The organism is Nocardia niigatensis NBRC 100131 (assembly GCF_000308655.1).
Lineage (GTDB): Bacteria > Actinomycetota > Actinomycetes > Mycobacteriales > Mycobacteriaceae > Nocardia > Nocardia niigatensis.
Genome location: NZ_BAGC01000107.1, coordinates 1 through 114294, shown reverse-complemented (window position 1 = coordinate 114294; position 114294 = coordinate 1). Strand labels below are relative to the sequence as shown.

The following is a 114294-nucleotide window of genomic DNA, read 5'->3' as shown; positions in this document are numbered from 1 at the left end:
CCCCGTGCGCGCTATCGACTTTCGCGCCGGCGTCGGTCAGGTCCTGCTGGCACTGGGCGACCGCGCGGGCGGCCGTGTCGGCGGCGTCGCGGGCCATCTGCAGATCCACCAGAGCCTTGTTGACGGCCTCGCGGCGGCCGGCGACCGCGTCGTCGAGCTGCTGCAACTGCTGTTCGGCCGCGGCCACCTGATTGATGAGCGCGCCGACCTCACCGACGCCCGCGTCGACCTGGGCGCCCGCCGCATTGAGGTCACTGTCGCTCGGGTTGGGGGGCGGCGGTGGCACCGCGTGCCCGCTGGCCATGGGCAATGCCAGCACGATGAGCGCTACGAGCAACTCCGTAGCGACCCGCACCGGGCGTCCCTGTCGCTTCGCCGGTTGTCGCATCGCACCTCCCTGGAGTCCCATCCGGCACAAAAACCCCAACCGTGCCATCGCGAAACCGTACGGCACGTCAAGGACCGGACAAGTCAGGCTCGCCACAATGACAAGCGTGTAATTCACTGGTAGCCAAGAAGTTGCAGGTAGGCCCCATGGTTCACATACGTCACAACACACGCCATTCGGTACGTTTTCGGCGTGTCGCATACAAACCGGACGGTCCGTCTAGCTGGCGCTCCGCATCCGGGCATGAAAAAGGGGCCCGGGACGAACCCGAACCCCGAACGGAGACACCGTCTCCCAGCGCGAACGCCCTACCCGACCAGCGTCGGCTCCCCCGCCGCACGCTGCCCGCGCCGCACCTTCACCGCGTACAGCCCGCCGATGGTCGCGATCAACACACCCAGGATGACCAGCGTGATCACCGTCCACGACACCGTCTCCGGCTGCTCGAGCCGATCCACGAAGACCCGGGCGGCCTCGGTGGTGTGCTCGGGGCCCCGGTACTTGGCCTTGTCCTCGGCCCACTCCAGCCGCCCGCGGTTGAACTGGTCGCTGTAGGTGCCCACCCAGTCGTCGCTGAAGACCACCACGGTGCCGTGCTCGATCTTGCCGACCTCGTTGGCCAGATCGCGCAGGTTGGCCTCGATGCCCGGGTTGCCCTGCACCACAACGATGTCGAGCTGGATGCCGTGCTCTCGCGCCTCGGTGGCGATGGCGGCCAGGGCCTCCTGGTCGCGTCCGGAGGGGGCGGCGACATGATCATCGGCGAGATCGGCGATGATGGCATCGAGGTTGGTGTTCGGCGGTAGTTCCGCCTTCATGGGCGTGAAAACCGAGGTGTGCGGAGCGGTCACGAATCGCAGGGTACGGGACGGCTTGTCACATCACCTCACCGCGCCACATGATTCCACCCGCCGAATCGGCGCGACCCGGCCCGTGACCGCCCGATGACCCGCCCCCGATGTGCTCACAGGACAAGCGTACTGTTAATGTCGAAAACCGGACGAGGCCCGCGCCTCGACGAGGCCATCGGCACAGCCCCGCCGGCGGCCCTCCCATTCACAGACGAGTGGAGCTGAACGTGACGAGTATCGATACCTTCGGCGCCAAGGGCACCCTCGAGGTCGGAAGCAACTCGTATGAGATCTTCCGGCTCTCGGCCGTGCCCGGCACCGAGAAGCTGCCCTACGCCCTGAAGGTCCTCGCGGAGAACCTGCTTCGCACCGAGGACGGCGCGAACATCACCGCCGACCACATCCGTGCCATCGCCAACTGGGACCCGTCGGCCGAGCCCGACACCGAGATCCAGTTCACGCCCGCCCGCGTGATCATGCAGGACTTCACCGGTGTCCCCTGCGTGGTCGACCTCGCCACCATGCGTGAGGCCGTCACCACCCTCGGCGGCGACCCGAACAAGGTCAACCCGCTCTCCCCCGCCGATATGGTCATCGACCACTCGGTCATCCTCGACGTGTTCGGCCGCGCCGACGCCCTCGAGCGCAACGTCGACCTCGAGTACGAGCGCAACTCCGAGCGCTACCAGTTCCTGCGCTGGGGCCAGGGCGCCTTCGACGACTTCCGCGTCGTCCCGCCGGGCATGGGCATCGTGCACCAGGTCAACATCGAGTACCTGGCCCCGACCGTCATGGTCCGCAACGGCCAGGCCTACCCCGACACCTGCGTCGGCACCGACTCGCACACCACCATGGTCAACGGCCTGGGCGTGCTGGGCTGGGGCGTCGGCGGCATCGAGGCCGAGGCCGCCATGCTCGGCCAGCCGGTCTCCATGCTGATCCCGCGGGTCGTCGGCTTCAAGCTGACCGGTGAGATCAAGCCGGGCGTGACCGCCACCGACGTCGTGCTCACCGTCACCGACATGCTGCGCAAGCACGGTGTGGTCGGCAAGTTCGTCGAGTTCTACGGCGCCGGCGTGGCCGAGGTGCCGCTGGCCAACCGCGCCACCCTGGGCAACATGTCGCCCGAATTCGGTTCGACCGCCGCGATCTTCCCGATCGACGAGGAGACCATCAACTACCTGCGCCTCACCGGCCGCAGCGACGAGCAGCTCGCGCTCGTCGAGGCGTACGCCAAGGAGCAGGGCATGTGGCACGACGCGGCCAACGAGCCCGCGTACTCGGAGTACCTGGAGCTGGATCTGGGCACCGTGGTGCCGTCCATCGCCGGCCCGAAGCGCCCGCAGGACCGGATCCTGTTGTCGGAGAGCAAGATCGCCTTCCGCAAGGACATCCACAACTACACCAACGACCCCGAGGCCGCCCCGCACTCCAAGCTGGACGAGGCCATCGAGGAGTCCTTCCCGGCCAGCGACCCGGCCGAGCTGGCCTTCGCCGACGACGACGCGATCATCCCGAACGCCGCCAACGGCAACGGCGGCCGTCCGTCCAAGCCGGTCAAGGTCTCCGACCCGGAGCGCGGTGAGTTCATCCTGGATCACGGCGCCGTCGTGGTCGCGGGCATCACCTCCTGCACCAACACCTCGAACCCGTCGGTCATGATCGGCGCCGCGCTGCTCGCCCGCAACGCCGTCGAGAAGGGCCTCACGTCCAAGCCGTGGGTCAAGACCAACATGGCCCCGGGCTCGCAGGTCGTCGCCGACTACTACGAGAAGGCCGGCCTGTGGCCGTACCTGGAGAAACTGGGCTTCTACGTGGGTGGCTTCGGTTGCACCACCTGCATCGGCAACACCGGTCCGCTGCCGGAGGAGATCTCCAAGGCGATCAACGACAACGACCTGTCGGTCACCGCCGTGCTGTCGGGTAACCGCAACTTCGAGGGTCGTATCTCCCCCGATGTGAAGATGAACTACCTGGCCTCCCCGCCGCTGGTCATCGCGTACGCGCTCGCGGGCACCATGGACTTCGACTTCGCGACCGACTCGCTGGGCAAGGACCAGGACGGCAACGATGTCTTCCTCGAGGACATCTGGCCTTCCCCGCAGGAGATCGACGACACCATCAAGTCGGCGATCAGCAAGGAGATGTTCACCAAGTCCTACGCCCACGTCTTCGCGGGCGACGCGCGCTGGCAGGGTCTGAACACCCCCGAGGGCGACACCTTCGCGTGGGACGAGAACTCGACCTACGTGCGCAAGGCCCCGTACTTCGACGGCATGACGATGGACCCGGCCCCGGTCGAGGACATCAAGGGCGCGCGCGTACTGGCGCTGCTGGGCGACTCGGTCACCACCGACCACATCTCCCCCGCCGGTCCGATCAAGCCGGGCACGCCGGCCGCGCAGTACCTCGACTCGCACGGCGTGGAGCGCAAGGACTACAACTCGCTGGGTTCCCGTCGTGGTAACCACGAGGTGATGATCCGCGGCACCTTCGCCAACATCCGGCTCCGCAACCAGCTGCTGGACGACGTCTCGGGCGGCTACACCCGCGACTTCACCCAGGACGGTGGCCCGCAGGCGTTCATCTACGACGCCTCGCAGAACTACCAGGCCGCGGGCATCCCGCTGGTCGTGCTGGGCGGTAAGGAGTACGGTTCGGGTTCCTCGCGTGACTGGGCCGCCAAGGGCACCCGTCTGCTGGGTGTGAAGGCCGTCATCACCGAGTCGTTCGAGCGCATCCACCGCTCCAACCTGATCGGCATGGGCGTTGTGCCGCTGCAGTTCCCGGCCGGCGAGTCCGCCGCGTCGCTGGGCCTGGACGGCACCGAGACCTTCGACATCGAGGGCATCACCAAGCTGAACGAGGGTGTGACTCCGAAGACCATGAAGGTCACCGCCACCAAGGAGAACGGCGAGAAGGTCGTCTTCGACGCGGTGGTCCGCATCGACACCCCCGGCGAGGCGGACTACTACCGCAACGGCGGCATCCTGCAGTACGTGCTGCGCAACATGATCCGCGGCTAAGAAAACCGCGCGTCTCGGTCTTCGAAGGGCTGTTTCGAAGCCGAGTCGTGGTGGTGGGCACCGGTTTTCCGGTGCCCACCACGCGGCCCGTTCCCGGGCCGCTTCGCTCGTCGCTCGTGCGGGTTCTCCGATTTGGTCGCAAGATCGATAAGGAGAACCCGCACAACACGTTTCGGAGGAGCCAGTGCCCAAGGTCAGTGACGACCACCTCGCCGCCCGGCGTAGCCAGATCCTCGACGGAGCCCGCCGCTGCTTCGCCGAGTTCGGCTACGAGGGCGCCACCGTGCGTCGACTGGAGGAAGCGACCGGGCTGTCGCGGGGCGCGATCTTCCACCACTTCCGCGACAAGGACGCGTTGTTCCTGGCCCTGGCGCAGGAGGACGCCGGCCGCATGGCCGAGGTCGCGGCCACCCAGGGCCTCATCCAGGTCATGCGTGACATGCTCGCCCGCCCAGAGGAATTCGACTGGCTGGGCACCCGCCTCGAGATCGCCCGCCGCCTGCGCAACGATCCCGAATTCCGGGCCAACTGGGAGGAGCGCTCCACCGAGCTCACCGCCGCCACCGTCGCCCGCCTGGAACGCCGCAAGGCCGCCGGCGCCCTGCGTGACGATGTCCCCACCGAAGTCCTGCTCGGCTACCTGGATCTCGTCCTCGACGGACTCATCGCCCGCATCGCCTCCGGCCACGCCAACGACAACCTCGAGGCCGTCCTGGATCTCGTGGAAGCCTCGGTTCGCCGCAAGCAGTGACCACGCCGTAGGCTCACCATGGGGTCACGGCGTAGCTCAGCAGGTGGAGCGCCTCGGACAGGGAGAAGGTCGCGGGTTCGATTCCCGCCCCGTGGCCCCGCCGGCGTGAAGCGGGCAGGTGCGGGGCATGGCGGGGGCGGGATCACCGAATTCGGTGGGTGTGCAATCGAATCGGGTCGGGAAATCGGTGGCGGCGGTCGACGCGTCCACCGCCGTGGTGGATATCGCGGTGTTCGCGGTCGCGGCCGATGGGTCGCTGATCCACGCCACCGCACATTCAGCGCCGGTGCGGTCGTCGACGAGAAGACCAACTCGCTCGTCGTGGTTACCAACGCCGGGGACCGGGACCTGCTGGCGCTGATCGACCTGTCGATCGGACAGGTGACCGACTACGAAACACCCATGCGGCGGGGCGGATTGGGTAGTCCCAGTGCGTCGTTCACGCGGTAGGCGCCGCCGCGGCCGTGGAACACGGTCACGACGAATACTCCCGCGCTCAGACCGGCGACGGCCGGCCGCGGGTGGCCGGGGCGCTCGCGGCGATTCGATCGATGCTGACCCACCCGGACGCGACCGCCGAGGTGCGATCGGCGATGGCCGCGCAGCGGCGGCAAGCCGCCGAACATCTCGCCGAGGACGATGTCGAGTTGCGGGCCGGACTACTGGGGGCGCTCACGATCGGCGTGGTCATCGGCCGCCATCTGCTGCACCTCGACGGGCTCGACGGGTCGCCGGAACGGATCACCGCGCTGCTGCGCCCGGCGTTTCACGGTATCGCCCAGGGCCGGCCCGAACCCGAGGCCACAGCCTGACCCGGGAGGTCACGCACCGCCTTCGAGATCGGTCAGCAGCCGCCGTGTGATGCGGTCCAGCTCCTGGCGCTCCCGATCGGAAAGCGCGGAGAGGATGCGGGTTTCGTTCTCGAAGTGCTCGGTCACGACGATGTCGATGAGATGCAGTCCGCGGTCGGTGAGCGCGACCCGGATCGAGCGCCGGTCGCCCGCGTCGGCGATCCGCCGCACCAGGCCGGCCTTCTCCAGCCGGTCCAGGCGGCCGGTCATCCCGGCCCGCGACATCATCAGGGTGTCAGCGAGCCCGGAGGGGTTGAGCTCGTAGGGCTCCCCCGAACGTCGCAGTGTCGCAAGCACATCGAACTCGCCGCGCTGCAATCCGTGTGCGGCGAACACCGATTCGATCCGGTCGGCCGCCACCACCGAGAGCCGGCCCAGCCGCCCGATGATGGCCATCGCCGCTCCGTCCAGGTCCGGCCGCTCCCGCCGCCACTGCTCCTGGATCACGTCCACCGCGTCCGTCTGCTTCTCACCCATGGACAAGATTCTATTCGATGCCATATAGTTCGGTATCGAATTATCTCCCATCGAATCACTTGGAGCCGACATGACCACCGCTTCCCGCCCCGCCGCCATCCGCCGGCCCCACGATGCCGAGATCATCGGTGACCAGCCCGTCTCGGTGCGGCTGCTGATCGACTCCAACGAGGCCGGCGGGTCGGTCAGCACTGTAGAGGTCACCATGGCCCGCGGCGCGGACGGCGCGATGCCGCACTACCACACCCTCTCCGACGAGCTGTTCTATGTGGCCGACGGCGAACTCCAGGTCCTGGCCGGGGACAAGATCGTCACCGTCGGCGCGGGAGGCGCCATCGTCGTCCCCAAGTTCATGCCGCACGCCTTCGGCGCCGCCCCCGACAGCCCGGCCCGCATCCTCATCGCCCTCATGCCCGGCGTCGAACGCCACGGCTACTTCCGCTTCCTCGAGCGCCTCGCCCACGGCGAGGTCACCCCCGCCGACATCGACGCCGCCCAGAAGGAATATGACAACCACTTCATCGACGCCCCGCAGTGGTGGGCCGAGCGCAACGCCAACCGCGCTTGAGCGCACCGGCGCTCACCACGAAAACCGAACGGTCGCTGGAGAATCCAGCAGAACGGCACCGGTCTGCCGGCCGCCCGCGCGGAAATCGAGATCGCGGCGCGGTTCACCGGCTACGCTCGCCAGTGAACCGCGCTGTCGCCATATAGGCCACAGGCGCATGGGCATCGGGACGGACCCGGCGGCGATGCGCCGACCCGAGTCACACACATAGCAACCGGTCGCTTTACTCCCGGAAGCGGGCGGGGCGGCCGATAGCCCTGGAGTCGCCGGGGCGGTGTGCGGCAGATCACTGGAAATGCGGAATGACCATTACCGCGAGCTCGGTTGCTGGTTCCATGGCATTCTCCGTCCCCATCACGGTCCGCGGCTACGAGCTCGATATCAACGGGCACCTGAATCAGGCCGTCTATCTGCAGTACGCGGAGCATGCGCGCTGGGAGCTGCTGCGGGCCGGCGGACTGCCGGGCGAGAAGCTGGTGGCCGCGGGAATCGGGCCGGTGGTGCTGGAGCAGACGGTCAAGTACCTTCGGGAATTGCATCTGGGCGACGAGGTCACGGTGAGCTGCGAATTCGAATGGACGGGCGGCAAGATCTTCCGGATGCGGCAGCGGATCACGAAACTCGACGGCATGGTGTCGGCGGAGATCGATGTCGTCTCCGGCATTCTCGATCTCACCGCCCGCAAACTGGTTGCGGATCCCGGTGCGGCCCTGCGGGCGGTCGCCGACTCGCCGGACCTGCTCGGTCTCTGACCGGACGCCGCCCATACCCGTCGGTCCCGGTTTTGCGGCGAAAAACTTTCAGCGGGAGCGATTTCCGAAACCCCGCCGAAGTTTGCCGGCGGAGCTGAAATCTTTCGTTGCGGACCGAATTCAGGGCCTCGCGGGATATGATTCAGATCACGCTCGGCCCCGCAGCAAATCCCGAGCAGATCGGAGTTCAGCATGACCGGCGCCCTGCACCGAACGGGATCGGCGATCCTCGCCAGCACCTCGCCACCGCTACCCGGCTACCTTGTCGCAGCCAACGAGCGAAGTATCAGCGTGCGAGTCGGCGACGGCAGCACCTGGACCTTCCACCGGGCCGATGTCGTCGATATCGCCCGGTGGGATGCCGCCGCCGCGCAGGGCAGCGGTGAGGGCCGCCCGGTGCTGGTGCGCGTACGGCCCGGCGCCACCGCAGATTTCACGCAGCGCCGCCGTGTCGAGGTCACCGATCGTCCCCTCACCCTGTCGCCGGACCTCAGTCCCGCGCGGGGCGACGACGAACTGCGGAAGCTCACCGAAATCTGGGCCCGCGGACTGGATCTCACCGCTCATCCCGGGGTCGGCGGTGCCACCATGACCTGCTGCCAGACCCGGTCGCACCATGGCAGCGACGACGGCATCGCCTGCGACAGCCTGGACTGACAGGGGGCGCGTATGGCCGCCCGCACCATGGGTTCGGTGCTGATCGTCACCGAGGCCGAGGATCTCCATGGCGATGCGCTCGCCGCCACCCTGCGCAAACACCACGGGCACAACCCGATTCGCCTCGACATGCGCGACTTCCCCCGCGAGAACGGCACTTTCCGGCTCGGCGGGGACGGGTCGTACCGCAGTCTGTCGCACGTCTTCGGGCTCGACGATGTCACCTCCGTGTGGTGGCGCCGGCCCCATCCCTGCGCGGTACCGGCCGGTTTGTCCGATGAGGACGACACCTACCGCCGCGCCGAATGCGACGGCTTCCTCCAGGGACTGCTGTGGTCCGTCCCGGCCCTGTGGGTCAACGACCCCGGGGCCGACCGCACCGCGAGCCGCAAGATCGTGCAATTGGAGACGGCCTATCGCGCCGGTTTCGCGATTCCGGAAACCCTCGTCACCAATGATCCCGACGAGGCGCGCGCCTTCATCGAATCCCGGCCCGGATCAGTGGTTTACAAGCGCACCGGCACCGGGCGCGGCGCGTTCACCGAGACCCGGCTTTTCACACCAGCGGATTTCGACCGGCTGGCCACGATCCGCAACTCCCCCACCATCTTTCAGGATTACATCCAGGCCGAGAGCGATCTGCGCATTGTCTGGGTCGACGGCATCGAATGGGTGGTGCGCATCGACTCGCAATCCGGTGTGGGGCGCGTGGATTCGCGACTGGACACGTCCGTGGCGTTCACCGCCGATCGCCTGCCCGCATCGGTGAGCAAGTCGCTCACCACGCTGATGGGCGCGCTGGGACTGGCTTTCGGCGTACTCGACCTCCGGGTCGGTCTCGACGGCGAGTTCTACTTCCTGGAGGTGAATCCCCAGGGGCAGTTCGCCTATCTCGAAATCAAGACCGGTCTGCCGATTTTCCAGAGCCTCGCAAACCTACTGGTTCTCGGCGACGGGACGGTAGTCCCGTAACGGCCGCACGCCATCGCGAATCGTCGAGCATCGCACCGTGATTGCCCGCAATCGCGGCAAGTAGTCCGAAATGGCAAGTCGTCGACCGGCTTTCGCCGGTCGAGAACCCGCAATCCGATCCCGGAAGGGAATAGACGCTACTTGCCGGCCTTGGCGGCCTTGCGGCGGTTCGCACCGCCCCGGCTGCGGAGTTGCACATGCGACTCCACGAGCACGTTGTGGATGAAGCCGTACGACCGCCCGGTCTCCCGGGCCAATGATCGGATGCTCGCTCCGGCCTCGTACTGCTTCTTCAACTGGGATTGCAGGCGATCGCGGGATTTCCCGGTGACGCGCGTGCCTTTACCCAATACGGCTTTACCCTGTGCGGGCCTGTCACTCATGGCTTCCTCCGAGTCGCCGTGGGCGCCTCATTCCAGGTTAGAGACTCGGATGCCTGTGATCAACGAAACGCTGTGATGTGAGTCACCGACTTTTGGCGACCTCGCGTTTTTCCGTGCGGGAAGCGACTTCTCACGCCAGCTGGATGAGTTCCAGGTACTCCTGCGACCAGTGATCCTCGGTGCCGTCGGGCAGCATGATGACGCGCTCGGGGTTGAGCGCCTCGGCCGCGCCCGGGTCGTGGGTCACCAGCACGACCGCGCCCGCGTAACTGCGCAGCGCGTCGAGGACCTGTTCGCGCGAGATGGGATCGAGGTTGTTCGTAGGTTCGTCCAGCAGAAGGACATTCGCGGCAGAGGAGACCAGACCGGCCAGTGCCAGACGGGTTTTCTCACCGCCGGACAGCGTGCCGGCGGGCTGCTCCAGCTGCGGGCCGGAGAACATGAACGCACCGAGCAGACCGCGCAGATCCTGTTCGCCCGCATCGGGTGCCGCGTGGCGGATGTTCTCCCAGACGGTGGCCTGATCGTCCAGCGTGTCGTGCTCCTGGGCGAAATATCCGATTTTCAGGCCGCGCCCGGGATCGATCTGCCCGGCCGTGAGGGATTCGACTCCGGCGAGCAGCCGCAGCATGGTGGTCTTACCCGCACCGTTGAGGCCCAGGATCACCACGCGGCTGCCGCGGTCGATGGCGAGGTTCACGCCGGTGAAGATCTCCAGCGACCCGTAGAGCTTGGTCAGGTTGGTGGCCATCAGCGGCGTCTTGCCGCATGGGGCGGGCTCGGGGAACTTGATCCGCGCCACCTTGTCGGCCACGCGCACGTCGTCGGCCTCGGCCAGCATGCGCTCGGCGCGCTTGACCATCTGGTGTGCCGCAGCGGCTTTCGTCGCCTTGGCGCCGAGCTTAGCGGCCTGCTGCTTGAGCGCGGACGCCTTCTTCTCCGCGTTGGCGCGCTCGCGGACGCGGCGCTGCTCGTCGGTGGCGCGGGCGTCGAGGTACTTCTTCCAGCCCATGTTGTAGATGTCGGCCTCGCCGCGCACCGCGTCGAGGAACCACACCTTGTTCACCACGTCACCGAGCAGTTCGACATCGTGGGAGATGACGATGAGCCCGCCGTCGTGGCTCTGCAGGAAGGTTCGCAGCCAGTTGATGGAGTCGGCGTCGAGGTGGTTGGTGGGCTCGTCCAGCAGCAGGGTCGTGTCGGACTTGCCGCCGCTGCCGTCGGAGGCGCTGAAGAGGATGCGCGCCAACTCGATTCGACGACGCTGACCGCCGGACAGGGTGCGCAGCTGCTGGTTCAGCACACGGTCGGGCAGACCCAGGCTGTTGCAGATCCGCGCGGCCTCGCTCTCGGCCACATAGCCGCCCAGGGCGGAGAACCGCTCCTCGAGCCGGCCGTACTTGCGGATGGCCTTCTCGCGTTCGTTGTCGTCGGCGACCTCGGCCATGAGCGCCTGCTGCTTCTCCATGTCGCGCAGCAGGGTGTCGAGCCCGCGCGCCGAGAGCACCCGGTCCTTGGCGAGCACCTCGAGGTTGCCCTCACGCGGATCCTGGGGCAGATAGCCGATGTCGCCCGAACGGATCACCTTGCCCGCGTAGGGTTCACCCTCACCGGCGAGGATGCGCAGCGTGGTGGTCTTCCCGGCACCATTGCGGCCCACCAGCCCGATCCGATCACCGGCCTGCACCCGCAGCGCCGACCCCGGCGCCGTCAGCAGGGTGCGGACTCCGGCCCGGACCTCCAGGTCGGTCGCGGTGATCACAAGCGTCTCCTCGGGTGCAGCAGGGTGCTGGTAGTTAACTGAACGAGTGTGCGCCATCGCGGCACACAAGAACCACCGATTTTACCGTCGCCACCTTCCGAGACCGAATCGAGCACACCCCTCGCAACCGTGGGGGCGTGGCCGGGTAACGGCCGTCACACCGGTTCGGAGCAAACCCCGGTCAACGGGTTCCCCTCGTTGAAGCTTCACCCCGCTGTCCGCGCGCCCGCGCGCGAGCCCGAGCCGGCCGCACGGTCAGGCGCGCAGCGCGACCGGCAGTTCTTCCAGACCACGACTCACGACACTCGAGCGCCGGCGAAGCTCCTCGGTTGACGTGGCCAGGGCCATTTTCTGGAAGCGGTCCGGCAGCATGGCCACCGCGATGCGGGCCTCGAGCCGGGGCCAGTTGCGCGCCCAGGCACTGGTGGATGCCGAATCCGAAGGCCAGGTGACGGGTGCCCAGGTCGCTGCCGGGCGTCTCCCGGCGCATCTCGATCAGGTTGTCGAGGTAGTGCTGGAGCGCCGGTTGCCGGCGGCCTTCGCCTCCCGGCTCTGTGCGGAGACGAGTTCGGCCGACCATCGCTGGAAGTCGTCGCGGTCGGCGGCGGGGATGCCGAGCAGCTCGCAGATGATCGTGATAGGCAACGGGAACGCACTAATTCATCCGCGATGCCGCTGCCGCCGAGGTCATTTCGAACACCCGGATGTGAAGGCCGATCTGAATCTCAGAGGACGTCTGTCCTTCCGCCGGAAAGCAATTCGAGCGTGCTGGCCGGTCTCGATGCTGCCGTGCGGCCGGTACCCAGCGGCCCCGGTCGCCGGCCGCGGCGCCTACACCGGCGGGACGTTGGGCTCCGGCCGGGCCCGGCCGTTCGCACCGTGGGCCGCGGCGCGGGGATCGGACCTGCGGGGCGCGACGATGGCTGGCGGCATCGTGCCGGTCCGGTCGGTCGGTATCGGCACACCCACGAGTGAGTACACCTCGGTGCCGTCGACGGTTTCGTGATCCAGCAGCTGATCGACCAGTCGCTCCAGAGCGCCGCGGTGCGTCTCGATCAGATCCACCGCGCGGTGCTCGGCCTCGCGTACCAGGCGGGCGACGTCCGCGTCGATGGCGGCCTGGGTGGCTTCGGCGAACGGGCGGCTGGACAGTTCCGCACCGCCCCCGCCGAGGAACACCGAGCCGCCCCGCGGATATCCGACCGGGCCGAGCGCGGCCGAAAGACCGAATTCCCGAACCATCTTGATGGCCAATTCGGTGGCCTGGGCCAGATCGTTGGCCGCGCCGGTAGAGCCCTGCCCGAAGACGACGAGTTCCGCGGCCCGGCCGCCGAGCCGCACGGTCAGGGTATCGGTGAGGTAGCTCTCGGCGTAAAGATGGCGTTCGACCAGCGGCAGCTGTTCGGTGGTGCCGAGGGTCTGCCCGGCGGGCAGGATCGTCACCTTGGCCACCGGGTCGGCGTGCGCGGACAGCGCGGCAACCAGGGCATGCCCGGCCTCGTGCACCGCCACGGCGTATTTCTCGTCGGGGAGCAGCACATTCGACCCTTCGCGGCGGCCGAGCAGAATCCGGTCCCGGGCCGCGTCGAAGTCACCCGGACCGATGACGACGCGGTCGTCCCGGACGGCGCAGATCGCGGCCTCATTGGCCAGGTTGGCCAGATCCGCTCCCGAGAATCCGGGTGTGCCCCTGGCCACGACCTGCAGGTCGACCTCGGCGGCCAGATGCTTGCCGCGGCAGTGCACGGCCAGGATCGCCGCGCGTTCGGCGAGGGTTGGGAGCGGGATGGTGACCTGCCGGTCGAATCGCCCCGGGCGCAGCAGCGCCGGATCGAGCACTTCGGGCCGGTTGGTGGCCGCGAGCACCACGATGCCCACCGCGGGATCGAATCCGTCCATCTCCGAGAGCAATTGGTTCAGCGTCTGCTCACGTTCGTCATTGGAGACCATCGCCGAGGAGCCGCCCCGGCGTGAGCCGATGGCGTCGATCTCATCCACGAACACGATCGCCGGCGCACGTTTTCTGGCCTCGGCGAACAGATCTCGCACCCGTGCCGCGCCGACGCCGACGAACATCTCCACGAAGCTCGACCCCGCCACCGACAGGAACGGCACCGCGGCCTCCCCCGCGACCGCACGCGCCAGCAGCGTCTTTCCGGTGCCGGGCGGCCCGATCATGAGCACCCCGCGCGGAGCGACCGCGCCCGCCCGGCGGTAACGTTCCGGCGCCCGGAGGAAATCGACGACCTCGGTGATCTCGGCTTTGGGCCCGGTGTAGCCGGCGACATCGTCGAAAGTGGTGTCCGGGCGCTCGCTATCGAAGACTTTCGCCTTGGATTTGCCCACTCCCATCGCACCGCTCAGCTGGCTCGCCGCTCCGCGGCCCGCCCGCTGGAACCACCAGATCAGCAGCAGGAACGGTCCGAGGATCAATATCCAGGTCAGCAGTTGCGACCATCCCGACGTACCACTCGACGGCGGCGTCGCGGATACCGCGACACCCGCCTTCTCCAGCCGGTCCAGCAGCGCGGAACCGGCCTGGGGCGGGATCACGGTGGTGAACTCGTGCCCATTGGCCAGACTGCCCGTGGCATGACCGGACGTCTGGATGGTGATGGTTTTGATCTGGTGCGCGTCGATGTCGGACAGGAGCTGGCTGTAGGTGATGTCGTCCGGGGACGGAGCCGTGTTCCGCAGTCCGGGCACGAAACTCGACACGACGAGGCCCGCGAGCAGCACGGCCACCGGAATCAGCCACAGCCGCCACGACAGACGTCGTGGCGGCGCCGGCTTCGGCGGCGTCCGGTCACCGGGTGGCGGCGCCTCGGCTTGTCTGCTCATCCCGGACCGCCTTCCGAATCGTGTTTCCTTCACTCTGCAGGCCGGAGCGCTCGGGTCCCAAGGGCCGAACGGCCCACTGTTCCCGGCAACCGGACGATGACTTTCGGCATGCGGCCCGGTTCGTTGGACTCTTCGAGCCACGACATCGACGGCACATCCTGAACGCATGCCGCCGATGATCGCGATGCAGGGGCTGACCAAGTCCTATGGCCGGACCGCCGCACTGCTGGACGTCACCCTCGAGGTGCCGCCCGGGGTGATCTTCGGATACCTGGGACCCAACGGCGCGGGCAAGACCACGACTATCCGCATCCTCGCCGGGCTGATGCGCCCGACCCGCGGCACCGTGACCGTGGCAGGGGCGGACGTCGTACGAGCGCGATCCGCCGCACAACGCCATATCGGCTATCTCCCAGGGCAATTCGTGGCCTACCCGGACCTGACCGCCGAGCGGTACCTGAGCTACCTGGCCCGCCTGCGCGGCGATGTCGACCCTGCGGTGCTGCGCCGGCTCGCCGAACGTCTCGACCTGGACCTCACCACGCGGATCGGCGCGATGTCGCACGGCAACCGGCAGAAGGTCGGCATCGTGCAGGCCCTCATGACCGAGCCGGACGTTCTCGTCCTGGACGAACCGACCCAGGGACTGGATCCGTTGGTGCAACGCGAATTCCTGACCCTGCTGAGGGAGACTCGCGACGCCGGTCGCACGGTTTTCCTGTCCTCGCACGTGCTCTCCGAGGTACAGGCGGTGGCCGACACCGTCGCGATCCTGCGCCACGGGCGGCTCGTGGAGGTGCAGTCGGTGGCGGCACTGACCGCCCTGCCACTGCGTCGGCTGGAACTCAGGTTCGAATCCGCGCCACCGGATCCGGATCTCCTGCGCGCGGTCGGTGGCGTCCGGTCGGTCACCGCCGACCATCGGTCGATCCACGTCGAAGTCGACGGGTCGACGGCCGATCTCCTGAAGTACGTCGCACCGTTCGGGGTGACCGACATCGTCAGTCACGAACCCGATCTCGAGGACGTCTTCCTCACCTACTACGGACAGGAACGCTGATGTTCGGGACGGTGTATCTGAAGTGCCTGCGCGACGAGCGCCGCGGACTCATCGGCTGGAGTCTCGGCATCATCGCGCTGGTCCTGCTGGAATCGGCGCTGTGGCCGTCGATTTCGCACATATCCGGATTGCAGCAGATCCTGGACAACTATCCGGAGACACTGCGCGAGCTGTTCGCTGTCGACCAGTTCTCCTCCGGCGCCGGATTTCTGAACACCGAGCTGTACAGCATGCTGCTACCGATTCTGTTCCTGGTGTTCGCGGTGTCCCGCGGAGCCCGCGGGGTCGCCGGCGACGAGGAGAGCGGCGCCCTCGAAGTAGTGCTGGTCACCCGCGTGACACCGGTTCGACTGCTGCTGGAACAGGCAGCGGTCCTGCTCAGCGGTCTGGTAGTGCTGGGTGTCGTCCTTTTCGCCGCCGTGGTGGCGTGTGCGGCGATCTTCGGGATGCAGGTCGGCGTCGCCGCGGCCGCCACCGGATCCGTCGCAATGGTCGTTCTGGCCGCGCCCTTCGGAGGGCTGGCACTCGCCGTCGGCGCGGCCACGGGCCGTCGCCGGACCGCCCTCGCGGTCACGAGTGTGCTCGCCGTTGCCACCTATGTCCTGTACGCGGCCTCGAAAATGGTTGACGCCGTGCGCCCCTGGGGCCCGTGGTCACCGTTCCATCAAGCGCTCGGCGCCGGCCCACTGGGTACCGGCTTACGGCTGGGTTACCTCTGGCTCGCCCTCGCCGCGGTCGTGTTCGTTCTGGCCGCCGCTCCGGTTTTCGACCGGCGCGACATCACCGCGGTCTGAGAGGCCGCCGGAATCGCACGTTGCCGGAGCCGTCTCCGTAAACATCTCTCCGTTACAGGTTGACAACACAGGTTTATTTGTCACACACTCGCGAAGCTCTACGGTGATGAGGAAGGGGTCGGGGATGACCGATCACGCGCGGGCCGCACTCGAGCTGTTGCGCGACAGCAGCCAGTTCAAGTGGTACGTGATTCCGCTGCTACTGGTCGTCATCTACGTCTACGCGACCGAGGTCGAACGACGGAACTGGAACGTACTGTTCGCGGGTTTGGCGCTGTGGGGCATGGACTGGTTCAACGAGATCTGGAACTCGCTGGTCTTCCATGCCACCGGCCGGGCGCCGGTGTGGGGCGCGACCGGACCGACGGCGTATCAGATCCTCATCGGCCTCAATATCGAGATCTGCTTCATGTTCGCCATCATGGGCGTGGCCGCGGCGAAGATGCTGCCGTCCAAGGACGTTCGCATCCTGGGCCTGCCCAACCGGCCGGTGCTCATCGCGGCGAACTCCGCGGCCGCGGTCGGCGTGGAGGTGCTGCTGAACAAGGCGGGCGTACTGACCTGGGACTGGTCCTGGTGGCACGCCGGATTCCCGTATCTGATCTGGCTTTTCGGGTACGTGCCGTTCTTCGTCGCCTGCTTCTACGTGCACGACCTGAAGACGGTGCGGGCGAAAGCCATTGCCGTGGGGGCGATTCTGGGTATCGACGCCCTCGCCCTGATCATCTTCGGCGCCCTCGGGTGGTTGTGATGCGCGAACCCGCAGTACGCCACGGCGTGCTCGCCGCTGCCGCCGGACTCGCCCTCGCTTTGGCACAGCAACCGCAGCCCGCACACGCCGAACCGCCCGCGTGCACGCTGCTCGGCACCGTCGGAACGCCCGAGATGGGGGCGGACGAGACCACGGCCGGACTCGACGCGTTCCCAACGGCCACCGTCGCGCTGCCGGATCAGGTCTTCCTGCGGACCACCACGGAAACGTTCAATCGCCGCTGGTCCTTCGCCGTCCGCGACGGGTCCGTCTACGTGAAACAGGCAGCCGCGCAGGGCGGTTGGCGCACGCTGCCGCTGCCCGGGTGCATGGCGGGCCGGATCGCCGGGGTCTCGGCGGACGACGACGAGCTGATGGCCATCGACGCCGACGGCCGGTTCTTCACGATGGACCACATTCTCAGCGCGCCCGCGGACTGGAACTGGAGCAGCCGCTACGGCACCCCGCTGTGGACCGGTCCCGGCAACACGCTGCCGCCGGGCACGATCGACTGGACCTGGTCGGTGCTGTCGCCCAACGAGGATCACCTCTGGCGCGACACCGCCGGCAATGACCACAACGTCGGCGGCGCGAAGGTGTCCCACGTCTTCGCGCTCACCGACGACGGCCACCGCATCCACTATGTGGACCCGTGGCTGCCGCAGGACCACAGCTACGAGATGTCCACGCCCGCACAGGGCCGCTTCCGCGCGGTCGCACTGTCCACGAGCGGCTCGACCACGCTGGTGGTGAACCAGTACGGCGATCTCTACACGCGACTCTACGATTTCGACATCTCCGGCGCGGACAAGGTGTTCTTCCGCTACTCCTACGAGGACCAGCGTGGACGGCCCGCGGCGCCCGACATGCTCAGCGAGCGGGTCGACAACCACTACGCGGCGATCCAGCTGCCCGCCCCGGATTGGCTGCGCCAGCCCAAGATTCCCGGCCGGATCACCGACCGGGTATCGGTCCACAAGACCGGCATCGGCTCCGACGCCCGTGAATTGCGCGTGGAGGGCGCCGACAACGGGCGAACCGGCTACTGGATGAAGCAACTCACCGCCGACCGGTGGGATTTCGTCCCCACGGACCAGCCGCTGGCGGGCCGCCTCCTGGACAACACCACCACCGACCATTCGGCCGACGACACCGCGCCGGCATCGCCGTACACCTACTCGGGCCGCACCGCCGCGGGCGTGACCGCGCACATCGAATCCTTCGACATCGCCGTCTCCCCCACCCCACTGCGACTGGATTTCGCCGACGGCACCCGCCTCGACCTCATCCTGCACACCGTCGACGGGCTCCGCCAGACCGTCCAGCAGTCCGGAATCACCGATCAGCCCAGGACTTTCGACGGCACCATCGAGGTCCCGGCGGACACCCTGGCTACTCTCGCCGATCAGCCGGCCCCGATTCGCGAGTTCCTCCAGACCGTCCTGGCGGCACGCCGTTTCACCGATACCCCGGTCCGTGTCACCGCCGGCGAGTTCAGCATCGACGGCCTCGGACCGACGCTGTCGCGCACCCACTGAGCAACCGGTAAGAACCGCGAGATCGGCGGGGCGGGCACGGATCAGAGGTCGGGTAGCCAGTTGCCGTGGAAGCCGTAGGGGACGCGGCGGGGCAGATGGATGGTGGCCACCGGGGCGGCCGACAGATCGGCGGCGTCGAGGATGACCAGATCGCTGCGGTTCTCGGCGGTGTCGAAGACGTAGGTCATGAGATAGCCCGCGCCGCCCGGGGTTTCGTCAGCTGGAGCGAAGGAGGCTTCGGCGGGGAGGCGGCCGGGGGCGAAGGTGTGGGCGGTGCTCGTACCGGTGTGGAGGTCATAGCGCAGGAGCGCTCCGGCACCGCCGTCGGAGACCGACGCGTGGCCGTGGCGCGCGTTCAGGCCGGCGAGACGGTCGTCGATGCGGGGGAATTCGGCGACGCGGTCGTCGAGTTGCTCCTCCCGGACGGCACCACCGGCGAGGTCGATGGTCCAGCGCCACAGTGTCGCGCCCTCGTCGAATTCCCGGGAGTCCCTGCGCCACATGCTCGGATACCGCATGACGTGCAGCACGATCCGGCCCGCCTCCTCGTGCGCGTTGAGGGTGTGGAAGACGTAACAGGGCTCGATCGGGAACCAGCGCACGGCGCCGTGCGGGTCGTCGCGGCGCAGGACGCCCAGGCGGGCCTGATAGTCGTCGTTCCACAGGAACGGCATGCCCGCACCGGCCATGGCGGTCGGCAGGTCGAAAACCACCGGCAGGTCCATGAATACGACGTGATTCGCGGTGAGCGCGAAATCGTGGTGCATGGTCGCGGCCGGGACGTCGATCGGACGGCTGAGCTCGAGATTGCCCGCGGCGTCGGCGCGGTGATAGGTCAGGTAGGGCTCGAAGAAGTCGTAGCCGAAGAAGTGCAGTTCTCCCGTGACCGGGCAGGTCTTCGGGTGCGCGGTCATGGCGGTGGTGAGCTTGCCGTCGAAGTCGTGCGGACCCAGAGTGTCCAGCTCGCAGGTCAATTCGTACGGAAACGAGGATTCGACGAGCGCGAAGGTGCGTCCGGCGTGCCGGATGACGTGCGTATTCGCCACGCCCGCCGTGAAATCCCGCCGGCCCTCGGCGTCGATGCCACGGGCGCCGTCGGTGTAGGTGCTGGTGCGCACCCACCGGTTGCGGTACGACACCGCGCGCCCGTCCTCGACCCGCACGCCGTGCACCATGCCGTCGCCGAGGAACCAGTGCTTGGAGGCCGCGGCGTGCGGATTCGGGCCGTTGCGCAGGTACCAGCCGGTGAGTTCGGCGGGAATCGTTCCGGTGCAGGGCAATTCGTGTGTGGTGAGTTCGTCGGCGACCGGTGCGTAGTTGCCGGTGAGGTGGGGAGGTGTGGTCATGTTCGATACCTGCCTGCCGGAGGAGCCCGGCTCCTCGGCGTCTCGACATTCCAGTTCTGACATGTGCAAGCCTGAGCCTCCTGCCACGACATGTCAATACTGGAATGTAAGATAGGGCGCATGAGTCTCCGGTACGCCGTGCTCGGATTGCTGTCCGAGGGTCCCGCCAGTGGTTACGACCTGCTGCGGACCTTCAAGTACTCGCTGGCCAACGTCTGGCCCGCGACGCAGAGCCAGATCTATACCGAGCTCACCAAACTTGCCGACACCGGATTCATCGCGGTCAGCGACGAAGGCCCGCGCGGCCGCAAGGAATACACCATCACCCCCACCGGGCTCGATGACCTGCGCACCTGGCTCACCACCACCCAGCCGAAACAGGTCACCCGCAATGACACGCTGCTGCGCGTGTTCTTCCTCGGCCTGCTGCCGCCCGCGCAGGCCCGCGCCTACCTGGCCGGGATCGAGGAGCGCGCCGCACGCGCACACGACGAACTGGGCGACCTCGAGCAGAGCATCGAGTGGACCGACAGCGGCCTGTCCCGCTACGGCCACCTCGCGCTGGAGTACGGCGCCCGGGCCACCGCCATGAACCGGGACTGGGCCCGATGGGCGCTGGAACAGCTACCGCCGGACCAGGATTGACGGGGTCGCGCTACAGCCCGAGCCCACGCGCCAGTACCGGCCAGGAGGCGGGCAGCTCGTCGTCCCAGTAGCCCCACGAGTGGGTGCCGTACGGGTGCAGTTCGACGGTCGCCGGGATTCCGAGGTCGGCGAGCCGGTCGGCCATGGCGTGTGTGCACTGGTCGACCGCGGCCTCGAGGATCCCGCCCACCAGGATCTGGTTCGCGAGACTGTCTCCGGCACCGGCGAAATGGCGGTCCCCGGCCTTGTCGTGCGGGCCGGGCATGCCATTGCCGCTGGACAGGTACAGGTCCAGCCCACGCAGCGCGTCGGCGTGCAGGTAGGGGTCGTTGGCCGCCCACATCGGGTCGCCGGGCCCGCCGTACATATTGTCCGCGTCGCCGCCGCCGAAGGCGACCGTGATGTGGACGAACGCCTGGCCGACCGGATCGGCGATGCGGGCGCAGCCGCTGTAGGCGGCCACCGAGCGGTACAGGCCCGGCTTGGCGATCGGCAGTTGCAGCACCGAGGTGCCCGACATGGACACGCCGACCAGACCGTTGCGGCCATTGGCGCCCAGCGCGGCGTCGATGAGCGGGGGCAGCTCCTCGGTGAGGTAGGTGGTCCACTTCATGACCCCCAGCCGTGGGTCCGGGCTGCGCCAGTCGGCGTAATACGACGCCGCCCCGCCGATGGGCTGCACGACATTGACGTCCTTGTCGGCCAGGAAGTCGAAGGCATTGGTGCGGTGATCCCAGGAGGCCGCACCGATGCCGCCACTGCCGCCACTGAGCATGTAGAGCACCGGGCGCGGTGCGGACCGATCGGCGGGCAGCTGCACGTCCACCGGGAAATCGAGGTTCATGGCCGCGGAGTGCACGGTGAGCTGGAGGTGCCGATCGTCCACATGCAGGGTGGAGACAATGGTCGAACCGTCGGGCGCCATCGGCGCGGCTCCCGGATCGGCGGGCGTCATCACGCCCGGTTCGGCGCGAGCCGCCGGATCGAAGGGCGTCGTGGACAGCGAGACGAGGCCCGCCGCCATTACTGCCACGCTGCACATGATCGAGCGGTATCGCACGTCCGGGTCCTGGTTCTCGTATGCCGCCGGACGGCATACGACCGGGCGACTGCTGTGTTCCGACGGCGACGGCCGTCCGCGGCCCGACAGGATGCTCATCGGGCGCGCGGCGGCGAGTCTGGCAGCCGCTGTCTAACGGCAGGTTTCCGGATGCTGTCGAACAGACGAAGCTTGCATACCGAGGATTTCAGCCGAGGGTGAGCAGCTTCGCGGTCCCGGACACGACGGTCTGGCTCTGGTCGACCAGGGCGGCCCGGACCTGCACCGCGGCGCCCGAGGCCAGCGGCGTCTCGCCGGCCACCGTGGTGAGCATGATGGTCGCGGCGTGCTGGGAGCCGTCGCAGGTGAACGAGTTCTGTGTGCCGGTGGCGGCGGGCCGGTCCGCGTTCGGATCACCGACCATGGCCATGATCCCGGCGACGCCCGCGGACGCCTCGCACGTGTAGTCGATGCTGATCGACCCGGGCCCTGCCGCGTCGACGGAGATGGAGTTCGCGGCCAGCGCGGGCGCCGCGGTGAGCAGCACCCCCGCGCCGAGGGCCGCGATGGCGGTGACTGTGACGGTGGAGCGGTTCCGATTACGGAAGATGACCATAGGTTTCGTTCCTCCTGTGTGACGGATCTGGATCGCAGAGCACACGCGGAAAGACGCACAGCCAGTATCGCGCAACCGTGGGCCGGCCTCCGACCCGGGTGTGGCGGCACGCCGGAAGGGTCGAGGATTCGGGCCGCGGACGTCACTATGGGAGCCGAGGCACTCGCATCCGGATCATGAGGAGCGCCGGTGGATTCCGACATCTGTTACGCGTCCGCGCGGGAACTGGCCGGCTGGCTGCGCACCCGCACAATCTCGGCCGTCGAGGTGGTGCGCACCCATCTGGAACGGATCGAACGCATCAATCCCAAGGTCAACGCCATCATCACGCTGGCCGGCGAGCAGGCGCTCGACGCGGCCCGTGACGCCGATCGCCGGGTGGCGGCGGGCGAAGTGCCGGGTCCGCTACACGGAATCCCGATGGCGCACAAGGACACCCACGACACCGCCGGCCTGCGCACCACCTACGGCAGCCCGTTGCTGGCGCAGCACGTGCCCGACCACGACGAGCTACTGATCGAGCGGCTGCGGGCAGCGGGAGTCATCACCCTGGGCAAAACCAATGTGCCGGAGTTCGCGGCGGGCTCGCACACCGTGAATCCGCTCTTCGGCGCCACCCGCAATCCCTACGATCTCGGCAAATCCGCGGGCGGCAGCAGCGGCGGCGCGGCCGCGGCACTCGCGTGCGGACTGCAACCGCTGGCCGACGGCAGCGATATGGGCGGGTCGCTGCGCAATCCGGCCTCCTTCTGCAATGTGGTCGGGTTCCGGCCGTCGCCCGGCCGGGTGCCGACCTGGCCGGACCCGTACGCGTGGGGCACGCTGGCCGTGCAGGGGCCGATGGCGCGCACGGTGGCCGATGCGGCGCTGCTGCTATCGGTGCTGGCGGGCCCGGATCCGCGCAGTCCCATCTCGCTGGCCGAACCCGGGGCGCTCTTCACCGGATCCCTGGACCGCGAACTGCGCGGGCTGCGGGTGGCGTGGTCGCCGGACCTGGGCGGCTCGGTGCCGGTCGATCGGGCTGTGCGGGAGGTCCTCGAACCCGCTGTCCGGGTGTTCTCCGAGCTCGGCGCGGTCGTCACCGAGGATTGCCCGGATCTGTCGGGGGCGGAACAGGTTTTCCGGACACTGCGCGCGTGGCAGTTCGCGCTGGCGCTGGAACCGCTGCTGGCGCACCGGGATCGGGTCGAGCCGTCGCTGGTGTGGAATATCGAGCAGGGGCTGGCGCTGAGCGGGCACGACATCGCCGAAGCCGAAGTGCTGCACACGATGCTGTTCCATCGGATGCGGGAATTCTTCGAGCGCTACGACGTCCTGTTGCTGCCGGTGAGCCAGGTACCACCGTTCGATATCGATCTCGAATACCCGGACACGGTGGCCGGTGAGCCGATGCACACCTATCTGGATTGGATGCGGTCGGCCTACTTCATCAGTGCCACCGGGTGTCCGGCCCTGTCGGTGCCCGCCGGATTCACCACCGCCTGGCTGCCGGTGGGTTTGCAGATCGTCGGCCCGCATCGCGCCGACCGCCTGGTGCTGGAGGTCGGCCACGCCTTCGAGCAGGCCACCGGATTCGGCACCGTGCGGCCGCCCATCGCCGCGGGCTGAGTCGGCGGGGACGAGCCGTGTGCGCGGGCCGGAGACCTCTCCGGCCCGCGACGGTGACGACTACTCGCCGTCCAGCCGCACCGGCAGGCTGGCGTGCCCGTTGGAGATGAAGCTGCCCAGCGGCTTCAATTCGGTTGCGTCCGTGGCCAGCCGGAGGTTCGGGAAGCGCTCGAACAGGGCGGGCAGCGCGATGGCGGCCTCCAGCCGGGCCAGCGGCGCGCCCAGGCAGTGGTGAGCGCCGTAGCCGAAGGCGACGTGCTGGTCTTTGGTGTCGCGGGTGATGTCGAAGCTGTCGGCGGTCGCACCGTGGATCCGCGGGTCGCGGCTGGCGCCCGCGTAGGAGGCCAGGATGGCCTCGCCCTTGGGGATGGTGATGCCGTCGATCTCGATGTCCTCCACCGCGTATCGCAGCGGCAGGTGCGCCACCGGCGACTGGTAGCGCAGGGTCTCCTCGATGACGTCGTTCCACGACGCCTGCTCGGCGACGACCGCGGCCAGCTGCTCGGGGTGGGTGAGCAGCGCGACAATGGCCTGTCCGAGCAGGTTCACGGTGGTCTCGTGCCCGGCATTGATGACGAGCATGAGGGTTTCGACGAGTTCCTTGTCGGCCAGCTGCGAGCCGTCCTCGTCGTCGCGGGCCGCGATCATGGCGGTGGTGATGTCGTCGCCCGGGTTGTCGCGGCGGTAGGCGACGAGTTCGCCCACCCGCTCGTACATTTCGAGGAAGTTGGCCATGGACTCCTCGGCGGTCAGAGACCCGTCGAAGAAGCCGTCGACGCACTTGTGGATGGCGGCGTCGAGATGCTCGGGCACGCCCATGAGCCCGCTGATCACACGGATCGGCACCGGGTAGGCGTAGAGCGAGCGCAGGTCGGCGACCGAGCCGGCCGGGAGCGCGGCCAGCTCGTCGAGCAGTTCGGCGACGATGGCCTCGATGCGTTCACGCATGGCGGTGGTGCGGCGGTGAGTGAAGGCCGGGGACACCAGCTTTCGCAGCCGGCGGTGGTCGGCGCCGTAGGCGGTGAACATGTTCTCCACGGCCACCCAGGGCAGCAGCGGCCAGGCCTCGGTGATCTCGCCGTTGATGAACGCCGACCAGTGCTGACGCGGATCCTTGGAGACCCGGGCATCGGCGAGCAGGGTCTTGAGCACGGCCTGGTCGGTCACCGACCAGGCCGGCACGCCGCCGGGCAGCTCGACCAACGTGATCGGGCCCTGCGCGCGAATCCGGGCGGACTCGCCCTGGATGTCGGTGCCGGTGACATCCAGCACGATCGGGCTCTGGGACATGGAGCGCTCCTTACACCGCGCGCAGCGCGGGACTGATCGGAAATTCGACCGGCAGTGCCACCATGGCGCGGTGGAACGGACCGGGACGCCAGGAGATGTCGTGTTTCGGGACGGCGAGCGTGAGGTCGGGCAGCGCGTCCAGCAGCTCGTCGATCGCGGTCTGCGCGACCAGGTAGGCCACCGATCGGGCGGGGCAGGCGTGCGGTCCGGCGCCCCAGGCCAGATGCGATCGGTTGCCGGTGCGGTCGCCGCCCGCGATCTCGGGATCGTTGTTGCAGCCGGCGAAGCTGATCAGGACCGGCTGGTGGGCGGGTAGCCACGTGGTGTCGATGAGGATGGGCTGCCGCGGATAGCTCATGGCGAAGTTGGCCATGGGCGGGTCGTTGAAGAGCACCTCGTCGAGCGCGTCGCGGGTGGAGAGGCTGCCGCCCAGCATGTCTCCGCCGAAACGGTCGTCGGTGAGCATGAGCAGCAGCGTGTTGCTGATCAGGTTCTGCATGGGCTCGATGCCCGCGCCGTAGAAGCTGACCAGCTGGTACAGCATCTCCTCGTCATTGAGCCCCGCCGGGTGGTGGGCCATGCGCGAGGTGACGTCGTCGCCGGGCTCGGCGCGGCGCATGGCGATGAGTTCCATCAGCGCCTCGCCGAGGGTCTGCATGCCCCACGCGGCATTGACGGTGTCGAACAGCGCGGCCATGCCGGTGGCCACCCGCTGGCCGATATCCGCTGAGCAGCCCACCAATTGGTTGAGCACCTCGAACACCAGCGGCAGCGCGAACTGCGACACCAGATCGGCGCTGCCCTCGGCGGCCAGGCCCGCGATGAGCGGTCCCGCGATCTGCTCGACGGTGGCGTGCACGGCGTGCAGGTCGATGCCGTCGATACTGGCGGTGTACGCCTGCCGGTAGCGGGTGTGCTCGGCGCCCGCGTTGCGCAACGCGTTAGGGTACCACTGCATCATCGGCCGGATGGGTGAATCCTCGGAGATGCTGTCCTGCCAGATCCGCGGATCGGCCGGAAAATGCTCGGGATCATTGAGGATTCGCAGCGCGGTCCGGTAGTTCACGACCAGGGTCGCGGGCACCCCCGGGGCCAGTTCGACCGGCACCATGGAGCCGTGCCGGCGGCGCATCTCGCGATACGCTCGGTGCGGGTCGGCCGCGAATTCCGGTGTCCCCAACAGAATCCGGGGCTCTTCCACCCCGACGGCCGATTCTCCGCGTACCGGGCATCCCCCAGCCCCCGAGACCCCACCCCACGATCCTGTCGACTCCAAGTCCGAAACTCCCTACCGACGAACGACTTTCACCGGACCCACCGAGTCATCCCCGATCGAGTCAACGCTTCGCACCCTAGCAGCCCGTCAGCACACCCACCCCTTTTGTGAAACAGCAACTGCCAGTGCTACTCCTCGACAATGGAGGTGATCAGGGTCCGGCTGCCGACGGTTCGCGTGGTGACGGTCTGGGTGAAAACGTCCTGAAGTTCACCGGGACGCTGCTGGGCGACCTTCACCGCCCAGTGGTCGTCGTCGGCCGCGGCGATCCGGCTGACCTGCACGCAGTAGCGGGTGCCGATGGGCAGGGAGTCGATGCCGCTCTGGATCTTGGCCGCGTCCGCGACATTGGCCGCGTCCCCGGCCACGAATTCCCGTGCGACGCTGCCGGAGCGGAGCACGTAGTAGGCGTACTCGAAGGCGAGAACGGCGTCCGGGCCACTGCCGATGCCACCCGGATCGGTGCCGGTCACCCCGTCCGGGGTGCGGCGGGACTGGCAGCCGTCGGCGGCCGCGCCCGCGCCGGCGGAGGCGCTGATGGTGGTGGGGACGGCGCTGGCGCTGCGGCGGGTGGGCACGGGCGCGGTGGAGCTGGTCGGGGTCCCGGCCGCACTGTGCGAGCCGGAATCGGCGAGCGTGGTCAGAAGGCCGACGGCCGCGGCGGCGGCGCCGGCCAGCAGCGCCACGGCCAGGAACACCAGCAGCGTGCGCGAACGGCTCCCTTGTCGCGACGAGGGAATCGCCTTGTGACTGTGCGTCTCCCGTGGTGGCGGAACCGCAACCTTGGGCCGCGCCCCGGCGATCGCCTCGTTCACCGCGGCCGACAGCTCGGTGCAGGTGGCGAATCGGGCCCGCGGATTCTTCGCCATGGCCCGGGCCAGCACCGGGTCCAAGGCGGCGGGCAGCGCCGGATTCCGTTCCCGCACCGAGGGCACGGGCGCCTTGACGTGCCGGTAGATCAGCCGGGGCAGATCGGTGTCGGCAAACGGCGGTGCGCCGGTGAGCATTTCGAACAGGGTGCAGCCGAGGGAGTAGACGTCGGCGCGCCGGTCGACCCGGGCCTCGCCGTTGAAGCGCTCCGGCGCAGTGTACTGGAAACTGGCCACCACCTCGCCGTTCTCGGTGATGCCGCGCACCTCGTGCCGGGACTCGGCGATGCCGAAGTCGGTGAGCAGCGCCCACTCTCGCGGCTGCGCGGTGAGCAGGATATTGGCCGGCTTGACGTCACGGTGCAGCACACCCGCCTCGTGGGCGTAGTCGAGTGCGCGCGCCAGGTCCGCGGTGATGGCGGCCGCACGACCGAGCTCCAGCGGTCCGTCGAGGAGTTCGGCGGCCAGGTCGGAGCCGTCGACGTAGGCCATGGCCAGCCACAGCTGTCCCTGTTCCTCGCCGCGCGCGTAGATGGTGACGATGTTCGGATGCGACAGCCGGGCAATGATGTTCGCCTCGCGCAGGAAGCGCTGCCGGGTCTCGTCGTCATCGCTGGCCACGCGGTTGAGCAGCTTCAATGCGACGAACCTGGGTAGGTCCCGGTCCCGGGCCAGGTACACCTCGCCCATTCCACCGGCACCCAGTAGTCGCTCGACCCGATATCCGGCGAAGACCACGCCGGTTCGGAGCTGCTCAGCCAACCAAATCCTCCCGATCTACCTGCACCGCAGACAATACCGGGCACCCGGGGCCGAGTCCGCTGCCCGCCCCGACCGGTTCCACGGCCCGCCCCAACCGGTTTCCAGCCCCGGCATGGTGCCCGAAATGGGGGTATTCGGGCTGTGCCGATTGGATAGGCTGGAGGAGAACGGCTTCCGCGCGCAACGGGGCGAGTCGTCGGGGGTCGTCTCGGGGCCGGATGGCGGGAGCCGGGCTGTGCGGTCGCGGAATTCGGCCGGCCGGAAGGACATCCGATGATGAGGACTGTACGGATGCTGGCGGGGGTGATCGCGGCGGCCGGACTCGCGCTGGGCGGCGGCGTGGGTGCGCCCCCGGCACAGGCGGATTGGCTGCCGCAGTGGGCGCCGTTCGGCACCACCGTGTTCACTTTCGGGGACGCGAACTTCTGCGCGGGGCAGATCGCGGTCGGTCTGGAGGCCGCGCACGGCATGCCCGGCCATGTGACCGCGCACGTGACGCCACTGGGGTATCTGAGCGGGCCGTGCGGTAATCACATCGTGCTGGGCTGGCTGGGGTCCGCGGGCGGCGGATCACGGGACGTGTACGTCCACACCGGTGCGGGTCCGGGTGAGACGCAGACCGTCGACCTGTGGGTCGGGATGGGTGTGGCCAAGCTGTTCGCCAACAGCTGGCCGTTGCAGGGCCCGTGGGCGGAGTGGTACCTGATCGTGCCCTAGCCGCGGCGTGATGCGCCCAGCAGGGCCTGCGGATTGGCCAGGGTCGGCATGAGCTCGTGTTCGGTTCTCCCGTTCTCGGCAGCGCTGATCCGGGTCGCCACCAGCTCGGCGACCGTCACGGCGATGACGGCGTCGGGGCATTCTGGCCCCGGTCGCGGCCGGGCAAGGTACCTCTCACGTGGCGCTCATGGTGCTGGCGATCGGATCGGGTGCGCTGTTCCTGTCGCAGGTCGATGACGCCGGATTCTGGATGGTCAAGGAGTATCTACGCCTGGACGTCGTGCAGACGCTGAAATCGTGGAGCCTCATGGAATGTGTGATCTCACTGGCCGGGCCGGCGGGCGTCCTCGCCCTGAGCGCGATCGTCCGGGAGCGATGATGGCAATCCCCGAGCGACCGCAGATCGTGGTGCTCATGGGCGTCTCCGGATCCGGGAAATCCACGGTCGCGGGCATGCTGGTGAGCAGCCTGGGCTGGGATCTCCTGGAGGGCGACGACCTGCACCCGCCGGCCAATATCGCGAAGATGGCGGCGGGCCACGCGCTCACCGACGCCGATCGGGAGTCGTGGCTGGCCGCCATCGCGGCCTGGATGTCCGAGGAGTACACGGCCGGCCGCTCGGCCATCGTCACCTGCTCGGCGCTGAAGCGCTCGTACCGGGACGTGCTGCGCCGCAGCCTCGCCGGGCGCCCCGGCGCGGTACTGACCTTCCTGCATCTCACCGGATCGCGGGAGGAGTTGCAGCGCCGCCTCACCGCGCGCATGGACCATTTCATGCCGCCGGATCTGCTCGATTCCCAGCTCGGCACGCTGGAGCCGCCGGGCCCCGACGAGCACATCGTCAGCATCGAAATCGGGCCTCCGCCACACGAAGTCGCCGGCGCGGCGCTGGCCGCCATCCGGGCTCACAGCTGATCCGAAGCTTCAGCTCAGCTTCAGGCTGCGTCTCTACGATTTCCCCCGTGAACGCACCGAGATTCGCCGCCGCGATCCTGCTGTCCACCGCATTCATGGCCGCCGGGTGCGGGCACCCGCAGGCCCGCGCCGCCGGCGATACCACCGTCACCCTCGAATACGGCGGACTGCAGCGGCAATACATCATCCACTACCCCGCCAACCGACCCCAGGGCCTGGCGCCCGCCGTGCTCGCCTTTCACGGCGGCGGCGGCAAGGCCGAGAACATGGCCGATTCCTTCGGCTTCGACAAGGCCTCCGACGCCGACGGTTTCATCGCCGTCTATCCGAACGGCTATGAGAAGTCCTGGAACGACGGCCGCGGCGATGACACCAACGCCAGCGCCGCCGATATCGACGACGTGGGTTTCGTTGCGGCCGTGATCGACCGGATCATCGCGAACGACTCCGTCGATCCCGCCCGCGTCTACGCCACCGGCATGTCCAACGGCGGCATGTTCACCGAGGACCTCGGCTGCCGGCTGTCCGGCAAGCTGGCCGCCATCGCCCCGGTGGCGGGCCCGCTCCCCCAGGCCGACGTATCCGCCTGCACCCCAGCTCATTCCCTGCCGGTGCTCGAGATCCACGGCATCTCCGATCCGATCGTCCCGTATGGCGGTGGCGTCGTACGCGTCACCTCCGGCCACCACGGACCGGGTTCGAGCCCGGTGCTCTCGGTCGACGCCACCCAGCAGCTGTGGCGGGAGAAGAACTCCTGTGACGCGGCCACCACGACCACGCTCCCGCAGCGCACCGACGACGGCACCACGGTCACCCTGCGGTCCTCCGACTGCGCGAACGGCGCCAAGGTTCAGCTCTATTCGGTCGCCGAGGGCGGTCACACCTGGCCGGACGGGCCGCAATACCTGCCGCAGGCGATTGTCGGCAAGGTCACCCACCAGTTCGACGCCACCGACGTGATCTGGCAGTTCTTCTCTCAGTACCACGCGTAACCGCACTCGCAGTCCCCGCATTGCCGCCAGGTGAACACGGGACGACCAGGCCGGACCGGTACCGTGGGCCAATGGCCGCCTCACAGTTTGCCTGTCGGTAACTCTCGTATGAAACAACCAACGCAGAAGCGCCGGATGGTTCCACGAGAGGTGGGCAGGACCTAATGCCGCAACAGCAGGCAGATACCGAGATCGACCCGAACCCGATGCTCGGGGCCGCTCTCGCGCCACCGGCCCGCACCCTGATCGATATTCTCGCCGCCACCGCCGCGACTTACCCCGACGCACCCGCGCTCGACGACGGTGAGGTCGAGCTGGGGTACGCGGAGTTGCTCGCCGAGATCGCGGTCGAGGTGGAACGCCTCGCCGCGGCCGGGGTGCGGGCGGGCGACCGGGTCGGCGTGCGCATGCCGTCCGGAACACGCGGGCTGTACATCACGATCCTGGCGGTCCTGCACGCCGGCGGCGCGTACGTCCCGGTCGACGCCGACGATCCCGACGAACGCGCCCGCCTGGTGTTCGGCGAGGCCGAGGTCTCGGCCATCGTCACCGCGGCCGGGATCGAGTCCACCGGCGTCGCAAGGGAACCCGGTGACGGGCTCGCCGCCACCACCGCGCCCACCCCCGCCGACGACGCGTGGATCATCTTCACCTCCGGCTCCACCGGAACCCCGAAAGGCGTTGCGGTGACCCATCGCAACGCCGCGGCGTTCGTGGACGCCGAGGCGCGCCTGTTCCTCCAGGACGCCCCGATCGGGCCCGGGGATCGGGTGCTGGCCGGACTGTCGGTCGCCTTCGACGCCTCCTGCGAGGAGATGTGGCTGGCGTGGCGGCACGGCGCCTGCCTGGTCCCCGCGCCGCGCGCCCTGGTACGAACCGGCGCCGATCTGGGGCCGTGGCTGGTCCGCCGGGAGATCAGCATCGTCTCGACCGTCCCGACGCTGGCGGCCACCTGGCCCGCCGAGGCGCTCGAACCGGTGCGACTGCTCATCTTCGGCGGCGAGGCCGTGCCGCCAGAGCTGGCCGAACGGCTTGCCGGCAAACAGGATTCCGAACGGGAGGTGTGGAACACCTACGGCCCCACCGAGGCCACCGTCGTGGCCTGCGCCGCGCTGCTCGACGGCGGCTTCCCCATCCGCATCGGGTTGCCGCTGGACGGCTGGGACCTGACCGTCATCGACGCGGCCGGAAATCCGGTGGGCGAGGGCGAATCCGGTGAACTGGTGATCGGCGGCGTCGGCCTGGCGCGCTATCTGGACCCGGCCAAGGATGCCGAGAAGTACGCGCCGCTGCCGTCGGTCGGCTGGGAACGCGCCTACCGCAGTGGCGATCTGGTGCGCAACGACCGCGAGGGACTGGTCTTCCTCGGCCGCGCCGACGACCAGATCAAACTCGGCGGCCGCCGCATCGAACTCGGCGAGATCGACAGCGCCCTGCAGCATCTGCCGGGCGTCACGGGAGCGGCGGCCGCGATCCGGACCACCAAGGCGGGCAACAAGATCCTGGTCGGCTACCTGACCGGACCCGACGCCGGCTACGACCTCACCGCCGCGAGAAACATTCTCGCCGAACAGCTTCCGGCCCCGCTGGTCCCGCGACTGGCCGTGGTCGGGGAACTGCCGACCCGCACCTCCGGCAAGGTCGACCGCGACGCGCTGCCCTGGCCGCTGCCCAAGGCCACCGCCGCCACCCCCGAGGGCGGCCTGTCCGAGACCGAGCGGTGGGTCGCGGGACTGTGGGATTCGATTCTCGGCGCGGAGGTCACCGACCCGAACGCCGACTTCTTCGATCTGGGCGGCGGCTCGCTCGCCGCGGCCCAGCTGGTGGCCGCGCTGCGCGAACGCAATCCGCGCATCGCCGTCGCCGACCTCTACGACCATCCGCGCCTGGGCGCGCTGGCCGCCCTGCTCGACAGTTCCGAACCGACCGCCGCGGTCGAGGAGCGCACGGTCCGGCCGGTCCCGCGGTCGGCGCAGTTGTTCCAGGTGCTGGCCACGATTCCGCTCACCACCCTGACCGGCCTGCAATGGCTGACCTGGCTGGCGATCGTCGGCAATGTCGCCGCCTGGTCGGGCTCGCTGCCCTGGCTGCCGCACCTGTCGTGGTGGTGGATGGCGGTGGCGTTCCTGCTCTTCATCTCCCCGCCCGGCCGGATGGCGCTGTGCGTGGCGGGTTCCCGGCTGCTGTTGCGCGGGGTGACCGCCGGCACCTACCCGCGTGGCGGGTGGGTGCATCTGCGGCTGTGGACGGCCGTGCGACTATCCGAGGCCAGCGGCGCCGAGAACCTGTCGGGCGCACCGTGGATGGTGCCGTTCGCGCGGGCGCTGGGCGCGAAGGTGGGCCGGGGCGTCGACCTGCATACGCTGCCGCCGGTCACCGGCATGCTGGAACTCGGGGACGGCTGCAGCGTCGAACCCGAGGTGGACCTGTCCGGCTTCTGGATCGACGGCGACCTCGTGCACATCGGCCCCATCGAGATCGGGCCGGGCGCGGTCGTCGCCGCCCGCTCGATCCTGCTGCCCGGCACCAAGATCGGCCGCAATGCCGAGATCGCGCCGGGATCCTCGGTCGCTGGCAAGGTGAAGGCCGAACAGGAGTGGGCGGGCTCCCCCGCCGTGAAAGTCGGCCGGGCACAGCACCGCTGGCCCGACGAGACGCCCGCGCGGGCCTCGCACTGGGTGGCGATCTTCGGCATCACCTCCATGGTGCTGGCCTCGGTGCCGATCTTCGCGCTGGGTACCGGCGGCCTGCTGATCGCCTGGTGGATTCGCGACACCCGCACGCTGGCAGCCGGATTCGGGCGCGGCTTCGCCATCCTGCCGGTCGCCATGCTGCTGGTGCTGGGCGTCTACGCGGCGGTCACCATCGTGGCCGTGCGGCTGCTCGCCATCGGGCTCACCGAGGGCCATCACCCCGTGCGCAGCCGCCAGGGCTGGCAGGCGTGGGCCACCGAACGGCTGCTGGATTCCGCGCGCACCTTCCTGTTCCCGCTCTACGCGAGCCTGCTGACTCCGGTGTGGCTGCGGCTGCTGGGCGCGAAGGTCGGCAAGCGCGTGGAGGTTTCGACGGTCCTGCTGCTGCCGAAGTTCACCGTCGTCGCCGACGGCGCGTTCCTGGCCGACGACACCATGGTCGCGAGTTACGAACTCGGCGGCGGCTGGCTGCGCATCGGCGAGGCCAAGGTCGGCAAGCGCGCCTTCCTCGGCAATTCCGGCATGACCGCGCCCGGGCGACGGGTGCCCAAGAACGGCCTGGTCGCCGTGCTGTCCGCGGCGCCGTCGAAGGCCAAGGCCGGGTCATCGTGGCTGGGCAGCCCGCCCACCCGGCTGCGCCGCGCCGCCGAATCCGGTGACACCGCGCGCACCTTCGATCCGCCGTTCCGGCTGCGCGTGGCCCGCGCGGTGGTGGAGACCTGCCGGCTGATCCCGGTGTTCGTGACCTTCGCCATCGGCCTCGGGGTGCTGTTCGCCCTCGCCTGGCTGGCCCATACCCTCGGTCATCCGGCCGCCGCGCTGCTCAGCGGTGTGGTGCTGCTGGCCGCGGGCGCGGTCGCCGGCGCGTCCTCGGTGATCGCGAAATGGCTGCTGGTGGGCCGGATCAGCACCGAGGAGCATCCGCTGTGGAGCTCGTTCGTGTGGCGCAACGAGGTCGCCGACACCTTCGTCGAGCATGTCGCCGCGCCGTGGTTCGCGCGCGCCGCCACCGGCACACCCGTCCTGAATGTCTGGTTGCGTGGACTCGGCGCGACCATCGGCCGCGGGGTATGGTGCGAATCCTATTGGCTTCCGGAGGCTGACCTGGTGACACTCGGTGACGGCGCGACCGTCGAACGCGGCTGCGTGGTGCAGACCCACCTGTTCCACGACCGCATCATGGCCATGGACACGGTCACCCTCGGCGCGGGCGCCACCCTCGGCCCGCACTGTGTCGCCCTGCCCGCCAGCGTGATCGGCGCGGGCGCGACCATCGGCCCCGCGTCGCTCGTCATGCGCGGCGACAGCGTGCCGCCGTCCACCCGCTGGTGGGGCAACCCGATCGCGCCCTGGCCGGAGGGACGCCGCTGATGACCGGCCGGCTCGACGCCCCCATCGATGAATACCTGCCGCAGAACGGGAATCGCGGCTACCGGGTCTCCCGCTACGAGCTGGAGCTGGTGTACAAGGTCGCCAGTAACCGGCTGGCCGGGCGCGCGGACATCACCGCGGTCACGACCGGAGTGCGAGATCGGTTCGCGCTGGACCTGTCCCAGGCGCTGGCGGTGTCCAAGGTGTTCGTGAACGGCGTCAAGCCCGCCAAATTCACCCATCAGCGCGGCAAATTGGTGATCACGCCGCGCTATCGGATTCCGGCGGGTGGCGTGCTGGCGCTCACCGTGCAGTACGCGGGCCCGCCCCGGCCGGTGTGCGGGCCGTGGGGCGAGGTCGGGTGGGAGGAGCTCACCGACGGCGCGTTGGTGGCCAGTCAGCCCAATGGCGCGGCCTCCTGGTTCCCGTGTGACGATCACCCGAGTTCCAAGGCCAGCTACCGGATTTCGATCACCACCGACTCGCCGTACTACGCGCAGGCCAACGGCACCCTGGTGCGCAAGCAGACCAAGGCCAGCCAGACCACCTGGGTGTACGAGCAGCCCGAGCCGATGGCCTCCTATCTGGCCACCATCCAGATCGGCCAGTACCGCAAGCAGCGGGTCGAGGCGCCGCGCGGCACGGTGCCCATGCAAGCGGTGCTGCCGCCGCGGCTGCGCGCCGCCTTCGAGCACGACTTCGCGCGGCAGCCGCAGATGATGGAGGTCTTCACCGACCGGTTCGGGCCATACCCGTTCGAGGCGTACACGGTGGTGGTCACCGACGACGATCTCGAGATTCCCGTTGAGGCACAGGGCATTTCGGTGTTCGGGGCGAATCACTGCGACGGGCGGCGCGGCTCCGAGCGGCTGGTCGCGCACGAGCTGGCACACCAGTGGTTCGGCAACAGCCTGACCATCGGGCAGTGGCGCGACATCTGGCTGCACGAGGGCTTCGCCTGTTACGCGGAATGGATCTGGTCCGAGGCGGCCGGCGGGCCGAGCGCGGACCAACTGGCCCGCACCGCGCACCGCAATCTGGTGCGACTGCCACAAGACCTGCTGCTCGCCGATCCGGGAACGGACCTCATGTTCGACGACCGCGTCTACAAGCGGGGTGCGCTGACCCTGCATGCGTTGCGGCTCACACTCGGCGATCCCGCCTTCTTCGATCTGTTGCGTGCCTGGACCGCCCGATATCGCCACGCCACCGTCAGCACCGACGAATTCACCGACCTGGCCGGGCATTACAGCACCGGGTCACTGCGATCACTGTGGGACAGCTGGCTGCACGCCCCGCCCCTGCCCCAACTGCCCGCGCTCCCCGCGTTCGAGGCCAGTTCCGGGACCGGGTAGACTCCCAGCGAACACGTTGTTGATCATGGATGTGCCGGGCCCAGACAAACGCACGGTCACACCCGCGTCGTAGATCGCTTCGAACTTCCAAGCAGCCCCCACTGCGCGGCTTAGCTTTCCTTACGGCGATCGATTTTGCCCGCTGGCAATCTCGCCACCTTGTGCCCTCGGCGCGGACCCAAATATCCGCAGCACGGCTCGGGCACACACCCGATGCCCGAAAGGCACTGCAACACCGATGACTTCTGCCCCTGCTTCCTTTACCGCGCTCGGCGTCCGCGACCCCCTGGTCCGTGCGCTCACCAACGCCGGCATAACTGAACCATTCCCCATCCAGGCCGGCACCCTGCCCGATTCGCTGGCCGGGCGCGATGTGCTCGGGCGCGGAAAGACCGGCAGCGGAAAGACCCTGGCGTTCTCCATTCCGATGGTGGATCGCCTCGGCGAGCGCGCGCAGCGGTGTGCGCCGAATCACCCCGCCGGGCTGGTGCTCGCACCCACCCGTGAACTGGCGACCCAGATCGCGGCCACGCTGGAGCCACTGGCGGCCGCCTACCGCATGTCGGTGACCACCATCTTCGGCGGCGTCTCCCAGCATCGGCAGGTGCAGGCGCTGAAGCGCGGCGTGGATATCGTCATCGCCTGCCCGGGCCGCCTCGAGGACCTCATGCGGCAGGGCCTGATCAGCCTGGACTCGGTCGAGATCACCATCATCGACGAGGCCGACCACATGGCCGACCTGGGCTTCCTGCCCGGCGTCACCCGCATTCTGGCCGCCACGCCAGATGACGGTCAGCGCCTGCTGTTCTCGGCCACCCTGGACAACGGCGTCGACAAGCTCGTCAAGCGGTTCCTCCCGGATGCTGTGAAACATGCTGTCGACGAAGCGAATTCGCCGGTCGCCGCCATGACCCACCACGTGTTCGAAGTGCCGACCATGGAGGCCAAGCGCGCGGTCGTGCACCGTCTCGCCTCCGGGTCCGAGCGCCGAATCCTGTTCACCCGCACCAAACACCAGGCCCGCAAGCTGGCCAAGCAGCTCACCACCGCCGGCATCCCGGCCGTGGACCTGCACGGCAATCTCACCCAGCCCGCCCGTGATCGCAACCTCGCCGCGTTCGCCGCCGGCGCCGCGAAGGTCCTGGTCGCCACCGATGTCGCGGCCCGCGGCGTCCACGTCGACGGCGTCGAGCTGGTGGTGCACGTGGACCCGCCCGCCGAGCACAAGGCCTACCTGCACCGCTCGGGTCGCACCGCCCGCGCCGGCAACCACGGCGACGTGATCACCCTGGTCCTCCCCGATCAGCGCTCCGACCTCGCCGCCCTCATGCGCAAGGCCAAGATCGACGCCACCCCGCAGCCGGTCACCCCCGACTCGCCCGCGGTCACCGAGCTGGTCGGCGAGGTGGCCCCGCTGGTCGCCATTCCCGCGCCCGAGACCACCGCGCAGCACCGCGTGGACACCTCGGCCACCCCCGCCCGCGGCGCTCGCCAGCCCAAGAAGCGGACTCGCCCGGCCGCGGCCGACGCGAAGCAGTCCGCACCCCGGAACCGCCGCCGGCAGGGCGCGCAGAGCATCGACGATGCGCGCACCCCCGACCGTCCCGCGGCCAGGAAGCCCGATAGCGCCACCGACGCCCGGCCTGCGCGCCGCGCGGGCGGCCGCACCGGCGGGAAGTCCCGCACGTCGGCCACTGCCGCGGCGAACGGCCACAACCCGCGCGCCGGTTCCGCCCGCGACGACAAGCCCGCCGCTCGCACCCGGACCGAGCGCCGCGGCGCAGCCGGTGCGCGGCAGGGAGACCACGCCGAAACGCGCACCCGCGGCGCGTCCGGCCGGACCGCATCCACGCGCGGCGACAGCACTTCTCGCCGTCGCCGCGCCAACTAGCGCATTCCCTGCCGGCGAAGCCGCGGCCACGTCCCGGTGCGCCCGCGGCCCTCGCGGGTCACCTTGTCGGCAGCTGCGATGGCTGTGGTCGCGAGATGCTCGAGAGTGCGTCCAGAATGTGACAATTGCCCGTATCTTGCGGGGCTCAGTTTTTCTACAGTTATTGAATAGCCGGCAGATTCCCGCTCTTACCTCGCGAATTCTCATCCGTCATCTCGGGCGCCATTTCAGGGTCAGGAGAAGTCATGAAGACGCACCCCCCACTGAGCGAGCGGGTCATCGTCAAGTTCGAGCGGGTCGATGATCGGTACCGGGTCTCGGTGACGCCGATCGACCGGTTGCAGTGGCGCGTCGGGTACGCGCCGGATATGAAGGCCGCCGTGCTGCTGGCCCATGAACTGGCGAGCTGAGCACTACAGGGCGGGTGCGCCCGGTTCCAGGAGCCGCTTGGGGTGCACGCCGTCGACCTGTCCGATGAAGGGCGGGTGGATGCTGTACCCGAGCATCCGGCGAATGTCCTCCGACACCGCGCGCACGGTGTCGCGAGTCATGGAGAGCGTGAACGCCTCCTGCGGGCGCAGCCACGGTTCGCAGTATTGAGCGGTGAGCGCCAGGCGCGGCTCGTCGGAACGATTCGCGCCGCCGCCATGCCACAGCGTGCCGGGGAAGAAGACACAGCTACCCGCCCGCATCACCACGGGTTCACGGCGGTCGGACTCCTCCGGCAGCCGGTCACCCCACAGATGGCTCCCGGGAATGATGTCGGTCGCGCCGTTGTCCGCGGTGAAGTCGTCGATGGCCCAGATGGTGGCCGCCCCCAACCCCTTTCGCGGCCGCGGCAGCGGATAGAAGCCGTCGTCGGTGTGCAGCATCTGCGCCTGCTCGCCGGGCAGGATATTGATCACCTGGAGCATCGACAGCAGGTAGTTCGGCATGAACATCCGGTCCAGCAGGGCCAGCACGCGCGGGTGGTCGGCGATGCGGTCGCAGGAGCGGGTCTTGTTCAGCACGCTGTAGATGCGCTGCGTCGAGTGCCCCTCGAAATTGTTCCGCCCGCTCCGACCCAGCAGTGGCGCAACGCTTTCCCGGATCTCGTCGAGCTCGGCCGGGGTCAGCAGGTCGGGCAGGATCACGTAGCCGTCTCGCGCCACCGCCGCCAGATCGGCCTCGACCACCGCCGGGTCGACGCCGGCGCCGCTGCTCTCGGTGCGCCGGTATGTCCCGGCCAGATCGCCGTCCAGATCACGCAGTGACGTCACCTTCGCGCTCATCCCGCCATCCTTTACATAACTGAGTTCTGTTATTCTTCGACTGTGGCACGAGCACCGATCGGACGTCAACAACTTCTGGACGCGGCCCGCGACGAACTGGTCCATGCCAACGGCACCTTGGAGCTGAGCGCGCTGACCCGCCGCACCGGTTTGAGCACCGGCGCGCTGTACCACCATTTCGGCTCCAAAGTCGGTCTGCTGGCGGCCATCTGGGACGACTTCTACGAGGGCCTGAGCCACGCCATCGCCGATGACCGGCTGCCCGCCGACGGCGACTGGGCCACCCGCGAGCGCGCCCGAACGCATTGTTTCGTGGCCTTCCACTTCGAGCACCCACTCGCGGCACTGCTGCTCAACCGGGCCGCACCCGATCCGGGCCTGACCGAGATCGAGGCCGTCTACATCCGCAATCTCGGCGACGCGGCCGCCGCCAACATCCGGCGCGGGCAGGCCACCGGCGAGATCCCCGCCGATCTCGACCCCGACAGCGCGGGCGCGTATGTGATCGGCGGCCTGCGTCACGGCATCGGCCAGCAGTTGCGCGTCCATCCGCGGCCAGCGGTCGACCTTGCCGCCGAACGGCTTTGGCGTTTCACGGCTGCCGCGCTCTCGCTGTCCTGAGCCGCGGAAAAGGACTGGCGATCGCGGCCCCGGCCGCGTATCACTGGGTTCCATGCCGATCTCCACGGCCGATCGCCTGGCCATCCACGAATTGCTCGCCCTGCATGGACATCTCAGCGACGCCGGTGCTTTCGACCACTTCGACGAGATCTTCACCGACGACATCGCCTACGACCTGACCGCCTACGGTGCGGGCGTCGTGATCGGCCGGGATGCCCTGCGCGATATGGCGCTTCAACTGGGCGACGGCAATCCGCTCGGACATCACGTCACCAATATCGTTGTCTCGCCGGTCACGTCCGATACCGTGCAGGCGCTGTCGAAGGGGCTCGCGGTCGAGACTGCCGGCACCACCGCGAGCGTCATCTACGAGGACACCGTCCTGCGCACCGAGTCCGGCTGGCGCATCAGCCGGCGCCGCGTCGTCCCGCGCCGGAAACCCCTCCAGCCCTGACGTTTCGGCAAGCCCGCGGCGGTCGCTTCCCGAACCGCTTGGGATGTTCGCGCTTTGGTCGCGCGCCGAATCACCGCGGTGGAAGAATCCCCCGCATGTCGGGCGGTGTAGTGCCCTTTTCGGGTGACAGAACTCCGATGGTGGAAGCCCTGTCCCAGTGGCGGCTGCGTGAACTCCTCGCCGAGGTACAGGATCGCATCGCGCAAGTGGTCGATGTGCACGACCGGGTGGACCGGCTCATCGACGCGATGCTGGTCATCACCTCGAGCCTGGATCTGGACGAGACGCTGCGCACCATCGTGCACACCGCCATCGAACTGGTCGATGCGCGTTACGGCGCGCTGGGCGTGCGGGAGACGCGCAGCAGCGGTGACAACCTCTCGGAGTTCGTCTACGAGGGGATCGACGATCACACCCGAGTGCTCATCGGCGACCCGCCACACGGGTGCGGAGTGCTGGGCCTGCTCATCGAGCAGCGGAAACCGCTGCGGCTGAAGGATCTCTCCCTCCATCCGGCCTCGATCGGGTTCCCGCAGCACAACCCGCCCATGCACAGTTTCCTGGGCGTCCCGGTCAAGGTGCGCGACGAGGTGTTCGGCAGTCTCTATCTCGCCGAGAAGGTGAACGGCCAGGAGTTCACCGAGGACGACGAGGTGGTGGTGCGGGCGCTGGCCGCCGGGCGAATCCGGTGGTACTCGCGTCCTCTGGACCGCGCCGCTGCCCTGACCGCGGTCCCGGCGAGCGGTTGCCCCCGTTGAAGCGGACGTCTGATAACACCGAGGGTGCGTCAACGGGGGCGTGGGGTCACCGCTGTGTCGGATTCGTCCGGTAGACCACCTCCTTCCGCTCCCTCGGACGATGCGTCCGTGCTCCGATCGGTGCCGTCGAGCATGCCCGGTGCCGCGCGATTCCATTACGGCCGAAAGTCCTTGTCCCCCGGGAACATAGCCACCAACGATCCCGAACTACCTCAGAACCTGGTCTGTTCGAGCAGACCGAGATAGATGTCGAGTTGGGCTGCGCCGGTGAGGAGCTCACGACTGCGGGCGGTGAGGCGCTGCTGCCAGGCATCGAGGAACACCGTCAGGGCGTCCGTGTCGCCCGCCGTGCGGAGAGCGTCGAGGAATTGGGTGATCCGGGACAGCTGGTAGTTGCCGCGGCGCAGCTGCCGGGCGATCTCGGCGTCGCGGACGCAGTCCGGGCCGTAGCGGCGGTAGCCGGTGGCGCGGTCGCGATCGGGGCGCAGGATGCCTTCGGTCTCCCAGCTGCGCAGAGTCGCCGGGTGCACACCGAGGCGGCGGGCGAGTTCGCCCACTGTCAGCGGCGGGCCGGTGGCAGCCGCGGGGACCGGAGCGGACAGGCTGCGCAGGGCCCGGGCGACCTCGGTACGGGTCGTGCGTTCGGTGTGCAGAGCGAGGTGGGTGGCGTCGACGAGCCGGTAGGCGGCGTCGGTGTCGCCGCGGTTGATCGCGCGCATGATGTCGGTGGCCGGCTGATGGCCGTGGCCGTGGCGCAGCGCCAGGAAGGTGCGTAGCGCCTGCGCGTGCAGGGGCGTGTAGAGCCGGTAGCCGGTGTCGCTGCGCTCGGTGGGCGGGAGGACGCCCGCCTCGTCGTAGTTGCGGACGGCCTGTGCGGAAAGACCGTGTTCCCGGGCGAGATCGATGGGTCGCAGGTAGCACCTCCGATTGAGGGTTTGGGCCCTCGAGCCCAGTTCGCTAGTGACGAAGTTTCACACGATTCTTCAACGATAGTGTCGAGGGTAGTTCCTTCTGGAAGGGGTCTCCATGTCCACTGCCACCACGCTGCGTGCCATCGGCCACCCGGTCGATGATCCGGAAAACCTGGGCCGCGCCCTCGATGCCCTGCTCGCCGCCCGCACCGAACCACCCGCCCTGCTCGCGCTCGGCGAGCCGACACACGGCATCGTCGCATTCCCGTTGCTGCGCAACGAGTTTCTCGGTCATCTCGTCGAACGGGGTTACCGGTCGATCATTTTGGAGACCGACGTCTTCGCCGCGTCGATTGTCGACGACTACGTGTGCGGCGGGTCAGCGGACATCGAGACGGTCCTCGCGACCGGATTCAGCCATGGATTCGGTGCGGTACCGGGCAATCGCGAACTGGTCGAATGGCTCCGCGCCCACAATGCCGACCGCGCACCGGAGGACCGAGTGCGCTTCCATGGCTTCGACGCCCCGGTGGAGTACTCGGGCGCCCCGAGTCCCCGCCACGCCCTCGCCCGAGCCCTCGACCGCCTACCCGCCGACCTACACCCCGAATCAGCCCGCGACCTGGACGAATTGGCCGGCGACGACGCCGACTGGACCAACCAGGCCGCCATGTACGACCCCGCGGCCTCCATCGGCGACTCCGCCCGCGCCCATACCCTCCGCCTGCTCGCGGACGACGTGGTCAGCGCCCTGCACCGGGCGTCCGCGGGCCTGCGCCCGGCCGACCCGGCCGCTTTCGACCGCGCCGCGTCGCAGGCTCGCACCGCCCGGGGCCTGCTGCGCTACCACGCCGCCATGGCCGCCCCCACCCCCGACCGCATCGACGTCCTCTCCAGCCTCCGCGCCGAGATGATGGCCGATAACCTCCTGACCCTGATCGCCCAGGAGCAACACCGCGGCCCGTCCCTCGTCTTCGCCCACAACGCCCACCTGAGCGTTGCCCACGATGACGCCAAGTCCTGGGCCAATACCGGCGCCCTCGTCCATCAGGCTCTGGCCGACCGCTACCTCTTCATCGCGGCCGACGCCAGCCTCACGCCCGACCCGGACACGCTCCAGCACGCATTGGCCGAGGCGACACGCCGGCGCACTCTCTTCCCGGTCCCGCCCCTGCGCGCGGCACTCCCCCGGTCGACCGGCGCGAGCAAACCGATTCTCCCCGGCCATATCCCGCTCACCCTTGCCGACCTGCCCGGTGCCGCCGCGGTCGTCTTCATCGCTGACACCGACGGCAAGCGTCATCGGTATTGGCGATGACGCTCGGATAAAGAGAGCTGAAATCGCTGTGGCACAGGCATTCTCGACAACCTGCGCCACACGAGCGGAATCAGACGCCGAGGCCGCCGGACTGGAGGAAGAGCTCCAGGCGGCGAGCGTAGGGCGTGGGGTCGATGCCCTCATGGGCCAACCAGGCGTCGCTGTAGTACTTGTCGAGACAGCGTTCGCCCGGGTCACAGAGCAGAGTGACGACGCTGCCTTCTTCCCCGCGGGCGAGCATGCCGGAGATCACGGCGAACGAAGCCCACACTCCGGTGCCGGTGGAGGCGCCGCAGCGGCGGCCGAGCAGGCGCTCCAGCAGGTGGATGGTGGCGACCGAGGCGGCGTCGGGGACGCGGATCATGCGGTCTATGGCATGCGGCACGAAGCTGGGTTCGATGCGCTGCCGGCCGATGCCCTCGATGCGAGATCCCTTGCCGGAGGTGATGTTCGGGTCCAGGGTGCGCCAGCCTTCCAGGAAGACGGAGTTCTCCGGGTCGGCGACGCAGATGCCGGTGTCGCGCTGGGTGTAGTGGACGTAGCGGGCGAGGGTGGCGGAGGTGCCGCCGGTACCCGCGGTGGCGACGATCCAGCTCGGTTCGGGGTACCGCTCCTGTTCGAGCTGGCGGAAGATCGATTCGGCGATGTTGTTGTTGCCCCGCCAGTCCGTGGCGCGCTCGGCGTAGGTGAACTGGTCCAGGTAGTGGCCGCCCTGTTCGCGGGCGAGCCGGGCCGCGACCTCGTACACCTCGCTCGGGTCGTCGACGAGGTGGCAGGAGCCGCCGTGGAATTCGATGAGGTCGATCTTGGCCCGCACGGTGGAGCGCGCCATGACGGCGATGAACGGCACGCCGATCAGCTTGGCGAAGTAGGCCTCCGACACCGCGGTGGATCCGCTGGACGCCTCGACAACCGGGCGGCCGGGCCGCAGCCAGCCGTTGCACAGCCCGTACAAGAACAGTGACCGCGCCAGCCGGTGCTTCAGACTGCCGGTGGGATGGGTGGATTCGTCCTTGAGGTAGAGGTCGATTCCCCATTCGGCCGGCAGCGGGATGGTGAGCAGGTGGGTGTCGGCGGAGCGGTTGCCGTCGGCCTGAACCTTGCGGACGGCCTCGCGCAGCCAGCTCCGGTACTCCGGGTCATAACGGTCGATATCGGTCTCGTCGGCAGGCATGGTGTCGACGCTAGCCGGAAATCGCGTGTTCCCGATGTGACCTGCTGCGATATGTCCCAACCAGCGGCAATAGGGAAGAAGCGCGTCAGGCCGCCAGTCCGAGGTTGGCGACCAGGCGGCGAACCCGCAGTTCGATGTCATCGCGAATGCCGCGGATCTCGTCGATGCCCTCGCCGGCCGGATCGGGCAGCGGCCACTGTTCGAAGCGGTGACCTGCGATGATCGGATCGGTGTCACCGCAGCCCATGTCGATGACCACATCGGCGGCGCGCATGAGTTCGTCGGCCCACGGCTTCGGGAATTCGTCGGCGATGTCCACCCCGCGCTCGGCCATGGCCGCCACCACGAGCGGATTTACCGCCACGCCCGGCGCCGAGCCGCACGACCACGCTGACGCCCGGTCCCCGGCCAGTCGTTTGAAGAATCCGAGCGCCATCTGCGAGCGACCGGCATTGAGCTTGCAGACGAACAGCACGGCCGGGCCGGTCCGGACGGCGCGCCCCTCGGCGAGAGCCAGGGCCGTCAATCGTTCCCGCGCGAAACGCTCGGCGAATCCGACCGAGTGTTCGTGGTCGAGGCCGGCGGCGTCGAGGTGCGCGAAGGAGCTGTCGAGGATGCGTTCGACGGTGGCGGCGCTCGCCACCGTGCCGAATTCCTCCGTCAGCCGTTCCGAGGCCGCGGCCCGGACGTTCCGGTCCACGTCGGGGGCGACGGAAGGCAGGGCAGCGCCGAAATGCTCGTTCATCATTGCTCCCTCCGCACGCCGTCCAGCCTATCCCCGTCACCCGGCCGCCGTTGGTGCGCGAAACGCCCTCATCTCGCGGTAATAGGCAACGGCTACCGCCGAACATCCATGAAACCCCGCCCTGCGGCCGCTCGCCGAATGGCTTCACGCAGAGCGAGCACTCGTACGGGAGCCGGCAGTGTGACCACAGGCACGTCCGCCACATCGCGACGGACCGCCAATCGCGCTGCGCCGCACCGCGTTGAGCTGACCGTATAGTTTACGCGTGGTCAGAAAATCAGCCGCTACCGCCGATCTTCCGGCCGTGGAGGGGCCCGGGTCCGAGTCCAAGGCCACGCGTACCCGCGCCCGCATCCTGGACGCGGCCGCATTCGTGCTGAGCCGCAAGGGATATGGCGGTACCCGGCTGTCGGATGTGGCGGAGCAGGCCGGCCTGCAGGCCCCGGCGATCTACTACCATTTCGGTTCCCGTGATGACCTCATCGAGGAGGTCATGTGGGCGGGTGTCGCCAGCATGCGCGAACACGTCTGCGCTGTCCTCACCACCCTCCCGGACGGGACGTCGCCGCTGGACCGCATCGACGCCGCCGCCGAGGCACATCTTCGCCATGTCCTCGAGATCTCCGATTACGCCACGGCCGCCATCCGCAATGCGGGCCAGGTGCCCGAACGCATCCGGGCCCGCCAGGTCGAGGAGGAGAACAAGTACGGCGATGTCTGGCGCGCCCTCATCGCCGAGGCCGACGGCGCGGGTCTGCTGCGGCCGGAACTGGATCCCCGGGTGGCGCGCATGCTGGTACTGGGCGCGCTGAACTGGGCCGCCGAGTGGTGGAACCCGCGCCGCGGCTCCCTCGACACCGTGGTCCGCACCGCCCAGACCATGATTCGCAACGGGCTGTCGCCCGACGCCGAGGAGCAACCGGTCAAGCCCCGGCAGAAACCACGCCGGGCTACGGCCTGACCGGTTCGCCGCGGAACGCCGGTCAGACCAGGACGGGTGTCAGCGGTTCGGTGAACGGATCGAATTCGTCTGCGGGCAGCCCGGTTTCGAGATCGTCGTCCTGACGCTGGCGCCGGTACAGCCATTGCAGCAGAGCCAGTCCCAGGAATCCGGCCAGCGCCGTGGCGATGCCGATCTTCCAGCCCGGCGGACGCCAGGTGACCACCAGGTCCGCATTTCGGGGTTCTCGGTGGGATATCCACGGCCACAAAGGTATTCGCGACCGCGCGGAAGCCGATGCGCTGCCCGTCGAGGGTGACACGATAGCCGGGCCACGCCAGCCGGGCGAAGACCAGGCTGCCGCCGTCGGGCGAGCTGACACGCAGGTGGCTGCTGACGCTGTCGTGCCCGACCTGGGTGGCGGTGACGCCACGCGCGTCGGAGGGGCCCGGGGTGGTCGAGATCGGTCCGCCCTCGCGTTCGAGCACCCAGATGTAGCGCTCGTGGCCCGGATAGTCCACCCACTTCCAGCCCGGTGGCGCGGGCTGCTCGCCGACGTCGGGGTACTGGGCGCGTTGCAGCACAACGCGATCCACCTTCATCAGGTCGACATACGAACGCCCCGTGGTGGGTTCGATCGCGAAGGCCGCGCCGAACGCGGCCGGACAGGTGCTGCCGTCCCATCCCATGCACAGCAGTCTGCTGAACTCCCGGTACCCGATCGGTGTGTAGGCGTTCACGTAGTCGAAGCCCAGATTCTTGGCGTAGTTGCCGAAGGCCAGGGAACCCCAGGCGCCGGCGGCGCTCTGCGCGTCCGGCGGCACCAGGGCCCGGTCGGCGAGTTGCAGAGTGACGCCGCCGAAATACGGGAAGGCCGCCGTCATCTCGGACCGTCGCTCCGGGAAGTGATATGACATGGGCGTGGGCGCTTGCAGGCGCACCTGGCTGTAGGCGATGGGGAACATGGCCACGATCGCCAGCGCAATGGCAGCCGCCGGACCGCGGGTGCGGAGCAGGCGGACGAACGCCGCGGTCAGGGCGGCCACCACGGCGACCGCGATCAGATGCCGGAGCACCAGATGCGGAGCGGCACAGAAGGACCGGACGAACAGCAGCCCGAGCAGGACGGCGGCCGCCACGCCCCGGCGCCGGACCCCGAAGCGCCCGTGGCGGCTCAGCCACAGGCACACCAGGACCAGCAGCCCGACCGCCAGCATGGGCAGGACCCGCGCGGGCCAGCGCAGCGGGCCGATCCGGCCGGGCCCGGCGGTCCACATCAGGAAGATGACCGCGAAGAGCACCGGCCCGGTGTATTCGCGCGCCGACCGCCGGACCGCGCCCCAATCGATGAAGGCGAGCAGCGGGATCAGGAACCAGGCGATGTACACCATCGGAATCGGCTGCACGTAGCCCCACCAGCCTGTGAAGGCCGGAACCGTGCTGGGCAGGCTGGCATTCAGCGATTCCGACCACGGGACGGTCAGGAAGTCCTCGGACAGAATCCGTTCATTGCCCCGCCAGGTGACCGGCGAGGACAGCAGGCCCGGCAGATACGTCTCGAGCCCGACCGCGCCCGCGCACGCCGCCACCGCCAGCAGCCGCAGCGACGGCCGCCGGTCGCGCTGCCGCACCACCTCACCGACCGCCACCGCGCCGATCATCAGGGCGGATTCGACTGCGGGAAAGACGTATTGGACGGAGATGGCGAAGTACAGGTACACGAACACCGGTGTCGGCCCGTTGGTCCAGCGCCGCTCGTCCGCCGGCGTGCGGGTGTACCGAATCGCCGAGGCCCACGCGTGCAGCATCCACGCGGTTCCGGTGAGCGAGGTCGCCCAGCTGGATTCGTCGAAGAACAGGAACCACCCGGACAGCGGAAATGCGATGGCCGCCAGTGCCGCCCAGGAACCGCGTGCCCCGTAGGCCAGGCACACGCGGAAGACGCCGAGCGCCGCGATGATCGAGAAGATCAGCTTCACGATCGTCACGTAGAGCGCCAGGTTGTCCACCTCGGGCGCGAACCAGTCGACCAGCAGCTGCGGCGGGTTGTAGAGCCCGGCCTCCTCCATGGAGTAGTTGCCCGACATCCATTCCCACGGCACCAGCGCCGGGAAGCGCCCGGCGTGCATGTGGCGGCCCAGCATCACCCACATCGGGGCGTACTGCGATTCGGTGTCATCGGTATAGAAGTGGCGGGGATTGGCCAGCAGTACCGACGCATACCCCGCGACCACGCCGATCACAGCGACCATTCCCCACCGGCACCCGTCGCTTCGAAGCCGGAGCGCAGCACGATCTCCCACGACCCCGAGACCCTACCCGATACAGGCAGTATGCAACAGTTGCCATATGCCCGAGTTCGATTTCATCACGAAGGCGGTGCCGATGCACACGTCCACAACCGAACCGGCAGGATAGGAGCAATCAGACAGCGGGCAGAACGTGCGGAGGTAGTGGTGGCGGCGAAGGACGCGATGGCCGCGGAGTCGGTGGACGAGATCACCGATGCCCTGCTGGGCGCTTCCCGATTGCTCGTCGCGCTCTCGGCGCGGTCACTGGCACTGGTCGACGACTCCATCACCATCCCGCAGTTCCGGACCCTCATGATCCTCTCGACCCGAGGGCCGTCGAAGGTCGTCACCCTGGCGACCGCGCTGGATGTGCAGCCCTCGACCGCGGCCCGGATGGTGGACCGACTGGTCGGCGCGGGACTCGTGGACCGCAAACCGAATCCGGACTCCCGCCGCGAGCTCATCATCGAATTGACCGCGCACGGACGCGAAGTCGTCGATGGGGTGACCGCCCACCGCCGCCGTGAGCTCGCCGCCGTCGTGGAGCAGATGCCAAAAGCCGACCGGTCCGGCCTGATTCACGCCTTGACAGCATTCACCCACGCGGGCGGCGAGACCCCCGCCGACCTCGATATCGACAGCTACCAGCTCTGATCGGCCCGCCCCCGCGGCTCCAATTCGACACGCCCACGCCAACTCTGATTCGACACACCCCCGGCAGGGCTGATTCGCCGCACCGTCGCCATCAAACCGTGGCATAGAGCAACTGTTGCTCACTGCCTGCATTTGCTAGCGTGGAGGTACGCCTCAGGGGTGCAGCCGCCGGGCACGACGGCCTCACCGAGGGCTCGGGTGTTCCATCAGCACATCCGCACCGAGGGGCCGAGTCCCATGACCCTGGATATCGTGGCATTCTCTTTGGCCGCAATGAATTTCACCGCAGTGGTCGTCATGCTGACGATCGGCCTGACCGATCTGCCGAGCTGGCCGGTGTCGACCCGCTGCGGGCGATGCTCACGCTGGACCGTCGACATACGGCGACGAGCCGATGTGACGTGCCTGCGCTGCCGCGTACGGCCACCGTCGAACCGACAGGTGACACAACCGTCGAAACGATCCGTGGCCTAGCTCCCGACCCGCTCGGATGCCGTTGGAGAGCTATTGCGGCTCAGTGTCTTTCGGCGTCGGCGTCGCGGCGAGGCGATCGCCCAGGCAGTGAGGGCGACTGCCGCCAGTGCGGTGCCGCCGAGGATGAACCCGCGCGCGGGCGCGGGCGCGATGAGCGCCGGAATGATCGCCATGCCCGCGGTCCCGGCCGACCGCATCACGGTGTGGTTGACGGAGAGCAGTCGCAGTCGCGCGGGCTGCGGGTGCGCGGCCAGCTGAGTGCCGAGTGTGATCGAGATGAAGGGAGTCACGAATCCGGACAGCGGCGCGAATACGAGCACTGGTGAAAGGCTGTGGGCGGCACCGGTCGCGACCATCAGTACACCGGCGATCGCCCAGGCCAGACAGAATCGCGGCAGGAATGCCGCCGCCGGCGGGATCCGACCGGCGGTGAGGTTGCCCGCCAGCCCGGCGGCGCCGGTCGTGGTGAGAACCCATCCGTATACCGAAGGGCCCGAACCGATCTGGTGCGCGAGCAGCAGCGGCAACCCGATGGCCGGCAATGCGGTCAGGAACAACCCTGCGGCGTGGACGAGGAACGCGGCACTCAACGCTGGATGCTCGCGCAGCAGTGCTCGCGCGGAGACGGTCCGGACCGAGGATGCCGGCGGTTCGGTGCCGGTCCCGGCCGATGCGCCGCCCGAGCGGAACGCAGCGAGATACAGCAGCGCGGCCACCGATACCGCGAAAGTCATTGCGTCCGCGATGAACAGCGCCGGCACCGGAACGGCCAGCAGCAGCACACCGGCCAGCGCCGGGCCTGCGATGCGCGCGATCCGGCCGTTGAGATCCATGGCAGCGACCAGCGCGGGCCGCTCGTCATCATCGACCAGGTCGGGCACCAGGGCGCCGAGGGAAGGATCGAAGATCGCGGCCAACCCCGCCGAGTAGTGCGGCAGCGGCCAGCATGGCGGCGGTGCCGCCGAGGTTCCAGAGCACCGGCATGACGCCGACCACCACCGCGCGCAGGACATCGATCGCGGCGAGGTTCCGAAAGGCGGCACAGCGCGCGAGCAGGCGCGCACCGAATGTGCCGATCACGATGAACGGCACGGATTCCGCGATGGCGACCGCGCCCATGACCGCCGGGCCGGATCGTTCGAGGGCGAGCCACATGATCGCCAGCCCGTAGCACCGATCGCCGAGGATCGACAGCAGCTGTGCCGCCCAGATCGCGGAGACCTGGGGGCGGCGCAGCAGCAACAGCACAGCCCGCGACGATAGTGGACGCCACCGACAAGGCGCCGTCTGGAACGTCCCGCGGGTCAGAGCCTTTCGATGATGGTGACGTTGGCCGCCGTACGTAGCCCGGCCGCCGCCCTCACACACGGTCTGCACGCCGCCGGCAACGATCAGGTCGGCGCTGCCGCTCAGCACCGCCCGCGCCACGAAATGCACTGCTTGCTGCGAGGATTCGCTGCCGGTCGATTGTGACGCCCGGCACCGTCTCGCGCAGGCCCACCGCCAGCGCGGCGGTGCGGGCGATATCCCCGGATTGCGGGCAGATGGTGTCCAGGCACCCGTGGATCACCTCGTCGCGTCGGCGAAGCGGCCCTCGTGCAGCACGGGAACCACTGCGCTGCTCTCGATTTCGACCGCGACGGCCACATCGTCGGCGAATCCGATGGCGGCCAGCTCCCGCCCGGAGGCGCAGTCACCGATCAGGGCGGGCACATCGGGAATGCCCGAGAATCCGGCCCGCGTGGCCATCGACTCCGGAGACAACGGCCCCGCACCGTTCTCCGACAGCGCCGCGACGACCGCGCCGGCCCCGAGCCAGTCCTCGAGCGCCGGGCGCAGCACGTCCCGGTCCGGCCAGTGTTCTCCGGCGGCGATCACCCCGACCGGCCGATCCGCGGTCCCCCAGCCCTGCTTCACGATCCACCGACCGACCGCGGACGCGTTCCTCAGGCAAGCCGCCACCACCGGAATCCTCTCGACTGCAACGGAAATCGCGGATCCGTTCGGTGACGGCAGCACCAATCGTTCGGGCACCGGCACCCGGCGCAGTGCGGCCGGGGACAGCGACCACGGATTCCCGGCGCCCATGACGCTGCGCCCGACCGCCAGCCGGGCATCCCGCGACACCGCGAAATCCGCTGCCGTCGAATCCCTTGCGGCATACGGGAACACCTGTGTCCCCGCCTCGACGGCCACCGAGACCGCGGTCGTGAACGACAGCACATCGATCACCACGAGCGCCGCACAGCCCGGCCCGAGTGCCCGCGCACCGGTCAGCCCCCACTCGAATCGCACTCCGTACCCGTCCTGTCCCGACCACGCGGGCAGCTCCGACATTCCGATTCCCCTCTCCAGCAATCCCGGCCACACGGGTTTCACTGTGCGTCAACCACTATTGCCGGACCAGTCGGAGTGGGGATTGTCGCATGGCAGGCGCTCCGGGGCTCGATCAGTTTGCAGGACATGGCAGAGGAGAGCAGCGGAGCCGCTCGGGGAATCAGCCGTCGCGGGGAGTTCACGCCGGTCGATACCCTTACCCGCGCGCGTCCCCGACCGCGCCGACGCCTGGGAGCCGTCGAAGGGAGTCGGCTTCCTGATCCTGTCGCTTGTTCAGCGCGACCGATTCCGGGGTCCGAGCTGGTCCCGGAACTGCCCCGGCGTGAGACCGGTCTCCTCGCGGAAGGCCCGATAGAAGTGGCGGTCCGTCGCGAAGCCGGAGGCCGCGGCGACGGCGGCCAGGGATCGGGAGGGATCGGCTCGGATGAGCCGGCGGGCATGAGCGATACGGGTGCGGCGGACGATCGCGCCCGGCTCGCCGAAGCCCTCGCACACCCGGTACAGGGTGCGGCGCGAGATCAGGCAGGCGTGCGCGATCTCGTCGACCGTGAGGTCGGGGTTCGTGAAGTTCTTGCGGATGTAGGCCAGCACCTGCTGCCGCATGTAGAGCGAATCCGAAGGGGCAGGCGAGCTTTCGCCGTTCGCAAGCAGCAGGGCCGACGCCATCATGCCGGCGGCATCACTGCCGAAGACGGTGACCGCGCGGGCGATGTCGTCGGGCGGTAGGTCGGCCAGGTTGCGGAAGAAGGTGGAGACCACACCCAGCGCACCCGTGGTGGGGACGGAGATGGCGGTGGGTAGCTGGTCCCGGGTCAGACCGGAATGCTCGAGGACCAGCTGCAGCGGGGCACGTACCAGCGTCGACAGGCAATTGTCGGTGGTACGGCTCTCCAGCGGCACGCTGCTGTCGAAGAACGAGATGGTGCCGGGCTTGCATTCGGCCGTCCGGCCGCACTGCTCGGTCCAATTCGTGCCCTCGATCGCGATATTCACCAGTAAGAACTCATCGGTCGACTGCGCCACCATCTTTTTTGTCCGCAATGCCCGTTGCGCACTGGCCTGCATGCGCGACACCGCGAATCCGTCGAATTGGGTGGTGGCGATCTGTCCGTGCCAGTGACCTTGGCGCAATGGCTCGATCACCGTCGGGGCGACCGCATCCGACATCAGGGCTTCCCACTGCTCGAACGCCTGACGTGGCGAAAGGGTCGAGGACGACGAGATCTCGACAGCGCCGAAAACGGCTTGCTCCACGCCGGTAATCTTCTCACCACATATCGCTCAGCAACCACGTTTCGAACGAGTTCTGTCCGCGGTCGGTGACCAACGTCCCAACCATGGCGTCACCGCAGCGGTGAACCACTCATGAGCAGGGCGGTCAATGTATACAGACGCTCGATTCTAAACGCAGATCCCAGATTTTTGTAGTGCCACAATGGGGTTCGCGTGGAATCGGCCGCACCGACGTCATGGCAATCGGCAAGAAATATGTGAGCCCGGTGCAATGCGGTGGCCGCTGGACGCTCTACCAACGAGTTCACGCAGACGCACAGCGCGGGCACCGCGTACGCGGTCTCCTCCGCGGTGGGATGCCGGACACCCCAGGATCCGCCGCCTGCGCCGTATCGTCGGCGTTCGCCAGCAGTCCCGGGGCGCGGGCCAGGCCGCGCGTGCCGAGCCCCGACCGCAGCGAGTCGCTCAGCGACACGGTGAAACCCGGCGGCAGCGCGACCCCACCCGAACGAAAAGCACTGCCGCAGTGTCCCGTTCGATATGAAGGACTGGTGCGAGGACCGCCACAGCCCCTGACGGCGGACCGCCTCACGGCACAGATACCGCTCGGCCCCGGCGGATCCCGCGAGTCGTTCCAGGAGATCGGGAATCGTGAACTCGATGGCCTCGGGACCGGGCAGTCGTTCTGGAACAAAGACTTCCGGATCCGTGAAGCGGAATTCGCTCCGCCGCCGGGCCCGCACCGCGCATCCGCGCCCGATCGATCGGCGGGTCCGGAGCGAGCCCCCGCAGGGCGCACACCACGGCCGGCGTCGGCAACACCCGGTGGTACCGCGGGGCATAAGGACTTCCCCGGCTGCCATCGCCGTTCCGGGCGTGCGCCAACGCCTTCAGCCCCAGCCGCGCCAGCATCGCGGGGCAGTGGGCGGGGTATTTGCCAGAGCCGTCCGGCCACCCCGGCCGTGGCGTGCGACGACCGGCTGATCATGCCGTCGGGACCCTCGTCGACGACCTTGATCAACTGCCACAACGACATCGGGGCACGCCTGCGCACCACGGTGGCGGATTCCTCGTTCACGATGACTCGCGGGAGTTGCGGACCCGACGGGAAACCGCTTCACCGCACCTCCGGTGAAGGGTTCACTGGCACCCGCGAACAGGACCAAATTGGTTGCAGCCCTGCGGATCTTGCGAATCCGCTAATATGTGCCAGAAATGTCGGTTACGCTGATCGTCGGAGGGATCCGACCTCCGCCCGAGTGAACCCGAGTGCTACCTATGAACGAACACGACTTGCGGCACCTCGAGATTCCGCTTCCGTTCCCGCCGCAACGGCATTCGATGAGCGACAGAGCGCAGGAAAGAGTTCAGACCTGGGCCATGAGTTTCGGATTACTCCAGGACGAGGCGGCGGCCCGGAAGTTCCAATCGCTCGGCTACGCGCGATTCTCGGCATATTGGTGCCCCACTTCCTCTTTCGCCGACATGCTCCTGGTCGCCGAATGGATCACCGTATTCTTCGTCTTCGACGATCTGCAGGATCTGGCCATCACCACGGGCCGGCTCGACGACTACGACCGTCTCCGGAACGCCGCCCGGCAGGTGGTGCACGACCGCGGGGCCGAGGGCCCGATGCCACCCGTCATCGCAGCTCTGGCCAATCTCTGCACCCGTACCTTCCCGCGCAATTCCGCGGTCTGGGGTCGCCGATTCGCGTTGAATCTGGAATTGTGGCTGGTCGGTCACGCCCGGGAGAACGCTTTCCGTCAGGCCGGCCGATCGCCGAGTCCGGAGGAATATCCGCGACTGCGCCGGGACGCGTGCACGGTATTGCAGACGGTGGATCTGGCGGAGGTGATCGAGCACACCGAAATGCCCGATGCCCTGTATTACGGTCCCGCGTATCAGGAAATCATCGCCACCACGGCCGATATCATGTGCCTGACGAATGATCTGCATTCGCTGGCAATCGAAACCGATTCCGAGGACACCATCAATCTGGTCACGACGCTGCGCCATCACCGGGGAATGGAACTGCCGGAGGCGGTGACGGAAGTCCGCCGATTGATCGACGTCCGAATCGCCGACAATCTCGCCGCGACCCAGGCGATTACGGACGAAATGGATGCGCTGCAATTGCCGCCGAGAATACGCAACGGCGTCCGCCGATGTATTCGCGACTGCCAGTCCGCCATGGCCGGAATGGAGCTGTGGGATCGCACCGACACGGTCCGGTTCACACCGGATTCGGATCTGCGCGACGCCCGGAACATCGACTACGGCAACGGTTTCCTCGATCGGGTGTGAGCGCCGGAGTCCACGGCTAGGCGGATTCGCGGAGGGTGTAGCCGACGCCACGCACGGTGTGGATGAGGGGCTGGTGGCCGCTGTCGATCTTGCGGCGCAGCTGGCTGACGAAGGTCTCCACCACCCGGTCGGCGCGGCCCTCCTCGGCCTGCCAGACGCGATCGAGGATCTGGCGTTTGCTCACCACCTTGCCCGCATTGAGCATCAGGTAGTGCAGCAGCTTGAATTCGGTGGCGGACAGCCAGATCTGCTCACCGTCGCGGAACACCAGGTGGGTGCCGGCGTCGAGTTCCAGGTCGGCGAAGCGCAGCCGGTCGGGTCCCTCGTCGTCGCCGGGCCGGGTCCGGCGCAGGATGGCGTGCAGCCGCAGCACCACCTCTTCGAGGCTGAACGGCTTGCTGACGTAGTCGTCGCCGCCGGCGCTGAGACCGGCGATGCGGTCCTCGACGGCGTCGCGGGCGGTCAGGAAGAGCACTGGCACCTCGCTGCCCGCCGCGCGCAGCCGCCGCGCGACGGTGAAGCCGTCCAGATCCGGCAGCATGACGTCGAGGACCATGACATCGGGTGGCCGCCGGTTCGCCGCCTCGAGCGCGCCGCGGCCGGTGTCGGCCGAGTACACCTCGAACCCGCTCAGCCGCAGTGCGGAACAGAGCAGGTCCAGAATGTAGGGCTCATCGTCGACGACCAGCACGGTCGCCGCCCCGGCCGGGGCGCGATCGCTCACGCTCGACACCCTATGCCCGCCCGCGTCCCACACCGATACATACCGGCCATCCTGGTCCTGGCCACCACCGCGCGACCTCGGTGTCAGCTGGGTGTTTCCTGTGAGCGGTCCGGCAGGCCGCCGGGCGTGTCCGGAACCGGGAACACGATCCGGAACGTCGTGCCCGCACCGGGGCCGCTGAGCAGCTGAATCCGCGCACCGTGCGCGGTCAGCACGGCTGCCACGATGGCCAGGCCGAGCCCGGAACCACCTGCACGCGAACGGGATTCGTCCACGCGATAGAAGCGGTCGAACACGTGCTCGGCCTTCCCGAGCGGGATGCCGGGCCCGGTGTCGGACACCTCGACGATCGCCGCGGCCGTGCCCACGGACAGTTCCACGCCTGCCGCGGCGATCACTTCCGTCCGTCTCGGCGCGGCAGCGGACGCTCGGGCGCCGGCCCGCTCCCCGCCTGTGGTCTCGGGCCGCTTCACTCTCGCCGCCCCGCTCTCGGCGGGCACAGTCCCCCACGCGATCCGGACGTCGATCTCGGCTGTGGCGGGAGTGTGTACCAGTGCGTTGCCGATCAGGTTGGTCAGCACCTGCCGCAGCCGGTGCTCGTCGCCGACGACATGGATGGGTTCGTCCGGAAGGCGCAGTCGTACAACCCGTTCCGGCCGCCGGACCCGCGCGTCGCCGACCACCTCGTCGGCGATCCTGGACAGGTCGACGTCGGCGAGGTCGAGCGGGCGCTGTTCGTCGAGCCGCGCGAGCAGCAGCAGATCGTCGACCAGCACGCCCATGCGCGCGGCCTCCTCCTCGATGCGCCGCATCATGGTGGCGACCTGCGCCGGATCCGCGCCGCCACCCATCCGGTACAGTTCGGCGTATCCGCGGATCGAGGTCAGCGGGGTGCGCAGTTCATGGGAGGCGTCGGCGACGAAAAGCCGCATGCGCGACTCGGATTCCTCGAGCCGCCGCATGGTGGTCGACAGCCGCTCGAGCATCACATTGAACGCGGTCCCCAGCCTGCCGACCTCGGTGTGGGCGTCGGCGTACTCGACCCGGCGATCCAGATCGCCTGCGGCGATGGCCTCGGCGGTGTGCTCGATACGGGACAGCGGCCGCAGCCCGACCCGCACCAGCCAGGTCGCCACGCCACCCAGCACCAGGATCAGTCCCGCTCCCGCGACCAGCTCGATGGTGCGCAGCTCCCGGGCAGTCGCGTAGTAGCCGTCCAGCGGCATCACGACGGCCGCGGTTCCCCCTTGCGGCTGTTCGTCATTCGGTGGTTGCACGACGGTCCGCACCCGCCACGCGGTCCCGTTCGAATCGTTCACCTCGAATATCCGGCTGCCGCGCGCCGCCACGGCCGTCGAGTCCATCGCGGGCAGGGCCGGATTTCCCGCGCCGACCCCGATCTGCCCGATCGAATTGCCCGTGCTGTCGAAGAAGAGGATCTGAAACGTCGACGGAAGCCCCTGCACCGTAGAGGTGGACCGCGGCGGCGGAGGCGGATGGCTCTCCACCGCCATATCCCCCGCCACCGAATTCAACTGCCCGTCGATCCGAGCCAGCTCCGACCGCCCCAGCATCGCCACGCTCAGCACCCCGAACGCCGTCAGCCCCAGCACCGCGATCACCACCACGGCCACCAACAGCCGAGTCCGCAACGTCCACCGCCGCAGCCACCGCAATCCCCGCGCCCCGCGGGCGTCCGCGCTCGCCGTCGCGGCCGGTAGATCGCTCACGCCACCCACCTAAACACAGCCCGGCTCGGTGCCTGCGGACCCGAGCACGAGTCTCCGGCGATTCGCCGCATCCCCGCGCTCGACACGAACGCGCGCCGCAGTCCGGGGATCAGCGCCTCGTGCTCATCGATCCCGGCGACGCGGCCGATCCGGACCCGTGCGGGGCGGTCCGTCAGCGTCGATCTCCGGGGCTTCGGGGCCACTCCGATCTCCTTCCGCCGCGCCACGACTGCGCGAACGGGGCCGACGGTAGCCGCCCAACCTCAGGCGAACTCGAGAGTCGCCGCGCGGCGCAGTCGAACGTGCCGGTCACAGCGGAGGCGCGGAGAGCCATCGCATTGCCAGGTGGTTCCCAGGTTCGCACCACATTCCCCGAGGGCGGGCGATGACGATCGGGTTCGAAAACCGCGCCGGAGGGACGGGATCGCGGTGCAGGAAGGGACGTGGAGATGACATCGACGACGCGGCGACCGGGGGTGGCCGACGCGGATCGGGCCGCCGTGCCCGGCGGGCAAGATCGCGAGACATGGTTCGGGCGAATGCTTTTCGGGCCTCCGGAGCAGCCGCGGTGGGCCCGGCCGGGCCTGGTCGCGCTGCTGGCGTTGACCGCGGTGCTCTACATGTGGGACCTCACGAATTCGGGATGGGCCAACGAGTACTACTCGGCGGCGGCGCAGGCCGGGTCGCAGAGCTGGAAGGCGTTGCTGTTCGGGTCGTTCGACGCGGGTAATGCCATCACGGTGGACAAGCCGCCCGCGGCGCTGTGGGTGATGGGGCTGTCGGGCCGGCTGCTCGGGTTCGGGCAGTGGGCGGTGCTGGCGCCACAGGCACTGATGGGTGTCGCCTCGACGGGACTACTGGCTGCCACGGTGCGCCGCCTCAGTGGGCCGGGCGCGGGATTGGCGGCCGGAGCGATCGCCGCGTCGACTCCGGTAGCGGTACTCATCTTCCGCTTCAACAATCCGGATGCCCTGCTGGTGCTGCTGCTGGTCGCCGCGGCCTACTGCACGGTGCGGGCGATCCGGGCCACCGGCGATCGGCTGTTGTCCGCGCCCACCATGTGGCTCGTATTCGCGGGAGCGGCAGTCGGTTTCGGCTTCCTCACCAAGATGATGCAGGCGTTCCTCATCCTGCCTGGTCTCGGCCTGGCGTATCTGATCGCGGCCAATTCCGCACTGCGGCATCGCATCCGGGGTCTCATTGCCGCCTCCCTCGCCGTCGCGATCTCGGCGGGCTGGTACCTCGCGCTGGTCGCCTGGTGGCCCGCCGACTCCCGCCCGTACATCGGTGGCTCCACCGCCAACAGCCTCTGGCAGCTGGCGGTCGACTACAACGGCCTGGGCCGGATCTTCGGCGGCCACGGCAATCCCGGATCCGGTGGCGGCGGGGGCAGCATGCCCGGCGCCATGCACGGCTTCCCCGGTTTCAGTGGGTCGCCCGGCCTCACCCGGCTCTTCGATTCCCAGATGGGTGGCGAGATCTCGTGGCTGCTGCCCGCTGCGATGATCGGGCTGGTCGCCGGCCTCTGGCTGACGCGCCGTGCCCCGCGCACGGACCTGACGCGGGCGGCCTTCGTGCTGTGGGGCGGCTGGCTGGTGGTCACCGGCCTGACCTTCTCCTACATGAGCGGCACCGTGCACCCGTACTACACGGTCGCGCTGGCCCCGGCCATCGGCGCTCTCTTGGCCCTGTCGGTGCGTGAATTATGGTCTCGGGCAGCGCATCCCGCCGCACGGCTCGCCCTCGCGGCCATGGCCGTCGTGACCGGCGCCTGGTCGTTCGCCCTACTGGACCGGTCGCCCGACTGGCTGCCGTGGCTGCGCTGGACGATTCTGGCGGGTTCGATCCTGGTCGCCGCCGCGTTGATCGTGTCGGCCAGGCAGTCCCGCCGCTTCGCCGTCGCCGTCGCGACCGCGGGCCTGCTGTTCGGGCTCGGCGGGACGGGAGCCTGGGCCGTCGCCACCGCAGGTCACTCGCACAGCGGCGGCAATCCGAACTCCGGACCCACCGGTCAGACATTCGGGCCGCCCTCGGGTAACGCGGGCGGCGGCCCCGGATCCGACGGCGCGATGCCGGGCGGCGCGTCCACCCGGCAGCCCGGCGGAGAGTCCACCGGACAACCGGACGGCACGTCCGGCCAAGGGCCCGAAGGCTTTCCGGGTGCTGACGGCGGACCGACCTCGCCGGGCGGCAACGGCCCCGGTGGCGACGCGGCGAACAACACCGAACTGGTCACGCTGCTCGAGCACACCGACGGCCGCTGGGCCGCCGCGGCCGTGGGTTCGGGTTCCGCGGCCACGCTGGCGCTGGAGTCCGGCCGCTCGGTCATGGCGATCGGCGGCTTCACCGGCGGCGACAACTCCCCCACCCTGCAGCAGTTCCAGTCCTACGTGGCCGCAGGCCAGGTCCGCTACTTCCTGGCGGGCTTCTCGATGGGCGGCGGGAACTCCACCGGAACCCAGATCTCCGACTGGGTGAAGTCCCACTTCGCCACGATCACCGTGGGCGGCACCACCGTCTACGACCTGTCGCAGCCGGTGAGCGCGTAACGCCGGAGCCGCGACGCCCGCACAACGCCTCGCACCGGCAGGCACACGAGGCCTCCCGGTGCGGGGTTCCCGCGGGTCAGATCAGCGCTTTGTGCCGATGGATGCGCCGGCGCACATCGGCCATCATGGTGCGAGTGCCCATGGTGCGCAGGAACTTCGGGATGAAGCGGTTGACGAAGCCGACAAACAGGAACAGGTGCTCGAAGCGGCGCTGGTCGGCGGCCGTCCACTCGACGCCGAGCTGTTCACGGAAGTAGGGCGGCAGGTAGCCCACGGTCAGGAAGCGGAGCAGCCCGCCGAAGATGATCCGCAGATACCAGTTGATCATCCGCAGGTGCAGCAGATCCGCGATGAATCCCCGGATCTTGTCGTCGGCGGCCACCTCCCGGCACGCCTCGACCCAGTACTCGTCGAACTCGGCGCGGGTCGCCGGCCACATCTCCTCGGTGACCTGCAGCGTGGTGCCCAGCGGCGCGGCCGTGGAGTAGAACGCCTCCGCCTGCTCGGCACTCATCCGGCCGTTGAGCAGCTGGTAGGAGTCCTCGAATCCGATGTAAAGGCAGGCCGCGACCCACATCTGGAGATCGCGGTCGAAGGCGTTGTACTTCACCGCCGCGCCGGGCTCCGACTTCACCTGGCGGTGCGCCACATTGACCGCCTCCCGGAAGGCGATCTTCTCCTCCGGCGTGCCCAGGATGGCCACCGCCAGATAGGAGGCCGTGGTGCGCAACCGCTTCCACGGATGCACCATCAGCGCGCCCGACTCCACCTTGCTGTCGGCGACGCCGTGGCCGACGCCGGGTCGCGCCATCTGCATGGCGACGTTCGCGGCGGCGCCCGAGAACTGCCAGAAGTCCATCGCGTCGTCGAGTTTCGGCGGCCGCTTGGTGTCCGGGCGGTGCACGCCGGGGATATGAATGCGCGTCTGCTCCAGGGTCAGGGTGGCCGCGCCCCCGTCCCCTGTCGCGTGGGGTACTGTGCTCCGCCGGGCCCGGGGTCTGCCCGGATCTCCCGTCTGCTCTGGATTCGGTTGTCTCTCAGCGTCGTTCCAGCCGGACGGCTGCGCTGCCGCGGTCGTCATGGGTTACCTCTCTCAGTCCTTGTCGAACCTGCGCCGAGCACACCGGCACGGCTGCTATGTTACTGATGATTCTTCCATCGAGGCAGCCCTTCACGACAGGAATTGAAGATAACTTAGACAGCCATCTCGAGCAGTAATGAACCGATACTCGCGTTACTGCACTGGATATTCGCCGAAAAAGATCACCAGAACTGCTTCCACTTCTGAGAATCGTTAGTAACATACGTCGCTGCGGGCCACTTTCATGAAGAGGCCCGGGGGCGCACCGGCAGCGGGAACAGCGTGGAACCGGCAACGAGGCACGCGACCGCGCCCGAGACCGGCAGGGAAGTGAAAGGACATACGCGACGTGCTGAAACGATTGGATCGGTTACTCAGCTACGAGATGAAGGTCTCGGAGTTCCTGGGGACCCTCATGATTCTCGGCATCCCCTACGGGCTGGTCGGGGTGATCTGGACCCTGACCCACACCTCGCATCTGAAGCAGCTGCACGGCATCGATGTGGTCATCTCGTTCCTGGGATCCATCGTGTGCTGGCCGGTGCTCACCTTCTCGAATGTGTGCATGACGTAGATGATGGCCCTGGTCTGGCTCATCGACATCCTGGTGATCGGCATCAAGATCCTCGGTGGGCGTATGGAAGTGAATCCCCTGCTGCGCTTCGGGCTGTGGGTGGCCGTGCTGTGCACCCTGGCCGCCGGCCTCGCGGTGGCCGGGTACCTGCTGGTCCTGCTGCAACGGCATCTCGAGGACATGGCCTGATGACGACACTCGAAAAGCCCTCCGCCGCATCGGATACCGAACCCGGCGAGCTCGAGCGGCTCGGCGAGAGCGTCCGCGGCCTGTGGCGGCGGCATCCGCAGCGCTCGCTGGAAACCCTCGGCCGGCAGGTCGATCTGGGCCGGGACGCGATCCGCCAGCTCGTCGTGTCGATCCTGCGCGGGCGGTTCCCGTACGGCGAATTCATCAAGCAGTGCGCGTTCATGACCAGCGTGTCGGCCGCGCCGACCGTGCTGGTGGCCATTCCGATCTCGGTGGTGGTGTCGATTCAGCTGGGCGCGCTGGTCAATCAGGTCGGCGCGACCACGTTCATCGGCGCGGTGGCCGGGCTCGGCATCATCCGCCAGGGCGCGCCGCTGGTCACCTCGCTCATGATCGCGGGCGCGGTCGGATCGGCCATCACCGCCGACCTGGGCTCGCGGACCATTCGCGAGGAGATCGACGCCATGATGGTCATGGGCGTGGACCCGGTGCGGCGGTTGGTCGCGCCGCGCATCGCGGCCGCGGTACTGGTCAGCATGCTGCTGTGCGGGTTCATCGTGTTCGTCGGCTTCGCAACCGCCTACATGTTCAACGTCTATGCGCAGTCGGGGACGCCGGGTTCGTTCATCGGCTCGTTCGCGTCCTTCGCGGTGGCCAATGACCTCGTCGTCGCGGTCGTGAAAGCGGCCGTGTTCGGCCTGCTGACCGCGGTGATCGCCTGCGATATCGGCTTGCACGCGCACGGCGGCCCGGGCGGGGTGGCCAATGCGGTGAACTCGGCGGTGGTGAGCTCCGCGCTCATGCTGTTCGCCACCAATATCGCGCTCACCCAGCTCTACAACACGCTGCTGCCGACGAAGGTGGTGTGAGGTGGGCACGACCTACACTCCCCCGGCCCTCAAACCGGTGCGGGTGGCCGCGAACGTGGTCTCGATCCCGGTGCAGGCCAATCAGCGGCTCGGCCACCAGGTCATCACCTTCTTCCAGGCGCTGCTCGCGATTCCGTTCGCGCTCAAGCACTATCGCCAGGAGGTGCTGCGCCTGACCGCCGACATCGGCTGGGGCAACGGCTCATTGGTCGTGGGCGGCGGCACCATAGGCGTGGTGGTGGCGCTGTGTGGCTTCGGCGGCATCACCGTCGGCATGGAGTCGTTCACGGCACTGAACCTGCTCACCATGTCACCGCTGACCGGCGCCATCTCCGGTTTCGCGACGACCCGCGAGATCGCGCCCGTCATCGCCACCCTGGCCTTCGCCATTCAGGCGGGCTGCCGGTTCACCGCGCAGCTGGGCGCCATGCGCATCTCCGAGGAGATCGACGCGCTGGAATCGCTTGCCATCCGGCCGCTTCCGTATCTGATCAGCACCCGCATGATCGCCTCCACGCTGACCATCATCCCGCTCTACAGCGTGGGCCTGGCGGTGGCGTACCTGGCGACCAAGCTGTCGGTGCTGATCCTGGGCGGCACCACCGCCGGCACCTACGACCACTACTTCTTCCAGTTCCTGCTGGGACCGGACGTGTTCTGGTCGCTGCTCAAGGTCATGGTGTTCGTGGCGATCTCGACGTTCATCCAGTGCTACTACGGCTTCGTCGCGACCGGCGGGCCCGAGGGCGTCGGGGTGGCGGCCGGCCAGGCCATCAAGATGGTCATCGTCGTCATGGTCTTCGTCAATCTCTTTCTGACCCTTGCGATCTGGGGCATCGACCCCGGCTTCCGCATCTCGGGATAGGTGTTTCGATGATTCTCGATCCCAGCGGGCGGGGCCCCACGGCCCGGCAGCTCACGCTGGCCGGGCTCGCCCTGATCGCCACCGTATCGCTGCTGCTGTATCTGCTGGCGATGCGCTACAACGGCCGCTTCGAGGACAAGGTGGCGGTCACCGCGGAGCTCACCAGCACCGGCGACGGGCTGCCCGACCATGCCGACGTGAAGTTCCGCGGCATGGTCGTCGGCCGCGTCGAGGACGTGTCGGTGGTGGCCAAGGGCGAGCGGCAGCGGGCCGCGCTGGCGCTGAAACCACAAGTGGCGGGCACGATTCCGTCGAATGTGGCGGCGCGGGTGATTCCCAACAATCTGTTCGGGGTGACCGCCATCGAACTGGTCGACACCACGCCCACCCGGGACACGCTCCGGGCGGGCGCGACCATTCCCGAGGACACCAGCAGCGCCACCGTGCAGTTGCAGACCACACTCAACGTGCTGCGCACCGTGCTGAACAACATTCAGCCCGAGAAGCTGGGCCGGGTGCTGTCCACGCTGTCGGCGGCACTGGATCCGTCGGCGCGCGTACCGGGTTCGACCGTGGAGCGGCTCGACCACTGGATCACCGAGGTGCGCGGCATCGAGGGCATCGGGGATCTGCTCGGCAACCTGGGCCGCGCGGCCACCGCGCTGAGCGAGTCGGCCCCGGATCTGGTGGAGACACTGGCGAAGTCGGTGACCACCGCCCGTACCCTCACCGAGCAGCGCACGGCGCTGATGGAGTTGCTGACCAGCGGCGGCACCGCGGTGGACACGGTGAACGGGCTCTTCGCCCGCAATCCCGACTCCGGCAAGTTCCTGGTCTCGGGCCTCAATCAGCTGTTCGGCAGCCTGGCCCAGGACCCGCAGGCGATCCCGACCGCCATCGCCAATCTCAATACCGCGCTGCAGCGGTTGCAGAGCACCTTCACCTTCGGGCCGAAGCAGCAGATGGTCTGGAAGATGGACGTCACCTTCACGCCGTTCAAGCAGTACACGGCCGCGGACTGCCCGCACTACGGTGACCTCTCCGGACCCCGGTGCGGCGGCTCGACGGTGCCGGAAACCGCTCCGGCGCAGGAGTTTCCGCAGCAGCTGATGCCCAAGCGACTCGACGCCGCCGGACCGGCGCCCGTCGAGACCACCCAACCCGCGGCGCCCGGCTCCCCCGCCGTTCCCGGTCTGCCCGCGATTCCCGGTCTGCCGGCGATCCCGGGTCTCACCGCGCCGGCGTCGGCGACCGAGACGAATCCGGCCGAGGCCCAGCCCGCCGGGCTGCGCGGCACCGACGCCATCGCGGCCCTGGTCGGTGGCAAGCCCAATGCGGCCCAGGTCCTGCTGCTGACCCCCATCCTGGCCGGCGGATCGCTGGTTCCCGCCGAGACCGGAGGCGCCTCGTGAAATCCGGAAAAGCCTTGGCGGGCTTCAGCCTTTTCGCCGTGGTGGCCGTCATCCTGACGTACACCATGTGGTCGACGCTGCAGCGTTCGGTGCCCGGCCGCACGCACGACTACTCCGCGGTCTTCTCCGATGTCCTCGGGTTGCGGGTCGGCGACGACATCCGCATGGCGGGCGTGCGGGTCGGCCGGGTCGACAAGATCGAATTCACCGACGGCTACCGCGCCCGGGTGGACTTCCGCATCGAGGACGACCAGCATCCCACCACCTCGACCAAGGCGCTGGTGCGGTACCAGAACCTCATCGGGCAGCGCTATATCGCGCTCATGCCCGGCAAGGACGCCGGTACTCCGATGGCTCCGGGCGGGCAGATCCCGATCGAGCGGACCGAACCGTCCTTCGATGTGTCCTCGCTGCTGTCCGGGTTCGAGCCGCTGTTCAGCGTGCTGCAGCCGGATCAGGTGAATTCGCTGTCGGAGACGCTGATCCAGGCGCTACAGGGCAATGGCGTCTCGCTGAGCGCGCTGGTGACCCAGTCCGCGCAACTGGCCAGCACGTTCGGTCAGCGCGACGAGATTCTCGGGCAGGTGGTCGGCAATCTCAGCAGCGTCATCTCCGGTCTGGCCAATCGCAGCAATGAGCTCGAAACACTGATCACCCAGGCGCGGGCGCTCACCGAAGCGCTCTATACACAGGGCTCCACCCTCAAGTCGTCCGTGGAACGCGTTGCGACGGCGACGAATTCGCTGGTGAACGTGCTCGCCCAGGTCAGGCCCGGGGCGGCCAAGGCGCAGAGCGACGCCTCGGCCGGCGTCGCCCTGCTGCTGCTCAATGGCGCGTCACTGGACAAGGCCGCCGTCGAATTGCCCGACATGCTCAATGGCGTCGCACGATTCAGCAGCTACGGCGCGTACGGCAATGCCTACCTGTGCAGCCTCGACGTCTCACTGTGGGGCGTGCTGCTCCCGCCCGGTCTGTTCAATCAGATCGGCGGCCAATCCCATTCGGAGGTGTGCCGATGAGGCGGCCACGTGTTCCGGCGCTGCGCCGGCCCTCGATCCGCTACCCGGGCTTCCTGCGCAACCGCTATCTGCGGCTGGGCCTGATCGCCTCGGGGTTCGTGCTGCTGCTGCTGGTCGGATCCACCCTGATCGAGCAGGCGCAACTGGGCGACAAGACGATTCACGCCGAGTTCGCGCAGGCCGCCGGGCTGAAGCCGGGCGCGACGGTGGACGTGTCGGGTATCGAGGTCGGCCAGGTCAGCGCGGTGAAGCTGGACAACGGCAAGGTGCTGGTCGATATGAGGGTGCACCGCGACATCAAGCTCGGTGACGAGGCGCGCGCGGCCATCAAGATGTCGACGATCCTCGGCCGGCTGCATGTGGACCTGACGCCCGGGGCCGGCCCGGCGCTGCGTGGCGACCGGATCAAACTGGACCACACCGAGGTGCCGTACAACCTGGGCAAGGTCATCCAGGACCCGCAGTACAAGAACAGCTTCGAACGGGTCGAGAAGCTGGATCCGCAGAAGTTGCGGCAGGCGCTGGACCTGGTTGATCAGCAGATGGGCAACTCCCCCGAGCTGACCGTGCAGGCCCTGGACAGCGTAGGCGCGCTCGCGAAGGTGATCAATGACCGTCGCGACGAGGTCGACACCCTGCTCAAGAGCATGGACACCGTCTCGCAGCTGACCGCCGACAACCAGAACAGCGTGCTGTTGCTGCTGACCCGCGGCGAGGCCATCGGCAGTGCGGTGCAGCAGCGGCAGACGCTGCTCGAGCAGCTGCTCGACAATGTGGCGTCGCTGTCGAAGCTGTTGCAGCAGATGGGGTTGGAGAACAACAACCAGCTCGCGCCGCTCATCACCGACCTGAACACCATGTCGGAGGGTCTCGAGAAGAACAAGGGCAACCTCGATCGGCTGTACCAGATCATGCCGGTGACCTTGCGGCAGTTCAACAATGTGCTCGGCGACGGCCCGTACGGAAATGTGTACGCGCCGTGGCTGTTCCCGGACAACTGGCTGTGCTTCGCGCAGGCCGTGCAGGGGTGCAAGTGATGACTCTTCGCAGACGACTGAAGCTGGCCGCGGCCTGCGGCGCGCTGCTGCTCGCCTCGGCGTGCGGCATCCTGCCCGATTCGGTGTCCTCGCTGGGGAAGGAGTATCTCGGCGGGCAGATGAAGGTCACCGCGGACTTCGAGAACGTGGCGGGCCTGTACGCGGGCAATGATGTTTCGGTGCTGGGGGTTCCGGTCGGGACCGTCGAAACCGTCACGCCCAAGGGCAGTTACGTCCAGGTGACCATGTCCCTGGACCGGGACGTCAAGATTCCCGCCGATGCCATTGCGGCACTGGTGAATCCGCAGCTGATCACGAATCGTCACGTGGAGCTGGCTCCGGCCTACACCGGCGACGGGCCCACTCTCACCGACGGCGCCTACATTCCCTTGCAGCGCACCAGGGTTCCGGTCGAACTGGACCGTATCCTGGCCACCTTCTCCCAGCTCGGTGATGCGCTCGAGGGAGACAACACCACCGGGCCGATGGCCAGCCGGGTGCTGTTCCCGCTGCTCAACGGTAACGGCGACAAGCTGCGCGAGACCCTCGACCAGCTGTCCTCGGCGTTCGAGGTCACCTTCGCCAACAAGGACCAGATCTCCAACACCATCATCAAGCTCAATGACATCACCCAGGTCATCGCGTCCAACGACCAGACGGTGCGGGACTTCAGCGGGCGGCTCACCGAACTGGTGAACCTCCTGGGCGATCAGGCCCCCGGCATCGACGCGGTGCTACGGCAGCTCGACGACTTCGTCACCAATACCTCGACCCTGGTGGGGCAGAACAAGGATCAGCTGGCCGGGGCGCTCACCCGCTTCGTGGCCATCACCGATCAGATGCGCGCCAATGCCCGCGGCCTCACCGAGATCGTGGACGTCGGGCCGCTGATGTTCCAGAACATCGCCAATGCCACCAGCAAGGAGGACCAGGCGCTGCGGCTGCACGGCCTGCTCGACAAGTCGGTCCTCGACGGCGAGATCCTGTCCACCTTCTGCCAGCGCGTCCAGATGCGGCTCGATGGCTGCCGCACCGGCAAGGTCCAGGACTTCGGCCCCGACTTCGGCCTCACCGCCGCACTATTGGGAATCGCGAACCTGAAATGAGACTACGCACCACGGCTCTCGGCGGACTGCTCACCGCCGCCACCCTGATCAGCACCACCGGGTGCGCGGTCACGGTGGACAACCTGCCCATGCCCAAGCCCGGGCTGGGCGCGCCCGGATACACGATTCACGCGGCGTTCGCGGATGCGCTGAATCTGCCCGACCACGCGCACGTCAAGATCGGCGGCACCGATATCGGCGTGGTCACCAAGATCAAGAGCACGAATTTCATCGCCGACGTGCAGATGCTCATTCGCGACGACATCCGGCTGCCCAGTGGCACGACTGTCGAACTGCGCCAGGCCACTCCGCTCGGTGACATGTTCGTGGCCATGACGCTGCCCTCGGCGCAGGAGGCCGGGGATCCGCTGCGCGACGGCGACACCATCGGCACCGATCACACCGCGGCGGGCGCGTCGGTGGAGCAGCTCATGATGTCGATCTCACTGCTGCTCAACGGCGGCGGCATCAACCAGGCCGCCAAGATCACCGGCCAGATGAACTCCATGTTCGCGGGGCGGGCGCCGGAGTTGTCGCATCTGATCACCGAGATGACCGCCGCCATCGGCGCGCTCAATGCCCGCACCGGCGATATCGACCAGGTACTCGGCGGAATGAATTCGCTCGCGGGTGAATTGGCCCGGCGCAAGGCACAACTCGGGGCCGCCGCCGACACCTTCCCCGCGCTGATCGCCCTGCTGACCGAGAACAATCAGCAGATCGTGGACCTGCTGTCGAAGGTGGCCACCACCACCGACGCCCTCGGCGATTTCGCAGACACCACCGGCGGGGATTTCGTGAGCCTGTTCAACAGCATTCAGTCGCTCATGTCCGGATTCGCGCAGAGCGATCAGCTGACCGGGGCGCTGGACGGACTGCACACCATCTACCCGTCGCTCATGGCCAGCCTGCGCGGACCGGCGCTGGCGGTCGCGGCGACCGTGTCGTATCTGAGCGTCGGCGCGCTCACCGACCCCAGCGGCAGCCGCTGGCCGGAACTCGGCGACGCCGGGCAGTTCATCGGCAGTCTCGCGCAGGTGCTGGAGAAGGTATTCGGCCGGCTCACCAGCCCGCCGCGGCAGCCGGACGCGCAACCCGATCCGGCGCAGCCCGGCCCGGGACAGCAGGGAGGGGATCGATGAATCCGCCACTGTGGCACTGGGTGGTGCGGCATCGCATCGCCATCGCGAACATCGGGCTCATCGTCGTGCTGGTGCTCGGGTCGGGCTATATCGGCGGATATGTGCTGCGGTTCAATCCGATTCCGCACACCTACAAGGTGACCGTCGAGCTGGCGTCCTCGGGCGGGCTGCTGCCCGGCAATGACGTCACCTTCCGGGGCAGCCGGATCGGCAAGGTCACCGACGTGCGCGTCGCCGGAGACGGTGTGGCCGCGGTCGCCGAGATCGACGACAGCGCACAACTTCCCATCGGCGGCACCGTCGCGGTGGCGCGGCTCTCGGCGGCCGGCGAGCAGTACCTGGATTTCCGTCCCGACTCCGACACCGGGCCCTATCTGCACGACGGCTCGCTGGTCGAGCGGGCGCGCACCAGCGTGCCGGTGCCGATCCAGTCGGTGTTCACCAATCTCAGCGATCTGATCGGCGGCATGAACCCGGACCGGCTCGACGTCATCATCGACGAGCTGGACAAGGCGCTGACCGGCGGCCCGGATCGGCTGCGCAACATGATCTCCGGCATCAGCCGGGCCATGAACGGACTCGACGACCTGCTGCCCCAGACCCGCCAGCTCATCGAGAACCTCGAGGTCATCGCGGGCACCACCCAGCACGCCCAGCCCGACCTGGGCACACTGACCAAGGCGGGCAGCGTGCTGTTCGACCAGTTCGCCTCCGCCGACCAGGAATTGCGCAAACTGCTGCAGCAGGGGCCGGGACAGCTGGCCACCCTCAACGGGTTCATCACCCAGACCCAGGACCCGATCACCAATCTGGTGACCAACTTCGTGGCGGTCACCAAGGCCGCCAAGCTGCGCGCACCGGCCATCGCCGCGCTGTTCCCCGCCGTGCGGGTGGGCACCGAGGCGCTCGGGATCCCCGCGCACGACGGCGCGTACAACACCCTGGTCGATCCCTGGCCGCGGCCCAGCTGCGACTACGACACCATCCCGGTGGTGCCGACCGACATCCAGGCCGATACCCGGGTCCGGCTCTACAACTACTGCGTCACTTCGAATCCGGCACTGCAGATCCGCGGCTCGGCCGACGCGCCGCGGCCCGATGTGCCCGACAACGGGGTGACCGCACCGCCGGGGGCCACCGGCAACGAAATGTCCCAGCCCGTCCCCCGATAGGAGATCTTCCATGAGCGAGAACACGATTCAGCAGGATTCGACCGCGGTCACCGCGGACAGCGACGGGCAGAACGCCGAAACCGTCGAGACGGCAACCGAAGCCGTGCAGGCCGCCGCTCAGAGCAGCACGCCGGAAGCGGAAGCCGCCGACGACGACGCTGACAAGACGACCTCGCTGGACGGGAAGAAGTCCTCCGCGGAGTCCAAGGTGGCCGAGAAGTCCACCGGTGCGCCCAAAGCCACTGCACGCGTGAAGAAATCGCGGCTGCGCGGCGTCTCGCTGCCTGCCCTGGGTAAGCGCGGCCGTCTCGTGGCGCAGGCGGCGGCCGTGCTCGCGCTCGCGGCGTCCATCGGCTCGAGCATCGTGTTCCACCAGCAGGACGCGCATCACCGGGAGCTGCTCGACGCTCAGGAGCAGGCCCAGGCCGCGGCCTGCAAGTACGCGCCGCTGCTGGCCACCTACGACGCCAAGAATCTCGATGCCTACTTCACCGGTGTCCTGGACGGCGCGACCGGCGACTGGCGCAAGCAATTCGATTCCACCAGCAAGGATCTGCGGGACGTGCTCACCCAGGGGCAGGTGGTCTCCAAGGCCACCGACGTGCAGTGCGCGGTCCGCAATGCCGACCGCAATTCCGCCGAGGCCATCGTGGTGATCGGGCAGACCATCACCAGCCTCGGCACCCAGGGCAAGCCCGCGCCCGGGCAGCTGTCCATGGTCATGCGGCTGGAGCGGTCCGGCGACCGGTGGTTGGTGAACAGGGTGAATTCGCCACTGGCACAGCAGCCGCAGTCGTGAGCCGCGCCGCCACGCCCGCCTCCGAACCCGGAGCGCGGGCGGTGCGCCGACGCCCCAGGAACCGGCGCGCCCAGATCGCGGCGGTATCGGCGGCCGAGTTCGCCGCCCTCGGCTATCACCGGGTGAGCATGGAGGACATCGCGGCCCGGCTCGGAATCACCTCCACCGCGCTGTACCGGCACTTCCCGAGCAAGTACGCGTTGTTCGCCGGCGAACTGCTGCGGCTGGGCGAGTTGACCGTGGCCACCGTGAGTCTGCCGCCGGAGGCCGCGGACTGGCCCGCCCGGCAGCGGCTCGGGTACGCCATCGACGGGATCATCGCGGGCACCATCGCCAACCGGAGCATCGTCGGGCTGGCGCGGTGGGAGTCCCGTTACCTCGACGACGCCGACAAACGAACGGTGGAAGGGCATTTCGCCACCGCCATCACCGCGCTCGGCGGCCTCATGGGCGAGGTCCGCCCCGAGCTGTCCGACCACGAGCGGCGGATCCGGGCGGTGGGCGTGTTCAGCACGGCCACCGGTCTGGGCGATCATCGCATTACGCTCGGCGCGAAAGCCATGACCGCCCTGCTGAATTCGGCCTGCTGGGCGCTGGTGGAGGCCGATCTGCCGGCACCCGGACTGCCGCCCGCCGCACCGCGCGCGGTGGAGGTGCCGCCGACCCTCAAGCACGAACTGCTCCTGCACGAGGCGATCCGGCTGTTCTACGAGCGCGGGTACCCGAATGTCAGCGTCGAGGAGATCGCCACCGCGGCGGGCCTGCCGTCCCCCTCGGCGGTGTACCGCTACTACCGCGGCAAGGGCGATCTGCTCAATGCGGCATTCCGCCGCGCCGCCGACCGCATGTCGGCGGTGATCGGCCCGACGCTGGCCGAATCCGCCGGTCCCGCCGACGCGCTGGCCAAACTCATCGACATGTACGTCGCCGGGGCCTTCGACGAACGGGAACTGACCGTCGTCTACTTCGCCGAATTCGGTCACGTGCCCGACGACGACCGCGAGACACTGCGTGTCGTGCAACGTCTCGTCGTCGCGGAATGGGCCACCCTGCTGGCCTGGGTACGTCCCGAGCTCACCCCCGCCGAGGGCCACATCCTCGTCCACGCCGCCCTCGGCCTGGTCGTCGACTACGGCCGCGTCTTCGGCGACAGCGAGCGGATCTGTTCGCGCCAGTGGGTGATCCGCCTCATGGAGTCCGTCCTCTTCGGCCGCGTCGCGCACTGATTCCGTCTCGATCCACCCAGGAGTCGTCATGACCGTCCGACGCCGCGCCCCGCTCGTCCTCGCCGCCCTGTGCGCCGCCACCGTCGCCGGCGCCACCCCGGCGTCCGCCGCCACTGTCCCCGGCGGGATCGACCTGTCCTGCTCGGCGACGCCACTGCGGCAGAACGCCGACTGGTATCTCCCGGATCGGACGCCACGCGGCCTGGTGTGGCTGCAGCACGGCTTCGCCCGCACCACAGCCAATGTCGCGGCGCTCGCCGGAATACTCTCCGACGCCGGCTATCTCGTCTTCGCCCCCAGCCTCCCGTTCGTGAATCCGTCCGGCTGCACCTTGCAGAATCTCGGCGACAACACTCCGTTCCTCGACACGGTGGCCGACCTGTTCGCCACCGCGGAGGATCCCTCCGGCGCCCTGGCGCGCAGCCTCGCCGCCGCGGCCTCCGCCGCCGGCCTGACCGCACCGGCCCTGCCCCGGCAGTTCGTTTTCATCGGCCACTCGGCGGGGGCCGAGGCCGTCGAATACGTGGCGCACCGCCTCCACGCCGGGCACCCGGACGCCTGGACCGCGCTGCGCGGCCTGGTCCTGCTCGACCCGGTGAAGTCCTTCCTGGGCAACAACACCGACGCCGCCCTGGCCGATCTCGACCGCACGCCCCTGCCGGTCCTGACCGTGTCCGGACCGCCCGGACTCTGCAACAACTTCGGCAGCGGCACGACCGCCCTGCGGACTCTCCTGCACCGGAGCTTCGTGGGCGTCCGGTTGCCGGCCGGCGCGCACACCGACGCGGAGGGCGCGAGCTCCGACGTGGCGGGCGAATTGGCCTGCGGCGTACCGCAATCGACAAACGTCTCCGCGCTGCAGCACCTCGCCGTGCGTTGGACCGGTGACTTCGTCACCGGCACCGAGGTCACCCGCGACGACCCGTCCGTCGTCGCGGCCGCCGCCGAGGCCGGGGCGCAGCCGCTCGACGGCGCGTGAACCGAGGCCATACACCCGCACCGCGGATCGCGTCCCTCCGGTCTTCGTGAGCAACCAGACGGTCGACCACAGTCACAGTTGCCAAAAGGTGTCTATTTACCGTGCCACACGGAAATACCTGTGCGTCATTGACACCGAGGCCGCATCCCCTCCACTTAGAATCGTTCCTCGGATATCGTCAAAAATCCGTTTGTGATGGGCATTTCGCGCTTCACAAGCACGCAGGAAACGAGGCGTTCACGCATGAACTTCCCCAAGAGCCGCGAGCATCGAGAGTTTGCCACCGTGTCGCGAAGGGCCGCATTGGGACTCGGGCTCGGCGCGCTCGCCACGGTCGGCCTGGCCGCCTGCTCCAGCAGTGACAAATCCAGCTCGGTCACCAGCACCACACCGGCTTCGAACGACGCGGCCGCCGTCGCCACCGATGCCTACGTCTTCGGCTACCCCCTGGTCGTCATGGATGTCACCCGCGAGAACGCGGCCCCGGCCAACCGCTTCTACCACGGCAATCCGCCCACGCCCGAGGACAAGTCGGTGGTCCGGCTCAACCTGGACACGCTGTATTCCTTCGCCTGGCTGGACGTGCGTCCCGAGCCGATGGTGCTGCAGGTACCCGCCATGGAATCCGACCGCTACTGGCTCATGCAGATCATGGACGCCTGGTCCAACACCGTGCAGAACCCCAGCAGCGTTCACCCGCAGGTGAAGTCGGGCCAGGCCACGCCGCCGTTCACCTACGCCATCACCGGGCCGGGTTGGTCGGGACAACTGCCCGACGACGTGACGCAGCTGTCGGTGCCGACCGGCACGGTGTGGGTGGCCGGTCGCCTGCAGTTCAACGGCAGCCAGGACGTGGACCGGGTCAAGGAGCTACAGCGGCAGATCAAACTGGTTCCACTCAGCACCTGGGTGAAGGATCCGGCAGCGGTGCAGGGTGATCCGGGCGAGCCGAACGCCAGTAGCGCCGACGCCGCGAAGACGGTCGCCGACATGGACGGGCCGACCTTCTTCGCCCGCATGACCCAGCTGATGGCGCTCAATCCTCCGGCCACCGCCGACGCCGACGCGCTGAAGCGGTTCGCGGCCATCGGGATCACGCCGGGCGGCAGTGTCAGCGGCGTGTCCGCAGACCTGCTGAACACTGCGGTCAAGAGCGGGCTGGCGAAGATACCGACCTACAAGAACCCCGCGGCGAAGGATGCCAACGGTTGGATCTTCGACCCCACCATCGGCTCCTACGGGACCAATTACGACCAGCGAGCGCTCGTGGCCATGCAGGGCTTGGGCGCGAATCTGTCGAAGGACGCGTTGTATCCGACGATCTATGCCGCCGCCGACGACAACGGCACGCCGCGCCGGTTCCGCATCCGTTTCGCCCCCGGCGCGCAGCCGCCGGTCGACGCGTTCTGGTCGATCACGGCCTACGACGGGGAATCACATCTCGTCGACAACGCGGCGCAGATCTACTCGGTCGGCCACCAGATCAAGCCGGCGGCGAACTCGGATGGGTCGGTCGAGATCACCGTCCAGAACGCCGATCCCGGCGATTCGGTCCCCAAGGGCAATTGGCTGCCCATCCCGGCGAGCGGGCCGTTCTCGCTCACCATGCGGCTGTACGCGCCGAAATCCGAAGCCGCCAGCGGTGATTGGCAACCCCCGCAGCTGACTTTGACCAGCTGAGCCCTGCATCGGCGAACCGCCGCCGATCGCGAACCGCCGCCGATCCTCCGGGATCGACGGCGGTTTCGTGATCACAGGCCCGCCGAGCCCTTGCCGACGACCGCCAGCGACCGTCATGACCTGAGCGTTGTAGGTCTCCAGCCAGACCTTCATCCGGTCGAGGACACCGCGCACGCGCTCATGGCCATACCGACAGCGGCAGCAGATCCCCGACAACGACTCCCATGGTCAGACCACTTCCTCGATATCGGTGGGCTGCCCGGATGTGCCGGTGGGCGCCGGTCGCGATCGCAGCCGACCCCGGATGCGCACGCACCCGATCGTCACGGCAGACCCGGCGACGGGCGCTGCGATGTGGCGATGACCAGACCGAGATCACCGTCGTAGCGGCGGTAGAGCAGCCGGCCCCGACCGTCCTCGGGCTCGGTGAAGAAGAGGAACGGCAGACCGTGGCCGCACAGGCGCACGGCGGCGGCCGACTCGGTGAGGACGCGGGTCGGGTGCGGGTTCATGGTCATCGGTAGGTGCTCGAAGTCGCGGGGCGGGCGTAGGCGGCGCTGCCGGGCCATCCGGACGCCCAGGGGCCCGGCCCAATACACGATGGCGTCCTCGCCGGTGTCGAGGTCGGTGAAGAGGTGGGCGTCGTAGTCCAGCGCGTCCATGGTGGCGACGGCGGCAGCCGCATCGCATCGGTGCGGGACGCAGACCTTGCGGCGCACGATCGGCCGGACATCGCCGAGTGTGACCAGGGGCGGGCGGGCCGGGTCGGGCGCCCAGCGCGGGGGCGCCTGCGCCAGTAGGCGATCCAGGGCGCGCTCGAGGCGGTCGGCGGCGAGATCGATCGTGCGCGCGGCGGGGCCGTCGATCTGGCAGCGCACCGGGGTTCCCGCCACCCGGAGGTCGATCTGCGCGAGAGTCGTTCCGTCCGAGCGGTATCCGCGGGTCAGGCGCACGTTCGCGGTGCCGGTCAAGCGGCGGCGGCCCAGCACCGCGGCGATCTGAGCGCGGGCGCGGTGACGCTCCTGCGCGGAGATCCCACCGTCCCCGAGCACCTCGACGACCGGTTCCGGCATGATGGCGACCTCGTTCGCGTACACGCTGCACGACCTCCCGATGGTGATCGACCTGATTTTGACGTGTCCATGTCAGCACCGGCCACGGCGACGCGAACAGGGCCGAAGGTCCTCGCCGGTCATCTACCCGGGCGGCCTCGAGATCGAAGTCCTCGCACGGTCGGGACCTTCGGCTCTGTCGCCGCCGGACGCGGCACGGAACGGTGGGCGATGGCCGCACGGCCCCCCACTCATCAGACAGGAAGGCGGACACCACCCGTGGCGCGTGAGCTGACGCAGCGTGAGATCCTCGTCGAACTCGAGCCGGTCGCCGGGCAGGCGCTCGACCGGCATTTATCGGTGTTCAAGGACTGGCATCCCCACGACTTCGTGCCGTGGGACGACGGGCGCAACTTCGCGCAGCTCGGCGGAATCGATTGGGATCCAGAGCAATCCCAGCTCTCCGCGGTGGCCAAGGCCGCGCTCATCACCAACCTGCTCACCGAGGACAACCTGCCCTCGTACCACCGCGAGATCGCCGAGAACTTCTCCCGCGACGGGGCATGGGGCACGTGGGTGGGCCGCTGGACCGCCGAGGAGACCCGGCACAGTGTGGTCCTGCGCGACTATCTGGTGGTCACCCGCGGCGTCGACCCGGTCGCGCTGGAGAACGACCGGATGACCCACATGACCAATGGTTTCGCCGCACCCGTCGATCCGGCCACCGCGGCCGCGCACGCCGGGTTCCTCTACTCCGTCGCGTACGTCAGCTTCCAGGAGCTGGCCACCCGGATCAGCCACCGCAATACCGCCGCGGTCTGCAACGATCCGGTCGCCGACCGCATCATGCAGCGGCTGGCCCTGGACGAGAACCTGCACATGATCTTCTATCGCACCCTGTGCGGCGCGGCCCTGGATCTCGTGCCAGACCAGGCGATGGTGGCCATCGACCTGATCGTCGAGAACTTCCGCATGCCCGGCACCGGGATGCCCAACTTCCGCCGCCACGGCGTCCTCATGGCCAAGCACGGGATCTACGATCTGCGCCAGCACCTCGAGGACGTGCTGATGCCGGTGCTGCGGCACTGGAATATCTTCGGCCGCACCGACTTCGGCCCCCGGGGCGAACAGGCGCGGGAGCAGCTGGCGGGCTACCTCGAGAATCTCGAACAGGTGCAGATTCCGCGTTTCGAGGAGCAGCGGGACCGCGCCCTCGCCCGAGAGCGCGCCCGCGTCTGAACGGACCGGTCAGGCCGGGGTGACGATCTGGATCAGATTCCCGCAGGTGTCGTCGAACACCGCGGTGGTGACGGGTCCCGCCTGCAGCGGGTGCTGCGTGAACGTCACCCCGAGGCCGGTCAACCGCTCGAATTCGGACTGGACATCCTTCACCTGGAACGAGGCGGCCGGAATGCCGTCGCCGACCAAGGCGTCCTTGTACGGCCTGACCGCTGGGTGCCCATCCGGTTCGAGCAGCAGTTCCGCGCCCTCCGGGTCCTCCGGCGACACCACGGTCAGCCAGCGGGCGCCGGGCCCCAGCGGCACGTCGTGCTTCTTGGTGAAACCCAGTACCCCGGTATAGAAGTCGAGCGCTTTCTGCTGGTCGTCGACGAAGACGCTGGTGATGTAAATCCGCACGGCCCTCACCCTTTCCTGTGCACCGGCCACCGCTCCAGGATGGCGGCCAGCGGAGTCGTATCGAGGTGGTGAAACTGTACCGGCCCTGCTTCCGCTCCGAAGCTTCCCAGCATCCGGACTCGAGACTGACGCAGGGTCAGGATCCAGCGTCGGGGGCAGACACTCGAAGGAGGGGTTTGCGGTGATCGATGATCAGAACGATATTGAGTGCTGGATGCAGACGGCGCGGATTATCAAGGTGGTCAACAGTTAATTTTCGGGCTTTGGATGAGGGGGGTTCGAGGACGCGTTGTTCGGGCGGATTTTTGCCGGGGATGGGGAGATCGTGCGGCCGAACGGGGTTGGGGTGGTGGGGCCGGCGGATATCGCGCGGAGTCATGGGGTGAGTTTTGCTCGGTTCGATGGGACTCAGCATTTGGTCACCGGGCATGATGTCGAGATCGACGGGGACTCGGCTGTCGTCCGGGCCGATCTGGTGGCGATCCATCTGTGGAAAGGCATGCCCGTCGGCGCGAGCATGAGGGAGCGGTCGTTCACCGCGGGGGGCGTCGTTACCGCGAATCTGGTTCGTACGCTTGATGGTTGGCGTATCCGCGAGTTGCGGAACCGGATCGTCTGGCGGACCGGCCACTTCGGGAACATGATCGAAACCCGCTAGCTGCGCGATCGGGCCGGCGTCCTACCCGCGGACGCCGGCCTCTGGCGTCACTCGGCCGAGTGAACGACCATGACCGGGCAGTGTGCGTGCTGCACCAGGGAATGCGTGGTCGAGCCGAGCAGCAGCCCCAGGAAGCCGCCGCGCCCGCGATTGCCGACCACCAGCAGCTGCGCGTGCTTCGACCATTCCCGCAGCTGGGCGGCGGGGGCCGAGAAATAGAGGCGCCGGTGCACGGTCACGTCCGGGTACTTCTCCTGCCAGCCCGCGAGCCGTTCGGCCAGCACGGATTCCTCGGTGACCTCGCAGTCCTCGGGCATGTTCGCCGACTTGTCGCCGGCGAACATGCCCGCGCTCCAGTCGTTCCAGACATGGAGGGCGACCAGATCGGCTCCCCGCTCCGAGGCCTCGGCGAAGGCGGCGGCGATGGCGGGTTCGCTGACCGGCCCGCCATCGATACCGACCACGACCGGCCCGGAATCGTGAATCGTGTTGTCCGCCTCAGGATCCGGGCGCACCACGATCACGGAGCCGGCGGCATGGGAGGTCACTGCCAGCAGCGTCGAGCCCAAATGCGCCAGCGTGCCATGGTTTCCGGTCGCGCCCAGCACGACGGCGTAAGCGCGCTCGCTGTGGTCGATGAGGATGGCGGCGGCGGAATCGCTCGACATGTACGCGGCCACCCGCAGATCCGGGTATTCGGCGCGCACGTTCTGCACCGCGCTCCGCACCAGCCTCTGGCCGTTCTCCCGCACGCTGTCGATCACGGCGGGGGTGATCACCGCGTACGGCCCGGCCACGGTGGTGGCCGCCAGATCCAGGCCGTGCACGATCTGCAGTTCCCGGCCACGGCGGAGGGCGAATTCCGCGGCCCAGTGCAGGGCGAGTTCCGATCCCGGTGAGCCGTCGACACCTACGACCACGCCGGCGCCGGCCAGTCGGTGCTGATCCTCGTATTCGTGTTCGCTCATTGCCCTCTCCCGGCGATGTGGTTACCCAGGCGGCGGTTCGCCGCACACCTTCACCGTAGAAATCGCCGGGGTGGCCGCACTGCGGTCGATGGTCACGGGACCTCAGGTCCAAAGGCCGCCCGGCCGCGGGCCCATGGTCGCGGCCGGGACGACGCCGATCAGTTGCCGGGAGCCTCGTGCTCGCCCGCGCACCACTGTTCGGCGGGAACGGCGGCCTTGACCTGGTCGATATGCTCGCCACAGCCGGCCCAGGTGATCTTGCCGCACTGACAGGGGGTCGGTTGACACATGGTGGTGGTCCTCTCGGGATCGGTCCGCGGGGGCGTCGTCGGATCGGCACAGCATCCGCGACACGGTCGGGTGGATGGTAGCCGGGCGGTCGCGACCGCGGCCGTCGCGGGCCCGCGGGATCGATTCCCGCTACACCAGCCGGATACCGGTGACCAGCGTCGGCTCGATGGCCACGACGGTGTCCATGACCCCGTCCACCCACGGCGACACCAGCGCTTCGTAGCGGGCCGCCCGCTCCGGGTCGGCGACGGTGCGCGCGATGCCGGTCACCACCACCGACCAGCCCAAGCGCGTGATCGGATCGATGTCGTCGGCCTCGTAGGCGACCACCACAGCGCTGTCGGCGCGCACGGTCGAGGTGAGACGCGAGGTCAGGCGGGTGCGGACGACGATGGTGTCCCCGTCGACGATGTGATTCACCGGCCGGATCGCCGGCAGCGCGTCACGGGTGAAGACCACCCGGCCGAACGGGACGGCGGCCAGCAGGCGCATGGCCTCGTCCCGGGAGAGATCCACCACGCCGCGCGTGGCCTCGCGGGCACCGAAACCGTTCATGCCTTAATCTCCCGTCATCGGTTCGCTGGGGCATGCCGTCCTCCATGTGACCATCGAATTCGCCCACCCGACAGGGCCTAAGGTCCTCGACGCCCACACCTTCGCCCGAGTCAGAGAAGGACAGTCGTGAACCGAGCCTCGCCGGACCCGCGCTGAACGGCATTGCCGCCGAGGCGCACCGGCTGCTCGCGGCGGCCCTGGACGCGCTGCATCAACCCGCCGCGGCGGCCGGATGAGTGAATCCCGTCCTGTACCGCGCCGGAGGCGCCCGCTGCCGACAGCCCAAATACACTGTGGGTGAGCGGTACCTCAGATTCATTCACTCCGGACCCAGGACGCCCCTAGATGACTGCCCTCTCCGACGACTCGTATTCGGTGCGAAGCACGTTGTCGCAGTTGCGACTGCGGGAACTGCTGACCGAGGTCAAGGATCGGGTCGACCAGATCATCAACGCCCGCGACCGAATGGACGGTCTGGTCGAGGCCATGCTGTCGGTGACCGCCGGGCTGGATCTGGACCAAACCCTGCGCACTATCGTCCGTACCGCCACCAGCCTGGTCGAGGCCCGCTACGGCGCACTGGGCGTGCGCGGCCTGGACTCGCATCTCACCCAGTTCGTGCACGAGGGCATCGACGACGCGACCGCCGAATCCATCGGTGACCTGCCGGCCGGGCGCGGCGTGCTGGGCGTGCTGTTCCATCAGCCCGAACCGATCCGGCTCGACGACATCGCCAGTCATCCTGCGTCCGTGGGGTTTCCGGCCAACCATCCGCCCATGCACACCTTCCTCGGCGTGCCGGTGCGGATCCGGGACGAGATCTTCGGCAACCTGTATCTGACCGAGAAGAAGAACGGGCTGCCGTTCACCGAGGACGACGAGGTGCTCGTCCAGGCACTGGCCGCCGCGGCCGGTATCGCCATCGACAATGCGCGGCTGTACGAGTCGGCCCGCACCCGGCAGGCGTGGATCGAGGCGACCCGCGACACCGCCACCGCATTCCTGGCCGGCACCGCGGCCGACGAGGTGCTCGCGCACGTTGTCAAGCACGTGCGCACGCTGACACGGGCCGAACGCGCGTTCCTTGCCGTCGACGACGATCCCGATATCCCGGCGACGGAGGCGCCGGAGCTGCGGATCGCGCGCTGGGCCGGGCCCGGCGACGGACCCAGCAGCCTGGTCGCCCGCACCGCCGGCACCGCGATCGGGCGGGTGTTCACCGAGGGCACCCCGCTGAGCTTCGACGACGCCGCCGGCATCGATCTCGGCAAGCCGCTCGCCGACCCCGGCCCGACCCTGATCCTCCCGCTGCACGCCCAGGGCTCCACCTTCGGTGTGCTGGTCATCGTCCGCCCGATCTCCGCTCCCCCGTTCTCGGGCGAGACCCTGGAATTGGCAACGGCTTTCACCGAGCAGGCCGCTCTGGCCATCCAGCTGGCCGAGGCCCAGCAGCGGGTGCGCGAACTCGACGTGCTCACCGACCGCGACCGCATCGCCCGCGACCTGCACGACCACGTCATCCAGCGCCTGTTCGCCGCGGGCCTGAGCCTGCAGGGCACCATCGCCCGCACCCGCGCGCCCGAGATACGCAGCCGCCTCTCCGATGTCGTCAACGGCCTGCAGGACGTAGTGCAGGAAATCCGCACCTCGATCTTCGACCTGCACGGCGCCAACAGCCAAACCCCCGGACTGCGTCAACGCCTCGAACAGGTCATCGCCCAGCACACCGCCGACATCGGCCTGCGCACCTCCCTGCGCACCTCCGGCCCCCTCTCGGTCGTCACCCCAGTCCTGGCCGACCACGCCGAAGCCATTGTCCGCGAAGCGGTCTCCAATACCGTCCGCCACGCCAACGCCCACTCCCTCTCCGTCGCCATCGAGGTAGCCGACGACCTCACCATCACCGTCTCCGACGACGGCAATGGCATCCCCGACAACATCACCCCCAGCGGCCTCTCCAACCTCGACTGCCGAGCTCGAGAACTCGGCGGCACCTTCACCATCCTCCCCAACCCCGACGAACCCGGCACCCGCCTCCGCTGGTCAGCCCCCCTCCAATGACCGACTAGCGGTCGGCTGCTGCGCGCCTGGCTTCGGACACGTTTCCGAGCTGGCCGGCCAGTTGGTCACGGCTGTGAGGCACGCCTCGACATATACCCCGAGGGGTATGCTACCGTTGCTATACCCCCTGGGGTATCCACGAGGCGGTCGTTCGGACGACGCGTCCTCCCCGAAGCGAACGAAGGAGAAGCCATGTCCGCACCGACCGATGTCACCCATGCCTCGCAGCACGGCAAGGCCGTCCTGCAGGAGTTGTCCCCGCTGCACCGGGAACTGCGGCGAGCGATCCCGGACGTGTACAAGGGTTTCGGTGAGCTCAGCAAGGCCGCCTTCGCGCCGGGCGCGCTGGATCGCAAGACCAAGGAGCTGATCGCGCTCGCCATCGGAGTGGTCGAAGGCTGCGACGGCTGCATCGCCTCACACGGGCAGGCCGCCGCGCGCGCCGGCGCGACCAAGCAGGAAGCGGCCGAGGCCATCGGCGTCACCTTCCTCATGCACGGCGGCCCCGCAACCATCCACGGCGCCCGCGCCTACGAGGCGTTCTGCGAATTCGCCGACGCCATCGAATCCGGCGAATCCCCCGCCTGACCACCCCGGAGGAACCACCCATGTGCCACCCCACCCGATGCCGGACCTGCGGCAAGACCACCTGGTCCGGCTGCGGCGCCCACGTCGCCCAGGTCAAGGCCACCGTCCCGGCCGACCAGTGGTGCCCGGGCCATCAAAACGCCGACCAGGACAGTTGGCTCCGACGATTCATCAACCGCTGATCGACCGCGCACCGCTCCGCCGCCCCGCCTCGAACAACTTCAAGTTTGCAGTGACAGTCACAATGTGGTGACCAAGCTGGAGAAGCGCGGGCGGGTGCGGCGGGAACCGGATGACCGAATCCGGCATCACCGCAGCCGGGATTCGCCGCCGACACCGGTGACCACGCCGCTCTCGCCACCGCGTTGACCGATGCCGCCGCTCATTTCGGCCCCATCGACGTCCTGGAGTTCTCACCGCACGCGGGCCTGGTCATGGTCGAGCCGAAGGACGTCACCATCGACAATCTCCGGCCCCAGATCGACCAGTATCTGTTCGGCGCGGTCGCCGCCACCCAGGCGGTGCTACCCGCCATGCCCGCGGCGGGCGCGGGCACCCCACTCAGCCCTCGACAGGCTGCGTGCTGGGCTGGAGTGCCTGCAGCAGAGCGGATTTGATGGGATCGCGGGTGGTGGCGATCAGGGCGAAGGTCGCCTTGAAACGCCCGGGCGCTGAATGCGCAATTACGGTGAAGGCGGCCGGGCGCGAGTGGATCGTCACCGAATCCCGCGAAGACGTCGGGCACGTCCAAGTACGGTGCGCGACCGTCGATATCGTGCCGGATGGACTCGTCGCGTTCGGTGACCGGACAGGTGCGCGTGCGCCGCCGGGTCCGAGGCGGATGTCGTCAGGCCAGGTCCCGGTCCGCCCCGGGTTGCGCCGCGAAGTAGGTGTCCAGCGCGTGCCGCAGCCACCGCTCCCGTGAACGGAAGGCCCGCCGGCTCACCTCGGCACGCGGGACGAGACGGTCGAAGCCGTGCCAGCAGCCGGGGTAGACCTCGAAGTCCACCGGCACGCCACACGATCGCAGCGCGTCCACGTAAGCGCTCGTCTCATCCCGGAACGGCTCGATGCCGCCCACATAAGTGAAGGTCGGCGGCAGGCCGCGCAGATCGTCGGCCCGCGCGGGCGCGGCGTACACCGGAACCCGCTGCGTTCCATACAGATCCCGTAGATACAGCTGCCAGGCCGAGGCCAGGGTGACCGAATCGAGCAGGGGCGCATCATTGTCGCGGGCCGATTCGGTGGTCTGCCGATCGTCGATCATGGGATAGATCGGCATCTGGAAGGCGATGTTCACCTCACCGCGGTCCCGCGCCAGCAGGGTGAGCGCCGCGGTCAGTCCCCCGCCCGCGCTCTCCCCCGCGACCGCCAGCTGATCCTCGCGGATGCCGAGCCGAATCGCGTTGTCGCGCATCCAGATCAAGGCGGTGTAGCAGTCGTCGAGCGCCGCGGGGTACGGGTGGCGGGCGCTGAGCCGATAGTCGGGCGCGACGACCACGCAGCCGGTCCGCTCGGCCAGGAGGCGATAGATCCGCAGATCCTGTTCCGGCCGCCCGAGGAAGAACCCGCCGCCGTGCAGCCACATCAGTCCGCCTGCCGCGGTGGTGGGCGCGAGCGGGGAGTAGACGACCACACGCAGCCGCGTTCCGTCGCCGCGATCGATACCGAACTGCTCGACCCGCAGCGTCTTCGGCCGGCGCGCCCGCGCGAGCCACAGCAACCCGTCGACGAGCGCCGCCACGACCCGCAGCCACCGCTGACTGTGCCGAGACCCCATGCGCCGCATCCACACACCGGTCGCACGCAGCTGACCGTCGATCATCGCGTCGGTGATGTGCATGCCGGTCCTTTCCCAGGTGTAGCGACGCTATCACAGCCCTGGAAGGCAATATAGACAACAGTCCAGACTTCTGGACAGTTTCTAGCTCCGAGCCGAGGCCCGGAATGATGGCCATTGTGATGGACGGTAGTCGATGATACCGTCCAGACACATGTCCAGCTATCTGTCTCTCGCGGGACCGAGCCGGGGCTCCCGGCAGTGCGCACGACCGAATGCGAGGTATGCGTGATGATTTCGGCCTCAACGGCACCGATCTCGTTCGACTCGTACGACTACCGGGTCCACGACGCGCACTCGACCGATGTGCGGGGATTCGCCGCGCTCCCCCGCACCGTCGAGGCCCGATGATGTCCGACCTCGCATCCACCGGCATCGAGGCGACTCGGCGGCGGCTCACCGAGAAGCAGGCCGACACCGTCGACCGCCTCACCGCGGCGGCCGTCGCGGTGTTGTCCCGGGAGGGCTTCTCCGGCACCACGATCCGGCTGGTCGCCGCCACGGCGGGAGTCGGCACCGCCACCGCCTACACGTACTTCTCGTCCAAGGAACACCTGATCTCGGAGGTGTTCTGGCGGCAGCTGGTCGCGGCCCCGAAACTGGACAACGGCGATGCGGACCCGGCCACGCGGGTGGTCGCCGTGCTTCGCCAGGTGTCTCTGCTCGTGGCCCACGACCCGGCCCTGGCCGGTGCGGTCAGCAGTGCGCTGCTGGGCGACGATCCCGATGTCCGGCATCTGCGGGTGCGCATCGGCTGGGAGATTCGCGGCCGGCTCGCCGAAGCGCTGGGATCCGATGACCCGGAACGGGTTTCGATGCTGGAGCTGCTCTACGCGGGCGCGCTGCTCCAGGCCGGGATGGGCCTGCTCTCCTACGAGCAGGTCGCCGATCTCCTGGAAATGTCCGCGCGACGACTCCTGGCCGAGCCCGCGACCGGGTGACCGGGAGCCGAACCGCCCCACCTATTCACAGTCCGAAGGCGACGGCAGACCTTGTCGCACGCCGCTAACCGTAGTACCGTCCGGACACATGTCCATAAGGTGTCTGGACAGCTATTTCTGGAAGGATTTCCAATGACGCTGGTCAAGCCGCAGCGAGTGTCCGGGGGTGCGGACGAGCACGGCCACCTGGAGGAGTTCCGCACCGACCCCATCGCGCTGATGCGGCGGGTGCGCGCCGAATGCGGCGATGTCGGCGCCTTCGAGCTCGCGGGCCGCGATGTGATCCTGCTGTCGGGCGCCGAGGCCAACGAGTTCTTCTTCCGCGCCAGCGACGAGGACCTCGATCAGGGTGCGGCCTATCCGTTCATGAAGCCGATCTTCGGTGAGGGCGTGGTCTTCGACGCGCCGCCCGAACGCCGCAAGGAGATGCTGCACAATTCGGCGCTGCGCGCGGACCACATGCGCGGGCACGCGGCCACCATCGCCCACGAGGTGGATCGCATGCTGGCCGGCTGGGACGACGAGGGCGAGATCGATCTCCTCGAATTCTTCGCCGAGCTGACCATCTACACGTCCTCGGCCTGCCTGATCGGCCGCAAGTTCCGCGAGCAGCTGGACTCCCGGTTCGCGCACCTCTACCACGAGCTCGAGCAGGGCACCGACGCGCTGGCCTACGTCGACCCCTACGCGCCGATCGAGAGCTTCCGCCGCCGCGACGCGGCCCGCGTGGCGCTGGTCGAGCTGGTGCAGGCGATCATGGATCAGCGCGAGGCGAATCCGCCCACCGGCAAGGACGATCGCGACATGCTCGACGTCCTGATCTCGGTGAAGGACGAGCAGGGCGTCTCCCGGTTCTCGGCCAGCGAGATCACCGGGATCTTCATCTCCATGATGTTCGCCGGGCACCACACCACCTCCGGCACCGCGGCCTGGACCATCATCGAGCTGCTGCGCCACCCGGAGACGCTGGCCACGGTCGTGACCGAGCTCGACGAGCTGTACGCCGACGGCTCGGAGGTCAGTCACAATGCGCTGCGCCAGATTCCGAATCTGGAGGCCGCGCTCAAGGAGGCCCTGCGGCTGCATCCGCCGCTGATCATCCTCATGCGGATCGCGCGCGGCGAGTTCGAGGTGTGCGGACACCAGATCCAGACCGGCGACATGGTGGCCGCCACGCCGGCGATCTCCAATCGGATCCCGGAGGACTTCCCGAACCCGGACGCCTTCGATCCGGGCCGCTATCTTGATCCGCGCCAGGAGGACCTCGTCCATCGCTGGACCTGGATCCCGTTCGGCGCGGGCCGCCACCGCTGTGTGGGCGCGCCGTTCGCGCTCATGCAGCTGAAGGCGATCTTCTCGATTCTGTTGCGGGACTGGGAGTTCGAGCTGGCGCAGCCGTCGGAGACCTATCGCAACGACCACTCCAAGATGGTGGTGCAGCTGCAACAGCCGTGCCGCGTCCGCTACCGCCGCCGCCATCGCTGATCCGTCCCGGTCCACAACGTTGTCGGCCTGTCAGGAGGAAGCCGTGTCCGCGCCGTCCATTCCCCCCGGATTCGATTTCACCGATCCGGTGCTCTGGGGAACCCGTAATCCCGTCGAAGAATTCGCCGAGCTGCGCCGCACCGCCCCGGTGTGGTGGAACCCCCAGACCGACGCGCAGTCCGGTGGATTCCGCGACGGCGGCTACTGGGTGGTCACCAAACATGAGGACATCAAGGAGATCTCGCGCAATGCGGAGCTGTTCTCCGCCCAGCGCAAGGGCGCGGTGATCCGCCTGCCCGGTGAGATCACGCCCGAGCAGATCGAGGTCACCGGCGCGCTGCTGCTGAACATGGATCCGCCCAAGCACACCAAGATCCGGCGCATCGTCTCGAAGGGCTTCAGCCCGCGGGCGGTCGAGGGTTTGCGGGCCGCGCTGGCCGATCGCGCGGCGGCGATCGTGCGCGCGGCGCGGGAGTCGGGCGGCGGTGATTTCGTGGAGCAGGTGGCGTGCGAGCTGCCGTTGCAGGCCATCGCCGAATTGCTGGGTGTGCCGCAGGAGGATCGGCGCAAGCTGTTCGACTGGTCCAATCAGATGCTCAATTACGACGACCCCGAATACGGCGACAACACCAATACGCTGTCGTCGACCACCGCGTCGCTGGAGATCCTCGGCTACGCCTGGAACATGGCCGAGCAGCGGCGCGCCGATCCGCTCGACGACATCGTCAGCCGGCTCGTGCACGCCGACCTCGACGGGGAGGCGCTGGGCTCCGACGAATTCGGTTTCTTCGTCATCCTGCTGGCGGTGGCGGGCAACGAGACCACCCGCAATGCCATCACCCACGGCATGAAGGCGTTCATCGACCACCCCGAGCAGTGGGAGCTCTACAAGCGGGAGCGTCCGCGCACGGCGCCCGACGAGATCGTGCGGTGGGCGACCCCGGTGACCGCGTTCCAGCGCACCGCCACCGCCGACACCGAATTGGGCGGGCAGTCGATCAAGCAGGGTCAGCGGCTCGGATTGTTCTACAGCTCCGCCAATTTCGACGAGGACGCCTTCGAGGACCCGTTCCGGTTCGATATTCTCCGCGACCCCAATCCGCATCTGGCCTTCGGCGGCACCGGTGCGCACTATTGCGTCGGGTCGAATCTGGCCCGGCTGGAGATCGATCTGATGTTCAATGCCCTCGCCGATGCGATGCCGGACCTGTCCGAGGTCGCCGCGCCCGAGCGACTGCGGTCGGGGTGGATCAACGGCATCAAGCACTGGCGGGTCCGGTACGAATAGCACACCACGATGGGCGAGATCATGAACGAGGCCGACTACATCGTCGTCGGAGCGGGCAGTGCGGGGGCCGTGGTCGCGGGCAGGCTGGCGGCCGCCGGCGAGTCGGTGCTCCTGCTGGAGGCCGGGCGGTCCGACGACACCCGGCTGGTCATCAGCCCGGGTCTGATCACGATGGTGCACACCATTCCCCGCTTGAAGGAAAGGGTGTGCTGGAAGCAGTATTCGGTCCCGCAGAAGCACGCGAACGACCGCGAGATCCCCATGACCCGCGGCAAGGTGCTGGGTGGTTCCAGCTCGGTCAACGGCATGCTCTATGTGCGCGGCAACAAGGCCAACTTCGACTCCTGGGCCGCCGAGGGCAACAAGGGCTGGAGCTACGACGAGGTCCTGCCCGCCTACAAGCGCCTCGAGAACTGGGTCGACGGGGCGGACGACTACCGCGCCACCGGCGGCCCGATCGAGGTGACCCGCCCGCGCGAGATCACCCCGATCGCCGAGGAGTTCATGACCGCCGCGTCCGAAACCCTCGGCGCGCCGATCATCAAGGACTACAACGGCGCATCGCAGGAAGGCATCTCGATCTTCCAGCAGAGCGTCAAGGACGGCCTGCGCTACAGCTCCTCGCGCGGCTTCATCACCAACATGCCCAACTCGCACCTCACCGTGCTCACCCACGTCCACGCCACCCGCGTCGTGATCGAGAACGGCCGCGCCCTCGGCGTCGAGATCGCCGAGAAGAACGGCTCCCGCCGCGTCGTGCGCGCCGCCAAGGAGGTCATCGTCTCCGGCGGCGTGGTCGGCTCCCCGCAGCTGCTCATGCTCTCGGGCATCGGCCCGGCCCAGCACCTGCGCGACCTCGGCATCGAGGTCGTCGCGGACCTGCCCGTCGGCCAGAACCTGCACGACCACCTGTTCGTGCCCATGACCTTCGTGTCCAAGAAGGCCATCCACCGCGGCATCCCGACCTACTTCGCGCGCGCTCTGCTGCGGGAGCTGCGGCGGCCCGGCAGTTCGTGGATGGGCCGTACGGTCTTCGAGGCGGTGGGCTTCGTGAAAACCGATGCCGCACCCGGTGATTACCCGGACATGCAGATCCACAGCCTGCCGTGGAGTTATCCGGTGCCGAATCAGGATGCCGACAAGATGTATCTGGTCGAGCGGAGCGCGGCGCTCACCGTCATGCCCAGCCTCATCTATCCGCACAGCCGCGGGCAGGTAACCCTCGCGTCGGCCGATCCGTTCGCCGCCCCGCTGATCGATCCGGGCTACCTGACCGATCCGCGCGACGCGGACTTCCTGATCGCGGGCATCCAGCGCGTGCGGGAGATCATGGCGCACTCGGCGATCGCCCCGGACATCACCGAGGAGTACTCGCCGGGAAGCGATTTCGCCGACGAGGCCGCGCTGCGGCGCGAGCTGCCCAACCGCGTGCACTCCATCTACCACCCGGTCGGCACCTGCCGCATGGGCGTGGACGAGCGCGCGGTCGTCGACCCCACGCTCGAGGTGCACGGCATCGAGGGCCTGCGCGTGGCCGACGCCTCGATCATGCCGAGCATCACCGGCGGCAACACCAACGCGCCGTCGCTGATGATCGGTGAGAAATGCGCCGAGATACTGCTGGCGGACCGGCGCGCGTAGCCGGGCCGCCATGTCACCGGGTCGACGACCCGGTGCATACTCGAACGAGGCGAATCGGACGAGAAGCCGTCCCCCGCAATCACATTGGGAGTAGATGATGAAGACCCGCCTGAGCTGCCCGTGCGGTGAATACATTCGCGGCGAGAACGAGGACGACCTGGTCGAGAAGACCCTGGCTCACCTCGCCGAACGGCACCCCGATCAGGATTATTCGCGCGACGAGATCCTCTTCATCGCCTACTGATCACAAGCGCCGAGGGCTTACCGATCAAAACACCGAGGTCAGTAAGTTACTGCGCATTCTCGCGTCGCATGTAGCGAAATTGCAGGTAATAGGCATCAGAGGTTGATATAGAATCTTGTCGTACAGTGACAGAGATCGCAGGCAGGGCAGACATGAGGCATCCGGCATCCGGCGCGGAATCCGAGGGGCCGGACGCCGCGTCGGCCGAAGTGGTCGACCTGGCGCCGCCCGCTGCCCCGCGGCCCGATTCGACCCGGCGACGGCAACTGGCGACCGAACTGCTCGCCCTGTTGCCCGATATCCCGACCGCGCGGGTCGCCTCGGCCACCGGGCTGCCCGAGGCCGTGATCGAGGAACTCCGCCACGGGCACGCACCCGCGGTCGTGCCGGTCGTCGACGCGACCAGCACCATCATGCGCCGCCTGCGCAATGATCCGGTGGTCAGCCGCAGTGAGCCGGGCCGGAACCTGCTGCGCTGGTTGACCATCCCGGGCTTCGACCGGCACCGGTTCGAGCAGGCACGGCAGGTGCTGCCGCCGCAGCACCTGCCCGGGGTCGCCCGGCTGGCCCGTGATCGCGCGCAGGCCTGGCTCGCCTTCGCCGAGATGCTCGAAGGCGGCCGGCCCGGCTACGAATGAGCGCGGCTCCCCCGCCTATTTCGTGGGCAGGGCATTCTGCAGGCCACCGACGTCGAGGCCATTCGATTTCATACTTATTGACCTGCGACACAAGCTTCTCGCGCCGCAGCACGCGAAAGAACCTGTCCCGAAAGGTCAGCCGGCCCGACGCATCAAACCCTGCGCGGAGACCGATGCCACCAGATCGCCGGACTGGGTGAAGACCTGGATGCGGCCGTACATCCGGCTGCCGCCGGCGAACGGGCTCTCGCAGTGCAGCAACAGCCAGTCGTGCATCGTGAACGGACGATGGAAGGTGACGGTCTGGGTGAGCATCGCCGCCGTGCCCCGACCACCGCGCCGCGCGATCTCGGTCTGCGGGTACGGCCGCGTCGCGACCGGGCCCAGGAAGCCCTCGCTGCCGTGCGCCAGCAGCGCGCGGGACATGCCCGGCAGATCGGGCGCCTTGTCACAGCGCATCCACACATCCAGGGTCGGCGGCCCGGCCAACTCGGCCGCGAGCGCGTCCGCCCCACCGAGTGTCCGCACTTCCCACGGCAACAGCGCGCACGGCAGTTCGTCGCACTCCTCCGGCCGCGGCACCTCCTGGGGCAGGCGGGCGCCGTGGCTGAGGAAGTCCGGCTCCTCGGCGCTGAGCATTATCAGCACCCGGGCGTGCTCGCGCCCGTCCTGACGGAACGCCACCTGCACGGTCGCCAGCGCGCGCCCCGACTGCACGACCTCGACCTCCACATCGACCTCCCGCTCGGCATATCCGCCGCGCGGGAAGACCCCGTGCATCGACTGCACGGCCATATGCGGCACTGTCCGCTCCGCGGCGACCACGGCTTGCGCGAGCGTCTGGCTACCGAGCGTCGTCGGCAGCGTCGACGTCACATTGCGTGCCCGAAACCGTCGCGCCCCAACCTCGGTCAGATCGAGAACATCGAGCAGATCAGCCAAGTCCACCACCGGCCACATATGCGTACCTCCAGCCATAGCGAGATATTTGCACACGGCCGTGCTCCCCCGCCCGCCCCATCCCACTCTTCACACCCCGCTACCGTCAGCACCGAGAACGCACCGATGTCGAGGAAGACGGTCGATGAAAGTCTATGCAGCCCTGGATGCCCGCCTGCCACTGTCGGAGGTGCCGCGAGCGGCCCGCCGCGTGGAGGACCTGGGTTTCGACGGGGTCCATATTCCGGAGACGATCCACGATTCCTTCGCGGTCGCGCTGCTGGCGGCCGAGCACACGAGCCGGATCACCGTGCGGACCGCGATCACGCTGGCCTTCGTCCGGAGCCCGACCCTGGTCGCGTACAACGCCTGGGATCTCGCGAAATTCTCCGGTGGCCGCTTCGAACTGGGGCTCGGAACACAGATCAGGCAGAACATCGAAGGCCGGTTCGGAATGCCGTGGACCGAACCCGTCGCCCGGATGGGCGAATACCTCACCGTGCTGCGAGAGTTGTTCGCCGCGTTCGCATCCGGCGGCTCGATCGACCATGACGGCGACAGCTACCGGGTGACCCGGCTGCAGCCGTACTTCAATCCCGGACCCGACGACATCGCACCACCGCCGATCCTGCTCGGCGCGGTCAATCCCGGAATGTGCGGGCTCGCAGGACAACTCGCCGACGGCGTGATCACCCACTCCACCAATTCCGATCCGGGTTACCTGCGCGATGTCGTCCGGCCCGCGGTCGAGGCGGGCGCCGCGGCACACTCGCGCCCCGCTCCCGGAATCATCACGGCGATCCCGATCGCGACCGGTCCCACGGCAGCCGCGGTGGCACGCGAACGCGAGCGGCAGCGCCGGCTGCTCGCCTTCCTCTACTCCACCCCGTCCTACCGGCCGACCCTGCTGCGGCTCGGTCTGCCCGAATTGTTCGAACGGCTGCGCGAACTGGTGAAAGCCCAAGGCTGGCACCGACTCCACGAAGTGGTGACCGATGACGTCCTGGACACGCTGCTCGTCTGCGGCGACTACGAGGCGCTGCCGGAGCTCGTGCGCGACCGCTACGCGGGCCTCGTCCACGGCATCGTCGTGCCCGCACCCGCCGAGGATCCCGGAAACACCGGTTTGCGGTACGCGATCGAGTCCCTCCGCGGCTCCTGACACATCGAGCGGCCTTGCCGCGCCGGGCGACGGAGTCTACGGTCGAGGAACCCGGGTCACAGGGAGTCAGCCGTGGCGTCGACAGTGCAGCGACGTGGTCCGATTCGATTTCTGACCGATCGGTTCACCATCACCAGGCAGGAATGGCTGCGCCTGGCCGGGATCATCGCGGTGGTCGTCGGGTTGCATGTGATCGGCTGGGGCACGCTGATCGGGATCGTCGCCCCACGGCATTTCAGCGTCGGCGACCGGACGCTCGGGTTCGGAGTCGGGCTCACCGCCTACGTCCTGGGCCTGCGGCATGCCTTCGACGCCGACCACATCGCCGCCATCGACAACACCACCCGCAAGCTCATGCACGACGGGCAGCGGCCGCTGTCGGTCGGGCTGTACTTCTCGCTCGGGCATTCCACCGTGGTGTTCGGGCTGGCACTGCTGCTGTCCGTCGGCGTGAAAGCGGTTGCCGGGCCGGTGGCGGACGATTCCTCCGCGCTGCACCACTACTCCGGTGTGGTCGGCGCCGCGGTGGCGGGCGGCTTCCTCTATCTCATCGCCATCATCAATCTCGTTGTGCTGATGGGGATTCTGCGCGCGGTGCGCGGACTGCGCTCCGGCCGGTTCGACGAGGCCGAGCTGGAGACCCGGCTCGCCGGGCGCGGATTCGTCACCCGGCTGCTGGGCCCGGTGATGAAGTCGATCTCCCGGCCGTGGCAGCTGTTCCCGATCGGCCTGCTGTTCGGCCTGGGCTTCGACACCGCCACCGAGGTCGCGTTGCTGGTGCTGGCCGGGACCAGCGCGGCGGCCGGGCTGCCCTGGTATGCCATCCTGTGCCTGCCGGTCCTGTTCGCGGCGGGCATGAGCCTGCTCGACACCATCGACGGCACCTTCATGAACTTCGCCTACGGCTGGGCCTTCGCGCAGCCGCTGCGCAAGATCTACTACAACCTCACCGTGACGGCGCTGTCGGTGGCGGTCGCCCTGATCGTGGGCACGGTCGAACTGCTGAGCCTGCGCGGCGCGCATACGGACCCGGGCGGGATCGATTCGACCCTGCTCGGCTGCCTGGTCATCGGCGTTTTCGTCGGCACCTGGGTGGTCGCGCTGGCCGGTTGGCGCTTCGGCCGGATCGAGCAACGGTGGGCCGGCGGGCCCCCCGGGGAAAACGCCCACGCATCCGAGGCCGGGGAGTAGCGTGGGTCTTCTCCGGTCGTCGAATCGAGGCCCCTGTGCACGAGATGGCGATAACCTGCAGCCTTGTCGAGGCGGTGTGTGAACACGCGGCCGGTCGGCGGGTGTACGACGTGACCGTCGAGGTCGGGGCGCTGTGCGCGGTGATTCCCGACGCGATGGAGTTCTGTTTCGAGATCGCCGCGGAGGGTACCGTGGCCGAGGGCGCGCGGCTCGAGATCGCCGTGATTCCGGGCAGTGCGTCGTGTCGATCCTGCGGCAACCGATTCCAGGTCGCCGATCCGATTCTGTTGTGTCCCTGCGGCAGCGCCGACGTGGAACTCACCGCGGGGCGCGAGCTGCGTATCCGGTCCATGGAGGTGAGCCGGGAATGTGCGCCACCTGCGGATGCGGTGATGATGGATCAGCCGTGATCACCGTTGTCCCCCAACGTCATTCACATGAGCACGAGCATCCGCACCGGCACGACGGCGACGCGGGCGACCAGGTGCACGCGCACGGGCACGGGCACGGTCCCGGCGAGCACGTGCACCTCGCGCCGACCGAGACCATCACCCTCGAACAGAAGGTGCTGGCCAAGAACGACGCACTGGCCCAATCGGTCCGGCGCAGGCTGGCGGAGCAGGCCGTCGTGGCGATCAATCTGACCAGCTCCCCCGGCTCGGGCAAGACGACTCTGCTCGAGCGCACGCTGCGGGACCTCGCCGACACCCCGATCGCGGTGATCGAGGGCGATCAGGAGACGATGCTCGACGGCGAGCGCATCCGCGCGACCGGCCGCCCCGTGGTCCAGGTCAATACCGGCGCCGGATGCCATCTGGACGCCACGATGATGGACACCGCGCTCACGGCGCTGTCTCCCGCCCCCGGCACCCTGCTGTTCATCGAGAATGTCGGGAATCTGGTCTGCCCGGCCCTTTTCGACCTGGGTGAGCACGCGAAAGTCGTGGTCATCTCGGTGACCGAGGGCACCGATAAACCGTTGAAATATCCGCACATGTTCGCGGCCGCCTCGCTGGTGCTGGTCAACAAGATGGACCTGCTGCCCTATGTCGATTTCGATGTGGAGCAGTGCCGCGCGTACGCGAATTCCGTCAATCCCGGCATCGGGGTGCTCACGGTGTCGGCGACCACCGGAACGGGACTGCCGCAGTGGTACGAATGGCTGTTCGATCAGACATCCGCGCTGCTCAGCAGCCTTGAGGAAGGTCAACACCGAGAATAGACTGACGTGATCAGGGTCACTTTCGACGCGATTCCATGCTGCACCGGAACCACGCAGGTGGCCACCAGCTTCTGAAGGGCGGCATTCATGCCAACTGGCGAAGCAGTCAAAGCCGAAGAGACGCTGATCCACGTACTGTGGATCAACGCAGGCCTCAGTTGTGACGGTGACTCGGTGGCGTTGACTGCCGCCACCCAACCCAGTGTCGAGGAGATCGCACTCGGATCCCTTCCGGGACTGCCGAAGGTCGCCGTCCACTGGCCTTTGATCGATTTCGAATGTGGCCCCACCGGGGGCGCGGATGACTTCCTGGAATGGTTCTTCAAGGCCGACCGCGGCGAACTCGAGCCGTTCGTGCTGGTCGTGGAGGGCTCCATTCCCAACGAACAGCTGCACACCGAAGGCTACTGGTGCGGGTTCGGCAACAACCCCGACACCGGTCAGCCCATGACCACCAGCGAATGGCTGGATCGATTGGCGCCCAAGGCAACCGCGGTCGTGGCGGTGGGCACCTGCGCCACCTACGGCGGCATCCACGCCATGGCGGGCAATCCGACCGGGGCCATGGGTGTCCCGGATTATCTGGGCTGGGACTGGCGGAGCAAGGCCGGCATCCCGATCGTATGTGTGCCGGGCTGCCCCATCCAACCCGACAATCTCTCCGAGACCCTGACCTATCTGCTGTACATGGCGACCGGCCAGGCGCCGATGATTCCGCTCGACGAAGCCCTGCGCCCGAAATGGCTTTTCGGCGCCACCGTGCACGAGGGTTGCGACCGGGCCGGCTATTACGAGCAGGGCGATTTCGCGCACGAATACGGTTCACCCAAGTGCATCGTCAAACTCGGTTGCTGGGGTCCGGTCGTGAAATGCAATGTGCCCAAGCGCGGTTGGCTCAACGGCGTGGGCGGGTGCCCGAATGTCGGCGGTATCTGCATCGGTTGCACCATGCCCGGTTTCCCGGACAAGTTCATGCCGTTCATGGACGAACCGCCGGGCGGAAAGCTGTCCTCCGCCGCCTCCGGACTGTACGGATCGGTGATCCGCAGTCTGCGCCACATCACTGAGCGCACCGTGGACAAGGAGCCGCACTGGCGGCATCGGGGCACCGAGCTCGAGACGGGTGCGCGACGCACCTGGTAGGAGAATTCCGATGACTCAGATCATTCCGGAACCCTCGCATCGCCTCATCGAGCCCGATTCGCTCGTGGAAATGGCGTGGGATCCGATCACCCGCATCGTCGGCAGTCTGGGCATTTACACCAAAATCGATTTCGCGAATCGCGAAGTGGTCGAATGCCACAGCACGTCGTCGATCTTCCGCGGCTACTCGATCTTCATGCGTGGCAAGGATCCGCGTGACGCGCACTTCATCACCAGCCGCATCTGCGGCATCTGCGGGGACAACCACGCCACGTGCTCGTGCTACTGCCAGAACATGGCCTATGGCGTGAAGCCACCGCACCTCGGCGAATGGATCGTCAATCTCGGCGAGGCCGCCGAATACATGTTCGACCACAATATCTTCCAGGAGAACCTGGTCGGCGTGGACTTCTGCGAGAAGATGGTCTCCGAGACCAATCCCGGCGTGCTCGCGCTGGCGGAGAAGACCGCCGCCCCGCACGCGGACGCGCACGGCTATCGCACCGTCGCCGACATCATGCGCGCGCTCAACCCCTTCACCGGCGAGTTCTATCGCGAGGCGCTGCAGGTCAGCCGCTACACGCGAGAGATGTTCTGCCTCATGGAGGGACGGCACGTCCATCCGTCGACGCTGTATCCCGGCGGCGTGGGGACCGTGGCGACGATCCAGCTGATGACCGACTACATGTCGCGGCTGATGCGGTACGTGGAGTTCATGAAGAAGGTCGTGCCCATGCACGACGATCTGTTCGACTTCTTCTACGAGGCCCTGCCGGGCTATGACAAGGTCGGTTTGCGGCGCACGCTGCTCGGCTGCTGGGGTTCCTTCCAGGACCCCGAGTCCTGCAACTTCTCCTACCGTGACATGGAGGACTGGGGCCGGCGCATGTTCGTCACGCCCGGCGTGGTCGTGGACGGCAAACTCCTCACCACCTCCCTGGTCGACATCAACCTCGGCATCCGAATCCTCTTGGGCAGTTCGTATTACGACGACTGGAACGGTCAGGAGATGTTCGTGACGAACGATCCGCTGGGCAATCCGGTGGACCGGCGGCACCCGTGGAACCAGCACACCAACCCCAAACCGCAGAAACGCGATCTCGAGGACAAGTACAGCTGGGTGATGTCGCCGCGCTGGTTCGACGGCACCGACCATCTGGCCCTCGACACCGGCGGCGGACCGCTGGCCCGTCTGTGGTCCACCGCGCTGGCCGGACTGGTCGATATCGGCTACGTGAAGTCCACCGGCCACAGCGTGCAGATCAATCTGCCGAAGACCGCTCTGCGCGGGCCGGTCGAACTCGAGTGGAAGATACCGGCTGTCGGCTCGAACACCATCGAGCGGAACCGGGCCCGCACCTACTTCCAGGCCTACGCGGCCGCCTGCGCACTGCATTTCGCGGAGCAGGCGCTCGTCGAGATCCGGGCGGGCCGCACCAAGACCTGGGAGTCATTCGAGGTTCCCGACGAGGGCATCGGATGCGGATTCACCGAGGCGGTCCGCGGGGTGCTGTCGCATCACATGGTGATCCGCGACGGCAAGATCGCCAACTATCACCCGTACCCGCCGACGCCCTGGAACGCGAGCCCGCGCGACAGCTTCGGCACGCCGGGTCCCTACGAGGACGCGGTGCAGGGTCAGCCCATCTTCGAGGAGAACGACAGGGAGCATTTCAAGGGGATCGACATCATGCGCACCGTGCGCAGTTTCGATCCGTGCCTGCCGTGTGGCGTGCACATGTATCTGGGCGGCGGCAAGTCGCTGGACTTGCTCCACTCCCCCACCCAGACGCCCGTCGCCCAGTGACAAAGGCCCAACAGTGAGGAGAGAAACCGATGGGAGACGATCGTCCGGCGGCGCGCGACGACCACTGGCGGCACGCCGGCGATCGGATCGAAGACCTCCTCGACGCGAGCTCCGCGGGCGGGCCGATCGCCCGCGAGCGCGCCGAACAACTCGTCGGTGAACTCGTCGAGCTGTACGGCGCGGGACTGCGACGGGTCATCGAACTACTCGACGACGACGCGGTGAACCGGCTGGCCGCGGACGAACTCGTGGCCAGCCTGCTGATCGTGCACGGGCTGCACCCCGACGATGTTCCCGCCCGGGTGCGGTCGGCGCTCGACAGCGTCCGCCCCTACCTGGGCTCCCACGGCGGCGATGTCAGCCTGATCGGGGTCGAGGACGGTGTGGTGCGGCTGGAACTCTCGGGCAGTTGCCGCGGCTGCCCGTCGTCTTCGGTGACCCTGGAACTGGCGGTCGAGGAAGCCGTCCGTGCCTCGGCGCCGGAGATCGAGCGCATCGAAGTCGTTGCGGCACAGACCGATTCCGATCCGAACGTGATTCCGGCCGAGTCCCTGTTCACCCGGGTGCACACCTCGCCCACGGCCAGCTGGGTCGAAGTGCCCGAGCTGGCGGAGCTGCGGCCGGGCGAAGTCGCCGGATACGAGGTCGCCGGGCAGGCGCTGCTGGCCTGCCGCGTCGGCGACAACCTGCTGGTGTATCGCGACAACTGCCCGGCGTGCGGGGGCTCGCTCTCCGGCGCCCAGCTGCATCGGCGTCCCGGGCACCCGGTCGGCGATGCCGTGCTGCGCTGCCCGTCCTGCCGTGCGCACTACGACGCCGTGCACGCCGGGGACCGGCTCGACGGGCAGGGCCACCTGCAGCCGCTACCCGTGCTGGTGCGCGACGGCGGGCCCACGGTGGCAGTGCCGGCGCTGGAGCCCGCCGGATGAGCGCCTCGTTCTCGGTGCTGCGCCGACTCGCGTCCCGGCCGGATCCCCGGCCGGCCGGAGAGCGCTGCGAGATGTGCGCCGAACCCATCGGCGCACCGCATCGGCATGTGGTCGACGTCGGCAGCCGCCAACTGCAATGTGTCTGCACCAGTTGCTATCTGCTGTTCACCGAACCGGCCGCCGGATTGCGCTACCGCGCGGTTCCGGACCGGTACCTGGCATTCGGGCAGACCGCGATCACGACCGCCGAATGGGACGCGCTCGAGATTCCGGTGGGTCTGGCGTTCCTGTTCGCCAACTCCGCGCAGGGCCGGACCGTCGCGTTCTATCCGGGCCCGGCCGGCGCGACCGAGTCGGAGTTGCCGGCCGAGCGATGGCAGGACCTGTTGCGCAGCCATCCCGAACTCGACGTGCTCACCGACGACGTCGAAGCACTGCTGATCCGCATGCCGGGCAGCGCCGGCCGCGCGAGCCCCGGCGACTGCCTGCTGCTGCCCATCGACACCTGCTACGAGTTCGTGGGACGAATGCGGTTGCTGTGGAAGGGATTCGACGGCGGCGCCGAGGCCAGGCACTACATCGACGAGTTCTTCGCCACCATGAACGCCCGCGCCGGCGACCGAGGCGGTGGGCGGTCGTGAGCCCCGCCTACTCGATCACCTTCGCGGTGCTCGACATCCGGCCCGAGCCCTACGCCATCGGGCCGATGCTGACGGCGCGCGTGGGGATCGCGGCACTCGGCGAAGAACCGGTGCACGCCATCGCATTACGGGCCCAGGTTCGCATCGAACCCAACCGGCGAGCCTATACCGACGCCGAGGGCAGCGGGCTGCTCGACATGTTCGGCACCCGTGACCGTTGGCACGACACCCAGCGATCGTTCCTGTGGATGCATACCACGACGACGGTGCCCGGATTCACCGGCGGCACCGAGGTGGACCTGCCCCTGCCGTGCACCTACGACCTCGAGGTGACCGGATCGAAGTACCTGCACGCTCTCCGGGACGGGAAGGTGCCGCTGCTGTTCCTGTTCAGTGGGACCGTGTTCTTCAGGGGCGCTTCGGGTTTCTCCGTCCAGCAGATTCCGTGGGATCGGGACGACCGCTTCGACATGCCCGTCGCCGTGTGGCGGCAGCTGATGGACACCCATTACCCGGACACCGGCTGGGTGCGGATGCGGCGGGAGACCGTCGACGCCCTCACCGCCTACAAGTCCGAGCACGGATTTCTCGATTACGACCAGGCGGTCGCAAAACTGCTGTCCGCCCCGTCTCGGGAGCCGTCATGAGCGGGCACGAGCCCGGCAGCGTACGCGACCAGGCGCGCGCGGTCGCCGATGCCGTGCTGTACGAGGGCTACCTGCTGTATCCGTATCACGGCAATGCGCGAAAGAACCAGTCCCGCTGGCAATTCGGGGTCCTTGGACCCGAGGGCGCGGCTGCGGCGGGCTGCGGTGAGGATTCCGAACTCGGCGCGCAATTCCTGGTCGACGCGAGCCCCACCGCGACACTGCGCCTGACTGTCCGGTTCCTGCAACTGCAGCGCCGCACCGTCGAGGACGCCGGCGGACGGACGGTGCCCGAACTACGGGCGGGCGCACGGGTCTGGACCGGCTGGGACGAGGCCGTCGAGCAGGAGGTCGATTCGGGGCCGAGGCCGCTGTCGGACAACACGTTCCGCATCGACATCGACGGCGGGGTGGACATCGAGGACTTCGCCGACGACGACGGCACACCCTTCGGCAGCCTGGTGCGCACGCGCCGAGCCCTGACGGGCATCGCCGAGACCGTCGTCGCTCCGGTCGGCCGCTATCAGCGGATCGGTGTCACCGTCCGCAATCTCGGCGTCCCGGCGACCGACAAGGACGATGCCGTCACCCGGTCCTTCCTCGGCGCGCACGTGCTCTGCGAACTGCGCGGCGGCGTCTTCCTGTCGCTGCTCGACCCGCCGGACGACGCGGCCGACGCGGCCGCGGCCTGCACCCAGCATCGTTGCTTTCCCGTGCTCGCGGGTCCCGAGGGCACCGAAGACCTGCTGCTGATCTCACCGATCATCCTCTACGACCATCCTCGCGTCGCCGAGCAGAGCGAAGGGCCGCTGTTCGATTCCACCGAGATCGACGAGATCCTGACCCTGCGCGTGCTCACCCTCACCGACGACGAGAAGGATCAGGCCCGGGCCACCGATCCCCGCGCCGCCGAGCTGATCGACCGCTGCGAGGCCATGACGCCCGAGAGCATGCAGGGGCTGCACGGACTGCTCCGGGACGACAGCCTGCTCCGGGGCACCGAACCGGGACCGCCGCGAGTCCTGCCCGCTCTCGATCCGGATACCCCGTGGTGGGACCCGCTGTCCGACACGACCGTTGATCCCGACTCCGACGCCGTCGTGATCGGAGGAACACCGGTCGCCCGGGGCAGCCGGGTGCGGCTGCATCCCTCCCGCCGCGCCGACGCGCAGGACCTGTTCTACGCGGGCCGCACCGCGCGCGTCGCCTCGGTCCACGAGGACGTCGACGGACAACTCCACCTGGCGGTGGTCGTCGAGGACGATCCCGCCGCCGAAATGCACGAATGGTACGGCCGCTACCTGTATTTCGCGCCCGACGAAGTCGAGCCGATCGCCGCCCCACCCGAGTGAGGCATCCCGGATCAGAAATCTCGAGAAAGGAATTCCGCCATGGCAATAGTAGGTGTGATCGCCGTCGTCCTCGTGGCCCTGGCCGTGCTCCTGGTGGCAGCGGTCGGCCTCCGGTCGATACCGGATGTGCGCCGGTACTTGAGAATCCGGCACATGTAGCGGGGTGATTCGCACGACAAGAGTGCTGGTCGCCGGCATCGGCAATATCTTCCTCGGAGACGACGGGTTCGGCTCCGAGGTGGTGCGGCGCATGCCGGCGAGCACCGAACCCGATGTGCGCGTGACCGATTACGGCATCCGCGGCTTGCACCTGGCCTACGATCTGCTCGACGGCTGGGACGCGCTGGTGCTCGTCGACGCGCTGCCCGACCGCGGCGCGCCCGGGCAGGTGGACGTGTTCCACGCCGATCCCGGTGGCGGCGCGGGCGGTCTCGACGCGCACGCCATGCACCCGGAGGCGGTCTTCGCCGTGGTGCGGGCGCTGGGCGGGACCATTCCGCCGACGGTGATCGTGGGCTGCCAGATCAGCTCCGTCGCCGACGGTATGGGCTTGACCGACCCCGTGGCTGCCGCGGTGGATCCCGCGGTGGCCGCGGTCGAATCCGTGGTGACCGCCCTACGGCACCCACAGGAGGTGTGAGCGATGTGCCTGGGCATCCCCGGCCGCGTCGTCGGCCCGGTCGAGGGTTATCACGGTCAGATCGCGCTGGTCGATGTCTCCGGCGAGCAGCGGACCGTGAATGTCGGCCTGCTGGAGGAGGATCCGGCCCGGCCCGGCGACTGGGTGATCATCCACATGGGGTTCGCGGTCGAGAAGACCGACGAAGCCGGGGCCGCCGCCGCCTTGGCGGGGCTGCGTCTGCTCGGGTCGGGTGAGGAGCCGTGAACGGGGCCCGGGTCCGGCGGCGGATCATCGTCCGCGGCGTGGTGCAGGGCGTCGGGTTCCGTCCCTTCGTGTACACCACGGCGGCCGAACTGGCGCTGACCGGACTGGTGTGCAATGACAGTTCCGGCGTGATCATCGAGATCGAGGGGGCGCCGGACGGCGTGGACGCCTTCGTCGCGCGCCTCCGGGACCGCCCGCCGCCGCTGGCGGTCGTCGAGGCCGTCGAGCAGACCGAGATTCCGGTCCGTGGCGGGACCGGGTTCCACATCGCCGGCACCACCAGGGGCACCGGGCGCACCCTCGCGTCGCCCGACGTGGCGATCTGCGCGGAATGCGCTGCCGAACTTCAGGATCCGGGCAACCGGCGCTACCGCCACCCGTTCATCACCTGCACCAACTGCGGGCCGCGGTTCACCATCATCGCCGCGCTGCCCTACGATCGCCCGCAGACCTCGATGGCCGAATTCGCCATGTGCGAAACCTGCGCGCGCGAGTACGCCGATCCCGGCGACCGCCGCTTCCACGCACAGCCGATCGCCTGCCACGAGTGCGGGCCGACCCTGAGCTTCTCCGGCCCCGAGACCGGAGAGCCGTTGGAGGCGGCGCGAAACATGCTGCGCCACGGCGGAATTCTGGCCGTCAAGGGCATCGGCGGCTATCACCTGGCCTGCGATGCCGCCGACAGTGGCGCGGTGGCCGAGCTGCGCCGGCGGAAACGCCGGGGCGACAAGCCTTTCGCGGTCATGGTGCCCGATCTGGCGACCGCAGCGGCCATCGCCGAGGTGGATTCCACGGCCGCCGCGCTGCTCATGAGCCCGGCCCGGCCCATCGTCCTGCTGCCCCGCCGCACTTCCGCATCCGATGACCCGGACTCGCCGCCGCTGCCCGTGGACGCGGTCGCGCCGCACAACCGCGATCTCGGGGTGATGATCGCCTACACGCCGCTGCATCTGCTGCTGTTCGGACTGCCCGGCGACCCGCCCGCTCCGCGAGTGCTGGTCATGACATCGGGGAACCTCGGCGGAGAACCGATCTGCTACACCGACTCCGATGTCCGGGAGCGACTGTCCGGGCTCGCCGACGCCATCCTGTCCCACAACCGCCGGATCCTGGTGCCGTGCGACGATTCGGTGGTCAAGGTGGTCGACGGGGTCGAAGTGCCGTTCCGGCGGTCACGCGGCTACGCTCCGCTGCCGCTCGCGCTGCCGATGCCCGCACCGCCGACTCTCGCCGTGGGCGCGGACCTGAAGAACACCTGCGCTGTCGCCGATGGCCGCTATGCCTGGCTGAGCCAGCACATCGGCGATATGGACGACGTCGCGACCCTCCACGCGTTCACCGCCGCCGAAAGACATCTGGAGAAACTCACCGGCGTCGGTCCACAGCAACTCGCCGCCGACGCCCACCCCCGCTACCGCTCCACCGCCTGGGCCGCGGAACACGCGGGCATCCGGCCCGTCCGGCTGGTGCAGCACCATCACGCGCACGTGGCGGCCGTCATGGGCGAGCACGGACTGGACGCGAGCGCGACGGTGCTCGGATTCGCCTTCGACGGCACCGGTTACGGGCCCGACCGCGCCATCTGGGGCGGCGAGGTGCTCGCCGCGAGTTACAAGGGGTTCCGCCGCCTGGCGCACCTGCGCTATGCGCCACTGGCCGGTGGCGACCTCAGCGTCCAGCGACCGTATCGAATGGCCTTGGCGCACTTGCGATCCGCGAGCATCGACTGGTCGCCGGATCTGCCGTCCGTCCGCGCCTGCCCGCCACGCGAGCAGCAGGTGCTCGCGCATCAGCTCGATACCGGACTCGGTTGCGTTCCGACCTCCAGCATGGGCCGGTTGTTCGATGCCGTCGCCTCACTGTGCGGGGTGCGGCACGAGGTCGACTACGAGGCGCAAGCCGCCATCGAATGGGAGGGACTGTCCCGTGACGCCGACCCCGGCGAGGTCACCTACCGGTTCGTCCTGCCCGCCAACCACATCGGTGAGACCGCGGCCATCGACCCGGCGCCCGTGCTCGCCGCGGTGATCGCCGACCTGCGGATCGGGGTGCCCGCCGGTGTCATCGGCGCACGGTTCCATGCGAGCGTCGCGCACCTGGTCCTGGATCTGGCGTTGCGCTACGGCGATCCGGAGCAACCGGTGGCGTTGTCCGGCGGCGTGTTCCAGAATGGACTCCTGCTCACGACCGTGCTGCGGCTGCTGCGCGAGCACGGTTTCCACGTCCTCACCCACCATCGCGTGCCACCCAACGACGGTGGAATCGCGTTCGGCCAGTTACTCGCCATCGCGGCGAGCTGAGCGGAAGGAGAACAGCGATGTGCCTGGCAGTCCCCGGCAAAGTTCTCAGCGTCCACGAGCGGGATGGCACGCGGATGTCGGTGGTCGATTTCGGTGGCGTCCAGAAAGATGTGTGCCTGCAGTACATTCCGGACATCACCGTCGGCGACTACGTGATCGTGCACGTCGGATTCGCCATCCAGCGGCTCGACGAAGAATCGGCCATGCAGACGCTCGCCGAGTTCGAACACCTCGGCGTGCTGAAAGAGGAATTCGGCGACGGATTCGCGATCGCCGCAGCCCAGGCCGGAGTGGCCAACCCGGAGGCCACCCAGGCCGCCGATCCGGAGGTGAAACCATGAAATACCTGGACGAATTCAGTAATCCGGAACTGGCGAAGCTGCTGCTGGAGCGCATCCGCTCGACCACCACCCGGCGCTGGTCGATCATGGAAGTCTGTGGCGGGCAGACACATTCGATCATCCGGCACGGGATCGACCAGCTGCTGCCCGACCAGATCGAGATGATCCACGGCCCCGGCTGCCCGGTCTGTGTGACCCCGCTCGAGCTGATCGACAAGGCGCTGGCCATCGCCGCCCAGCCCGATGTCATCTTCTGCTCGTTCGGCGATATGCTGCGGGTGCCGGGCAGTTCCAAGGATCTGTTCCGGATCAAGAGCGAGGGCGGCGACGTCCGTGTCGTCTACTCACCGCTCGACGCACTCGAACTCGCGCGGGCCAACCCCGACCGCCAGGTCGTGTTCTTCGGCATCGGGTTCGAGACCACCGCACCGGCCAACGCCATGACCGTCTACCAGGCGCAACGGCTCGGCGTGCGCAACTTCTCGCTGCTCGTCTCGCACGTTCTGGTGCCCCCGGCGATCGCCGCCATCATGGAATCGCCGAACTGCCGGGTCCAGGCCTTCCTGGCCGCCGGGCACGTGTGCACGGTGATGGGCACCGCCGAATATCCGCCGCTCGCCGAGAAGTACCGGGTTCCGGTGGTGGTCACCGGATTCGAGCCGCTCGACATTCTCGAGGGCATCCGGCGCACCGTCGCCCAGCTGGAATCGGGCCGCCACGAGGTGGACAACGCCTACCGGCGCGCGGTCACCGCCGAGGGCAACCCGGCCGCCAAGGCCATGCTCGCCGACGTCTTCGAGGTCACCGACCGCGGCTGGCGTGGCATCGGGGTGATCCCGCAGAGCGGCTGGCGGCTCTCGCCGCGCTACCGCGAGTTCGACGCCGAACACCGGTTCGCGGTCAGCGATCTGCACACCGAGGAATCGCCGATCTGCCGATCGGGCGAGGTGCTGCAGGGCCTGATCAAACCGCACGAGTGCGCGGCCTTCGGCAAGGAGTGCACACCGCGTAATCCGCTCGGCGCCACCATGGTGTCCTCCGAAGGCGCCTGCGCGGCCTACTACCTGTACCGGCGGCTGGATCTTCCCGCGGAGGTGGCTCATGCCTGACATCGTCGGAACAGGCTCCGGCGCCATCGATTTCGAGAACTGGGTGTGCCCGATGCCGTTGCGGGACTCACCCACCATCGTGATGGGGCACGGTGGCGGCGGTGCGATGTCCGGCGAGCTGATCGAGCACCTGTTCCTGCCGGCGTTCGGGGCGGCGGCGCAGGCCGGGCTCGGTGACTCGGCGGTCCTCACCGTCGGCGAGACGCGGCTGGCGTTCAGCACCGACTCGTTCGTGGTGAAGCCGTTGACATTTCCCGGCGGATCCATCGGCGATCTCGCCGTCAACGGCACGGTCAACGATCTGGCGATGTCGGGGGCGCGGCCGCTGGTCCTGTCGACGGCGTTCATCCTCGAGGAGGGCACTCCGCTGGTGCGGATCGCGGAAGTGGCGTCGGCCATGGGCACGGCGGCATTGGGTGCCGGAGTAGCGCTCGTCACCGGCGACACCAAGGTCGTCGACGCCGGGCACGGTGACGGCATCTACGTCAATACCGCCGGCATCGGTGTGCTCGATCCCGGAGTCGACATCCGGCCCGAACTCGCCGCGCCCGGGGACGTGGTCATGGTCAGCGGGGAGATCGGATTGCACGGTGTCGCGGTGCTTTCCTGCCGCGAGGGACTCGAATTCGGGACCACCGTGTGCAGCGACACCGCTCCCCTGCACGGTCTGGTCGCGGCGATGCTGGCGACGGGCGGGACCGTCCACACCATGCGCGACCCGACGCGCGGTGGACTGGCCGCCAGCCTGAACGAGATCGCGCGAGCGGCAGGCGTGGGAATCGCGTTGGACGAGAAGACGATTCCGATCCCCGCCGGTGTCCGCGATGCCTGCGGGCTGCTCGGCCTGGACCCGCTGTACGTGGCCAACGAAGGCAAGCTGGTGGCCTTCGTGCCCGCCGCGGATGCCGACCGGGTGCTGGCCGCCATGCGCGCCCATCCCCTCGGTGTGCACGCCGAGATCATCGGCCGCTGCGTCACCGAGCACCCCGGCATGGTCACCGCTCACACCGCGCTCGGCGGCACGCGAGTCGTCGACCTGCCTGCCGGAGAACAGCTTCCACGCATCTGCTGACCGTATCCCCACTCACGGAGCCCTGCCATCACCGTCCCCCGCCCGCATTCCACGCGGTCCCGGCCACCCGACCCGGGATCGGGGGCGATGATGTTCGCGCGCTACGCCTACGCACCGAACGCGCTGGGCTACTGCGGGCCACCCGACACGACGGCCCTGCGCGACGGATCGCCCGCGCAGATCCGCGCCGCCGCTCGTCGCTTCACCGGCGCCTGGCCCTACCTGCAAGTCATGTCCGCCATGACCGGCATCGCCGACCCGCTCGACCCTCGCCTGGTCGAATCCTATTGGCACGGTGGAGGAATCGGCTCGACCCTCGATGCCGCGGCCTTCTACGACGAGCTACTGACCATACTGGGCCCCACCGCCGGCCACTACTGGAGCCACCTGACGCCCCAGCTCGCTCCCGAGGCCGCCCCCAACCACTGCTTCCACGTCCTCGGCGTCTACCCCTGGAGCCGCCTGCTCGGCTCAGCGGCAACCCCCACCGCTCTGGAAATCCTCGACAACTGCCGCATCACCCCGGCTCGGGTACTGGCCCGCGACGGCTCCCGCGTCCGCCTGAGGGCCCGCCGCCTGACCTGGGACGGCCACCACCTCGATCTGGCCCCGCCCAGCGCGCGAACCGTGACCCTCACCCTCGACGGCCGCCTGACGATGGACCCGCAAGACGGCGACCTCGTTGCCCTCCACTGGGATCGGCCCACGGCGCCACTGAACAGAGCCCAGGCCGCAGACCTGACCGACAGCACCCTCCGCCAGCTGGCGGCCACCAACCGTCGCCTGGACATCGACCAGTAATCGCCGCGAATCCACCGAATCTCCTCGCCACCAAGCGGTTTGAAGCGAATTTCGACCGCGTCACCCTGGGACCGGCCGAGTACTACCGCGACGCAACGGCGCTCTGCGCCGACGCTCGGCTCGCCGGTGAGAGGCGTTCGCGGACAACACGAATGGTCGCTTCATGATCACAGCGACCCGGATTTGGGTGCGCATTGGGCGAGATGAGGAGTTGACCCGATAACGACACAATGAGACGATTAGACAGTTATCTTCTCATAAGCTCTGGAGGTGTCGTGGCGCGCATGCTTCGATCTGCGCCCGGTCGGGTCACGGAAACCACAGCAGGACCGGGGGACGTTGCTCGCCGGCGGCAGTACATGGTGGGGCTGGGGGCACTGCTCGGCGGCGGCGCGAACGTGATCATGCAGTTGAGCAACCCCGCGGTGGGGCGGGGCGTTTTCGAGAGCGTGGTCGAACGCGGGCGCTACGACCTTCATCCGCGCAAACGGTCGCGAACCACGTTGACGTACTTGGCGGTTGCGATGATCGGGACCGAGGACGAGCGCGCGGCCTACCGCGAGGCGACGAATACCGCGCATCGGCTGGTGCGGTCGGGGCCCGACAGCCCCGTCTCCTACAACGCCTTCGACCCGGAACTGCAACTGTGGGTGGCGGCGTGCATCTACGTCGGTGTCCGCGACTGCCTGACCTACTTCTTCGGCGAGCTCGACGACGCCACCGCCGATGATCTGTACCGCCAATCCGCGCGGTTCGGCACCACGTTGCAGATGCGCCAGGAGATGTGGCCGAAAGACCGGGCCGCTTTCGCCGAATACTGGGATGCGAAGCTGGCCGAGATCGTCGTCGACGATGAGGTCCGGGGTTATCTGCTGGATCAGGTGGTCGATCTCGGTCCACACAGCCGCAACTACCGCCTCGCCTTCCGGCAGGTGAGCCGCTTCTTCACCACAGGCTTTCTCCCGCAACAGTTTCGCGATGCCCTCGGCCTGACCTGGTGTCCCCGCCGGCAACGAGCGTTCCTGATCCTCATGCGCGCGATCGGTGTGGTGCTGGCCCGGCTGCCGGAGGAGCGGCGGCTGTACCCCTACGGGGAGTACCTGCGCGACATGCGTCGCCGCCGAGCACTCGGCAAACCGCTCGTCTGAGGGATCGAGACTGTCAGGACGGCTGATCTCGACCCCTCGCGCCGGCCGGTGGATCCAGCATCGGGACCAGGAATTGCCTCGCCACATCGGCGAGTTCGTCGTCATTGTCGAGATCGACGACCTGGCTCGGAATGGCGAGGAACGAGGCGCAGATCCGGACCATCATCTCGGCGACCAGTTCGACCCGCAGTTCGGTGGCCACGTTGCCGGCCCGCTGTTCCGAAAGGAGCTGGCTGGCAACGAATTCCCGGACGATCGCCGTCGCTCGGCTGCTGTCGCCGATGAGCGTGCTGATCGAGCGGTCGGGTTCGGCGGTGATCAGAGCATGGATCATCGGATTCCCACGCAAGGCCCCCAATGAGCTCACGAAACCGCGCACGACTCGTTCGCCCACGTTCGGCGCCGCCGCGATATCGACGAGGAACCTGGTGAAGTAGAGGCCGAGTTCGCGCAGGATGACCTGCTCGACCAGCTCTTCCTTGGTTGCGAAGCGTCGATAGACGGTGATCCGCGAGACCCCCGCCTGCCGAGCGACATCCTCCATGGTCGAGCGGTGGATGCCCAACCGCTGAAACTGGTCGTTGGCCGCGTCGAGGATACGAGTGCGGACGCGATCGGTGGCACTGAACTGCTCGATGGCCTCGGATCGGGCCCGCTCGAGCAGCGATTGCCCACCCGGGGGCGGATTCGCGGGCAGCGCAGAGTTCATAGTGTCCTCCTGGCACATCTTGTTCTGCGTGAGCCGTTCGACTACGCCGCCGCAGCGGTCCGGCCAGGTCAGTGCGTGGCATCTTCCACATCGTCGATGGTACGTAGATACGTTAGCTGTTCCATTTCAGTGCACGGATGTTTACTCAACATTTGTCTTTGCCCGCATCCGCGATCCACCGCAGTGCCTTCGTCGGACAGAGCTTGATGGCTTCGGCCGCGAGTGCGGGGTCGGGGCGCGCCTCGTGCAGGGTCGGGTAACCCCACTCGTCGAGGCTGATCGCGTCGATCAGGATGTGCGCGCAAATGCCATGGCCGACACAGGCAATGCGATCGACGGCGAAGGTGCTCGACGGCGAAGGGTCGGGAATACCGAGGATTCGATTGATCAGTGACACGTCGCTACTCCACTTGGCTGTCGGTCATCGCCGGTCGTCGCATCGCAGGCGCGCCGAATACCTCGAGTGCGGAGCTGAGCAGCCCGGCGACGCCGTCCGGAAAACGGCATGCGCCACGGCCGCTGACCTGAGCGAGGATGCGGCCGAGCCGATCACCGGCATCGGGTGGCGGGTCGGCCTCGAGCAACCCGGCGAGGGTCTGGGCCAGTGCGGGGAGACCGAATCTGCAAGGCCCGCATTGCCCGGCGGTTTCACCGGCGGCGTAGGTCAGGGCATCGAGGAGCTCGTGCCACGGGTCGGCGCGGGCATCCATGACACGGATGGTTCCGGCCCCGGGGCCGATGTGGTGGCGCGCCAACCCGGCGCGGGACCATTCGGTGTCGAAGATGTCGGCGGCGCCGAGGAATCCGCCGCTGAGCCCGCTGATCCACAGTGCCTGGGTCGGTACGGTGAGTCCGCCTGCGCGGTGCAGGATTTCGCGCATCGCGAGCCCGGCTTCCACGGCGTGGACGCCGGGGGCTTCGACACCGTTGGCCACCGTGACCAGCCGGGGTCCGGGCTCGTCCGGCGTGCCGTAGGAGCGGAACCACCGCGGGCCGCGATCGATGATCTGCTGGACGCGCCACACCGTTTCGGCATTGAGCACCAGCGTGGGTGGCAGCCGGCGCCCGGCGACATCACGGCTGCCCGCGGCGATGGGCTCGAATCGCATGAGAGGTTTGGCCGGACCCCCAGCGGCCAGGCGGGTCAGAGCCGACTCCTCCGAGGACACATAGCGGCGCGGGACTTCCAGAATTCCGACGCCGGCCTCGCGTAGCGTCGCCGAGACGCTGGAATCGCGGTGCACCGACACCCTGATGCGCTGTCCGGTGATGCGCCGAGCTCCTTCCAGGACCTCGGGCAGGTGATTGGCGATCACCCAGCTGTCCTTGGCGGCATCGAGCTCGCCGTCACAGGCGTTGATGATCAGCTCGGCGTTGTGCCGTTCGGCCAGCGCGAGTTTGGCCCCGGTGGGGAAATCCGCTCCGCCACGCCCGGTGAGACCCGCCGAGAGCAATAGTTCCGACAGGGCGCTCATGACCATTCCCGGGCGGCGAAGCACCTACGGCGGTGGCGATCGGCGAGACCGCGCGCGCATCGCCACACAGCGGCGGCCGCGAAGACGCCGCCGCAGGCGACGGTGACAGCGGACAGGGCCGGTTCACCGGACGAAGCCATCATCAGCGCGTGCGTGACCGCGATCGGGGCCATGGCATACGACGACCAGTGCACGGCCCGCCAGACCGGCGTCGACAACCGATGGCGCAGTAGCGAAGTCACGATGATCGCGACAAACAGATCGCACGCCGTGGTGCCCAGTCCCACCCACACTCGTTCATACCCGGCGGTGAAGGGTACGAACGTCGACAGCCAGCCGAGATGGACATAGGTGTCGAGAACAGCGGTGAGTATGTGGACCGCCAGGAACACGGTGGTGCCGAGCGCGAGTGTCCGGTGCGTTCCCATCGCGATCGCCGATACCGACGACTGCGGATGCCAGCGCGAGGAGGTCAGCATGCCGAGCACCGCGGTCACCGTGAGCAGGATCAGCGTGATCACCCCGTCGGCGCGCGAGATATACCACAGCCATGGACTTTTCATGCGCCGGACGAATCATCCGAGCCGGGCCACCCCGACGTCGTCACCACCGCGCAGTCGTCGGTCACCAGCCGGGCGGGTATGTGCCGCTCGCTCAGCCATCGGGGGGCCCGGTCGTCGAGGATGATGGCGGCGGTGGAGGCGGCGTTGGCCTGGACGGCGTCGGCGCCCGCACAGGTGACCTGCGCCCAGCGTGAGCGTGCGGGCAAACCGGTGCGCGGATCGATGATGTGGTGGCGGGGGCTACCCTGCTGGACCCAGATGCGCAACCGTGTGGACGAGGTCGCGAACGCCTGTCCGAACGAGCAGACAGTTTGTGCCACAACGCTGTTCCAGTCTCGCACGCCGATCGCCCAGCCGCCCGGTGGCGGCGGACCCGACACGGCGATGTCGCCGCCCAGGTCGACCAGATATCCGCCCGCGCCGACCGTGGCCAGCTCCGCGGCGATCGAGTCCGCGGCCCACGCCTTGGCGCTCGCGCCCAGATCCATCAGGGTCCCGGCGAGAATTTTGACGCACCATTGCGATTCGTCGAAGAGCACGGCCTGCGGCAGTGTGTGCACCGGGAACGGGTCCGATGCCGTCGCGCCGCCACGGGCGCGGACGATCTCGAGGTCGTCGTCGTAACCGCAGGCAATCAGGGCCGCCCCCAGGGAAGGACGCACCAAAGCCGCGGTGAGCCGTTCGGCGCGAATCGCCGCCCGCAGGCACAGGCCCAGTGTCGTGCTCACCGGGATCAGCAGCTGGGCGGATCGATCCGTGCCTGCCAGTTCGGTACTGCGCGCATTGATCGTCGCGAGTTCGCTGTCCTCGCGGAATCGTGAAGCGACACGGTCGAGTTCGTCCAACCGGGTGCGGGTCAGGTCGACGGCACGCGGTAGTGCGCGCGCGTCGGTGCACACCACCGTGGCGATCGTGCCGATGGCGGAGAACGACGCCGAGGCGGTGCCCCGGCCGCTGGTGTTGATCACGACGCTTCCGTGTGCGCGTGCGGTGGTGCCTGCGTGGTGGTCGGCGCGGGTGTCGTGGTCCACTGCGGAATGTCGGACTCATCGAAGGCTTCGTCGCGGTCGCGGCTGGTTCGGTTCGACAGGTAGGGAGTCGCCGCAGGCGCTTCTTCGCTGGGCGATTCGGCTTGTGCGGGAACGTCCTTCGCGGTGTCGACCGGCGGCGCGGGCACTGGGCCGCCGGTCTGCGGCGGCACCGCCGCGACGGCCGGTGCGGGCGCCGGGGCCGGCGGCGTGAGTGCCGCGTCCACTGTCGATCGGGGGGCGAGGTCGGCGGCCGGTGCGGGCATCCGGTCGAGGGACGGGGCGGCATGCGTGGCATCGGCATCGGCGGCCAACTGCGCGGCGAGTCCGCCCACCGCCGCGGTCGCGACCACGAAGAGCCCGGCCGCGATTCGACGGATCCGTACGAGGTTCGGGCTGTTGTTCATCGAAAATGTCCTTCGGAGTCGGACGGTGTGCGGAGTCGGCGAAGGAAGCTCCTTCGCCGACTCCGCACACGCGGTGTTGCTGGTAG

111 protein-coding genes, 1 tRNA gene and 4 pseudogenes (1 of these 116 only partly in view) are annotated in these 114294 nt (G+C 68.4%); 76 read left to right on the top strand and 40 right to left on the bottom strand.

All coding sequences use genetic code 11. The features are described from left to right. Both ON33_RS32460 and ON33_RS32455 read right to left on the bottom strand, forming a co-directional pair. Positions 1–388: the start of an NlpC/P60 family protein gene (locus ON33_RS32460; protein WP_040862950.1), read on the bottom strand. It extends 1028 nt beyond the left edge of the window; the window shows 388 of its 1416 coding nt (coding positions 1–388); it begins with the start codon at positions 386–388; the stop codon falls past the left edge of the window. Between the two features lie 308 nt (positions 389–696). Beyond that, positions 697–1239, bottom strand: coding sequence for an Rv1476 family membrane protein (locus tag ON33_RS32455; protein ID WP_051153247.1), 543 nt, complete (start codon positions 1237–1239; stop codon positions 697–699). Positions 1240–1466: 227 nt separating this feature from the next. On the opposite strand from ON33_RS32455, the gene acnA reads away from it, so the two are divergent. From acnA to ON33_RS32430, 5 genes are all read left to right on the top strand, one after another. Next, positions 1467–4265 (top strand): aconitate hydratase AcnA, encoded by a 2799-nt coding sequence (acnA, locus tag ON33_RS32450; protein WP_040862976.1) that lies wholly within the window; start codon positions 1467–1469, stop codon positions 4263–4265. 184 nt (positions 4266–4449) lie between these two features. Then, complete coding sequence (locus ON33_RS32445; protein WP_040862948.1) at positions 4450–5016, top strand: TetR/AcrR family transcriptional regulator; 567 nt, start codon at positions 4450–4452, stop codon at positions 5014–5016. A gap of 24 nt (positions 5017–5040) precedes the next feature. After that, positions 5041–5112 (top strand) — tRNA-Ser (locus ON33_RS32440). 225 nt (positions 5113–5337) lie between these two features. Further along, entirely contained in the window at positions 5338–5466 is a 129-nt protein-coding gene (locus ON33_RS44160) for a hypothetical protein (RefSeq protein WP_281033257.1), read from the top strand. Between the two features lie 14 nt (positions 5467–5480). Further along, complete coding sequence (locus tag ON33_RS32430; RefSeq protein WP_051153246.1) at positions 5481–5828, top strand: TetR/AcrR family transcriptional regulator; 348 nt, start codon at positions 5481–5483, stop codon at positions 5826–5828. A gap of 9 nt (positions 5829–5837) precedes the next feature. Here the strand turns inward: ON33_RS32430 and ON33_RS32425 are convergent, their stop codons facing one another. Continuing rightward, entirely contained in the window at positions 5838–6344 is a 507-nt protein-coding gene (locus ON33_RS32425; protein ID WP_174391592.1) for a MarR family winged helix-turn-helix transcriptional regulator, read from the bottom strand. 70 nt (positions 6345–6414) lie between these two features. Here ON33_RS32425 and ON33_RS32420 point away from each other — a divergent pair, with 70 nt between their 5' ends. The 4 genes from ON33_RS32420 (at position 6415) to ON33_RS32405 (ending at position 9293) form a co-directional block, all read left to right on the top strand. Then, entirely contained in the window at positions 6415–6912 is a 498-nt protein-coding gene (locus ON33_RS32420) for a cupin domain-containing protein (protein ID WP_040862945.1), read from the top strand. Between the two features lie 335 nt (positions 6913–7247). Further along, a complete protein-coding gene (locus tag ON33_RS32415) occupies positions 7248–7664 on the top strand; it encodes an acyl-CoA thioesterase (RefSeq protein WP_040862944.1) in 417 nt (138 codons plus the stop codon). A gap of 192 nt (positions 7665–7856) precedes the next feature. Beyond that, positions 7857–8321 (top strand): hypothetical protein, encoded by a 465-nt coding sequence (locus ON33_RS32410; RefSeq protein ID WP_040862943.1) that lies wholly within the window; start codon positions 7857–7859, stop codon positions 8319–8321. Positions 8322–8333: 12 nt separating this feature from the next. Then, positions 8334–9293: an MvdC/MvdD family ATP grasp protein gene (locus ON33_RS32405; protein ID WP_040862942.1), complete on the top strand. Its 960-nt coding sequence runs from the start codon at positions 8334–8336 to the stop codon at positions 9291–9293. 137 nt (positions 9294–9430) lie between these two features. Here the strand turns inward: ON33_RS32405 and ON33_RS32400 are convergent, their stop codons facing one another. From ON33_RS32400 to ftsH, 4 genes are all read right to left on the bottom strand, one after another. Further along, positions 9431–9676 carry a helix-turn-helix domain-containing protein gene (locus tag ON33_RS32400; protein WP_033087059.1) on the bottom strand — a complete coding sequence of 82 codons (246 nt, stop codon included), beginning with the start codon at positions 9674–9676 and terminating at the stop codon, positions 9431–9433. Between the two features lie 130 nt (positions 9677–9806). Continuing rightward, on the bottom strand, positions 9807–11438 hold the full coding sequence (locus ON33_RS32395) for an ABC-F family ATP-binding cassette domain-containing protein (RefSeq protein ID WP_040862941.1): 1632 nt from the start codon (positions 11436–11438) through the stop codon (positions 9807–9809). A gap of 495 nt (positions 11439–11933) precedes the next feature. Further along, positions 11934–12083, bottom strand: coding sequence for a hypothetical protein (locus ON33_RS43700; RefSeq protein ID WP_157184840.1), 150 nt, complete (start codon positions 12081–12083; stop codon positions 11934–11936). Positions 12084–12269: 186 nt separating this feature from the next. Beyond that, entirely contained in the window at positions 12270–14279 is a 2010-nt protein-coding gene (ftsH, locus tag ON33_RS32390; protein WP_051153245.1) for an ATP-dependent zinc metalloprotease FtsH, read from the bottom strand. Between the two features lie 166 nt (positions 14280–14445). On the opposite strand from ftsH, the gene ON33_RS32385 reads away from it, so the two are divergent. The 4 genes from ON33_RS32385 (at position 14446) to ON33_RS32370 (ending at position 18422) form a co-directional block, all read left to right on the top strand. Beyond that, positions 14446–15339, top strand: a complete 894-nt coding sequence (locus ON33_RS32385) for an ABC transporter ATP-binding protein (protein ID WP_040862940.1) — start codon at positions 14446–14448, stop codon at positions 15337–15339. Beyond that, complete coding sequence (locus ON33_RS32380; RefSeq protein WP_040862939.1) at positions 15339–16133, top strand: efflux permease Rv1217c-related protein; 795 nt, start codon at positions 15339–15341, stop codon at positions 16131–16133. Before ON33_RS32385 ends, ON33_RS32380 begins: the two co-directional genes overlap by 1 nt. A 124-nt stretch (positions 16134–16257) precedes the next feature. After that, the gene (locus ON33_RS32375; RefSeq protein WP_040862938.1) at positions 16258–16884 is read left to right on the top strand and encodes an AF_1327 family membrane protein; all 627 of its coding nucleotides are present in this window, start codon (positions 16258–16260) and stop codon (positions 16882–16884) included. Beyond that, positions 16884–18422, top strand: a complete 1539-nt coding sequence (locus tag ON33_RS32370) for a hypothetical protein (protein WP_051153243.1) — start codon at positions 16884–16886, stop codon at positions 18420–18422. Before ON33_RS32375 ends, ON33_RS32370 begins: the two co-directional genes overlap by 1 nt. Before the next feature lie 41 nt (positions 18423–18463). On the opposite strand, the gene ON33_RS32365 is transcribed toward ON33_RS32370, so the two are convergent. Continuing rightward, a complete protein-coding gene (locus ON33_RS32365) occupies positions 18464–19768 on the bottom strand; it encodes a carotenoid oxygenase family protein (RefSeq protein WP_040862937.1) in 1305 nt (434 codons plus the stop codon). Between the two features lie 120 nt (positions 19769–19888). On the opposite strand from ON33_RS32365, the gene ON33_RS32360 reads away from it, so the two are divergent. Beyond that, complete coding sequence (locus ON33_RS32360) at positions 19889–20413, top strand: PadR family transcriptional regulator (RefSeq protein ID WP_040862936.1); 525 nt, start codon at positions 19889–19891, stop codon at positions 20411–20413. Between the two features lie 10 nt (positions 20414–20423). On the opposite strand, the gene ON33_RS32355 is transcribed toward ON33_RS32360, so the two are convergent. Continuing rightward, positions 20424–21455: an alpha/beta hydrolase gene (locus ON33_RS32355; protein ID WP_373281076.1), complete on the bottom strand. Its 1032-nt coding sequence runs from the start codon at positions 21453–21455 to the stop codon at positions 20424–20426. Positions 21456–21660: 205 nt separating this feature from the next. Then, the gene (locus tag ON33_RS32345) at positions 21661–22068 is read right to left on the bottom strand and encodes a hypothetical protein (protein WP_040862934.1); all 408 of its coding nucleotides are present in this window, start codon (positions 22066–22068) and stop codon (positions 21661–21663) included. Positions 22069–22257: 189 nt separating this feature from the next. Here ON33_RS32345 and ON33_RS32340 point away from each other — a divergent pair, with 189 nt between their 5' ends. Then, positions 22258–23676 (top strand): amidase, encoded by a 1419-nt coding sequence (locus tag ON33_RS32340; protein WP_040862933.1) that lies wholly within the window; start codon positions 22258–22260, stop codon positions 23674–23676. A 60-nt stretch (positions 23677–23736) separates the two neighbouring features. On the opposite strand, the gene ON33_RS32335 is transcribed toward ON33_RS32340, so the two are convergent. The 3 genes from ON33_RS32335 to ON33_RS44155 form a co-directional block, all read right to left on the bottom strand. Next, positions 23737–24966: a cytochrome P450 family protein gene (locus ON33_RS32335; protein WP_040862932.1), complete on the bottom strand. Its 1230-nt coding sequence runs from the start codon at positions 24964–24966 to the stop codon at positions 23737–23739. 10 nt (positions 24967–24976) lie between these two features. Continuing rightward, entirely contained in the window at positions 24977–26098 is a 1122-nt protein-coding gene (locus tag ON33_RS32330) for a cytochrome P450 (RefSeq protein WP_373281075.1), read from the bottom strand. Between the two features lie 272 nt (positions 26099–26370). Further along, entirely contained in the window at positions 26371–27873 is a 1503-nt protein-coding gene (locus ON33_RS44155; protein ID WP_157184839.1) for a serine/threonine-protein kinase, read from the bottom strand. A 273-nt stretch (positions 27874–28146) separates the two neighbouring features. Between ON33_RS44155 and ON33_RS32320 the strand changes: the two genes are divergently transcribed. Beyond that, positions 28147–28590: a hypothetical protein gene (locus ON33_RS32320; protein WP_157184838.1), complete on the top strand. Its 444-nt coding sequence runs from the start codon at positions 28147–28149 to the stop codon at positions 28588–28590. Here ON33_RS32320 and ON33_RS44150 read toward each other — a convergent pair. Then, complete coding sequence (locus ON33_RS44150) at positions 28587–28709, bottom strand: hypothetical protein (protein ID WP_281033258.1); 123 nt, start codon at positions 28707–28709, stop codon at positions 28587–28589. The two genes, ON33_RS32320 and ON33_RS44150, sit on opposite strands and share 4 nt — an antisense overlap. Here ON33_RS44150 and ON33_RS40210 point away from each other — a divergent pair. From ON33_RS40210 to ON33_RS41885, 7 genes and pseudogenes are all read left to right on the top strand, one after another. Next, positions 28669–28969 (top strand): annotated as a pseudogene (locus ON33_RS40210) (GntT/GntP/DsdX family permease); the annotation flags it as partial. The gene ON33_RS44150 and the pseudogene ON33_RS40210 overlap by 41 nt on opposite strands. Further along, positions 28969–29505, top strand: coding sequence for a gluconokinase (locus ON33_RS32310; RefSeq protein ID WP_245550951.1), 537 nt, complete (start codon positions 28969–28971; stop codon positions 29503–29505). The pseudogene ON33_RS40210 and the gene ON33_RS32310, both read left to right, overlap by 1 nt. 47 nt (positions 29506–29552) lie before the next feature. Next, positions 29553–30497: an extracellular catalytic domain type 1 short-chain-length polyhydroxyalkanoate depolymerase gene (locus tag ON33_RS32305; RefSeq protein WP_245550949.1), complete on the top strand. Its 945-nt coding sequence runs from the start codon at positions 29553–29555 to the stop codon at positions 30495–30497. Positions 30498–30661: 164 nt separating this feature from the next. Then, entirely contained in the window at positions 30662–34561 is a 3900-nt protein-coding gene (locus ON33_RS32300; RefSeq protein ID WP_040862927.1) for a Pls/PosA family non-ribosomal peptide synthetase, read from the top strand. Continuing rightward, positions 34561–35916, top strand: a complete 1356-nt coding sequence (locus tag ON33_RS32295) for a M1 family metallopeptidase (protein WP_051153252.1) — start codon at positions 34561–34563, stop codon at positions 35914–35916. Before ON33_RS32300 ends, ON33_RS32295 begins: the two co-directional genes overlap by 1 nt. Before the next feature lie 238 nt (positions 35917–36154). Continuing rightward, entirely contained in the window at positions 36155–37807 is a 1653-nt protein-coding gene (locus tag ON33_RS32290; RefSeq protein ID WP_083869457.1) for a DEAD/DEAH box helicase, read from the top strand. 245 nt (positions 37808–38052) lie between these two features. After that, positions 38053–38217 carry a hypothetical protein gene (locus ON33_RS41885; RefSeq protein WP_157184837.1) on the top strand — a complete coding sequence of 55 codons (165 nt, stop codon included), beginning with the start codon at positions 38053–38055 and terminating at the stop codon, positions 38215–38217. A 3-nt stretch (positions 38218–38220) separates the two neighbouring features. On the opposite strand, the gene ON33_RS32285 is transcribed toward ON33_RS41885, so the two are convergent. Further along, positions 38221–39183 (bottom strand): phytanoyl-CoA dioxygenase family protein, encoded by a 963-nt coding sequence (locus ON33_RS32285; protein WP_505792500.1) that lies wholly within the window; start codon positions 39181–39183, stop codon positions 38221–38223. Here ON33_RS32285 and ON33_RS32280 point away from each other — a divergent pair. From ON33_RS32280 to ON33_RS32270, 3 genes and pseudogenes are all read left to right on the top strand, one after another. Further along, a complete protein-coding gene (locus ON33_RS32280; protein WP_040862925.1) occupies positions 39121–39699 on the top strand; it encodes a TetR/AcrR family transcriptional regulator in 579 nt (192 codons plus the stop codon). The two genes, ON33_RS32285 and ON33_RS32280, sit on opposite strands and share 63 nt — an antisense overlap. A 52-nt stretch (positions 39700–39751) precedes the next feature. Further along, positions 39752–40153, top strand: a complete 402-nt coding sequence (locus ON33_RS32275) for a nuclear transport factor 2 family protein (RefSeq protein ID WP_040862924.1) — start codon at positions 39752–39754, stop codon at positions 40151–40153. 95 nt (positions 40154–40248) lie between these two features. Further along, positions 40249–40830 (top strand): annotated as a pseudogene (locus ON33_RS32270) (GAF domain-containing protein); the annotation flags it as partial. 293 nt (positions 40831–41123) lie between these two features. Here ON33_RS32270 and ON33_RS32265 read toward each other — a convergent pair. Continuing rightward, positions 41124–41825: a TioE family transcriptional regulator gene (locus tag ON33_RS32265; RefSeq protein ID WP_040862923.1), complete on the bottom strand. Its 702-nt coding sequence runs from the start codon at positions 41823–41825 to the stop codon at positions 41124–41126. Positions 41826–41937: 112 nt separating this feature from the next. Between ON33_RS32265 and ON33_RS32260 the strand changes: the two genes are divergently transcribed. Next, complete coding sequence (locus tag ON33_RS32260; protein ID WP_040862922.1) at positions 41938–43140, top strand: erythromycin esterase family protein; 1203 nt, start codon at positions 41938–41940, stop codon at positions 43138–43140. 70 nt (positions 43141–43210) lie between these two features. Here the strand turns inward: ON33_RS32260 and ON33_RS32255 are convergent, their stop codons facing one another. Together ON33_RS32255 and ON33_RS32250 are read right to left on the bottom strand one after the other, a co-directional pair. Then, a complete protein-coding gene (locus ON33_RS32255) occupies positions 43211–44314 on the bottom strand; it encodes a PLP-dependent cysteine synthase family protein (protein WP_040862921.1) in 1104 nt (367 codons plus the stop codon). Between the two features lie 85 nt (positions 44315–44399). Further along, positions 44400–45059 (bottom strand): arsenate reductase ArsC, encoded by a 660-nt coding sequence (locus ON33_RS32250; RefSeq protein ID WP_040862967.1) that lies wholly within the window; start codon positions 45057–45059, stop codon positions 44400–44402. Between the two features lie 265 nt (positions 45060–45324). On the opposite strand from ON33_RS32250, the gene ON33_RS32245 reads away from it, so the two are divergent. Next, complete coding sequence (locus ON33_RS32245; RefSeq protein WP_083869455.1) at positions 45325–46020, top strand: TetR/AcrR family transcriptional regulator; 696 nt, start codon at positions 45325–45327, stop codon at positions 46018–46020. Between the two features lie 22 nt (positions 46021–46042). On the opposite strand, the pseudogene ON33_RS32240 reads toward ON33_RS32245, so the two are convergent. After that, positions 46043–48251, bottom strand: a pseudogene (locus ON33_RS32240) (hypothetical protein). Between the two features lie 222 nt (positions 48252–48473). On the opposite strand from ON33_RS32240, the gene ON33_RS32235 reads away from it, so the two are divergent. Further along, positions 48474–48944 (top strand): MarR family winged helix-turn-helix transcriptional regulator, encoded by a 471-nt coding sequence (locus ON33_RS32235; RefSeq protein ID WP_040862966.1) that lies wholly within the window; start codon positions 48474–48476, stop codon positions 48942–48944. A gap of 470 nt (positions 48945–49414) precedes the next feature. On the opposite strand, the gene ON33_RS32230 is transcribed toward ON33_RS32235, so the two are convergent. From ON33_RS32230 to ON33_RS32215, 5 genes and pseudogenes are all read right to left on the bottom strand, one after another. Beyond that, complete coding sequence (locus ON33_RS32230; RefSeq protein WP_157184836.1) at positions 49415–50335, bottom strand: MFS transporter; 921 nt, start codon at positions 50333–50335, stop codon at positions 49415–49417. After that, a complete protein-coding gene (locus tag ON33_RS42395) occupies positions 50280–50666 on the bottom strand; it encodes an MFS transporter (protein ID WP_040862918.1) in 387 nt (128 codons plus the stop codon). The genes ON33_RS32230 and ON33_RS42395 overlap by 56 nt, the downstream gene beginning before the upstream one ends. A 111-nt stretch (positions 50667–50777) precedes the next feature. After that, positions 50778–50994, bottom strand: a pseudogene (locus ON33_RS43690) (thiolase family protein); the annotation flags it as partial. Further along, positions 50985–51755 (bottom strand): 2-phosphosulfolactate phosphatase, encoded by a 771-nt coding sequence (locus tag ON33_RS32220; RefSeq protein ID WP_040862917.1) that lies wholly within the window; start codon positions 51753–51755, stop codon positions 50985–50987. The pseudogene ON33_RS43690 and the gene ON33_RS32220, both read right to left, overlap by 10 nt. Positions 51756–52028: 273 nt before the next feature. Next, positions 52029–53009 (bottom strand): AraC family transcriptional regulator, encoded by a 981-nt coding sequence (locus ON33_RS32215; protein WP_157184835.1) that lies wholly within the window; start codon positions 53007–53009, stop codon positions 52029–52031. Between the two features lie 1257 nt (positions 53010–54266). Between ON33_RS32215 and ON33_RS32210 the strand changes: the two genes are divergently transcribed. Beyond that, complete coding sequence (locus ON33_RS32210; RefSeq protein WP_040862915.1) at positions 54267–55295, top strand: terpene synthase family protein; 1029 nt, start codon at positions 54267–54269, stop codon at positions 55293–55295. A gap of 16 nt (positions 55296–55311) precedes the next feature. On the opposite strand, the gene ON33_RS32205 is transcribed toward ON33_RS32210, so the two are convergent. Both ON33_RS32205 and ON33_RS32200 read right to left on the bottom strand, forming a co-directional pair. Further along, on the bottom strand, positions 55312–56019 hold the full coding sequence (locus tag ON33_RS32205; protein WP_040862914.1) for a response regulator transcription factor: 708 nt from the start codon (positions 56017–56019) through the stop codon (positions 55312–55314). A gap of 83 nt (positions 56020–56102) precedes the next feature. Continuing rightward, positions 56103–57749 carry a sensor histidine kinase gene (locus tag ON33_RS32200; protein WP_218001544.1) on the bottom strand — a complete coding sequence of 549 codons (1647 nt, stop codon included), beginning with the start codon at positions 57747–57749 and terminating at the stop codon, positions 56103–56105. Positions 57750–58198: 449 nt separating this feature from the next. Between ON33_RS32200 and ON33_RS32190 the strand changes: the two genes are divergently transcribed. Beyond that, the gene (locus tag ON33_RS32190) at positions 58199–60298 is read left to right on the top strand and encodes a glycosyltransferase family 39 protein (protein WP_040862964.1); all 2100 of its coding nucleotides are present in this window, start codon (positions 58199–58201) and stop codon (positions 60296–60298) included. A 76-nt stretch (positions 60299–60374) separates the two neighbouring features. On the opposite strand, the gene ON33_RS32185 is transcribed toward ON33_RS32190, so the two are convergent. Then, positions 60375–61202 carry an oxygenase MpaB family protein gene (locus ON33_RS32185; RefSeq protein ID WP_245550947.1) on the bottom strand — a complete coding sequence of 276 codons (828 nt, stop codon included), beginning with the start codon at positions 61200–61202 and terminating at the stop codon, positions 60375–60377. A 526-nt stretch (positions 61203–61728) separates the two neighbouring features. On the opposite strand from ON33_RS32185, the gene ON33_RS32180 reads away from it, so the two are divergent. The 14 genes from ON33_RS32180 (at position 61729) to ON33_RS32115 (ending at position 75448) form a co-directional block, all read left to right on the top strand. After that, positions 61729–61953 (top strand): hypothetical protein, encoded by a 225-nt coding sequence (locus tag ON33_RS32180; RefSeq protein WP_040862912.1) that lies wholly within the window; start codon positions 61729–61731, stop codon positions 61951–61953. Then, positions 61954–62142 (top strand): hypothetical protein, encoded by a 189-nt coding sequence (locus tag ON33_RS32175; RefSeq protein WP_040862911.1) that lies wholly within the window; start codon positions 61954–61956, stop codon positions 62140–62142. It abuts the gene before it with no gap. After that, entirely contained in the window at positions 62142–63011 is an 870-nt protein-coding gene (locus ON33_RS32170; protein ID WP_040862910.1) for an MlaE family ABC transporter permease, read from the top strand. Before ON33_RS32175 ends, ON33_RS32170 begins: the two co-directional genes overlap by 1 nt. A gap of 1 nt (position 63012) precedes the next feature. Continuing rightward, on the top strand, positions 63013–63876 hold the full coding sequence (locus ON33_RS32165) for an ABC transporter permease (RefSeq protein ID WP_040862909.1): 864 nt from the start codon (positions 63013–63015) through the stop codon (positions 63874–63876). 8 nt (positions 63877–63884) lie between these two features. Next, positions 63885–65288, top strand: a complete 1404-nt coding sequence (locus ON33_RS32160; RefSeq protein WP_040862908.1) for an MlaD family protein — start codon at positions 63885–63887, stop codon at positions 65286–65288. Beyond that, a complete protein-coding gene (locus ON33_RS32155) occupies positions 65285–66307 on the top strand; it encodes an MCE family protein (protein ID WP_040862907.1) in 1023 nt (340 codons plus the stop codon). The genes ON33_RS32160 and ON33_RS32155 overlap by 4 nt, the downstream gene beginning before the upstream one ends. Next, complete coding sequence (locus tag ON33_RS32150) at positions 66304–67344, top strand: MlaD family protein (protein ID WP_051153250.1); 1041 nt, start codon at positions 66304–66306, stop codon at positions 67342–67344. Before ON33_RS32155 ends, ON33_RS32150 begins: the two co-directional genes overlap by 4 nt. Beyond that, the gene (locus tag ON33_RS32145) at positions 67344–68450 is read left to right on the top strand and encodes an MCE family protein (protein WP_040862906.1); all 1107 of its coding nucleotides are present in this window, start codon (positions 67344–67346) and stop codon (positions 68448–68450) included. The genes ON33_RS32150 and ON33_RS32145 overlap by 1 nt, the downstream gene beginning before the upstream one ends. Beyond that, positions 68447–69592: an MCE family protein gene (locus ON33_RS32140; RefSeq protein ID WP_040862905.1), complete on the top strand. Its 1146-nt coding sequence runs from the start codon at positions 68447–68449 to the stop codon at positions 69590–69592. The genes ON33_RS32145 and ON33_RS32140 overlap by 4 nt, the downstream gene beginning before the upstream one ends. Beyond that, positions 69589–70764 (top strand): MCE family protein, encoded by a 1176-nt coding sequence (locus tag ON33_RS32135; protein ID WP_040862904.1) that lies wholly within the window; start codon positions 69589–69591, stop codon positions 70762–70764. The genes ON33_RS32140 and ON33_RS32135 overlap by 4 nt, the downstream gene beginning before the upstream one ends. A 10-nt stretch (positions 70765–70774) precedes the next feature. Then, positions 70775–71563, top strand: coding sequence for an Rv1363c family protein (locus ON33_RS32130; RefSeq protein WP_040862903.1), 789 nt, complete (start codon positions 70775–70777; stop codon positions 71561–71563). Then, complete coding sequence (locus ON33_RS32125; RefSeq protein WP_040862902.1) at positions 71560–72789, top strand: TetR/AcrR family transcriptional regulator; 1230 nt, start codon at positions 71560–71562, stop codon at positions 72787–72789. The genes ON33_RS32130 and ON33_RS32125 overlap by 4 nt, the downstream gene beginning before the upstream one ends. Before the next feature lie 28 nt (positions 72790–72817). Then, entirely contained in the window at positions 72818–73768 is a 951-nt protein-coding gene (locus ON33_RS32120; protein WP_051153235.1) for an alpha/beta fold hydrolase, read from the top strand. A gap of 285 nt (positions 73769–74053) precedes the next feature. Beyond that, the gene (locus ON33_RS32115; RefSeq protein ID WP_040862901.1) at positions 74054–75448 is read left to right on the top strand and encodes a DUF1254 domain-containing protein; all 1395 of its coding nucleotides are present in this window, start codon (positions 74054–74056) and stop codon (positions 75446–75448) included. A gap of 323 nt (positions 75449–75771) precedes the next feature. Here ON33_RS32115 and ON33_RS32110 read toward each other — a convergent pair whose 3' ends face one another. Beyond that, positions 75772–76545: a sigma 54 modulation/S30EA ribosomal C-terminal domain-containing protein gene (locus ON33_RS32110; protein WP_040862900.1), complete on the bottom strand. Its 774-nt coding sequence runs from the start codon at positions 76543–76545 to the stop codon at positions 75772–75774. A gap of 234 nt (positions 76546–76779) precedes the next feature. Here ON33_RS32110 and ON33_RS32105 point away from each other — a divergent pair, with 234 nt between their 5' ends. Further along, positions 76780–77739 (top strand): acyl-ACP desaturase, encoded by a 960-nt coding sequence (locus ON33_RS32105; protein WP_040862899.1) that lies wholly within the window; start codon positions 76780–76782, stop codon positions 77737–77739. A 9-nt stretch (positions 77740–77748) separates the two neighbouring features. On the opposite strand, the gene ON33_RS32100 is transcribed toward ON33_RS32105, so the two are convergent. Continuing rightward, entirely contained in the window at positions 77749–78138 is a 390-nt protein-coding gene (locus tag ON33_RS32100) for a VOC family protein (protein ID WP_040862898.1), read from the bottom strand. A gap of 289 nt (positions 78139–78427) precedes the next feature. Here ON33_RS32100 and ON33_RS38780 point away from each other — a divergent pair, with 289 nt between their 5' ends. After that, on the top strand, positions 78428–78796 hold the full coding sequence (locus ON33_RS38780) for a nuclear transport factor 2 family protein (RefSeq protein WP_051153231.1): 369 nt from the start codon (positions 78428–78430) through the stop codon (positions 78794–78796). Between the two features lie 47 nt (positions 78797–78843). Here ON33_RS38780 and ON33_RS32090 read toward each other — a convergent pair whose 3' ends face one another. From ON33_RS32090 to ON33_RS32085, 3 genes are all read right to left on the bottom strand, one after another. Beyond that, a complete protein-coding gene (locus tag ON33_RS32090) occupies positions 78844–79764 on the bottom strand; it encodes a universal stress protein (RefSeq protein ID WP_040862897.1) in 921 nt (306 codons plus the stop codon). A 158-nt stretch (positions 79765–79922) separates the two neighbouring features. Beyond that, positions 79923–80054: a DUF8730 family Cys-rich protein gene (locus tag ON33_RS44145; protein WP_281033256.1), complete on the bottom strand. Its 132-nt coding sequence runs from the start codon at positions 80052–80054 to the stop codon at positions 79923–79925. Between the two features lie 130 nt (positions 80055–80184). Further along, positions 80185–80610 (bottom strand): pyridoxamine 5'-phosphate oxidase family protein, encoded by a 426-nt coding sequence (locus ON33_RS32085; protein ID WP_040862896.1) that lies wholly within the window; start codon positions 80608–80610, stop codon positions 80185–80187. A 345-nt stretch (positions 80611–80955) separates the two neighbouring features. Between ON33_RS32085 and ON33_RS32075 the strand changes: the two genes are divergently transcribed. The 4 genes from ON33_RS32075 to ON33_RS32065 all read left to right on the top strand — a co-directional run bounded on the left by ON33_RS32075 (position 80956) and on the right by ON33_RS32065 (position 83876). Then, complete coding sequence (locus tag ON33_RS32075) at positions 80956–82671, top strand: sensor histidine kinase (RefSeq protein ID WP_169336862.1); 1716 nt, start codon at positions 80956–80958, stop codon at positions 82669–82671. Positions 82672–82863: 192 nt separating this feature from the next. Then, the gene (locus tag ON33_RS32070; RefSeq protein WP_040862894.1) at positions 82864–83259 is read left to right on the top strand and encodes a carboxymuconolactone decarboxylase family protein; all 396 of its coding nucleotides are present in this window, start codon (positions 82864–82866) and stop codon (positions 83257–83259) included. 20 nt (positions 83260–83279) lie between these two features. Beyond that, positions 83280–83441 carry a DUF8730 family Cys-rich protein gene (locus ON33_RS42390; protein WP_169336861.1) on the top strand — a complete coding sequence of 54 codons (162 nt, stop codon included), beginning with the start codon at positions 83280–83282 and terminating at the stop codon, positions 83439–83441. Positions 83442–83624: 183 nt separating this feature from the next. Continuing rightward, positions 83625–83876, top strand: a complete 252-nt coding sequence (locus ON33_RS32065; RefSeq protein ID WP_051153230.1) for a Rossmann-fold NAD(P)-binding domain-containing protein — start codon at positions 83625–83627, stop codon at positions 83874–83876. A 230-nt stretch (positions 83877–84106) separates the two neighbouring features. On the opposite strand, the gene ON33_RS32060 is transcribed toward ON33_RS32065, so the two are convergent. Then, positions 84107–85102, bottom strand: coding sequence for an alpha/beta hydrolase (locus ON33_RS32060; protein WP_040862893.1), 996 nt, complete (start codon positions 85100–85102; stop codon positions 84107–84109). Positions 85103–85449: 347 nt separating this feature from the next. Between ON33_RS32060 and ON33_RS32055 the strand changes: the two genes are divergently transcribed. From ON33_RS32055 to ON33_RS32035, 6 genes are all read left to right on the top strand, one after another. Continuing rightward, positions 85450–86040, top strand: a complete 591-nt coding sequence (locus ON33_RS32055; protein ID WP_040862892.1) for a TetR/AcrR family transcriptional regulator — start codon at positions 85450–85452, stop codon at positions 86038–86040. 132 nt (positions 86041–86172) lie between these two features. After that, positions 86173–87525 carry a lanosterol 14-alpha demethylase gene (gene cyp51 / locus ON33_RS32050; protein ID WP_040862891.1) on the top strand — a complete coding sequence of 451 codons (1353 nt, stop codon included), beginning with the start codon at positions 86173–86175 and terminating at the stop codon, positions 87523–87525. A gap of 43 nt (positions 87526–87568) precedes the next feature. Next, a complete protein-coding gene (locus tag ON33_RS32045) occupies positions 87569–88813 on the top strand; it encodes a cytochrome P450 (protein ID WP_040862890.1) in 1245 nt (414 codons plus the stop codon). 9 nt (positions 88814–88822) lie between these two features. Continuing rightward, positions 88823–90454 (top strand): GMC family oxidoreductase, encoded by a 1632-nt coding sequence (locus ON33_RS32040; RefSeq protein WP_040862889.1) that lies wholly within the window; start codon positions 88823–88825, stop codon positions 90452–90454. 97 nt (positions 90455–90551) lie between these two features. Next, positions 90552–90698: a hypothetical protein gene (locus tag ON33_RS39155; RefSeq protein WP_063711114.1), complete on the top strand. Its 147-nt coding sequence runs from the start codon at positions 90552–90554 to the stop codon at positions 90696–90698. Positions 90699–90850: 152 nt separating this feature from the next. Next, complete coding sequence (locus tag ON33_RS32035) at positions 90851–91336, top strand: hypothetical protein (protein ID WP_040862888.1); 486 nt, start codon at positions 90851–90853, stop codon at positions 91334–91336. Positions 91337–91471: 135 nt separating this feature from the next. Here the strand turns inward: ON33_RS32035 and ON33_RS32030 are convergent, their stop codons facing one another. Next, positions 91472–92296, bottom strand: coding sequence for an acyl-CoA thioesterase (locus ON33_RS32030; RefSeq protein ID WP_051153228.1), 825 nt, complete (start codon positions 92294–92296; stop codon positions 91472–91474). Positions 92297–92420: 124 nt separating this feature from the next. Here ON33_RS32030 and ON33_RS32025 point away from each other — a divergent pair, with 124 nt between their 5' ends. The 19 genes from ON33_RS32025 (at position 92421) to ON33_RS31940 (ending at position 110026) form a co-directional block, all read left to right on the top strand. Further along, a complete protein-coding gene (locus tag ON33_RS32025) occupies positions 92421–93437 on the top strand; it encodes a TIGR03617 family F420-dependent LLM class oxidoreductase (RefSeq protein WP_040862887.1) in 1017 nt (338 codons plus the stop codon). Between the two features lie 72 nt (positions 93438–93509). Further along, complete coding sequence (gene nicT, locus ON33_RS32020) at positions 93510–94628, top strand: Nickel transporter NicT (RefSeq protein WP_218001543.1); 1119 nt, start codon at positions 93510–93512, stop codon at positions 94626–94628. 35 nt (positions 94629–94663) lie between these two features. After that, on the top strand, positions 94664–95038 hold the full coding sequence (locus ON33_RS32015; protein ID WP_040862886.1) for a hydrogenase maturation nickel metallochaperone HypA/HybF: 375 nt from the start codon (positions 94664–94666) through the stop codon (positions 95036–95038). Further along, positions 94996–95850, top strand: coding sequence for a hydrogenase nickel incorporation protein HypB (hypB, locus tag ON33_RS32010; RefSeq protein ID WP_051153225.1), 855 nt, complete (start codon positions 94996–94998; stop codon positions 95848–95850). The genes ON33_RS32015 and hypB overlap by 43 nt, the downstream gene beginning before the upstream one ends. 87 nt (positions 95851–95937) lie before the next feature. Then, positions 95938–96993 (top strand): NADH-quinone oxidoreductase subunit B family protein, encoded by a 1056-nt coding sequence (locus tag ON33_RS32005; RefSeq protein WP_040862885.1) that lies wholly within the window; start codon positions 95938–95940, stop codon positions 96991–96993. Between the two features lie 10 nt (positions 96994–97003). Beyond that, complete coding sequence (locus ON33_RS32000) at positions 97004–98800, top strand: nickel-dependent hydrogenase large subunit (RefSeq protein WP_040862884.1); 1797 nt, start codon at positions 97004–97006, stop codon at positions 98798–98800. Positions 98801–98829: 29 nt separating this feature from the next. Continuing rightward, positions 98830–99729, top strand: a complete 900-nt coding sequence (locus ON33_RS31995; RefSeq protein WP_063711109.1) for a NifU family protein — start codon at positions 98830–98832, stop codon at positions 99727–99729. After that, positions 99726–100370, top strand: a complete 645-nt coding sequence (locus ON33_RS31990) for a DUF5947 family protein (protein ID WP_040862883.1) — start codon at positions 99726–99728, stop codon at positions 100368–100370. The genes ON33_RS31995 and ON33_RS31990 overlap by 4 nt, the downstream gene beginning before the upstream one ends. Then, the gene (locus tag ON33_RS31985; RefSeq protein ID WP_040862882.1) at positions 100367–101017 is read left to right on the top strand and encodes a DUF6084 family protein; all 651 of its coding nucleotides are present in this window, start codon (positions 100367–100369) and stop codon (positions 101015–101017) included. The genes ON33_RS31990 and ON33_RS31985 overlap by 4 nt, the downstream gene beginning before the upstream one ends. Then, entirely contained in the window at positions 101014–102369 is a 1356-nt protein-coding gene (locus ON33_RS31980) for a hypothetical protein (RefSeq protein ID WP_040862881.1), read from the top strand. Before ON33_RS31985 ends, ON33_RS31980 begins: the two co-directional genes overlap by 4 nt. Positions 102370–102408: 39 nt before the next feature. After that, a complete protein-coding gene (locus tag ON33_RS44555) occupies positions 102409–102528 on the top strand; it encodes a DUF6893 family small protein (protein ID WP_085996872.1) in 120 nt (39 codons plus the stop codon). Between the two features lie 4 nt (positions 102529–102532). Then, positions 102533–103009, top strand: a complete 477-nt coding sequence (locus ON33_RS31975) for a hydrogenase maturation protease (protein WP_040862880.1) — start codon at positions 102533–102535, stop codon at positions 103007–103009. A gap of 3 nt (positions 103010–103012) precedes the next feature. After that, complete coding sequence (locus tag ON33_RS31970) at positions 103013–103255, top strand: HypC/HybG/HupF family hydrogenase formation chaperone (RefSeq protein WP_040862879.1); 243 nt, start codon at positions 103013–103015, stop codon at positions 103253–103255. Then, a complete protein-coding gene (hypF, locus tag ON33_RS31965; protein ID WP_040862878.1) occupies positions 103252–105555 on the top strand; it encodes a carbamoyltransferase HypF in 2304 nt (767 codons plus the stop codon). The genes ON33_RS31970 and hypF overlap by 4 nt, the downstream gene beginning before the upstream one ends. A 17-nt stretch (positions 105556–105572) precedes the next feature. Next, entirely contained in the window at positions 105573–105896 is a 324-nt protein-coding gene (locus ON33_RS31960; protein WP_040862877.1) for a HypC/HybG/HupF family hydrogenase formation chaperone, read from the top strand. Beyond that, the gene (hypD, locus tag ON33_RS31955; RefSeq protein WP_040862876.1) at positions 105893–107005 is read left to right on the top strand and encodes a hydrogenase formation protein HypD; all 1113 of its coding nucleotides are present in this window, start codon (positions 105893–105895) and stop codon (positions 107003–107005) included. Before ON33_RS31960 ends, hypD begins: the two co-directional genes overlap by 4 nt. Beyond that, positions 106998–108077 carry a hydrogenase expression/formation protein HypE gene (hypE, locus tag ON33_RS31950; RefSeq protein WP_040862875.1) on the top strand — a complete coding sequence of 360 codons (1080 nt, stop codon included), beginning with the start codon at positions 106998–107000 and terminating at the stop codon, positions 108075–108077. The genes hypD and hypE overlap by 8 nt, the downstream gene beginning before the upstream one ends. A gap of 90 nt (positions 108078–108167) precedes the next feature. After that, positions 108168–108878: a DUF6390 family protein gene (locus ON33_RS31945; RefSeq protein ID WP_040862954.1), complete on the top strand. Its 711-nt coding sequence runs from the start codon at positions 108168–108170 to the stop codon at positions 108876–108878. 359 nt (positions 108879–109237) lie between these two features. Beyond that, a complete protein-coding gene (locus ON33_RS31940) occupies positions 109238–110026 on the top strand; it encodes an oxygenase MpaB family protein (protein WP_051153224.1) in 789 nt (262 codons plus the stop codon). 13 nt (positions 110027–110039) lie between these two features. Here the strand turns inward: ON33_RS31940 and ON33_RS31935 are convergent, their stop codons facing one another. From ON33_RS31935 to ON33_RS31910, 6 genes are all read right to left on the bottom strand, one after another. Continuing rightward, positions 110040–110735, bottom strand: a complete 696-nt coding sequence (locus ON33_RS31935) for a TetR/AcrR family transcriptional regulator (protein ID WP_040862953.1) — start codon at positions 110733–110735, stop codon at positions 110040–110042. A gap of 145 nt (positions 110736–110880) precedes the next feature. Further along, positions 110881–111132, bottom strand: coding sequence for a ferredoxin (locus ON33_RS31930; RefSeq protein ID WP_040862873.1), 252 nt, complete (start codon positions 111130–111132; stop codon positions 110881–110883). A 4-nt stretch (positions 111133–111136) separates the two neighbouring features. Continuing rightward, a complete protein-coding gene (locus tag ON33_RS31925) occupies positions 111137–112210 on the bottom strand; it encodes an NADH-ubiquinone oxidoreductase-F iron-sulfur binding region domain-containing protein (RefSeq protein WP_040862952.1) in 1074 nt (357 codons plus the stop codon). Next, positions 112207–112773: a ferric reductase-like transmembrane domain-containing protein gene (locus tag ON33_RS31920; RefSeq protein WP_040862872.1), complete on the bottom strand. Its 567-nt coding sequence runs from the start codon at positions 112771–112773 to the stop codon at positions 112207–112209. Before ON33_RS31920 ends, ON33_RS31925 begins: the two co-directional genes overlap by 4 nt. Next, positions 112770–113741 carry an FAD:protein FMN transferase gene (locus ON33_RS31915; RefSeq protein ID WP_040862951.1) on the bottom strand — a complete coding sequence of 324 codons (972 nt, stop codon included), beginning with the start codon at positions 113739–113741 and terminating at the stop codon, positions 112770–112772. Before ON33_RS31915 ends, ON33_RS31920 begins: the two co-directional genes overlap by 4 nt. Next, positions 113738–114208 (bottom strand): hypothetical protein, encoded by a 471-nt coding sequence (locus ON33_RS31910; protein ID WP_040862871.1) that lies wholly within the window; start codon positions 114206–114208, stop codon positions 113738–113740. The genes ON33_RS31915 and ON33_RS31910 overlap by 4 nt, the downstream gene beginning before the upstream one ends. Between the last annotated feature and the right edge of the window lie 86 nt (positions 114209–114294).

Excerpts from the sequence above, each read along its gene's own strand:
- ON33_RS32055 (WP_040862892.1), top strand. The coding sequence starts at position 85,450 with ATGTCCGACCTCGCATCCACCGGCATCGAGGCGACTCGGCGGCGGCTC.
- ON33_RS32000 (WP_040862884.1), top strand. The coding sequence starts at position 97,004 with ATGACTCAGATCATTCCGGAACCCTCGCATCGCCTCATCGAGCCCGAT.
- hypB (WP_051153225.1), top strand. The coding sequence starts at position 94,996 with ATGTGCGCCACCTGCGGATGCGGTGATGATGGATCAGCCGTGATCACC.
- ON33_RS42390 (WP_169336861.1), top strand. The coding sequence starts at position 83,280 with ATGTGCCACCCCACCCGATGCCGGACCTGCGGCAAGACCACCTGGTCC.
- ON33_RS32005 (WP_040862885.1), top strand. The coding sequence starts at position 95,938 with ATGCCAACTGGCGAAGCAGTCAAAGCCGAAGAGACGCTGATCCACGTA.
- ON33_RS31925 (WP_040862952.1), bottom strand. The coding sequence starts at position 112,210 with ATGAGCGCCCTGTCGGAACTATTGCTCTCGGCGGGTCTCACCGGGCGT.
- ON33_RS32355 (WP_373281076.1), bottom strand. The coding sequence starts at position 21,455 with ATGTGCAGCGTGGCAGTAATGGCGGCGGGCCTCGTCTCGCTGTCCACG.
- ON33_RS39155 (WP_063711114.1), top strand. The coding sequence starts at position 90,552 with ATGAAGACCCGCCTGAGCTGCCCGTGCGGTGAATACATTCGCGGCGAG.
- ON33_RS32145 (WP_040862906.1), top strand. The coding sequence starts at position 67,344 with ATGACTCTTCGCAGACGACTGAAGCTGGCCGCGGCCTGCGGCGCGCTG.
- ON33_RS32025 (WP_040862887.1), top strand. The coding sequence starts at position 92,421 with ATGAAAGTCTATGCAGCCCTGGATGCCCGCCTGCCACTGTCGGAGGTG.
- ON33_RS32255 (WP_040862921.1), bottom strand. The coding sequence starts at position 44,314 with ATGCCTGCCGACGAGACCGATATCGACCGTTATGACCCGGAGTACCGG.
- hypD (WP_040862876.1), top strand. The coding sequence starts at position 105,893 with ATGAAATACCTGGACGAATTCAGTAATCCGGAACTGGCGAAGCTGCTG.
- ON33_RS32060 (WP_040862893.1), bottom strand. The coding sequence starts at position 85,102 with ATGCACATCACCGACGCGATGATCGACGGTCAGCTGCGTGCGACCGGT.
- ON33_RS32085 (WP_040862896.1), bottom strand. The coding sequence starts at position 80,610 with ATGAACGGTTTCGGTGCCCGCGAGGCCACGCGCGGCGTGGTGGATCTC.
- ON33_RS44555 (WP_085996872.1), top strand. The coding sequence starts at position 102,409 with ATGGCAATAGTAGGTGTGATCGCCGTCGTCCTCGTGGCCCTGGCCGTG.
- ON33_RS32370 (WP_051153243.1), top strand. The coding sequence starts at position 16,884 with ATGCGCGAACCCGCAGTACGCCACGGCGTGCTCGCCGCTGCCGCCGGA.
- ON33_RS32345 (WP_040862934.1), bottom strand. The coding sequence starts at position 22,068 with ATGGTCATCTTCCGTAATCGGAACCGCTCCACCGTCACAGTCACCGCC.
- ftsH (WP_051153245.1), bottom strand. The coding sequence starts at position 14,279 with ATGAGCAGACAAGCCGAGGCGCCGCCACCCGGTGACCGGACGCCGCCG.
- ON33_RS32310 (WP_245550951.1), top strand. The coding sequence starts at position 28,969 with ATGGCAATCCCCGAGCGACCGCAGATCGTGGTGCTCATGGGCGTCTCC.
- ON33_RS32295 (WP_051153252.1), top strand. The coding sequence starts at position 34,561 with ATGACCGGCCGGCTCGACGCCCCCATCGATGAATACCTGCCGCAGAAC.
- ON33_RS31995 (WP_063711109.1), top strand. The coding sequence starts at position 98,830 with ATGGGAGACGATCGTCCGGCGGCGCGCGACGACCACTGGCGGCACGCC.
- ON33_RS41885 (WP_157184837.1), top strand. The coding sequence starts at position 38,053 with ATGAAGACGCACCCCCCACTGAGCGAGCGGGTCATCGTCAAGTTCGAG.
- ON33_RS32040 (WP_040862889.1), top strand. The coding sequence starts at position 88,823 with ATGGGCGAGATCATGAACGAGGCCGACTACATCGTCGTCGGAGCGGGC.
- ON33_RS44145 (WP_281033256.1), bottom strand. The coding sequence starts at position 80,054 with ATGTGTCAACCGACCCCCTGTCAGTGCGGCAAGATCACCTGGGCCGGC.
- ON33_RS32035 (WP_040862888.1), top strand. The coding sequence starts at position 90,851 with ATGAGGCATCCGGCATCCGGCGCGGAATCCGAGGGGCCGGACGCCGCG.
- ON33_RS32410 (WP_040862943.1), top strand. The coding sequence starts at position 7,857 with ATGACCGGCGCCCTGCACCGAACGGGATCGGCGATCCTCGCCAGCACC.
- ON33_RS32190 (WP_040862964.1), top strand. The coding sequence starts at position 58,199 with ATGACATCGACGACGCGGCGACCGGGGGTGGCCGACGCGGATCGGGCC.
- ON33_RS31940 (WP_051153224.1), top strand. The coding sequence starts at position 109,238 with ATGGTGGGGCTGGGGGCACTGCTCGGCGGCGGCGCGAACGTGATCATG.
- ON33_RS31980 (WP_040862881.1), top strand. The coding sequence starts at position 101,014 with ATGAGCGGGCACGAGCCCGGCAGCGTACGCGACCAGGCGCGCGCGGTC.
- ON33_RS32135 (WP_040862904.1), top strand. The coding sequence starts at position 69,589 with ATGAATCCGCCACTGTGGCACTGGGTGGTGCGGCATCGCATCGCCATC.
- ON33_RS31910 (WP_040862871.1), bottom strand. The coding sequence starts at position 114,208 with ATGAACAACAGCCCGAACCTCGTACGGATCCGTCGAATCGCGGCCGGG.
- ON33_RS31960 (WP_040862877.1), top strand. The coding sequence starts at position 105,573 with ATGTGCCTGGCAGTCCCCGGCAAAGTTCTCAGCGTCCACGAGCGGGAT.
- ON33_RS31920 (WP_040862872.1), bottom strand. The coding sequence starts at position 112,773 with ATGAAAAGTCCATGGCTGTGGTATATCTCGCGCGCCGACGGGGTGATC.
- ON33_RS32250 (WP_040862967.1), bottom strand. The coding sequence starts at position 45,059 with ATGAACGAGCATTTCGGCGCTGCCCTGCCTTCCGTCGCCCCCGACGTG.
- ON33_RS32300 (WP_040862927.1), top strand. The coding sequence starts at position 30,662 with ATGCCGCAACAGCAGGCAGATACCGAGATCGACCCGAACCCGATGCTC.
- ON33_RS32285 (WP_505792500.1), bottom strand. The coding sequence starts at position 39,183 with ATGGACCAGTTCGTCGCGGGCCGCGTCCAGAAGTTGTTGACGTCCGAT.
- ON33_RS32400 (WP_033087059.1), bottom strand. The coding sequence starts at position 9,676 with ATGAGTGACAGGCCCGCACAGGGTAAAGCCGTATTGGGTAAAGGCACG.
- ON33_RS32360 (WP_040862936.1), top strand. The coding sequence starts at position 19,889 with ATGAGTCTCCGGTACGCCGTGCTCGGATTGCTGTCCGAGGGTCCCGCC.
- hypE (WP_040862875.1), top strand. The coding sequence starts at position 106,998 with ATGCCTGACATCGTCGGAACAGGCTCCGGCGCCATCGATTTCGAGAAC.
- ON33_RS32380 (WP_040862939.1), top strand. The coding sequence starts at position 15,339 with ATGTTCGGGACGGTGTATCTGAAGTGCCTGCGCGACGAGCGCCGCGGA.
- ON33_RS32220 (WP_040862917.1), bottom strand. The coding sequence starts at position 51,755 with ATGTCGGAGCTGCCCGCGTGGTCGGGACAGGACGGGTACGGAGTGCGA.
- ON33_RS32415 (WP_040862944.1), top strand. The coding sequence starts at position 7,248 with ATGGCATTCTCCGTCCCCATCACGGTCCGCGGCTACGAGCTCGATATC.
- ON33_RS32210 (WP_040862915.1), top strand. The coding sequence starts at position 54,267 with ATGAACGAACACGACTTGCGGCACCTCGAGATTCCGCTTCCGTTCCCG.
- ON33_RS32320 (WP_157184838.1), top strand. The coding sequence starts at position 28,147 with ATGATGAGGACTGTACGGATGCTGGCGGGGGTGATCGCGGCGGCCGGA.
- cyp51 (WP_040862891.1), top strand. The coding sequence starts at position 86,173 with ATGACGCTGGTCAAGCCGCAGCGAGTGTCCGGGGGTGCGGACGAGCAC.
- ON33_RS32385 (WP_040862940.1), top strand. The coding sequence starts at position 14,446 with ATGCCGCCGATGATCGCGATGCAGGGGCTGACCAAGTCCTATGGCCGG.
- ON33_RS32150 (WP_051153250.1), top strand. The coding sequence starts at position 66,304 with ATGAGGCGGCCACGTGTTCCGGCGCTGCGCCGGCCCTCGATCCGCTAC.
- ON33_RS32075 (WP_169336862.1), top strand. The coding sequence starts at position 80,956 with ATGACTGCCCTCTCCGACGACTCGTATTCGGTGCGAAGCACGTTGTCG.
- ON33_RS32070 (WP_040862894.1), top strand. The coding sequence starts at position 82,864 with ATGTCCGCACCGACCGATGTCACCCATGCCTCGCAGCACGGCAAGGCC.
- ON33_RS32425 (WP_174391592.1), bottom strand. The coding sequence starts at position 6,344 with ATGGGTGAGAAGCAGACGGACGCGGTGGACGTGATCCAGGAGCAGTGG.
- ON33_RS32235 (WP_040862966.1), top strand. The coding sequence starts at position 48,474 with ATGGCCGCGGAGTCGGTGGACGAGATCACCGATGCCCTGCTGGGCGCT.
- ON33_RS32160 (WP_040862908.1), top strand. The coding sequence starts at position 63,885 with ATGATTCTCGATCCCAGCGGGCGGGGCCCCACGGCCCGGCAGCTCACG.
- ON33_RS32365 (WP_040862937.1), bottom strand. The coding sequence starts at position 19,768 with ATGACCACACCTCCCCACCTCACCGGCAACTACGCACCGGTCGCCGAC.
- ON33_RS32405 (WP_040862942.1), top strand. The coding sequence starts at position 8,334 with ATGGCCGCCCGCACCATGGGTTCGGTGCTGATCGTCACCGAGGCCGAG.
- ON33_RS32175 (WP_040862911.1), top strand. The coding sequence starts at position 61,954 with ATGATGGCCCTGGTCTGGCTCATCGACATCCTGGTGATCGGCATCAAG.
- ON33_RS32140 (WP_040862905.1), top strand. The coding sequence starts at position 68,447 with ATGAGACTACGCACCACGGCTCTCGGCGGACTGCTCACCGCCGCCACC.
- ON33_RS32375 (WP_040862938.1), top strand. The coding sequence starts at position 16,258 with ATGACCGATCACGCGCGGGCCGCACTCGAGCTGTTGCGCGACAGCAGC.
- ON33_RS32170 (WP_040862910.1), top strand. The coding sequence starts at position 62,142 with ATGACGACACTCGAAAAGCCCTCCGCCGCATCGGATACCGAACCCGGC.
- ON33_RS32030 (WP_051153228.1), bottom strand. The coding sequence starts at position 92,296 with ATGTGGCCGGTGGTGGACTTGGCTGATCTGCTCGATGTTCTCGATCTG.
- ON33_RS31990 (WP_040862883.1), top strand. The coding sequence starts at position 99,726 with ATGAGCGCCTCGTTCTCGGTGCTGCGCCGACTCGCGTCCCGGCCGGAT.
- ON33_RS32420 (WP_040862945.1), top strand. The coding sequence starts at position 6,415 with ATGACCACCGCTTCCCGCCCCGCCGCCATCCGCCGGCCCCACGATGCC.
- ON33_RS31945 (WP_040862954.1), top strand. The coding sequence starts at position 108,168 with ATGTTCGCGCGCTACGCCTACGCACCGAACGCGCTGGGCTACTGCGGG.
- ON33_RS32335 (WP_040862932.1), bottom strand. The coding sequence starts at position 24,966 with ATGTCCCAGAGCCCGATCGTGCTGGATGTCACCGGCACCGACATCCAG.
- ON33_RS31970 (WP_040862879.1), top strand. The coding sequence starts at position 103,013 with ATGTGCCTGGGCATCCCCGGCCGCGTCGTCGGCCCGGTCGAGGGTTAT.
- ON33_RS32330 (WP_373281075.1), bottom strand. The coding sequence starts at position 26,098 with ATGCGCCGCCGGCACGGCTCCATGGTGCCGGTCGAACTGGCCCCGGGG.
- ON33_RS31935 (WP_040862953.1), bottom strand. The coding sequence starts at position 110,735 with ATGAACTCTGCGCTGCCCGCGAATCCGCCCCCGGGTGGGCAATCGCTG.
- ON33_RS32290 (WP_083869457.1), top strand. The coding sequence starts at position 36,155 with ATGACTTCTGCCCCTGCTTCCTTTACCGCGCTCGGCGTCCGCGACCCC.
- ON33_RS32275 (WP_040862924.1), top strand. The coding sequence starts at position 39,752 with ATGCCGATCTCCACGGCCGATCGCCTGGCCATCCACGAATTGCTCGCC.
- ON33_RS32260 (WP_040862922.1), top strand. The coding sequence starts at position 41,938 with ATGTCCACTGCCACCACGCTGCGTGCCATCGGCCACCCGGTCGATGAT.
- ON33_RS32090 (WP_040862897.1), bottom strand. The coding sequence starts at position 79,764 with ATGAGCGAACACGAATACGAGGATCAGCACCGACTGGCCGGCGCCGGC.
- ON33_RS32120 (WP_051153235.1), top strand. The coding sequence starts at position 72,818 with ATGACCGTCCGACGCCGCGCCCCGCTCGTCCTCGCCGCCCTGTGCGCC.
- ON33_RS32130 (WP_040862903.1), top strand. The coding sequence starts at position 70,775 with ATGAGCGAGAACACGATTCAGCAGGATTCGACCGCGGTCACCGCGGAC.